Genomic DNA, 115,343 nt, shown 5'->3' with positions numbered 1-115,343 from the left:
CGGGGTCTCCAAGCACGGGGACCCGCTGCTGGCCGCCTCCGCGCTGGACTCCGTACGGACGAAACTGCTGCCGGTCGCCACCGTCGCCACCCCGAACCTCGACGAGGTGGCCCAACTGACGGGAGTGCGGGTCGAGTCGGAGGAGCAGCTGCGGGACGCGGCGGCCGCCGTGCTGGCGTACGGGCCGCGCTGGGCGCTCATCAAGGGCGGCCATCTCCCCGGTGCCGCCGTCGACCTGTTGACGGACGGGCACGAGGAGCACTGGCTGCGGGCGCCGAGGTACGACAACCGGCACACGCACGGCACGGGCTGCACCCTCGCGTCCGCGATCGCGGCACAGCTGGCGAAGGGGCGCTCCGTACCGCAGGCGGTGGCGGCGGCCAAGCGGTACGTCACCGGGGCGATCGCCGCCGGATTCGCACTCGGCTCCGGCATCGGCCCCGTGGACCACGGCTGGGATCTCACCCGGGGTACGGCCGGAGCCTGATGCCGGTCGCCGCCTTCTCGGTGAGCCGCTTGAAGACACCGGCCAGCAGCGGCGAGCCGAGCAGCCGGTACATCCGGTCCCGGTTGCGGATGCGCCGCTCGGTCGGCGGGGCGAAGAAGGGGCCCGCGTTGCCGGAGATCTTCTGGCAGCCCTTGGCGAAGGACCGGATCCTGTTCTCGTACTCGGCGAACGCGGTCCGGTGGTCGCCACCCGCGAGGGCCAGCTCACCGGCCAGGACGTGGGCGCCGACGATGGCCGCGCCCGTCCCCATGCCTCCCATGGTCGCGCCGTACCCGGCGTCCCCCAGCAGGGCCACCCGGCCCTCGGCGAGGCGGTCGACGTGGATCTGCGCGATCGCGTCGAAGTACAGCCGGTCGGCGTCCGCGAGCGCCTCGAGCACCTTCGGCGCCTCCCAGCCCATCCCCGCGAACCGCTCGGCGAGGATCCGCTTCTGCGCGGCGATGTCCCTGCGGTCGTAGGCGAGTTGCTCCGAACGGAAGACCAGCAGCGCGCCGGCGCGGGCGGGGTCGCCGTCGTAGTTGCCCAGGGCGATCGCGCGGCCGGGCTCGCTGTACAGCCGGCCGGTACGGTCCAGGCCCAGGTCGTTGGGGACCTCGAAGGCGGCCACGTAGTGATCGAAGAAGCGCAGGTAGCGGGACTCGTCACCGAAGACCAGCCGGCGGGTGTTCGAGTGCAGACCGTCGGCGCCGATCACGAGGTCGAAGCGGCGCGGGGCGTTCTCCTCGAAGGTCACGTCGACACCCGCCGCGGTGTCCGTGAGCGTGGCGATCGAGTCGCCGAAGACGTACTCGACGTGGTCCCGGGTGCGTTCGTACATGATCTGCGCGAGGTCGCCGCGGAGGATCTCGACGTCACCGCTCATCATCTCGGCCGGCAGGTCCACGCGCGGCGAACCGTCCTCGGCGACGACGACCTGGCGGCCCATGCGGGTCTGACGGGCGTGGATCTCGTCCCAGATGCCCATGGAGGTGAGGATCTCGCGGTGGACGTGCCCCCGGAAGTCGACGGCGAAGCCGCCCGCGCGCAGGTCCGTGGACCGCTCGACGACGGTGACACGGGCGCCGTACCGGACGAGGTGGAGCGCGAGCGCCGGACCGGCGACGCTCGCCCCGGAGATCAGGACGGACAGGTGGCCGAGACTGCTGTGGGTCTTCGTCATGCGCAGAAGCCTCGCGGTGACCGCTGACCGTCCCCTTACCGCCCGCCTACGGCCCGTCCACCGCCCTCCTGGCGTCCTCCCAGCGCCCTCCGGGCGTTCCTCTGCGGTCTGCCGACCCCGCCGACCCCGCCGACCCCTGCCGACCGCCGACCGTCGCCGACCGCCGGCTGCGGCCCAGCGCGAAGGCCGTGTCGTACGCGAGCGGGGACAGCCTTGCGCGGACGTCGTCCACCGTGCGGACGACATCGGGGTCGCCCAGGACGACCGTGCCCCGCAGGCCCGCGGCGGCCCCCAGGAGCTCGGCCGCGCGTTCGGGCCGCGGTGCGACGGAGGCCAGGGCGTCGGCCAGATCGGCCAGCGCAAGGACGTCGAACGACTCAAGGGCCGGTGCACGGGCCTGCTCGAACCACTCGCGGGCCGTTTCGTCCCGTCCCTCCGCGGCGGCGGTGCGCCCCAGCCCGACGAGGAGCCGTACCGTCTCGCTCGTGCTGAACCAGGTGGCGGTGCACAGCTCCAGACCGCTCTCGTAGTGCACGCGCGCGTGGTCGGTGTCACCGGACAGCCGGGCCACGTCACCGAGGCCCCGCCGGGCGCCGGCCACCTTGTCGGGCACACCCGCCGTGCGGGCCAGGGCCGCGGAGCGGGTGAAGTGCGCGGCCGCCTCCTCGGTGTTGCCCCGGTGCAGCAGCACGGTCGCGCGCGAACGCAGCAGGTCCGCGATCTCCTCCGGTGCCTCCAGTTCCCGACCGTACGCCAGCCCCTCGTCGAGCAGCTCCAGTGCGCGCGCGTGGTCGCCGCGGCCGTCGGCGGACAGGGCCAGCGGATCGAGGCAGTTCGCCATGCCCCAGCGGTCGCCGGTGGCCCGGAAGCCCTCCAGGGAACGGGCGAAGGAGGCCTCCGCGACGGGCGCGTGGCTGGCGTAGAGCTCCTGGTAGGCCAGGCCGAGGTCGAGCAGTGCGTGCCCCCACGGCTCGTCACCGACCTGGACGCGTACCTGCTCGTCCGCGGGGCGCAGGGGGCCGCCGGTGAGCGACCACACGATCACGGTGAACGGCAGTCGCAGCGGCCGGTCCAGGGACCGCATCACGGCCCCCGCGCGCGTGACACGCGCCGCCTCGCCCGGGTCGTCGCCGCGCCCGGCGACGGTGTTCATCAGACAGAGCGCGTACTCCTCGCTCGCCTCGCCGGGCGGCTCGTCCCCCACGGCCGCCAGCAGCGCGCGGGCCTGCGGCAACTGCTCTCCGTGCAGCCCGCGCAGCCGCCGGAACCAGGTGAGCGTCGCCATGAGCCGCAGGGCGGCAGCGGGATCGGTGGCGGTCAGGAGGCCCACGGCCGCGTCCAGGTTGTCGTGCTCGGCGTCCAGCCGGGCCAGCCAGGGGAGCTGGTCCCGGCCGCGCAGAAACGGTTCCGCCCGCTCGGCCAGCCGCAGGAAGTACCGGGCGTGCGCGTCCCGCAGGGCCGGTTCACCGGCGCATTTCTCCGCGGCGAACACCCGGATCGTCTCCAGCATGCGGTACCGGCCCTCAGCCGCCGCCGGGCTCTCCATCGCCTCCAGCAAGGACTTCTCCACCAGCGAGGCCAGCAGGTCCTCCGGGCAAGGCAACCCGCACACCGTCTCCACCGCGTCCAGCGTGGCACCCCCGGAGAACACCGTGAACCGGCGGGCCAGCTCCCGCTCCTCCTCGTCCAGCAGGTCCCAGCTCCACTCCACGACGGCGCGCAGCGTGCGGTGCCGGGGCGCCTTGGAACGGTCGCCGCGGGACAGCAGCCGGAACCGGTCGTCGAGCCGGTCGGCCAGCTCGTCCGGGGTCAGGGTGCGCAGCCGGGCCGCCGCCAGCTCGATCGCCAGCGGGAGCCCGTCGAGGGCCGCGCAGATGCCGGCCACGCGCGCGTGGCCGTCGAAACCGGGCCGCACGGCACGCGCGCGGTCCAGGAACAGCCGCACCGCGGGGTCCGGCGGCAGCGGCGGCACCGGGACGAGCACCTCGCCGGTGATCCCGAGCGACTCCCGGCTCGTCGCCAGCACCCGCACCCCGGGGCAGGACGCGAGCAGCAGGGCCGTCAGCCGGGCCGCGTCCTCGACCAGGTGCTCGCAGTTGTCGAGCACCAGCAGCAGCTCGCGGTCCTCCAGCACCGCCGACAGCCGGCCGGCGCCGTCCCCGGCGGGCGTACGGAACCCCTCACGCACCCCGAGTGCCGCGAGCACGGCGTACGGGATCCGCGCTCCGTCGGCGAGCGGCGCCAACTCGACGAAGCACACGTTCTCGCGAGCCGCCGGGGGTGAGGGGAGGAGCGGCGCCTCGCCACGCGCGCGTGCCGCCTCGACCGCCAGCCGCGTCTTTCCGGCGCCGCCCGGTCCGGTGAGGGTGACGAGCCGTGCCCCGGACAGTGCCTCGGCGATCCGGGCCAGTTCGCTCTCGCGGCCGACGAAGCGGGTGAGCTGCACGGGCAGGGAGGACCGCGCGGACCCGCCGCCCCGGAGGAGCTCCAGGTGGAGCGCGGCCAGCTCGGGCGACGGGTCGGCGCCCAACGCCTCGGCGAGGGCCCTCCGAGCCTGCTCGAACACCGTGAGCGCCTCGGCGGGCCGCCCGCCCGCGTGCAGAGCCCTCATCAGCTGTCCGTACAGCCGCTCGCTCAGCGGGTGGGCGGTCAGCAGGCCGCGCAGCTCGGGCACCGGGTCGGGCCCGCTGCCGAGCAGGAGATCCGCCTCGACCCGGTCCTGTACGGCGCTCAGCCGCAGTCCGTCGAGCCTGGTCCGCTCGGCGTGCGCGTCGGGGAGGTCGGGCAGGGCGGGGCCGCGCCAGAGGGCGAGGGCCTCGCGCAGCAGGGTGGCCGCCCGGGCAGGGTCCCCGGCGGCGAGAGCGGCCCGCCCCCGGCCGGTCAGCCGCTCGAAGCGGTGGAGGTCGACGGCGTCGGGCGGGACGGCCAGCCGGTAGCCGGCGGGAGTGGCCTCGATCTCCGCGTGCGGGGCCAGGCGGCGGCGCAGCCGGGAGATCTGGGACTGGAGCGCGTTGCCCGCTCCGGAGGGCGGCTCGGCGCCGTACAGCCCGTCGGTCAGGCGCTCCACGGAGACGCCACGGCCGGCCTCGAGCAGCAGGAGGCTGAGCAGGGCGCGGGGACGGGGACCGCCGGGGTCCACGGGTGTGCCGTCGCCGGTGCGGAGGTCGAGGGTGCCCAGGATGCCGAAGCGCATTCCCCGGAGTCTGGCAGGCGGCGGGAGCCCGGACAGCGCGATCTGGGGGCATCGCGATCAGAGGCACCGCGATCAGAGGCGTCGCGATCAGAGGCGTCGCGATCAGAGGCGTCGCGATCCGGGGCGCCGGGGTCCTGGGCGCAGCAGAAAGCCGGCCCACCTGGGTGGACCGGCTCTATGCAGCGAACCAGCAGTGGCCGCGCGCGTTGGGGGTCCCCCCGGCTCGAGCGGAGTCGAGAGTGGGGGGATATGCGTCAGCGCGAGACCTTGCCGGCCTTGATGCACGAGGTGCAAGCGTTCACGCGCTTCGGCGTCCCGCCCACCACGGTACGGACGCGCTGGATGTTGGGGTTCCAGCGACGGGACGTACGGCGGTGCGAGTGCGAGATGTTGTTGCCGAAGCTCGGCCCCTTGCCACAGACGTCGCAGTTGGCAGCCACGGGTCACTCCAAAGACTTCAGATGCACTTACGGATGATCCCGGCATGCCGGGATCAGGATCTAGGATCTGAGTGGCGCTGCCAGGGGGATGGCCCGATGCGGATCGGGCAACCGGAGCAGCATACAACGACTGCGCCAGTGCAACGAAACTACCATGGCTGCTCAGGGCCCTGCCCCCCTGCCCCGGTCGGTCCCCGCCCGCTCCTGCCCGGCCCGCTTTCCGGTGGACACCGGCCCGGGGTCTACGCTGCGTCCAGTCCAGCAGCCCAAGGAGGCGCAGGTGGCGCAGGTGCCGCAGACATTCTTCGATGCTCTCGCGGTGCGCACCTGGTGCGGCCTGGCGCTCACGGCGCTGGGCCGGGCGCGCGAGGAGATCGACGCGATCAACGTCTATCCGGTCGCGGACGGCGACACCGGCACCAACCTGTACCTGACCGTCGAGTCCGCGGCGACCGCCGTCGAGGCGGTGTTCGCCGGCTACGAGGCCGGTTCCGGTCCCGGCTCCGTGCCCGCCGGGAGGCCCTCTCTCGCCGACGCCGCGCGCGCGATGGCGCACGGCGCGCTCATCGGGGCGCGCGGGAACTCGGGGACGATCCTCGCGCAGCTGCTGCGCGGCATGGCCCAGGTGCTCACCGCCGAGGGTGAGACCCCGCACACCGACGGGAACGGGCTGGGCCTGGCCCTTCGGCACGCGGCCGACTCAGCCCGCCAGGCCGTCGCCCACCCCGTCGAGGGCACCGTGCTGTCGGTCGCCTCGGCCGCCGCCGACGCGGCGGAGGGAGCCGTGGGGGACTGCGGGACGGTCGCCAGGGAGGCCTACCGGGGGGCGTGCGTGGCGCTCGCCGCCACCCCGGGCCAGCTGGCCGTCCTGAAGCACGCCGGAGTGGTGGACGCGGGCGGCCGGGGACTGGTCGCGGTCCTCGCGGCGTTGGTGGAGACGTTCACCGGGGAGGTGCCGGAGCTCTCGGCCGCCGTGTCGGCAGCCGCCGCCGCAGCCGCGGCCCACGGGCGCGTGGAAGCCGCGCGGGCGGCGGACCGCGCCGACGACGGGCCGGACGGCGAAGACCGCGAGGACGGTGAAGGCGGCGAGGACGGTGAAGGCGGCGAGGACGGTGACGGCGGTCCCGCCTTCGAGGTGATCTATCTGCTGGAGGCCGAGGACAGGGCGGTGGCGCGGCTGCGGCAGCGGCTGGACGCCCTGGGCGACTCACTGGTCGTGGTCGGCGGCGACGGCCTGTGGAACGTCCACGTGCACGTGGACGACGCGGGCGCCGCCGTGGAGGCGGGCGTCGAGGCGGGCCGGCCGTACCGGATCCGCATCACCCACTTCGGCGCCGACGACGCGCACACGCGCGGGGGTGAGCGTCCGCCGCGCGAACGCGTCCAGCGGGCGGTCGTCGCCGTGGTGCCGGGCGAGGGACTGGCCGGGCTGTACACCGAGGCGGGCGCGACCACCGTGCTCGCGCGACCCGGGGAGCCGCCCGCCAGCGGAGAGCTCGTCGAGGCCGTACGACGGGCACACGCGCGTGAGGTCGTGCTGCTGCCCAACGACGCCGATCTGCGGCACACCGCCGCCGCGGCCGCCGAACAGGCCCGCACGGAGGGCATCCGGGTGGCGCTGATCCCCACCCGGTCCGCGGTCCAGGGGATCGCCGCGCTGGCCGTGCACGAACCGGACCGCCGCTTCGACGAGGACGTGGTCTCCATGACCTCGGCGGCGGGCGCGACCCGCTACGCCGAGGTCACCGTCGCCGAGCGCCAGTCGTGGACCATGGCCGGCATCTGCCAGGCCGGTGACGTCCTCGGGTTGATCGACGGCGACGTGGCCGTCATCGGCTCCGATGTCACCTCCGCCGCCGAGACCGTCCTGAACCGCATGCTGGCGGCGGGCGGTGAACTCGTCACCCTCGTGCTCGGCGACGAGGCGCCCGAAGGCGTCGCCGAGCGCCTGGAGGCAAGGGTGCGGGAGGCCTACCTCGCCGTGGACACGGTGGTGTACCGGGGAGGACGGCAGGGCGCGTTGGTGTTGATCGGGGTGGAGTGAGGAAGAGGCGGGCGAGGGGATCGTTCAACGATCCTTCTGTTCCTCCGCGGCCTGCAACAACTGCTCCGCCTCGGCCCGCCGCGCCCGTACCGTCGCGTGCTCCCCGTCCTCGTCGCTGCCGCCGTAGGCGTCCGGGTCGGCATCGCCCTCGGCATCGGCGTAAGCCCGCAGCACCGCACGCGCGCGTGCCGCCGCCGCCGCGGGGCGTCCCAGGTCGGTCTCCAGCCAGCCCGCGGCCAGCTCCGCGCCGGTCCGGGCGTGCACAGTGCCCTCGCCCAGGGCGACGAACACCGCGACCGCCTCGGACATCTGGGAGAGCGCCTCCTCCAGGGTCGCCCGGATCGAGTCGTCGTCGGCGTCCTCGGCGGCGGAACGGGCGAGCAGGTCACCGAACTGGCGGTGGGTGTGGCCGAGTTCGGAGACGAGCCGCAGCCGCGCCTCGTCGTCGTCCGCCGCGTCGAACGCGTCCGCGCACTCCTCCACGGCACTCGTCATCAGGTCGCGCGCCGCGCCCGTCCCGTCCTCGGTGCGCAGGGCCAGCCACGCGCGGGCGCGCAGCGAGCGGACGAGCCCGTGGACGTTGCCGAGGCCGCGCCACAGCTCGCCCGCGCGGGCGTAGGCCTGGTCCGCCTCGGTGGGCAGACCGGCCTGGCCGAGCGACTCGGCGGCCAGGTGGGCGAGGGTCGCGTGGTCGTGCTGCTCGGGCCAGTGCCGGGCGATCCCGGCGGCCTGGAGCCGGCGTTCGGCGGCGTCCCGGTGTTCCCCCAGTTCGCTCAGACAGTCACCCAGCCACCACTGCGTCTGGACGACCGCACCGTCGCCGTGCGTCTCGGCGGTCAGCTCCGCCAGCGCGGACTCCAGCACCTCCGCGGCCTCGGCCCAGCGGCCCTGCCGCACCAGGAACCCGCCGAGCTGGTGCCGCGCCCACGCGCCGAGCGTGAGGCCCGCGCCCGCCTCGTCCGCCCAGTGCGCCGCCTCCAGGGCGTGTTCCGCGGCCTCTTCGGCCTCCCCCCGGTCCCCGACGACCTCGGCGAGCTGGAGGTGCAGCTGGGCCCGCCCGACCGCCTCCAGGTACGGCCCGCCGTGCTCCAGGGCCGCCCGCAGGGCTCGCTCCGCCTCCCTCATGTCACCCAGCTGATGGGCGAGACCGGCCAGCCGGGCCTCGTACTCCACGGCGAACCACGGCAGACCCGTCGCGATGAACTCCGCCGCGGCCCGCGCGAACAGCTCCGCGCCCGCCTCCGGGTTCCCGGAGTGCGTCGCCAGCTCCGCCAGCATCGCGTGCCCCTCGGCGACCCGGGCGGCGAGCCGTACGTCGGTCCCCGCACGCCCTTCGACGAGCGCCAGAAGCTCGCGCACCGCCGCCTCCGCCTCCGCGAGAACCGCCTCGTCGACGACCTCCCCCTCGGCCTCGTGGACGCGCCGCATCAGGATCCGCGCCCGGCCCATCAGCACCCCCGCCGCCTGCGGCACCTCCGTGTCGCCCTCGGCGTACAGCGCGAGCACCCGGTCGTACGGCTCGGCGACCGCCGCCAGCGCCTCGTCGATCTCGCCGGTCAGCGCACGGACGTACGCCGCACGCGAGCGTGCCGCCAGGGCCTCGCCGGGGTCGCCGGCCCGCGCGTACAGCTCGGCGGCGTGCTCGAACGCCGCGGCGCCGTCCGGACCGAGACCTATCGCCTCGTGGTCGGCGATCTCCGCGCGGTCACGCGCCTCCAGCTCGACACCGTCCACCTCCTCGGCCAGCCGGGCCACCCGCGCCCACGCCTCGACGGCATGCGGCTGGAGCGTGTCGGACAGCCGCTGGGCCTCGGCGAGCAGGACCGCCAGGTCCGGTTCGACGGCCTCCTGAACCGGAGCCGGAGCGGTCGCCCCGGTCGCCGCCGCGGCCACGGCGGAGGCGGGACGAGCCGCCCGTACACCCAGCGGCAGCCGCTCCACCAGGGGCTGCTGGGCCATACGCGCGCGTGCCCGTTCGCTGACGTACGACGTGCCATTGCGCTCGTCGAAGCGCGCGGCCAGCGCCAGGGCCTCCACGCGCGCGTGCTCCGCGAGTTCCAGCGCCGTCCACTCCCGCCCGGCCGGCCCGGGCACCCGCTGACCGGCGAGACCCAGCTCGGACAGACGCTCCATGAGCAGCACCACCACGCTCAGGAACTCCAGCTTGCTGTGCGGATGTCCCTCGTCCGTGAAGTACGCCGGCCGCTCCGCGAGCAGCTCCAGGCCCCGCGCCTCGTTGCCGGTCAGCGCGCAGAACTCGACGTGGTCGGCGTAGGCGCCCCGCATGCTCTCCATGGACCGCACCAGCCGGAAGCCCCGCAGATGGTGCGCGCGGGCCTCCTCCGGGCGACCGAGGCGCAGCAGCGGCACCAGGGACGACGCGAGCACCGTGTGCGGCTCGTGCGCGCAGGTGTACTCGCCCTCCAGGACCGGCGCCCACAGCGCGAGCGCCTCCGCGTCGCGCCCCCGCTCGGCCTGCCACCAGCCCTGTCCGTGCAGCTCGCACGCGTGACAGTCGGCCATGGTGTCCCGGTCCGCGGCCAGCCACGCGGAGAACGCCCGCTCCGCCCGCTCCACGTCGCCCACGTGCGCGGCCACGCTGAACTCGGCGCTGCGCACCGCCCGTGTGGAGTGCCCGGCGAGCCGGTAGCGGTGTTCCATCTCGCCGAGCCACTTCTCGACCGACGCCAGCGGCACGTGCGGCTGGTCGAGCATGCCGGCCGACATCCACTTGAAGACCCAGTGCAGCGAGTGCGTCTCGTACTCGTCGAAGTCCTCGGGCCGCTCGTCCCACATGCGCAGCAGCCGCGCGAACGGGACGAACATCTTCGCCTTCTCGGAGCTGTAGTTGTAGACCTTCAGCTGGTGCCCGAGCGCCTCGATCACGGCGAGCGGGATGTCGAGCCTCTCGGCCTCCACCAGCAGCTGCTCCGCGCGCGCGTTGCGGGCCGGGCCCTCCGGCTGCTCGCCGTTCTCCGCCATCGCCCGGCGGAGGGAGTCGAAGTCCGTGATCTCGCTCATCAGTGACCGCCCTGTTCCTCTGTCGGCTCCCCGGGTGCCGACTCCCCGTGCGTGGCCCATTCCAGGAGGCCTATGAACGCCCGGTTCAGCAGCGCCGAGTCCGCGGGCCGCAGCGGGCGCTGCGCCATCAGCAGCGCCTGCCCGTACAGCGACTCCGTGGCGGTGCCTATCAGCTCGGGATCGTTCAACGAACTGATCCGCCGTATCAGCGGGTTGAGATGGTTGAGCACCAGACGCGCGCGCGGGGCGCTCCCGCGCAGCGAGCCCAGAATGCCCGCCCACAGGTCGTCGGCCTGGGCCTCGGCCTGCGCGCGTGCCTGCTCGTGCCGGGCCCCCCGGTCGTCGAGATGCAGCGCGGGCACCGACAAGGGGTGAAAGGCCCGCAGGACGACATCGCAGCCCAGCGGGTCGAGCTTCGCCCGCGCGACCGCCAGGAAGCCCGCCAGCGCCAGTTCGTCGGCCGCGGCGACGGTGTCCAGGTGGGCGGTCACGGTGTCCGCGTCCAGCTCGGCGACCACCGTCCCCGGCCGCACCGACGGCAGCGCCTCGACCAGCTCGCTGTCGTACGTGTAACCGCCGTTGACCACCCCGACGCCCTGCGCGGACGCGATCGGCGCGACCTGCCGGTACTCCTCCACGGTCCGCGTGAAGTGCACCACCGGGTGCCGCTGCGCGAACTCCTCCAGCGACAGCCGCCCGTCGGTCGTCTCGAAGGGGAGCCACGGCAGCATCGTGCGCAGCATCTCCTGGTCGTGCCGCGCCAGGGACTTCACGCCCAGGTGGTGCACCTCCAGGAAGGCCGCCAGCCGCTTCGGATCACCGGCGGCCAGACCCGTCAGCCACGACCGGATCCTTTCCCCCAGCGCCTCCCGGACCGCCGCCAGCGTCTCGTCCTCGTACAGCGACTCCCGCGAGGCCGTCGGCCGCAGACTGTCGGTGTCCAGGACGCAGCGCACGAAGAACGCCCAGTCGGGCAGCAGCTGTTCGCCCCGCTCGGTCAGCAGCATCCCTTTGAGGTGCACCCGGTGACCGGCACGCTGCGCCGGGCTGACCGCCGACGGCAGCACGTACGCCACCCCGCGGACCCCCGCCACCGGCAGGTCGAGCTCCACCGAGTCCAACGGCGTGAACCCGAACAGCTCGTGACAGTGCCGGGCCAGGGCCACCCGCCGGTTGGCGGGGGAGGGGTAGGACCGGTTCCAGGGCGCCGGCAGATCGGTGACGGCCTCCTCGCCGACCCGGACGTCGTAGGGCAGCAGCGATCCGAAGTCCCGGGCCAGGGCCAGCACCCGTGGCTCCGTGAGCCACTCGCCGGCACCGGCCCGCGCCACCAGATGCACGGTGGTGCCCGGCTCGGGGCGCTCCTCGTGGGGCAGCGTCCGCACGGTGTAGGAGCCGTCGTCGCGCGCCGTCCACTCCACCGGCGGCGCGTCCGGCGTGCGGGCGCTGCGGCTGACCACGCGGATCCGCTCGGCCACCACGAAACAGGCCAGCAGCCCGATGCCGAACTGCCCGAGGAAGTCCGAACGGACGTCCTGGAGCCCCTCGGCGCGCTTGGAGCTGCGCCCGATCGTCGCCAGCAGGCTGTGCACGTCGGCCTCGGTGAGTCCGACGCCGGAGTCCTCCACCCGCAGCCGGCCCTCGGCCGCGAACAGCCGCACCCGTGCCGGGGCATCGGGCTCCTCGGCCCGCCGGGCGGTGATCGCGTCCACGGCGTTCTGGAGCAGTTCCCGCAGGTAGACCTTGGGGCTGGAGTAGAGGTGATGGGACAGCAGGTCCACCAGACCACGCAGGTCGACCTGGAACGTGTGAGGCGGCTGGGATGCCTGGGATGACTGTGAGGTCTGGGAGTCCATCGCTGCAGCGCCGCGGGCTGGGGGAGGAGCACGGCGCGGGGTCGGGCGGTCCCGGTGGGGCGGTGACCGCGGATGATGGCCGGAGCGCGCCATCCTAGAGCCCGAACGAGCCGTCTGACCAGGGGTTTCGGGACACGTATACGGCAATGTCAGTGGCGTGGTGTGCAATGGATCTCGTGCCCGCGCTGAAAGAACCACTGCAACAACCACTGAAGTCAGTGCTCGGCCCCGCCACCGCGAAGGTGATGGCCGAGCACCTCGGCCTGCATACCGTCGGCGACCTCCTGCACCACTACCCCCGCAGATACGAGGAGCGCGGCCAGCTCACCCACCTCGCCGACCTCCCCATGGACGAGCACGTCACCGTGGTCGCCCAGGTCGCCGACGCCCGGCTGCACAGCTTCGCCTCGGCCAAGGCCCCCCGGGGCAAGGGCCAGCGCCTGGAGGTGACCATCACCGACGGCAGCGGCCGGCTCCAGCTGGTCTTCTTCGGCAGCGGCGTCCACAAACCCCACAAGGATCTCCTGCCGGGCACGCGCGCGATGTTCTCGGGCAAGGTCTCGGTCTTCAATCGCCGCCTCCAGCTGGCCCATCCGGCCTACGAACTGCTGCGGGCCGACACCGACGAATCGGTGGAGACCTGGGCCGGCGCCCTCATCCCGCTCTACCCCGCCACCGCGAAACTGGAGTCCTGGAAGATCGGCAAGGCGATCCAGACCGTCCTGCCCAGCGCGCAGGAGGTGCTCGACCCCCTCCCGGACTCGCTGCGCGACGGCCGCGGCCTGGTCTCCCTCCCCGAGGCCCTGCTGAAGATCCACCGCCCCCACACCAAGGCGGACATCGCCGACGCCCGCGCCCGGCTGAAGTGGGACGAGGCGTTCGTCCTCCAGGTCGCCCTCGCCCGCCGCCGCCACGCCGACGCCCAACTCCCGGCCGTCCCCCGCCTACCTGCCGCCGACGGCCTGCTGACCTCCTTCGACGCCCGTCTCCCCTTCACTCTCACCGAAGGCCAGCAGAAGGTCTCGAAGGAGATCTTCGACGACCTGGCGACGGACCATCCGATGCACCGGCTGCTGCAGGGCGAGGTCGGTTCGGGCAAGACCCTGGTCGCCCTGCGCGCCATGCTCGCCGTGGTCGACGCCGGCGGGCAGGCCGCCATGCTCGCCCCCACCGAGGTCCTCGCCCAGCAGCATCACCGCTCCGTCGTCGAGATGATGGGCGAGCTGGCCGAGGGCGGCATGCTGGGCGGGTCCGAGCGGGCCACCAAGGTCGTCGTGCTGACCGGGTCCATGGGCACGGCCGCCCGCAGGCAGGCGCTGCTCGACCTCGTCACCGGAGAGGCCGGCATCGTGATCGGCACGCACGCGCTGATCGAGGACAAGGTGCGCTTCCACGACCTCGGACTGGTCGTCGTCGACGAACAGCACCGCTTCGGCGTCGAGCAACGCGACGCGCTGCGCGGCAAGGGCAAGCAGCCCCCGCACCTGCTCGTCATGACGGCCACGCCCATCCCGCGCACCGTCGCCATGACCGTCTTCGGCGACCTGGAGACGTCCGTCCTCGACCAGCTCCCGGCCGGCCGCTCGCCCATCGCCAGCCATGTCGTCCCGGCCGCCGACAAGCCGCACTTCCTGGCCCGCGCCTGGGAGCGGGTCCGCGAGGAGGTCGGCAACGGCCATCAGGCGTACGTGGTCTGCCCGCGCATCGGCGACGACGTCGACGAGCCGGGGAGCCCGAAGAAGGCCGGCGCCAAGAAGAAGTCTCCCGAGGACGAGGCCGAGAAGCGGCCGCCGCTCGCCGTCCTGGACATCGCCGGCCAGCTCGCCAAGGGGCCCCTGCACGGCCTCGGGGTCGAGGTCCTGCACGGCCGCATGCCCCCCGACGACAAGGATGCCGTCATGCGCCGTTTCGCCGCGGGCGACACCGACGTCCTGGTCGCCACGACCGTCATCGAGGTCGGCGTCAACGTTCCGAACGCCACCGCGATGGTGATCATGGACGCCGACCGCTTCGGCGTCTCCCAGCTGCACCAGTTGCGCGGTCGCGTCGGCCGGGGCGCGGCGCCCGGGCTGTGCCTCCTGGTCTCCGAGATGCCGGAGGCGAGCGCGGCCCGCCAGCGCCTCAACGCCGTCGCCGCCACCCTCGACGGTTTCGAGCTCTCCCGGATCGACCTCGAACAGCGGCGCGAGGGCGACGTGCTGGGCCAGGCCCAGTCCGGCGCCCGCTCCAGCCTGCGCGTACTCGCCGTCATCGAGGACGAGGAGGTGATCGCGGAGGCGCGCGAGGAGGCGGCCCGCCTGGTCGCCGCGGACCCGGAGCTGGAGACCCTGCCCGGCCTGCGCACGGCCCTGGACGCCCTGCTGGACGAAGAACGGGAGCAGTACCTGGACAAGGGCTGAGGCCGGCTGCCCCGGACGCGCGGGGGTCCCGTGCGCGGCTCCGCCGCCGGTGCGTGACGGTCCACGGCCTGCGGCCGCTCCCGTCGGAGCGCACCCGCGCACCTGCGCCTGCCAGACTGGACGGGTATCCGCCCCCGAACAAGGACCCCGAGATGACCCGCGTGATCGCCGGCGCAGCCGGTGGACGTCGCCTGGCGGTTCCGCCGGGCACCGGCACCCGCCCCACCTCCGACCGCGCACGCGAGGGTCTCTTCTCCACCTGGCAGTCCCTGCTGGGCGGCCCCCTCGGCGGCGAACGCGTCCTCGACCTGTACGCGGGCTCCGGCGCCGTGGGCCTGGAGGCCCTCTCCCGGGGCGCGGGCCACACCCTCCTCGTCGAGGCCGACGCGCGGGCGGCGCGCACGGTCCGGGAGAACGTGAAGGCCCTCGGCCTGCCCGGCGCGGAGGTCAGGGCCGGCAAGGCCCAGCAGATCATCCAGACACCGCCGACGGACCCGTACGACCTCGTCTTTCTCGATCCCCCGTACGCCGTCTCGAACGACGATCTTCGGGAGATTCTGCTCACACTCCGCTCGGGGGGCTGGCTCGCGGCCGATGCCCTCGTCACCGTGGAGCGCAGCACCAGAGGCGGGGAGTTCCCCTGGCCGGACGGCTTCGAGGCACTTCGGGCCCGTCGCTACGGCGAGGGAACGTTTTGGTACGGTCGCGCCGCCTCTACGTGCGAAGACGCACGATGACCGGACTGGAGAGCGAGGGACCACAAGTGCGCCGTGCCGTCTGTCCCGGGTCGTTCGACCCGATCACCAACGGACACCTCGACATCATCTCCCGCGCCTCTCGTCTGTACGACGAGGTCTATGTCGCGGTGATGATCAACAAGGCCAAGAAGGGCCTGTTCGAGATCGACGAGCGGATCGACCTGATCCGCCGGGTCACCGCCGAGTACGGCAACGTCCGGGTCGAGGCCTTCCACGGTCTCCTCGTCGACTTCTGCAAGCAGCGCGAGATTCCTGCCATCGTCAAGGGCCTGCGGGCGGTCAGCGACTTCGACTACGAGTTGCAGATGGCCCAGATGAACAACGGCCTGTCGGGCGTCGAGACGCTGTTCGTGCCGACCAACCCCACGTACAGCTTCCTCTCCTCCTCCCTGGTCAAGGAGGTCGCCACCTGGGGCGGTGACGTCTCCCACCTGGTGCCGCCGCCGGTCCTCGAAGCACTGGGCGAACGGCTCAGGAAGGACTGACTCCGGGACCGGTTCGCTGACGGCTCGTCAGCCGGTGTCCGGCGGACACCTCATGGCCGTACAGTCGTCCCGTCCGTCTCCAACACAGCGCAGAGAGTGGCGAGCAACCGGTGGACGTGCAGAAGAAGCTCGACGAGATCGTCACGGCGGTCTCCAGTGCCCGGTCGATGCCGATGTCGGCCTCGTGCGTGGTCAACCGCGCGGACCTGCTCGCCCTGCTGGAAGAGGTGCGCGGGGCACTTCCCGACTCCCTCGCCCAGGCCGAGGAGTTGATCGGCGGCCGTGAGCAGATGGTCGAGCAGGCCCGCCAGGAGGCCGAGCGGATCATCTCCACCGCGCATGCCGAACGCGGCTCCCTGATCTCCGACACCGAGATCGCCCGCCGCTCCCAGTCCGAGGCGGACCGCATCCTCGCCGAGGCCCGCAAGGAGGCCGAGGAGGTCCGCGCCGAGGCCGACGACTACGTCGACTCCAAGCTCGCGAACTTCGAGGTCGTCCTCACCAAGACGCTCGGTTCCGTCGGTCGCGGCCGCGAGAAGCTCCTCGGCACCGGACCCGGCACCGACGAGCACGGCTACGAGGACGAGGACGCCCCCGAGCGCAGCCACGACCCCGAGACCCTGCGCCGCGACGCCGACGCCTACGTCGACACCAAACTGGGCGCCTTCGAGGCGGTCCTCGCCAAGACCCTGGACGCCGTCGGCCGCGGCCGTCAGAAGCTGCACGGCCGTATCGCCACGGACGACCTCGGCGCCCTCGCCGACGACGCCACGATGTTCCAGCACTCCTCCGACGCCGACTACCTCGCCGACCTGACCGCCCTCGCGGAGCAGGACGCCGCGGCGGCGCAGCCCGTCCAGCAGCCGTACGACCAGCCGGAACCGCAGCCGGCCTACGGCTACCAGCAGCAGACGGACCCCTACGGCTATCAGCAGCAACAACAGCAGCAGGGCTACGGCCAGCAGGACGCCTACGGCTACCAGCAGCAGGCCGACCCCTACGCGTACCAGGGCTACGACACCCAGCAGGCCCCCTACGACCCGAACCAGGCCGTGCAGCAGCCCCAGCAGCAGGTCCAGCAGGGATACGCCCTCGACGAGACCAGCCTCTTCGACACCGGCATGATCAGTGCCGAGCAGCTGCGCGCCTACGAGCAGGAACGCGGCCTGTAGCACCGGGGCAGCCCGGGGAAAGGCCCCGGATTGGGCTGTGGGCGAATGCTCCAGTATCCTGGCTCTTCGGTCGCGTGTACGTCCGCGATCACAGCTGCCCGCAGCACCGTAGTAGGGCAGCGTCCCCCGAGCTCAGAAGATCGAAAGCAGGAATGGCCCTGAACGCCCGCCTCGACCACCGCAAGCCTCTCGTGTTCGATACGCACGAGCTGGGGCGGCGTCCTGGTGCGCTACAGCGCCTGACCCGCGAGTTCGACGCTCCCCGGGATCTCGGGATCCAGGGAGTGATCGGAGTGCCGGAAGGCGCCCCGGTGGAGCTCGACCTCCGTCTCGAGTCGGTCATGGAAGGTGTGCTCGTCACAGGCACCGCCCGTGCGCAGGCCGAGGGGGAGTGCGTAAGGTGTCTGGAGCCGCTGGAGCTGGAGCTCGAAGCGGACTTCCAGGAGATGTTCTCGTACCCTGACGCCGACGACCGGGGCCGCCCCAAAGCGGAGCCGGTCGACGACGCCGAGGAAGACGAGGACAGGCTCTTCATCGAGGACGGCTTGTTCGACCTCGAACCCGTGCTGCGTGATGCGGTGGTGCTCGCACTGCCGCTGCAGCCGGTGTGCCAGGACGACTGTCTGGGTCTGTGCTCCGAGTGCGGAGCGCGGCTCACGGACGACCCGGACCACCACCACGACGCCACCGACATCCGTTGGGCGGCATTGCAGGGACTCGCCGGTTCACTCGAAGACGGCGAGAAGGACGAGATGAGTGGCGAAGCGCCTCGATCGGCGCGCGCCAACGAGAAGCAGGAGAAGTAGCCGTGGCTGTTCCGAAGCGGAAGATGTCGCGCAGCAACACGCGCCACCGCCGGTCGCAGTGGAAGGCTGCGGTCCCCACCCTGGTTGCGTGCGAGCGCTGCCACGAGCCCAAGCTGCAGCACATTGCGTGCCCGTCTTGCGGCACCTACAACAAGCGCCAGGTTCTCGAGGTCTGAGCGGCTGGTGAGAGGCTCCATGTCTGACGCCAAGGCGGACACGACCGCCAAGAAAAAGGCGGAGAACACGGCCTCGTCCCACACGCTTCTGGAAGGGCGGCTCGGCTATCAGCTCGAGTCCGCCCTTCTGGTGCGTGCGCTGACCCACCGTTCCTTCGCATACGAGAACGGCGGTCTGCCGACGAACGAGCGGCTGGAGTTCCTCGGGGACTCCGTGCTCGGCCTCGTCGTCACGGACACGCTGTATCGCACCCACCCCGACCTGCCCGAAGGCCAGCTGGCCAAGTTGCGGGCCGCGGTGGTCAACTCGCGTGCGCTGGCGGAGGTCGGTCGTGGCCTCGACCTGGGTTCCTTCATCCGGCTCGGCCGGGGTGAAGAGGGCACGGGCGGCCGGGACAAGGCATCCATCCTCGCCGACACCCTCGAAGCGGTGATCGGCGCGGTCTATCTCGATCAGGGCCTCGACGCGGCCTCCGAACTGGTGCACCGCCTGTTCGACCCGCTGATCGAGAAGTCCTCGAACCTCGGTGCCGGCCTGGACTGGAAGACCAGTCTCCAGGAGCTCACCGCGACCGAAGGCCTCGGCGTCCCCGAGTACCTGGTCACGGAGACCGGCCCCGACCACGAGAAGACCTTCACTGCTGCTGCCCGCGTCGGAGGCGTCTCGTACGGCACCGGCACCGGCCGCAGCAAGAAGGAGGCGGAGCAGCAGGCCGCCGAGTCCGCGTGGCGGTCCATCCGGGCCGCGGCGGACGAGCGTGCCAAGGCGGCGAAGTCCGTCGAGGCCGTCCCGGCCGCCGACGGCAGCCCGGACCCGGAGTCCGCCTCCGCCTGACGAACAGCGGCACAGCAGAAACGTAGAACAGCGGTACGAGACGAGCGCCCGCCCCCCGGTTGGGAGGCGGGCGCTCCGTACGGGGGATCCCATGCCCGAGTTGCCCGAGGTAGAGGTCGTCCGGCGCGGTCTGGAGCGGTGGGTCGCCCATCGCACGGTCGCCGACGCCGAGGTGCTGCACCCGCGTGCCGTACGCCGTCATGTCGCCGGCTCCGACGACTTCGCGCACCGACTCAAGGGCCACCGCATCGGCACCCCCAGCCGCCGGGGCAAGTATCTGTGGCTGCCGCTGACGGACACGCACCAGGCGGTCCTCGCCCACCTCGGTATGAGCGGGCAGCTCCTGGTACAACCGCACGAGGCCCCCGACGAGAAGCATCTGCGGGTCCGGGTGCGCTTCGCGGACACGGTGAACACCGAGCTGCGCTTCGTCGACCAGCGCACCTTCGGCGGGCTGTCGCTGCACGACACCACCCCCGACGGCCTGCCGGACGTCATCGCGCACATCGCCCGTGACCCCCTCGACCCGCTGTTCGACGACGAGGCGTTCCACCAGGCGCTGCGGCGCAAGCGCACCACCATCAAGCGCGCCCTGCTCGACCAGTCGCTGATCAGCGGGGTCGGCAACATCTACGCGGACGAGGCGCTGTGGCGTGCCCGTCTGCACTACGACCGTCCGACCGCGAACTTCACCCGTCCCCGCACGCTCGAACTCCTCGGCCATGTCCGGGACGTGATGAACGCGGCCCTTGCCGTGGGCGGCACCAGTTTCGACAGCCTGTACGTCAACGTCAACGGCGAGTCGGGCTACTTCGACCGGTCGCTGGACGCGTACGGCCGCGAGGGCCTGCCGTGCAAGCGGTGTGCGACGCCGATGGTGCGACGAGCGTGGATGAACCGGTCCAGCTACTTCTGCCCGAAGTGTCAGAAGGTGCCGCGCGTCCCGTCGTAGCGCTCGCGGGCGGCCAGTACGTCGCCCATGCGCCCCTCCACGCAGTGGATGAGGGACAGCAGCCGCTCGGCCACCTCGCGTCCCAGCGGTGTCAGTTCGTAGTCCACGCGGGGCGGGTTGGTCGGCTGGGCCTCGCGGTGCACCAGGCCGTCGCGCTCCAGCGCGTGCAGCGTCTGGGACAGCATCTTCTCGCTCACGCCGTCCACCCGGCGGCGCAACTCGTTGAAGCGCAGCGAACCCTCGTACAGCGCCCCGAGCGTGAGTCCGCCCCAGCGGCCCGTGACGTGCTCCAGCGTGCCGCGCGAGGGGCAGGCCTTGGCGAACACGTCGAACGGGAGGTCCTGGTCCTCCGTGCGCTGCTGGGTGACGTCCATGGCTCAAGCGTACTCGAAGGCAGCGCCATCTGACAGGTTGCACTAACCAGAAGTTAGTGCTTTCCTTTCGTTACCGCATTCGACCTGCCCTGTTCGAGGAGTGCCACATGTCCACGCCCGTCATCGCTGTCGCCTACCACTCCGGCTACGGCCACACCGCCGTGCTCGCGGAGGCCGTCCGTGCCGGGGCCGCCGACGCCGGGGCGGAGGTGCGTCTGATCAAGGTCGACGAGATCACCGAGGAGCAGTGGACGCTGCTCGACGGCTCCGACGCGATCGTCTTCGGCTCGCCGACCTACATGGGGACCGCGTCCGGTGCCTTCCACGCCTTCGCCGAGGCGACCTCCGCGCGCTGGGCCACCCAGGCGTGGCAGGACAAGCTCGCCGCCGGGTTCACCAACTCCGGCTCCAAGAGCGGCGACAAGCTGCACACGCTGCAGTTCTTCCAGATCCTCGCCGCACAGCTCGGCATGCACTGGGTCAACCTCGGCCTGCTGCCCGGCTGGAACAGCAGCACGGCGTCCGAGCACGACCTCAACCGCCTGGGCGTCTTCCTGGGCGCGGCCGCGCAGACCAACGTCGACGAGGGCCCGGACGCCGTCCACAAGGCCGACGTGGCGACGGCGGAACACCTGGGGCGGCGCGTCGCCGAGACCGCGAAGGTCTTCCTGGCCGGCCGCGCCCAGGCTGCTTGATCGTTTCTGCGGGTACGGTGCCCGCCGCCCGATCCCTGCTTCGGTCCTAGTAGCCGAAGTCCTGCGTCCACCAGGGGCCGCCGGAGCCCAGGTGGACACCGACGCCCAGCGTCTTGAAGTCGCAGTTCAGGATGTTGGCCTTGTGGCCGGGGCTGTTCATCCAGGCCTCCATGACCGCGGCCGCGTCGGCCTGGCCGCGGGCTATGTTCTCGCCGCCGAGGTCGGATATCCCGGCCTTCGCGGCCCGGTCCCACGGGGTCGCCCCGTCCGGATCGGTGTGGTCGAAGAAGCCGCGCGCGGCCATGTCGTCGCTGAACTTCTCGGCGAGCTTCGACAGCGCGCTGTTGTCGGAGACGGCGCTGCACCCGACCTTGGCCCGCTCCTCGTTGACCAGTGCCAGCACCTCGGCCGCGGCCTGCGCCTCGGCCGAGACCGTCACCGGGGACTCGGGCTTCTCCGGGGCTTTGGTGGCCGTCTTCGACTTGGACGGAGTGGTCTTCGGCTTCTTCGAGGGCGTGGCCTGCGGCTTCTCGGTGGCCGTCTCGGTCGGCGCCGCCGACGCGGTGGAGGTGGAGGGGGAAGGCGTCGGCGAGACCGAGGGCGAGGTCGACCGGCCGGCGTCGCGGCTGGTCGACGTGCCACCGCGTTCGGTGTCGGCGGCGGAGCCGGACGTGCCGCCCTGCTCGGAGGCCGAGTTGGTCGGGGAGTCGGCGGCCTGCACCTTGTCGCCCGAGCCGCTGCCGCCGCCGAGCTGGTAGTTGTCGAGACCGGGCACCACGCCCGTGGCCACCGCGACGGTGCCGATGGCGACGGCCGCGGAGACACCCAGCAGGCCCGTCTTGACCGGTGTGGCGACCTTGCGCTTGCGGCGGCGGCCGGCCGCCGCCCGGTTCGAGCCCGCCCGCAGGTCACCGTCGTCGGGCCGGAAGCCGTCCACCGAGAAGACCGCGGTGTCGTCGTGGGCGTACTCGCCGCCGGTGGCGTACAGGTACTCCCGGCTTCTGGCGACGGAGTCGGCGTACGCCTCCGGGTTCAGATACGGCGCGATGCCCATCGTGGGGCGCTCGTCGGCGTACGGGTCCTGCGGGTTGTGAATGTCCGCGTGCGAGCCGTGCGTCTGTGTGACCCCCGTGGCGCGGCCCGTGGCGGCGCGGCCGGCGGCGGAGCGTCGGTGGCGTCCCATGTCCTTGCCTTCCTCGTCCAAGCGGTGTTCCCCACGGTCTGCCGAAGGGCTGGGGCGACGCGCGCCTCCTGCGCCCTCTGGTCGACCTGACTCACCCGATCGAGTGAGTTTCATATGAGAATCATTGGGTGGGGACGGTACCGCATGGCCCTGGGGGAGGAAGTGCTCCGAGCGACTTTGCCCGGTTAGGTTGCACCCATGAACGAGGATGTACGGCTGGTCGCCTGGGTGCGCGGACATGTCCAGGGTGTGGGTTTCCGCTGGTTCACCCGGGCCAAGGCGCTGGAGATCGGCGGACTGAGTGGTTTTGCTCTCAATCTGGCCGACGGACGGGTTCAGGTCGTCGCGGAAGGGGCCCGAGAGGGCTGTGAGGGACTGCTCGGGTGGCTCCTGGGTGACGACACGCCCGGGCGGGTGGACGGCGTCACCGAGATATGGGACACACCGCGCGGCGGCTACGACGGCTTCGCGATCCGCTGAGGAATACACGCGGAGCGGCCCGGAACGGACGCCGGTACATGCCAACGGCACCTGCCCCGGTGAAAAGAGGCAGGTGGTTGCCAAGAATTGCTTGCGGTGGAAGGCTCCGCACGTCAGGATGATCGCCACGCCCCGAGGGCCCCGCAGGAGTCGCAGCGCCGCCGTTCAGGCCGCGCGCCACCGGGATGCCCGCCAATACGGGGCGTGATCGTGTTGACCGTCAAACTTTTTGGTGAGACGCTGAAAGCACCCCGCGCACCTCAGCTGTTTGGCATGGATGAACGGCAGCACAACCAAGATCCTGGCAAGCACCGCGGGTGCGAATCCCTCACGACCCACACCGCTTCGGTCGGTCACTCATTGTGGAGGACCATCCATCATGGCAAAGGCGCTTCTCGGTTACGTCGGCGGCTCCGACCCGCGACTCCTCGCCGAGATGCGACGGCTCCAGCAGCGTGTACAGGACCTGGAATCCGAGCTCGGACGGATCCAGGCCGAGAACGACGCGCTGACGGCTGCCGCTTCTCACGAATCGCTTCTGGAGAGCATCGACGCACGCCAGGCGGAGCCTGCGCTCACCTGATCGCTGCACCGCTGCACAACGGCACACGCAGTGGTCGGGCGGCTCATCCCACCGCGTCGGACCGCTAAGTTGTCAGAGTTTGCAAGGGACGCTTCGGCGTCCCTTCTTTCTTTCCCCCGCCTCGTCTTTACCGCCGTCGTCCTGCTCGCTCTTTTGCCTCCCCCGCGCACCCTTTCAGTCTCTTAACGTTGGGTGTGCCCTGCGCGTTCATGGGTGAAACCGCGGGTTCATGGAGTGAGACACCCCCGGAAGGTAGAGTCCAGCGCCGTGCACCTCAAGGCCCTGACCCTCCGGGGGTTCAAGTCGTTCGCCTCGGCGACCACGCTCAGGTTCGAACCGGGGATCACGTGCGTCGTCGGACCGAACGGCTCGGGCAAGTCCAACGTCGTCGACGCACTCAGCTGGGTCATGGGCGAGCAGGGCGCGAAGTCGCTGCGCGGCGGCAAGATGGAGGACGTCATCTTCGCCGGCACCACCGGCCGCCCCCCGCTGGGCCGCGCCGAGGTGTCCCTGACCATCGACAACTCCGACGGGGCGCTGCCCATCGAGTACGCCGAGGTCACCATCACGCGGATCATGTTCCGCAACGGCGGCAGCGAGTACCAGATCAACGGTGACACCTGCCGGCTCCTCGACATCCAGGACCTGTTGTCCGACTCCGGCATCGGCCGCGAGATGCACGTCATCGTCGGCCAGGGCCAGCTCGACTCCGTCCTGCACGCCGATCCGATGGGCCGCCGCGCCTTCATCGAGGAGGCAGCGGGCGTCCTCAAGCACCGCAAGCGCAAGGAGAAAGCGCTCAGGAAACTGGACGCGATGCAGGCCAACCTCGCGCGCGTGCAGGACCTGACCGACGAACTACGGCGTCAACTCAAGCCCCTCGGCCGTCAGGCCGCCGTCGCCCGCCGCGCCGCCGTCATCCAGGCCGACCTGCGCGACGCCCGCCTGCGCCTCCTCGCCGACGATCTCGTACGGCTGCGCGAGGCACTGCGGACCGAGGTCGCCGACGAGGCCGCCCTCAAGGAGCGCAAGGAGGCCGCCGAGCAGGAACTGCGCAAGGCCCTCCAGCGGGAGTCCCTGCTGGAGGACGAGGTCCGCCGGCTCGCACCGCGCCTCCAGCGCGCCCAGCAGACCTGGTACGAGCTGTCCCAGCTCGCCGAGCGCGTCCGCGGCACGATCTCGCTCGCCGACGCACGCGTGAAGAGCGCCACCTCCGCGCCGCCCGAGGAACGCCGCGGCCGCGAGCCCGAGGACATGGAGCGCGAGGCCGCCCGGGTCCGCGAGCAGGAGGCCGAGCTGGAGGCCGCCCTCGAGGCGGCCCAGCACGCGCTCGACGACACCGTCTCCCACCGCGCCGACCTGGAGCGCGAGCTCGCCGTCGAGGAACGGCGACTGAAGGACGTCGCCCGGGCCATCGCCGACCGCCGTGAAGGCCTGGCCCGCCTGAACGGCCAGGTCAACGCGGCCCGTTCGCGTGCCGCCTCCGCCCAGGCCGAGATCGACCGGCTCGCCGCCGCCCGCGACGAGGCCCAGGAGCGGGCCGTCGCCGCGCAGGAGGAGTACGAGGAGCTCAAGGCGGAGGTCGACGGCCTCGACGCGGGTGACCGGGAACTCGGGGAACAGCACGAGGCGGCCAAACAGCGGCTCGTCGAGGCGGAGGCCGCTCTCACCGCCGCCCGCGAGGCACTCACGGGGGCCGAACGCAGCCGCGCCGCGACCCAGGCCCGCCACGAGACCCTGGCGATGGGCCTGCGCCGCAAGGACGGCACGGGCGCGCTGCTCGGCGCACGGGACCGGCTGAGCGGACTGCTGGGTCCGGCGGCCGAACTGCTGACGGTGACGCAGGGGTACGAGGTCCCCCTCGCGGCGGCCTTCGGGGCGGCGGCGGACGCCCTCGCCGTGACCGGTCCGTCCGCGGCCGCCGAGGCGATCCGCCTGCTGCGCAAGCAGGACGGGGGCCGGGCCGCGCTGTTGCTGAGCGGCGCTCCGGACGACGTACCCCAGGAGCCGCGGGGGACCGATGGGCCGCCGTACGCCGCCGACCTCGTCCGGGGCCCCGCCGATCTCCTGCCCGCCGTACGGCGCCTGCTGCGGGGGATCGTCGTCGTCGGCACGCTGGAGGAGGCCGAGGAGGTCGTCTACGCCAGGCCCGATCTGACCGCCGTCACCGCCGAGGGCGACCTGCTGGGGGCGCACTTCGCGCACGGCGGGTCCGCCGGCGCGCCCAGTCTGCTGGAGGTGCAGGCGTCCGTCGACGAGGCCGCGGCCGAGCTCGAGGAGCTGGCCGTGCGGTGCGCGGAGTTGACCGGCGCGCAGCTCGCGGCGGGGGAGCGGCGCAAGGAGTGTGCCGCGCTCGTCGAGGAGTCGGGGGAGCGGCGGCGGGCCGCCGACCGGGAGAAGTCGGCCGTGGCCCAGCAGCTCGGGCGGCTCGCGGGACAGGCGCGGGGCGCCGCCGGTGAGGCCGAGCGGTCCACGGCGGCCGCGGCGCGGGCGCAGGAGGCGCTGGACCGGGCCGTGGAGGAGGCCGAGGAACTGGCCGAACGGCTGGCCGTCGCCGAGGAGATGCCGGTCGAGGAGGAGCCCGACACCTCGGCGCGCGACCGGCTCGCCGCGGACGGGGCCAACGCCCGGCAGACCGAGATGGAGGCGCGGCTCCAGGTCCGTACGCACGAGGAGCGGGTGAAGGGGCTGGCCGGGCGGGCCGACTCGCTGGACCGGGCCGCGCGGGCGGAACGCGAGGCACGCGCGCGTGCCGAGCAGCGGCGGGCGCGGCTGCGGCACGAGGCCGCCGTCGCGGAAGCCGTGGCCTCCGGTGCGCGCCAACTGCTCACCCATGTCGAGGTGTCGCTCGGACGGGCCGAGGCGGAGCGGGTCGCCGCCGATGCCGCCAAGGCGCGGCGCGAGCAGGAACTGGCCGCCGCCCGCACCGCCGGGCGCGACCTCAAGGCCGAGCTGGACAAGCTGACGGACTCGGTCCACCGCGGCGAGGTGCTCGGCGCCGAGAAGCGGATGCGGATCGAACAGTTGGAGACCAAGGCGCTGGAGGAGCTGGGGGTGGAACCCGCGGGGCTCGTCTCCGAGTACGGGCCCCACCAGCCGGTGCCGCCCTCGCCGCCCGCCGAGGGCGAGGTGCTGCCGGAGGACCCCGAGGACCCGCGCAACCAGCCGAGGCGTTTCCTGCGGGCCGAGCAGGAGAAGCGACTGCGGGCGGCCGAACGCGCCTATCAGCAGCTGGGCAAGGTGAACCCGCTTGCCCTGGAGGAGTTCTCCGCGCTGGAGGAGCGGCACAAGTTCCTCAGCGAGCAGTTGGAGGACCTCAAGAAGACCCGTGCCGACCTTCTTCAGGTCGTGAAGGAGGTCGACGAGCGGGTCGAGCAGGTCTTCACCGAGGCGTTCCGGGACACCGCACGACAGTTCGAGGGTGTGTTCAGCCGGCTCTTCCCGGGCGGCGAGGGGCGGCTGATCCTGACCGACCCCGACAACATGCTCACCACGGGCGTCGACGTCGAGGCCCGTCCGCCCGGCAAGAAGGTCAAGCGACTCAGCCTGCTCTCCGGTGGCGAGCGGTCGCTGACCGCCGTCGCCATGCTGGTGTCGATCTTCAAGGCCCGGCCCAGCCCGTTCTATGTCATGGACGAGGTCGAGGCCGCCCTCGACGACACCAACCTGCAGCGGCTGATCCGGATCATGCAGGAGCTCCAGGAGTCCTCGCAGCTGATCGTGATCACGCACCAGAAGCGCACGATGGAGGTCGCCGACGCGCTGTACGGCGTGTCCATGCAGGGCGACGGTGTGTCGAAGGTCATCAGCCAGCGTCTGCGCTGAGCGGGCCGGAGCGGGGTATCCGAAAGCAAGCCCCGAGCGGTTCTTCAAGAGTTGAACACATACTCCACACGTGTGCGCTGAAAAGTCACAGTCACCCCCTCTTGACTTCGACACTTGAAGGCATAGTCTCGGCACCGTTGCTTTTACCTTCAGGTGCCACCTATCTGGAGGTGTTGATCCCGTCGGCGGCGTTGCCGGCGGCCCGAGGAGTTGAACGTGACCAGCACAGAGCAGGCACAAAAGTCAGGAGCCGCGACGGCTCACCCCGATCATCTCGGGCACGTCATCTTCATCGCGGCGGCGGCCGCGATGGGCGGCTTCCTCTTCGGCTACGACAGCTCCGTCATCAACGGCGCGGTCGAGGCCATCCGGGACCGCTACGACGTCGGCTCCGCAGCCCTGGCGCAGGTCATCGCCATCGCCCTGATCGGCTGCGCCATCGGCGCCGCGACCGCCGGCCGCATCGCCGACCGCATCGGCCGCATCCGGGTCATGCAGATCGCCGCCGTGCTGTTCACCGTCAGCGCCGTCGGCTCGGCGCTGCCCTTCGCGCTGTGGGACTTCGCCGCGTGGCGGGTCGTCGGCGGCTTCGCCATCGGTATGGCCTCCGTCATCGGCCCCGCCTACATCGCGGAGGTCGCCCCGCCCGCCTACCGCGGCCGCCTCGGTTCCTTCCAGCAGGCCGCGATCGTCATCGGCATCGCGATCTCGCAGCTGGTCAACTGGGGCCTGCTGAACGCCGCCGGCGGCGACCAGCGCGGCGAGCTCATGGGTCTGGAGGCCTGGCAGGTCATGCTGGGCGTCATGGTGGTCCCGGCCGTCCTCTACGGCCTGCTCTCCTTCGCCATCCCCGAGTCCCCGCGCTTCCTGATCTCCGTAGGCAAGCGCGAGCGGGCCCGCGACATCCTGGAAGAGGTCGAGGGCGACAAGATCGACCTGGACGCCCGCGTCGCCGAGATCGAGCACGCGATGAAGAGCGAGCACAAGTCCACCTTCAAGGACCTGCTCGGCGGCTCCTTCTTCTTCAAGCCGATCGTCTGGGTCGGTATCGGCCTGTCGGTCTTCCAGCAGTTCGTCGGCATCAACGTCGCGTTCTACTACTCCTCGACGCTGTGGCAGTCGGTCGGCGTCGACCCGACGGACTCGTTCTTCTACTCCTTCACCACGTCGATCATCAACATCGTCGGCACCGTGATCGCGATGATCTTCGTCGACCGCGTCGGCCGCAAGCCGCTGGCCCTCATCGGCTCCGTCGGCATGGTCGTCGGCCTCGGGCTGGAGGCCTGGGCGTTCTCCTTCGACCTGGTCGACGGCAAGCTGCCGGCCACCCAGGGCTGGATCGCCCTGATCGCCGCCCACGTGTTCGTCCTCTTCTTCGCCCTGTCCTGGGGTGTCGTCGTCTGGGTCTTCCTCGGCGAGATGTTCCCCAACCGGATCCGTGCCGCCGCCCTCGGCGTGGCCGCCTCCGCGCAGTGGATCGCCAACTGGGCCATCACCGCGAGCTTCCCGTCGCTGGCCGACTGGAACCTCTCCGCGACCTACGTGATCTACACGGCCTTCGCCGCGCTCTCCATCCCGTTCGTCCTGAAGTACGTCAAGGAGACGAAGGGCAAGTCGCTGGAGGAGATGGGCTGAGCCTCCCGAAGAGGCCCCTGAACTCGAGGAGCCGGGCCACATCCCCGCTGCCCGCTCCTCGATACCCGTAGGACGTGCTGCCCCGGCTCACCCGTCGAGCCGGGGCAGCACGTCCTCGCAGAACAGCCGCAGTCCGCGCCACCCCTCCGCCGTCGGCATCCCGCCGGCCAGCGGATGCAGGACGAGGTTGTCGAGCCCCTGCGCCACACACTCGTCCGGTGTGAGGATCCGGTAGACCCCCTCGTCCCGGAGCTCCTGGACGCTGCCCGCCGCCGACCGCACGGCCGAGCGGATCTCGCCGGACTGCCAGGACGCGTACGTCCGTGCCTCGTGCAGGAAGTGCCCGCCGTACTCGGCCCACGCCCGGTCCGGATCCTCGGCGATGTGCAGCAGCGGGGTCTCGGCGGCCGGCATCATCGTCCAGCCCTCCGTCCCGTACTCCACGAGCCGCTCCTTGTAGTACGCCTCCAGCTCCGGAAGGTGCGCGCTGGGGAAGAAGGGCAGGCCGAGCCGGGCGGCCCGGCGGGCGGCCGCCTTCGATGAGCCGCCGACCAGCAGCAGCGGGTGCGGTGCGGAGGACGGACGCGGGGTGACCCGTACCGTACGGCCCCGGTACTCGAACTCCTCGCCGGTCCAGGCCTTGAGCAGGGTGTCGAGAAGCTCGTCCTGGAGCCGCCCGCGCCGCTTCCAGTCCACCCCCGCCCGCTCGTACTCCTCGGGCCGGTACCCGATTCCGGCGACCGTGACCAGCCGGCCGCCGCTCAGCAGGTCGAGCACCGCGATGTCCTCGGCCAGCCGCAGCGGGTCGTGCAGCGGGCCGATCACCGCCGAGACGGTGACCGCGAGCCGCCGGGTCGCGCCGAGCACGGCGCCCGCGAAGGCGAACGGCGACGGCAGCCAGTTGTTCTCGGCCCCGTGATGCTCCTCGGTCTGTACGGTCGTGACCCCGCACTCGTCGGCGTACGCGGCCATCTCCAGAGCGGCCCGGTACCGCACACCGAGCTCGGCCGGGGTCGCGCCGGGAGCGACGAGGTTGAAACGGACGACGGTGACGGGCATGGGAGGCCCCCCTTCGGCGGATGTGGGGGACCGTAGCTGACGTTGTGTCAGATCGCCATGGGTCGGTACGAGCCGGCGGTACGCTCCGGCCATGACCCGAGCCGTCGTGACGGACTGACGCGCGGCCGGGTCGCCACCCGCACCGGCGGGGAGGGGTCACGCATACTGGACGGGTTATGGAAACCGTCATCCTTGCTGTAGTCATCGCCGTGGTCGTGCTCGGTGTGCTCGGCGGGCTCGTGGTCGGCAGCCGACGGAAGAAGTCGCTGCCCCCGCCGCCCCCCACCACGCCCGACATCACCGCCCCTCCGGCCGAGCCGCATGTCGGCGACGAGGCCGAGACGCCGCGCGACGAACCGCGCCGCACGATAGAGGAGGTGGATCTTCCCGACGGCGGCCCGACCGGCACAGCCGTCGAGGAACCGCCCGTCGTCCCCCCTCTCGAGGTTCCCGAGCTCGAGATCCCGGAACCCACCGAGGGGCGGCTGGTCCGCCTCCGCGCCCGTCTGTCCCGCTCGCAGAACGCCCTCGGCAAGGGCCTGCTCACGCTGCTCTCCCGCGAGCACCTCGACGAGGACACCTGGGAGGAGATCGAGGACACGCTGCTCACCGCCGACGTCGGCGTGCAGCCCACCCAGGAGCTGGTCGAGCGGCTGCGCGAGCGCGTCAGGGTGCTCGGCACCCGCACTCCCGAGGAGCTGCGCAGCCTGCTGCGCGAGGAACTGCTCACGCTGGTCGGCACCGAGGTCGACCGCACCGTGAAGACCGAGCCCGAGGAGCGCAAGCCGGGCATCGTGATGGTCGTCGGGGTCAACGGCACCGGCAAGACCACCACCACCGGCAAGCTCGCGCGTGTGCTCGTGGCCGACGGACGGACCGTCGTCCTCGGTGCCGCCGACACCTTCCGCGCCGCCGCCGCCGACCAGCTCCAGACCTGGGGCGAGCGCGTCGGCGCACACACGGTGCGGGGCCCCGAGGCGGGCGACCCCGCCTCCGTCGCGTTCGACGCGGTGAAGGAGGGCAAGGAGATGGGGGTGGACGTCGTCCTCATCGACACCGCGGGGCGGCTGCACACCAAGACCGGGCTCATGGACGAGCTCGGCAAGGTCAAGCGGGTCGTCGAGAAGCACGCGCCGCTCGACGAGGTGCTGCTCGTCCTCGACGCCACCACTGGGCAGAACGGTCTCGTCCAGGCCCGTGTCTTCGCCGAGGTCGTGAACATCACCGGCATCGTCCTGACCAAGCTGGACGGCACGGCGAAGGGCGGCATCGTGATCGCGGTCCAGCGCGAGCTGGGCGTCCCGGTCAAGCTGATCGGACTCGGCGAGGGCGCGGACGACCTGGCGCCCTTCGAGCCGGAGGCCTTCGTGGATGCCCTTATCGGCGACTGAGGGCCGTCGGTCACCGCGCGGGGACCGCAACCGTCCGGTGAGGTCCCACGACGGCGATCCGCCGGATCCGCGAGAGCGGCGCCGGTCCAGGCGTGAAGAAGCGAGAAGCGCCCGCCCCCAGGTGCAGTGGGAGCGGGCGCTCGGCTGTGTGCGCGCCGTACGGCTCAGGCGCGCGACCGGTGGGCCAGATAGGCCAGGGTGCCCAGCAGCAGGCGGGCCTGAGGCGGGCGGGTGGCCGAGTCCAGTGCGGGTGGGCGCAGCCAGCGCACCGGGCCGAGCCCGCCGCGGTCGGAGGGCGGGGCCGTGATGCAGGTGCCGGGGCCCAGGCCGCGCAGATCCAGGGCGGTCGGGTCGTCCCAGCCCATGCGGTAGAGCAGCCCGGTCAGTTCGGCGGCGGCGCCGGGCGCGACGAAGAACTGGGTGCGGCCCTCGGGGGTGGCGGTCACCGGGCCGAGGGGGAGACCCATACGCTCCAGCCGGACCAGGGCGCGACGGCCGGCGGGCCCGGCGACGTCGATCACGTCGAACGCGCGCCCGACGGGCAGCATGACCGCGGCGCCCGGGAACTCCGACCAGGTTCTGCTCACGTCGTCGAGCGTGGCCCCGGCGGGGACCCGGGGTGCGAACGCCAGGGGATGCGCGCCCGGTTCGCGACAGTCGGAGCGCCCGCACGAGCAGACGCCCGCCGCGGCCCGCGCGCCGGGCACCGCGTCCCAGCCCCACAGTCCCGTGAACTCGGCGACGGCGGTGCACTCGGACGAGCGACCGCGCCTGCGCGCGCCGGAGCGGATCTCGCGAATGCCGCCGATCGTGAAGCCCATGCCCCCTCCAACGGGTTCGACGCGCCGATGGTTACGCAGCGGTCGATCGTCGTGACTCTGTGTGCTTCCGCTTCCCGTCGACCGCTCGATCCAGGCAGCGCCTGGAAGCGCTCCGGGTGGTGTGTCGGGCGGCGCGCGCCCCTGAGTGCTTCGCTCCGCTCACTCCCGGCTGTCCTATGTCAAGTGAATCGCGTACGAGTCACCGGGAGTTCATTCGAAGGGGTGGCGAATGGTGGCGTTTCCGGGATCCTCGTGGCCGGAGCCGTGATCGTAGGATTACTTTGAGTGTGCGGGTCCTGGAGGCACATGCGCTTGTGGGTATGCCGGAGGCAAGTCGGCTTTCCGTTCGAAGGGTGACAAGTACCGTACGGCAGGCCGTATTTACCGGCATTCTGATAAGGCTTGGCGCACTCAGTGACAAGTGGTCTCAGGGATGGGGGCGTTCCAGTGAGCGGCAACGGCGGAAGCGGAAACAACGCTGCGGGTGGGGACAAGCGCCCGAACGAGCTGCTCTCTTCGTGGTTCGTGCGCAGCGGCTGGTCGAAGGGTGAACTCGCCCGTCAAGTCAACCGCCGGGCACGCCAGTTGGGTGCCAACCACATCTCCACGGACACCTCGCGCGTGCGTCGCTGGCTGGACGGCGAGAACCCCCGCGAGCCCATCCCGAGGATCCTGTCCGAGCTGTTCTCCGAGCGGTTCGGCTGTGTCGTCTCCGTCGAGGACCTCGGGCTGCGCGCCGCGCGCCAGGCGCCCTCCGTGACCGGCGTCGACCTGCCGTGGACGGCCCCGCAGACGGTGGCCCAGCTCAGCGAGTTCTCCCGCAGCGACCTGATGCTGGCGCGGCGCGGCTTCCTCGGGACCTCGCTCGCGCTGTGCGCGGGCCCGTCGCTCATCGAGCCCATGCAGCGCTGGCTCGTCCCCTCGCCGCCCGCCCCGCTCGAGGAACCGGACTCGATGCCGACCAGCCGGGCCCGCGGCCGGCTCTCCCGGCCCGAGCTGGACCTGCTGGAGTCCACCACCGTGATGTTCCGGCAGTGGGACGCCCAGTGCGGCGGCGGGCTGCGCCGCAAGGCGGTCGTCGGGCAGCTGCACGAGGTGACGGACCTCCTCCAGGAGCCGCAACCCGAGTCCACCGCGAGGAGGCTCTTCAAGGTCGCCGCCGAACTGGCGGAACTCGCGGGCTGGATGAGCTACGACGTGGGGCTCCAGCCCACCGCGCAGAAGTACTTCGTGCTCGCCCTGCACGCGTCGAAGGAGGCCGGCGACCGGCCGCTCGGCAGTTACGTGCTGTCCAGCATGAGCCGCCAGATGATCCACCTGGGCCGACCCGAGGACGCCCTGGAACTGATCCACCTCGCGCAGTACGGCAGCCGGGACTGCGCGAGCCCGCGCACCCAGTCGATGCTGTATGCGATGGAGGCCCGCGCCTACGCCAACATGGGGCAGCCCGGCCGGTGCAAGAGGGCGGTGCGGATGGCCGAGGACACCTTCGCCGAATCGGACGAGTGGGACGAGCCGGACCCCGACTGGATCCGCTTCTTCTCCGAGGCCGAGCTCTACGGCGAGAACAGCCACTCGTTCCGCGACCTCGCCTACGTCGCCGGCCGCAGCCCCACCTACGCCTCGCTGGCCGAGCCCCTGATGCGCAAGGCCGTGCAGCTGTTCGCGGGCGACCACGACCACCAGCGGTCGTACGTGCTGAACCTGATCGGCATGGCCACGGTGCACCTCCTCCAGCGTGAGCCCGAGCAGAGCGCCACCCTCGCCACCCAGGCCATGAAGGAGGCCAAGAAGGTGCGCTCCGAGCGCGTCAACACTCGTATCCGAAAGACCGTCGACAGCGCCGTACGCGACTTCGGGGATCTCTCCGAGGTCGTGGACCTGACCGAGCGCCTCACCATCGAGCTGCCGGAGACGGCCGAAGCGGTCTGATCCGGCTGATCCACAGAGCACGACCCTGGACTCCGGCCGCGGCCGGCCCTCCCGAACTGCCCGACTCGGCTCCCCCATGCCAGGTCATTCGGAAGGCCGCCCGCGGCCGGTTTATTGCGTTCTCCGAAGGTTGCGCCACGATAACGATCCATTCGACGAACATCAGCCAGTTCATCGAGGCGTAACGCACGAGGCGCCTTCGTCACAGCGGCGAAACAACGAGGGGCGTCCACCGAAACCGCGCTGCGCGAATCTCATGGCGCATAACCGGCCCACCCCTCACGACCCGCACTGGCTTCGCCCGCACGGGGCCGTACCTACGACGAGGAGACGCCGATGGCAGCAGCCATCACGCTTGCGGCGGACGCACCCACGCTGTCGTCCGCGAACACAGGCTTCATGCTCATCTGTTCCGCCCTGGTGCTGATCATGACCCCGGGCCTCGCCTTCTTCTACGGAGGCATGGTCCGCGTCAAGAGCACGCTCAACATGCTGATGATGAGTTTCATCAGCATCGGCATCGTCACCATCCTGTGGGTGTTGTACGGCTTCTCCCTCGCTTTCGGCACCGACTCCGGCAGCCTCATCGGCTGGAATTCCGACTGGGTCGGTCTCAGCAACATCGGCCTGACGGAGCTGTGGGACGGCTACACCATCCCGATCTTCGTGTTCATGGTCTTCCAGATGATGTTCGCGATCATCACGCCCGCCCTGATAAGCGGTGCGCTGGCCGACCGCGTCAAGTTCTCCGCGTGGGCGCTGTTCGTCGCCCTGTGGGCCACGGTCGTCTACTTCCCGGTCGCGCACTGGGTCTGGGGCGCCGGCGGCTGGGCCTTCGAGCTGGGCGTCATCGACTTCGCCGGTGGTACGGCGGTGCACATCAACGCCGGTGCCGCGGCCCTCGGCGTGATCCTCGTCATCGGCAAGCGCGTCGGGTTCAAGAAGGACCCGATGCGCCCGCACAGCCTGCCGCTGGTCATGCTCGGCGCCGGTCTGCTGTGGTTCGGCTGGTTCGGCTTCAACGCCGGCTCGTGGCTCGGCAACGACGACGGCGTCGGCGCGCTGATGTTCGTCAACACGCAGGTCGCCACCGCCGCCGCCATGCTGGCCTGGCTCGTCTACGAGAAGATCCGGCACGGCGCGTTCACCACGCTGGGCGCCGCCTCCGGCGCGGTCGCCGGTCTGGTCGCCATCACCCCCTCGGGTGGTGCGGTCACCCCGCTCGGCGCGATCGCCGTCGGTGCCATCGCCGGACTCCTGTGCGCCATGGCCGTCGGCCTGAAGTACAAGTTCGGCTACGACGACTCGCTCGACGTCGTCGGGGTCCACCTGGTCGGCGGTGTCGTCGGCTCGCTGCTGATCGGCTTCTTCGCCAGCGGCAAGGGCCAGTCCACGGCGACCGGTGTCTTCTACGGCAACCACTCCTTCGACCAGCTGTGGAAGCAGTGCGCCGGTGTCTTCGCGGTCCTCGCCTACTCGCTGGTGGTCTCCGCGATCCTCGCCTTCCTCCTCGACAAGACCATCGGCATGCGGGTCTCCGAGGACGACGAGGTGGCCGGCATCGACCAGGCCGAGCACGCCGAGACCGCATACGACTTCAGCGGGGCCGGCGGCGGCGCCGCCCGCACGACCGCCCTCCCGACCGCGGTCACCGACGCGAGCAAGAAGGTGGACGCATGAAGCTCATCACCGCCGTCGTGAAGCCCCACCGGCTCGACGAGATCAAGGAAGCCCTTCAGGCCTTCGGCGTCCACGGTCTGACGGTCACCGAGGCCAGCGGTTACGGTCGTCAGCGGGGACACACCGAGGTCTACCGCGGCGCCGAGTACACGGTCGACCTCGTTCCCAAGATCCGCATCGAGGTGCTGGCCGAGGACGACGACGCCGAGCAGCTGATCGACGTCATCGTCAAGGCGGCCCGTACCGGCAAGATCGGTGACGGCAAGGTCTGGTCCCTCCCGGTCGAGACGGCCGTACGGGTCCGCACCGGCGAGCGCGGCCCGGACGCGCTCTGACGGCAGAACAGAACAGGAGTCGCTGGGTGACGAGTACGGATGTGCGCAAGGATGCAGAGGACTCGGGACCCAGCGGCTACGCGGCGGCCCGGCTGCGCCTCCTCACCGAGGGGGCGCGGTCCGGGCCGCCGCGCCGTTCCGCCCTCGCGGAACTGACCGACGACTGGCTCTCGGGGCTCTTCACGGCCGGTACCGAGGATCTGAAGGGCGTGTCCCTGGTCGCCGTCGGCGGCTACGGCCGGGGCGAGCTGTCCCCGCGCAGCGACCTCGACCTCCTGCTGCTGCACGACGGCGCCGACCCCAAGGCGGTCGCCGCCCTCGCCGACCGGCTCTGGTACCCCGTGTGGGACCTGGGCCTCGCACTGGACCATTCCGTGCGCACCCCGGCCGAGGCCCGCAAGACCGCCGGGGAGGACCTCAAGGTCCAGCTCGGCCTCCTCGACGCCCGCCACCTCGTCGGCGACCCCGGTCTCACGGCGGGACTCCGTACGGCCGTCCTCGCCGACTGGCGCAACCAGGCGCCCAAGCGTCTCCCCGAGCTCCAGGAACTCTGCGTCGAGCGCGCCGAACGCCAGGGCGAGCTCCAGTACCTGCTGGAGCCGGACCTCAAGGAGGCGCGGGGCGGGCTGAGGGACGCCACCGCGCTGCGGGCCGTCGCCGCCTCCTGGCTGGCCGACGCGCCCCGCGAAGGCCTCGACGAAGCCCGGCGCCGGCTCCTCGACGTGCGGGACGCCCTGCACCTGGCCACCGGCCGCGCCACCGACCGCCTGGCCCTCCAGGAGCAGGACCAGGTGGCCGCCGAGCTGGGCCTGCTGGACGCCGACACGCTGCTGCGGCAGGTGTACGAGGCGGCCCGCGTCATCTCGTACGCGAGTGATGTCACCTGGCGCGAAGTGGGGCGCGTGCTGCGTTCACGTGCCGTGCGGCCGCGGCTGCGCGCCATGCTGGGCGGCGGTGCCAAGCCCGCCACCGAACGGTCCCCGCTGGCCGAAGGGGTGGTGGAGCAGGACGGCGAGGTGGTGCTCGCCCGTGCCGCACGCCCCGAACGCGACCCCGTGCTCCCGCTGCGCGCCGCGGCCGCCGCCGCGCAGGCAGGCCTCCCGCTCTCCCTGCACGCCGTACGGCGCCTCGCCGCCACCGTGCGCCCGCTGCCCACGCCCTGGCCCGCCGAGGCGCGTGAGCAGCTCGTGACCCTGCTCGGCTCGGGCCAGCCCACCATCGAGGTCTGGGAGGCGCTGGAGGCCGAGGGCCTGATCACGCGGCTGCTGCCCGACTGGGAGCGGGTGCGCTGCCGCCCGCAGCGCAACGCCGTGCACATCTGGACCGTCGACCGGCACCTCATCGAGACCGCCGTCCGCGCCTCCGAGTTCACCCGCCGGGTCAGCCGCCCCGACCTTCTGCTGGTCTCCGCGCTGCTGCACGACATCGGCAAGGGCTGGCCAGGCGACCACTCGGTCGCGGGCGAGATCATCGCCAAGGACGTCGCCGCCCGGATCGGCTTCGACCGCGCCGACGTCGCCGTCCTCTCCACGCTCGTACGGCATCACCTGCTGCTGATCGAGACGGCCACCCGGCGCGACCTGGAGGACCCGGCCACGGTCCGCTCGGTCGCCGAGGCGGTCGGCTCGCAGAGCACCCTGGAGCTGCTGCACGCGCTCACCGAGGCGGACGCGCTGGCCACCGGCCCCGCCGCCTGGTCGTCCTGGCGAGGTTCGCTCGTGGCGGACCTGGTCAAGCGGGTGGCGGCGGTGCTCGCCGGGGACGAGCCGGACGAGCCCGACGCCGCCGCGCCCACCGCCGAGCAGGAACGGCTCGCCATCGAGGCGGTCGCCACCAGCAGCCCGGTGCTGGCCCTGCGCGCCCAGACCGAGCCCCCCGCGGAGGACCGTCCGGCGGACGATCCCGAGCCGCTCGGTGTGGAACTGCTCATCGCCGTCCCCGACCAGGCGGGTGTGCTGCCCGCGGTGGCCGGTGTCCTCGCCATGCACCGGCTGACCGTCCGCACCGCCGAGCTGCGTGCCCTGGACCTGCCGACCGGGGTCGAGGGCTCCGTCCTGCTGCTGAACTGGCGGGTCGCCGCCGAGTACGGCTCCCTGCCCCAGGCGGCCCGGCTGCGCGCCGACCTGGTACGCGCCCTGGACGGCTCGCTGGACATCGCCGGACGGCTCGCGGAACGGGACGCCGCCTACCCCCGTCGGCGGGGCGTGGTCGCCCCTCCGCCGCGGGTGACGGTGGCCCCGGCGGCCTCCCGGCACGCGACGGTCATCGAGGTACGCGCGCAGGACGCGCCGGGGCTGCTGTTCCGGATCGGCCGCGCCCTGGAGGACGAGGGACTGCGGGTCCGCAGCATGCACGTCTCGACCCTCGGCGCGAACGCCGTGGACGCCTTCTACGTCACCGGGGCCGAAGGTGAGCCGCTGCCCGGCGACGAGGCCGCCTCGGTGACCCGCAAGCTGGAGGAGACACTGCGGGCGTGACCGTGTGCCGCGTGGCACACGTCCCCGCCCGCTGATTGCAGCAGGCGGGGACGAATGTCTTGCGCGGCCGGATACCCTGGAAGACGCTCAGACTGCCCCCGACTCCGAGGACCGACGCCGCCGTGTTCGATACTCTTTCCGATCGCCTTTCAGCGACCTTCAAGAACTTGCGCGGCAAGGGGCGCTTGAGCGAAGCGGACATCGACGCCACGGCGCGCGAGATCCGCATCGCACTCCTCGAAGCGGACGTGGCCCTGCCGGTCGTCCGCACGTTCATCAAGAACGTCAAGGAACGCGCTCTCGGCGCCGATGTCTCCAGGGCGCTGAACCCCGCCCAGCAGGTCCTGAAGATCGTCAACGAGGAACTCGTCACGATCCTCGGGGGCGAGACCCGGCGGCTGCGGTTCGCCAAGCAGCCGCCGACCGTGATCATGCTCGCCGGTCTCCAGGGCGCCGGTAAGACCACCCTCGCCGGCAAGCTCGGCCGCTGGCTGAAGGAGCAGGGCCACTCGCCGCTGCTCGTCGCCTGTGACCTCCAGCGCCCCAACGCCGTCAACCAGCTCAGCGTCGTCGCCGAGCGCGCCGGCGTGGCCGTGTACGCCCCACAGCCCGGTAACGGGGTGGGCGACCCGGTCCAGGTCGCCAAGGACTCGATCGAGTTCGCCAAGGTCAAGGTCCACGACATCGTGATCGTGGACACCGCAGGACGGCTCGGCATCGACGCCGAGCTGATGCGGCAGGCCGCGGACATCCGCGACGCCGTCTCGCCCGACGAGATCCTCTTCGTCGTCGACGCGATGATCGGTCAGGACGCCGTCAACACGGCCGAGTCCTTCCGCGACGGCGTCGGCTTCGACGGTGTCGTACTGTCGAAGCTCGACGGCGACGCCCGCGGTGGCGCGGCCCTGTCGATCGCCTCGGTGACCGGCAAGCCGATCATGTTCGCGTCGAACGGCGAGAAGCTCGACGAGTTCGACGCCTTCCACCCTGACCGGATGGCCTCCCGCATCCTCGACATGGGTGACCTGCTCACCCTGATCGAGCAGGCGGAGAAGACGTTCAGCCAGGAAGAGGCCGAGAAAATGGCCTCCAAGCTGGCGTCCAAGAAGGGCCAGGACTTCACCCTGGACGACTTCCTGGCCCAGATGGAGCAGGTCAGGAAGATGGGCAGCATCAGCAAGCTGCTCGGGATGCTGCCCGGCATGGGCCAGATCAAGGATCAGATCGCCAACCTCGACGAGCGTGACGTCGACCGTACGGCCGCGATCATCAAGTCGATGACCCCGGCCGAGCGCCACGAGCCGACGATCATCAACGGCTCGCGCCGCGCCCGTATCGCCAAGGGTTCCGGCGTCGAGGTCAGCGCGGTGAAGGGCCTGGTCGAGCGGTTCTTCGAGGCGCGCAAGATGATGTCCCGGATGGCCCAGGGCGGCGGCATGCCCGGGATGCCGGGGATGCCGGGCATGGGTGGCGGCGCCGGCCGGCAGAAGAAGCAGCCGAAGCAGGCCAAGGGCAAGCAGCGTTCCGGCAACCCGATGAAGCGCAAGCAGCAGGAGCTGGAGGAGGCCCAGCGCCGCGAGGCCCAGGCCCAGGGCGGCAACGCGCTCGGGCTGCCGCAGCAGGGCGCCCAGGACTTCGAGCTGCCGGACGAGTTCAAGAAGTTCATGGGCTGACGGCCCGCCGCAGGCGGCTCGGCGCCGAGCCGAGCCCGTCCGTACACCGTGTGGGGCGCTCTTCCGTTCGCGGAGGGGCGCCCCACACGGCGTACGGACGGGAAGCGGCCGCGCGCGGGCAGGCGGACGCGCACCGGCGCACGGGCGTCACGCGGCCGGCGAAGGCCCACGGGAGGAGGCGTGCTCCTCGGCAGACGCGGGAGACGCGGGAGCTTCAGGGAGTCCGCGCGATGAGGTACCGGAACACATTCGGCATCCACACCGTCCCGTCCGGGCGCCGGTAGGGGTGCAGCGCCTCGGTCAGTTCCTTGTCGACCTGCGCCTGGTCCGTCGCCGCGACCGCCGCGTCGAACAGCCCCGTGGACAGCAGGCCCCTGAGGGCGCTCTCCACGTCGGCGTACCCGAAGGGGCAGGCCACCCGCCCCGATCCGTCCGGCCTCAGACCGGCCCGCCCGGCGACCTCCTCCAGGTCGTCGCGCAGCGCCGGGCGCAGCCGGACCGTGCCGCCGCGCAGCGGCTCGGCCAGTTTGGTCGCGATCCGCAACACCGCGGACGTGGCACAGCGTTCCGGCGGACCCCAGCCGACGAGCACCACCGGCGCCCCGCGAGCGGCGAGCGGTGTCGTGGCCGCGAGCAGACCGCCGAGCCCGTCCGCGTCGCCCGCGAGACACCCGATCGGCTCGAACGCGGTCACCAGGTCGTACGCGCGCGTGCCCGGGCCGGCCGTGTCCTTCGGCAACCGGTCCGTGAGGCGGATGCCGTCACCGTCCCCGCGCGCGCCATCGGCCCGTTCCCCGGACTCCTTCGGCAGCAGGCGCTCGCGCGCGAGGGCCAGCCGTTCGGGTGAGGAGGGTTCGACACCGGTGAGGGCCGCCGCGCCCCTGGAGGCCGCCATCAGCAGGGCGAGCCCCGAGCCGCAGCCGAGGGCGAGGAGCCTGGTGCCGGGCCCCACGTCCAGTCGCTCGTAGACGGCGTCGTAGAGCGGGACCAGCATCCGCTCCTGGATCTCCGACCAGTCACGCGCGCGTGCACCCGGGTCCGCGCGGGGCGTCGGCCCCGCGAGTGGCAGGTGCTGCCGCACGAGCGTAGGTGTCATGGATAAGCGCCCCAATCCGCCGAGAGTTGCCGCAGTAACCGATCAGGTGGCCCCCGTGCAGTGCGCTCGCACTTCCCCCCGTATGCCAGGTAACTCCCCGTACGCGACGGCGTCCAGGGGTCTCGGGCCCCCGCTTGTGCGCCGGCTGTGCCTGTGGCGAGAATTCACATTCCGGCAACTTGGGGCCGTACCATCGCGCCATGGCAAAGGCTCCCGTTCTCACCCCGCGGGCGGACGACTTCCCCCGCTGGTACCAGGATCTGATCAACAAGGCGGAACTGGCCGACAACGGACCAGTGCGCGGCACCATGGTGATCCGACCGTACGGTTACGGACTGTGGGAGCGGATGCAGGCGGAGATGGACGCCCGCATCAAGGAGACGGGCACCGAGAACGCGTACTTCCCGTTGCTGATCCCGCAGTCCTACCTCACGCGCGAGGCGGACCATGTCGAGGGATTCGCGCCCGAGTTGGCCGTGGTGACGCACGGGGGCGGCAAGGAGCTGGAGGAGCCGGCGGTCGTCCGGCCCACCTCCGAGACCATCGTCAACGAGTACTTCTCCAAGTGGGTGCAGAGCTACCGCGACCTGCCCCTGCTGATCAACCAGTGGGCCAACGTGGTCCGTTGGGAGCTGCGGCCCCGCCTCTTCCTGCGGACCTCCGAGTTCCTCTGGCAGGAGGGACACACCGCGCACGCCACGTACGAGGAGGCTCGCGACTTCGCCGCGCGCATCCAGCGCGAGGTCTACGGCGACTTCCTGGAGAACGTCCTCGCGATCGACTTCGTCTCCGGCCGCAAGACGGTCAAGGAGCGTTTCGCGGGCGCCGTCAACACCCTCACCCTCGAGTCCATGATGGGCGACGGCAAGGCCCTCCAGATGGTCACCAGCCATGAGCTGGGCCAGAACTTCGCCAAGGCCTTCAACACCCGGTACCTGACGAAGGAGGGCACCCAGGAACTGGTCTGGCAGACCTCCTGGGGTTCGACGACCCGCATGATCGGCGCCCTGGTGATGACCCACGGCGACGACGACGGGCTGCGGGTGCCGCCGCGGCTGGCCCAGGTCCAGGTCGTCGTCCTCGCGATCAAGGGCGACCACGCGGTTCTGGCCAAGGTCCGTGAGCTGGGCGACCGGCTGAAGGCGGCGGGGCTCCGCGTCCGGGTGGACGACCGTACCGACGTCCCCTTCGGGCGGCGCGCGGTCGACTGGGAGCTCAAGGGCGTGCCCGTCCGCGTCGAGATCGGGCCCCGTGACCTGGAGAACGGCACCGCGATGCTGGCCCGGCGCATCCCGGGAGGCAAGGAGCCGGTGGCGATCGACGCGATCGAGGCCCTGCTGCCCGCCGTCCTCGAAGAGGACCAGGCGCTGCTGCTGAAGCAGTCCCGTGAGCGCCGCGAATCCCGCACGACGGACGTCTCGACGATCGAGGAGGCGGCCGAGGCGGCCGTAGCCGGCGGCTGGGCGCGCATCCCGTGGGCGACGCTCGGCGAAGAAGGCGAGGCCAGGCTGGCCGAGCAGTCGCTGACCGTGCGCTGTCTGATCGCGGAGGACGGGTCGGTGCCGGACGACGGGGACGCCCCCGGTAACGTCGCCGTCGTCGCGCGCGCTTACTGAGACGGCGCCCTCCGCCCGTGAGAGCGACCGAAACGTCTCTTGCGCCCCTGCGGAACATCCCTACCCCGGCGTGCGGACATCGTCTACGCGCCGGGTCGTACGTGGGCCTACGCACCACCTTGGTAGGAGCTGTGAGGCTTCTCCGCAGATCAGCGCACCCGCCCTCGTCAGGACGCATCAGCGGCAACTGACGGGTACGTGCAAATTATTTGGGATGGCCCGGAATAGGAACACAGGGGCACCCCCGCTCGTTGTCATTACGTGAGCACGACACAGACACCACCTGTTCTCGCCGCAGAGCTGGCAGAGGCGTGGGCCGACATTCAGCGGTACCACCCCGAACTGCCGGATCTTGCCGCGCCAGAGTCCCTGATCGGGGAGTCGTCGTCCGCCTGCGGTCACGAGCTCTCCTTCGAGCGACTGCTTCACGAGGCAGTCCATGGCATCGCCGCCGCCCGCGGCGTGCGCGACACCTCCCGCGCCGGCCGCTACCACAACCGCAGATTCCTCGCGATCGCCGAGGAGCTGGGGCTGGACCACCCCGAGGAGCCCCACCCCAGCAGCGGCTTCTCCCTGGTCACGCTCAACCCCGAGGCCAAGCGGCGCTACCGCCCGACGATCGAGCGCCTCCAGCGGGCCCTCAAGGCCCATCTGGCGGCCACCTCCTCCGACACGACCCGCAGCTTCCGCGGCCCGGCGGCCCGGCACGGCTCCTCCGGCGGCGGCGTCCGGGTCAAGGCCGTGTGCGACTGCGGCCGCAACGTGCGGGTCGTACCGTCGGTCCTGGCCCAGGCGCCGATCGTGTGCGGGGGCTGCGGCAAGCCGTTCCGGATCCCGGAGATCGCGGGCGCGGCCTAGGCGCCTGCCGTCATGCACCGGCATCTCGTGGCTGCCGGTTCAGCGTGATGCGGGGGGCCGTCCGAGGCGGCGCCCCGCAAGCGCCGGGCGTTGCTGCCGCATGCCCGGAAACCACCCGCGGCCGGAACGGGCCCGCGTGGTGTGGCACAATGACTAGCTGTACTCGACAGTCGCACAGGACCCCTCTCTCCTCCGGCTGACGCGTCCATCGGGCACTCGGGTACCGCAACCCCACGCGGCCATCTCGCCGTGCCCAACCACGTCAAGACCAGGAGACACCACTTCCGTGGCAGTCAAGATCAAGCTGAAGCGTCTGGGCAAGATCCGCGCGCCTCACTACCGCATCGTCGTCGCCGACTCCCGCACCCGTCGTGACGGTCGTGCGATCGAGGAGATCGGCAAGTACCAGCCGACGTACCACCCGTCGATCATCGAGGTCGACGCCGACCGCGTGGCGTACTGGCTGGGTGTCGGCGCGCAGCCGACCGAGCCGGTGCTCGCCATTCTGAAGAAGACCGGCGACTGGCAGAAGTTCAAGGGCGAGCCCGCCCCGGCGCCGCTGCTCGTCGCCGAGCCGAAGAAGGCTCGCCCCGTGTTCGAGGCCCTCGGTGGCGACGACTCGGGCAAGGGTGAGGCCATCACCCAGAAGAAGAAGGCTGAGAAGAAGGACGAGGCTGCCGCCGAGTCCGAGTCGACCGAGGCCTGAGCAGCATGCTCGAAGAGGCGCTTGAGCACCTCGTGAAGGGCATCGTCGACAACCCCGACGATGTGCAGGTCGCCTCGCGCAACCTGCGCCGCGGGCGGGTGCTCGAGGTCAGGGTCCACCCCGACGACCTCGGCAAGGTGATCGGCCGCAACGGTCGCACCGCACGCGCTCTGCGCACCGTCGTGGGCGCCATCGGCGGCCGTGGCGTCCGCGTCGACCTCGTCGACGTGGATCACGTCCGCTGACGCGTTTCGCAGCACCGGCTCGGGCCGGGGAGGGCCACTGGCCCTCCCCGGCCCGTGGTCGTTACGGCAGTCGTGATGACAGGTACGACAGGTACGACAGGAGATCTTCAGAAGTGCAGCTCGTAGTCGCGCGGATCGGCCGCGCCCACGGCATCAAGGGCGAGGTCACCGTCGAGGTACGCACCGACGAGCCGGAGCAGCGGCTCGCGCCCGGCGCCGTCCTGGCCACGGACCCGGCCTCGACCGGCCCGCTGACCATCGAGACCGGCCGCGTCCACAGCGGTCGTCTCCTCCTGCGCTTCGAAGGGGTGCGGGACCGCACCGCCGCCGAAGCCCTGCGCAACACCCTCCTGATCGCCGAGATCGATCCCGCGGAGCTGCCCGAGGAGGAGGACGAGTACTACGACCACCAGCTGATGGACCTGGACGTGGTCACCAAGGAAGGCGTCGAGGTCGGCCGGATCACCGAGATCTCGCATCTGCCCTCCCAGGACCTCTTCATCGTCGAGCGGCCCGACGGCAGCGAGGTGATGATCCCCTTCGTCGAGGCGATCGTCACCGAGATCGACCTCGAGGAGCAGCGGGCCGTCATCGACCCGCCGCCCGGTCTGATCGACGACCAGGCCGAGATCGCGTCCGCGCGGGACGCCGCCGAGGCCGACGACGAGGGCACGGACGGGGACGCGGACACGGACGGGGACCGGCCGTAATGCGCCTCGACGTTCTCACGATCTTCCCCGAGTACCTCGACCCGCTGAACGTCTCCCTGGTCGGCAAGGCACGCGCGCGTGGCCGGCTGGACGTTCAGGTGCACGACCTGCGGGAGTGGACGTACGACCGGCACAACACGGTCGACGACACCCCCTACGGCGGTGGACCCGGCATGGTCATGAAGACCGACCCCTGGGGCGACGCGCTCGACACCGTCCTGGCCGACGGCTACGAGCGGGGCTCGCACGCGCCCGCGATCGTCGTCCCGACCCCCAGCGGCCGGCCCTTCACCCAGGAACTCGCGGTCGATCTCTCCGAGCGCCCCTGGCTGATCTTCACCCCGGCCCGCTACGAGGGCATCGACCGGCGGGTCATCGACGAGTACGCCACCCGGATCCCCGTCTACGAGGTCTCCATCGGCGACTACGTCCTGGCCGGCGGGGAGGCCGCCGTCCTGGTCGTCACCGAGGCCGTGGCACGCCTCCTGCCCGGCGTGCTCGGCAACGCCGAGTCCCACCGCGACGACTCCTTCGCCCCCGGCGCCATGGCCAACCTGCTGGAGGGCCCCGTCTACACCAAGCCGCCCGCCTGGCGCGGCAGGGAGATCCCCGAGGTGCTGCTCAGCGGCCACCACGGCAAGATCGCCCGCTGGCGCCGGGACGAGGCCCTGCGGCGCACGACGGCCAACCGGCCCGACCTGATCGAGCGCTGCGAGCCCAAGACCTTCGACAAGAAGGACCGCGAGATGCTCTCCATCCTGGGCTGGACGCCCGACCCGGAGGGTGCGCCGTACGGTCGATTTTGGCGCAGGACCGACGGCGTGGAACAATAGGTCGCTGTTGTGCGCCGTCCGGTGTGCGCCCCTGCCGCAGGGGGACACGACGCCCGCCTCGACGGGCACACGGCACTCAATCTTCGAACATCTAGTTCCGTTGATGACCTGTGGCATCAGCGAAGAAAGCAGACGAAATGTCTCACCTGCTCGACTCTGTCGACGCCGCGTCGCTGCGCAGCGACGTCCCGGCCTTCCGCCCGGGTGACACCGTCAACGTCCACGTCCGCGTCATCGAGGGCAACCGCTCCCGTGTCCAGCAGTTCAAGGGCGTAGTCATCCGCCGCCAGGGCGCCGGTGTCCGCGAGACCTTCACGGTCCGCAAGGTCTCCTTCTCCGTCGGCGTCGAGCGCACCTTCCCGGTGCACACCCCGATCGTCGAGAAGATCGAGCTCGTCACCCGCGGTGACGTGCGTCGCGCCAAGCTCTACTACCTGCGCGAGCTGCGCGGCAAGGCCGCGAAGATCAAGGAGAAGCGCGACAACTGAGTGCCTTCAGGGGTTCATAGAGCGGCCGGATAGCATCTGGCCCCGATGGACACCGAAGCTCAGCCGACGACGGAGCGCGACCGCTCCTCCCGCCCTTCCGTTCCCGCGGACGTCTCCCAGGAGACCCCGGAGACGGAAGGACCGGAGGGACGGTCGCGTTTCGCGTTGGCGGGGCGGATCACGGAGTGGCTCCCGGGCGGCCGGATCAGTCTCACCCTGCTGATCTGCCTGCTGTTTTTGCTGGTCCTCAACGCTTTCGTGGCGCAACCGTTCCAGATTCCCAGCGGATCCATGGAAAACGGATTGAGGATCGGCGACCGCGTTCTCGTAAATAAGTTGGCGTACCGTTTCGGTGCCGAGCCGCGGCGCGGCGATGTCGTCGTGTTCGACGGCACCGGGTACTTCGGGAACTTCGACTACATCAAGCGCGTCGTGGGTGTAGGGGGAGATCACGTGGTCTGCTGCGACAAGGAGGGGAGGATCAAGGTGAACGGCCGGTCGGTCGACGAGTCGACGTTCCTGTATCCCGGCGACGACGCGTCCACGGTGGACTTCGACGTGGTCGTGCCCGAGGGCACCCTGTTCGTCCTCGGTGACCACCGCAGCCACTCCAGCGACTCCCGGGACCACCTCGGTTCACCGGGCGGCGGCATGATCCCCGTCGGCCGTGTGATCGGCCGCGCCGACTGGATCCTCTGGCCCTACGCGCACCTCACCCGCCTGCCCCGCCCGAGCGCCTACGCGCGCGTGCCCGGCGCGGAGGGCGCCCATGGGTAACCGTGGAAGGCCGCGCGGCATCCCGACCAGCGCCGCGGAGAACCTGCTGCCCACCGGCGCCCGGCGCACCTCCAGCTCCGGCAGCGGTCGCACGCGCGCGGAACGGCGCAAGCTCCAGCGCAAGGTCAAGCGCAAGCGCAGGCGCTCGGCCGTCCGGGAGGTACCGCTGCTGGTCGGTGTGGCCGTCCTGATAGCCCTGGTACTGAAGACCTTCCTGGTGCAGGCCTTCGTGATCCCGTCCGGCTCCATGGAGCAGACGATCCGGATCGGCGACCGTGTCCTGGTCGACAAGTTCACCCCGTGGTTCGGCTCCAGGCCCGAGCGCGGGGACGTCGTCGTCTTCAAGGACCCCGGCGGCTGGCTCGACGACGAGCAGACCACCACCAAGAAGGAGGACCCGGTCGTCGTCAAGCAGATCAAGGAAGGGCTCACCTTCATCGGTCTGCTGCCGTCCGACGACGAGAAGGACCTCATCAAGCGGGTCGTCGGGGTGGGCGGCGACCGCGTCGTGTGCTGTGACACACAGGGGCGGGTCACCGTCAACGGCGTGCCTCTGGAGGAGGGGGCGTATCTGTATCCCGGCAACGACCCCTCCAGCACGTCGTTCGACATCACCGTCCCCCAGGGGCGGCTGTGGGTGATGGGCGACCACCGGGCCAACTCCGCCGACTCCCGGGCCCACCAGAACACCGACTACGGCGGCACCGTCTCGGAGGACGAGGTGGTGGGGCGGGCCATGGTCATCGCCTGGCCGCTGGGCCACTGGGTCCGTCTCAAGGAACCGCAAACTTTCACCTCCGTCACCGGCTCGGCCGCCACGGCGACCGCGTCCGCCCAGCTGTCGCATAGGGTTGCCCCCGGCGATCCGAACGGATCGATTCGACAACTCCCGAGCCCTGCGGAACTCCCGCTCGTTATGGGAGTGGTGGGCCTGCGTCGTACGTGGGGCAGGCAGCGGCACAGAGTGAGGAGTTGGCGTGGGGGATGTGGCGGTTGGCGCACGGTCCGGGCACGACGGCGAGGAGCACCGCGGTCATCCGGTGGAAGCCGCCGACCCGGCTTCCGACAGCGCCGTGACCTCCGGGAGTGACCCGGCGGCGGGCGGCGACGGCCCGCCGGCGGACGAGCCGCCCCGGACCGGTGGCGAAGGGTCCGGCGGTCCGGCCCCGAAGCCGAAGAAGCCCCGCTCCTTCTGGAAGGAGCTGCCGATCCTGATCGGCATCGCGCTCGTCCTCGCGCTGCTGATCAAGACGTTCCTCGTGCAGGCGTTCTCCATCCCGTCCGCCTCGATGGAGAACACCCTCAAGGAGGGTGACCGGGTCCTCGTCGACAAGCTGACCCCGTGGTTCGGTTCCGAGCCGGAGCGCGGCGAGGTCGTCGTCTTCCACGACCCCGACAACTGGCTGGCGGGCGAGGCCACCGTCGATCCGAACGCCTTCCAGACCGTCCTCAGCTGGATCGGCCTGATGCCGTCCGCCGAGGAGAAGGACCTGATCAAGCGGGTCATCGGGGTCGGCGGCGACACCATCTCGTGCAAGGGCACCGGCCCGCTCACGGTCAACGGCAAGGCGCTGAACGAAGCGGCGTACGTGTACCCCGGCAACACCCCGTGCAGCCAGGACGACCAGGGCGGCCAGTTCACCGTGAAGGTCCCCAAGGGCTTCATCTGGGTCATGGGCGACCACCGTCAGAACTCGCGCGACTCGCGCTACAACCAGTCGGACAAGAACCACGGCATGGTGCCCGTCGACCAGGTCGTCGGCCGTGCCGTCGTCAAGGCCTGGCCGCTCACCCGCTGGGGCACGCTGCCGGTGCCGGACACCTTCGACCAGGACGGCCTGAACACCCAGTCCGCCGGATCCGCGGCCCTGACGGTCGCCCCGCAGGGCCTCGCCCTCGTCGGCGTCGTCCCCGTCGTCCTGTGGCGCCGTCGGCGCACGGAGGACTCGGCGGTCCGCTGACCTTCCGGCTTCCGCGCCGCCGCCACTCGGCAAACCCTTTCCCAAGCTTGTGACCAAGGCTCGGGAAGTCCGGGGAAGAAGGGCTGACCCGGTTCGGTACCGCCGGGTAGGGTGCGGATCCATGGGTGGCGAGAGCACTACGCGTACGGCCCCGCACAGCGGCGGAGGCACCAACAGTGGCCCGGTGGGCAGCCGGACCGGACAGCGTCTGTCCGGACTGGCCGTCGCACTGGGCCTCGTGCTGTTCCTCGGCGGCTTCGGGTGGGGAGCCCTGCTCTACCGGCCGTACACCGTGCCCACCAGTTCCATGAGCCCGACGATCGCCGCCGGCGACCGGGTGCTGGCCGAGCGCGTCGACGGCGACGAGGTGCGCCGCGGGGACGTCGTCGTCTTCACCGACAAGACCTGGGCGAGCAACGCGCCCGTGGTCAAACGGGTCGTCGCGGTCGGCGGCGACACGGTCTCCTGCTGCACCGAAGGCAAGCTGACCGTCAACGGCAAGGAGATCGAGGAACCGTATCTGCCCGCCGGCAGCCTCGCCGAGAACAAGAACATCCCGACCGTGAAGGTCCCGGAGGGCCGGCTCTTCCTGCTCGGCGACGAGCGCGAGGGTTCCCTGGACTCCACCGCCCACCTCACGGACGCGGCCCAGGGCACGGTCGCGCGCAGCGCCGTCGCGGCCCGGGTCGACGCCGTGGTCTGGCCCATGAACGGCATGCTGGAGCGCCCCACGGGGTTCAAGACGCTCGGCGCCCTCTCCCAGCCGGGCCCGCTGGGCACGATCGGCTGGCTGATCGTCGCCGGTGGTGTGCTGGTCCTCGGTGGGGCGGCGTACGGCCCGATCGCCAAGCGCACCTCCGGCCGCCGTGCCCGGCCGGAGGCGGCCGGTGCCCGCTGAGACCACGGACGAGCCGACGGGCGCGGGCGTCGACTCGTACGAGGGCGGGCTGCGCAAGGTGGCCCGGGTCGTCCTCCTCGACCCGCGGGACCGCATCCTGCTGCTGCACGGCCATGAGCCGGACGACCCGGCCGAGAACTGGTGGTTCACCCCGGGCGGCGGTGTGGAGGGCGACGAGACCCGTGAGGAGGCGGCTCTGCGGGAACTCGTCGAGGAGACCGGCATCACCGAGGTCGAACTCGGCCCGGTGCTGTGGCGGCGGATGTGTTCCTTCCCGTTCGCGGGCCGCCGCTGGGACCAGGACGAGTGGTACTACCTGGCCCGTACGACGGTGACGGCGACCCGTGCCACAGCCCTGACCGAGCTGGAGCGGCGCAGCGTCGCCGGAGCGCGTTGGTGGACCTGTGAGGAACTGACGCGGACACATGAGACGGTGTATCCGACCAGACTCGCCGAGCTGCTGCGCAGGCTGCTCGACGAAGGTCCTCCGGCCGGACCCGTAACCCTGGACACGGAAATCGTCTAGAGGCGCACGGGACTGGCGCACAATGAGGAGATCGCACGGCTGAAGGGGAACATGCCATGAGCGCCGAGGACCTCGAGAAGTACGAGACCGAGATGGAGCTGAAGCTCTACCGGGAGTACCGCGATGTCGTCGGTCTGTTCAAATACGTGATCGAGACCGAGCGGCGGTTCTACCTCACGAACGATTACGAGATGCAGGTGCACTCGGTCCAGGGCGAGGTGTTCTTCGAGGTGTCGATGGCGGACGCCTGGGTGTGGGACATGTACCGCCCGGCCCGGTTCGTGAAACAGGTGCGGGTGCTCACGTTCAAGGACGTGAACATCGAGGAGCTCAACAAGAGCGATCTGGAGCTTCCCGGGAGCTGAGTCCCGTGCCGGAGCGCTCGTGCGGGTGACGGGGTTTTCCACAGTCCCCGAGTTGTCCACCAAGATCTTTTTCATGGCGGCGGATGCGTGAACGTGGGTGCCGGAGGTGGTGCCCACATGAACACGCACACGGATCTGGCCCGAGGCGCACTCGGCAGGTACGGCGAGGAACTGGCCGCACGACGGCTGGTCGAGGCCGGGATGGCGGTCCTGGAGCGCAACTGGCGCTGCGGCAGGACCGGTGAGATCGACATCGTCGCGAGGGACGGTGAAGTCCTGGTCGTCTGCGAGGTGAAGACCCGCAGCGGCGGCGGATTCCAGCACCCGATGGCGTCGGTGACACCGGAGAAGGCCGAGCGCCTGCGCGGCCTGGCCGAGCGGTGGATCCAGGCACACGGGGGAGCCCCGCCGGGCGGCGTCCGCATCGACCTGGTCGGCGTCGTCCTGCCCCGCCGCGGAGCGGCCGTCGTCGAGCACGCGCGGGGGGTGGCCTGAGATGGGCTTCGCGCGTACGTGCTCGGTGGCGCTCGTGGGCGTCGAAGGGGTCGTCGTCGAGGTGCAGGCCGACCTCGAACCGGGAGTGGCGGCGTTCACGCTGGTGGGGCTGCCGGACAAGAGCCTGACCGAGAGCCGGGACCGGGTACGGGCGGCGGTGGTGAACTCGGGCGGCGAATGGCCGCAGAAGAAGCTCACCGTCGGACTCAGCCCGGCATCGGTGCCCAAGGGCGGCAGCGGCTTCGATCTGGCCATCGCCAGCGCCGTGCTCGGCGCGGCCGAACGGATCGACCCGCGAGTGCTCGCCGACATCGTCATGATCGGAGAGCTCGGCCTGGACGGACGGGTGCGCCCGGTCCGGGGCATCCTGCCCGCCGTGCTGGCCGCGGCCGACGCCGGATACGAACAGGTGGTCGTGCCGGAGTGCGCCGCCGCCGAGGCGGCACTGGTCCCCGGTGTGTCCGTGCTCGGGGTGCGCAGCCTGCGGCAGCTGATCGCGATCCTCGCCGACGAGCCGGTCCCCGACGAGGAACCGGACGAGGAGGGCCGCCCGGATCCGCTCCTGGCCGGCCTGCGGATGCCCGGCACGGGAGCGGCCACGGGGATGCACAGCATGGGCGCCGCGCATCTGGACCAGGAGCACGACCTCGCGGACGTGGTCGGGCAGAGCTCGGCGCGGACAGCGGTGGAGGTGGCCGCGGCCGGCGGACACCACCTCTTCCTGGAAGGACCGCCCGGGACCGGCAAGACCATGCTCGCGGAGCGCCTGCCGGCCGTACTGCCCCGGCTGGGCCGGCAGGAGTCGCTGGAGGTCACCGCGGTCCACTCGGTGGCCGGGCTGCTGCCGCCGGGCAAGCCCCTCATCGACGTGGCCCCGTACTGCGCCCCGCACCACTCGGCCACGATGCAGTCGCTGGTCGGGGGCGGGGCCGGGTTCGCCCGACCCGGCGCCGTCTCGCTGGCCCATCGTGGGGTGCTCTTCCTCGACGAGACCCCCGAGTTCGGCAGTCACGCCCTCGACGCCCTGCGGCAGCCCCTGGAGGCCGGGCACGTGGTGATCGCGCGCAGCGCGGGAGTGGTGCGGTTCCCGGCACGGTTCCTGATGGTGCTCGCGGCGAACCCCTGCCCGTGCGGCCGGTTCTCGCAGCGGGACACCCTGTGCGAGTGCCCGCCGTCCGCGATCCGCCGCTACCAGGCACGGCTCTCCGGCCCGCTGCTCGACCGGGTGGACCTGCGGGTCGAGGTCGACCCGGTCGGCCGGGCCGAGCTCGCGCACCGCGGTCCGGGGGGCGAGTCCACGGCGATCGTCGCCGACCGGGTCAGGGCCGCCAGGGAGCGCGCGGCGGCCCGGCTGGCGGGCACTCCGTGGCGGACCAACAGCGAGGTGCCGGGGCGGGAGCTGCGCAACCGCTGGCATGCCGGGATCGGTGCCATGGACGAGGCGGAGCGCAGCCTGGAGCGAGGGGTGCTGACCGCCCGGGGGCTCGACCGGGTCCTGCGCGTCGCCTGGACCGTCGCCGACCTGGTCGGACACGACCGGCCCGGCACGATGGACGTGAACCTGGCCCTCCAGCTGCGCACGGGGGTGCCGCGCGGTGTGCCGATGGCCCTCGGGGCCCTGACGTGAACGGCGGCGGCGAACGGGCGGGGGACCGGCTCGCCCGGGTCTTCCTCGGCCGGGTCCTCGAGCCCGGCGACGAGGTGGGCGGGCAGTGGGTGCGGGAGCGGGGCGTGCCGGAGGTGGTGCGTCGGCTGCGGGACGACGGGGAGCCGTTGCCCGGGGTGACCGCGCGGCGCTGGGCCGGCTTGCGGGCGCGGGCCGGGCAGGCGGAGCCGGAGCGGGATCTGGCCCTCGCGCGGGAGGCCGGAGTGCGGTTCGTGTGTCCGGGAGACGCCGAGTGGCCGGGAACGCTGGACGAGCTCGGGGACGCCCGGCCCCTGGGGCTCTGGGTGCGGGGGCGGCCCAGTCTGCGGATGTGGGCGCTGCGGTCGGTCGCCGTCGTCGGTGCCCGCGCGTGCACCGAGTACGGCGCCCACATGGCGGCCACCCTCTCCGCCGGCCTCGCCGAACAGGGGTGGGTGGTGGTGTCGGGGGGCGCGTACGGAGTGGACGGCGCCGCCCACCGGGGCGCCCTCGGCGCGGGCGGCGCCACCGTCGCCGTTCTCGCCTGCGGGGTCGACCAGCCCTACCCGCGCGGCCACACGGCATTGATCAGCAGGATCGCCGAACAGGGCTTGGTGATCGGCGAGTTGCCGCCCGGCGATCATCCGACCCCGAGCAGGTTCATCCTGCGCAACCGGGTGATCGCCGCGCTCACCCGGGGCACGGTCGTCGTCGAGGCCGCCTACCGCAGCGGCTCGCTGGTCACCGCTCGGGCGGCCCAGCGGCTGGGCCGGCACACGATGGGGGTACCGGGGCCGGCCACGAGTGGACTCTCCGCCGGTGTGCACGAACTGCTGCGGGGAGAGGCCGTGCTGGTCACCGACGCCGCGGAGGTCGTCGAACTGGTCGGTGACATGGGCGAGCTGGCTCCCGACCGGCGCGGCCCCGCGCTGCCGCGCGATCTGCTGGAGCCGGCTGCCCGGCGGGTCCTGGCGGCGCTGCCCGCCCGCAGACCGGCGGCGGTCGGCGAGGTCGCCCGCGAGGCCCGGACCACACCGGACGACGCGATCGCGAGACTGTACGAACTCAGAGCACTCGGCTACGTCGAACGACACGGCGACGGCTGGAAGTTGACACGCCAGGCGGTGGTGTCCGTTCGAGGGGGTCGGCGTCCGTGTTGACCCGGGCTGTTCGGCCGTCCGGGGGAACGCCGAAAGCCTTGGGGATTCCGGCAGTTGACCCACCGCCGGGGTCGGCCGCCGTGACCGCCGTGACCCTGGAGTGCGTCCAGCGGAACGTATCTGCGTACCGGTCGGGGCCCTCTCTTCGCGCACCGCGACACTTCAGTCACGCTACGCTCACGAGGATTCCGGCACAGACCGGCACCTCTGCACCACGCGGTACCCACCTCACGCACTTCACGGCAGAACGGCACAAGGCGACGAATGCCCCAGCACACCTCCGGGTCCGACCGGGCGGCGATCACCCCAGCCGCCCGTGACGGTGGCAGCGTGCGGCCGCCCGCTCCCTCGACACTCGACGAGCTGTGGCGGTCGTACAAGGCGACGGGGGACGAACGGCTGCGGGAGCAGCTGATCCTGCACTACTCACCGCTGGTGAAGTACGTGGCGGGCCGGGTGAGCGTCGGCCTGCCGCCCAATGTGGAGCAGGCCGACTTCGTCTCCTCCGGGGTCTTCGGACTGATCGACGCGATCGAGAAGTTCGACATCGAACGGGAGATCAAGTTCGAGACCTACGCGATCACCCGGATCCGGGGCGCGATGATCGACGAGCTCCGGGCGCTGGACTGGATCCCGCGGTCGGTGCGGCAGAAGGCGCGCAACGTCGAGCGGGCCTACGCGACGCTGGAGGCCCGGCTGCGGCGGACTCCCTCGGAGTGCGAGGTGGCCGCCGAGCTGGGCATCGCGGTGGACGAACTGCACGCGGTGTTCAGTCAGTTGTCGCTCGCCAACGTGGTCGCGCTGGAGGAGCTGCTGCACGTCGGGGGTGAGGACGGGGACGGCCTCAGCTTCATGGACACGCTGGAGGACACCGCAGCGGACAACCCCGTGGAGGTGGCCGAGGACCGGGAGCTCAGGCGGTTCCTCGCACGGGCGATCAACACGCTGCCCGACCGGGAGAAGACGGTCGTCACGCTCTACTACTACGAGGGCCTGACGCTCGCCGAGATCGGGAACGTGCTGGGTGTGACCGAGAGCAGGGTCAGCCAGATCCACACCAAGTCGGTCCTGCAGTTGCGCGCGAAACTGGCGAGCTTCGGCCGCTGAACCGGCCGGGCCGGCCCGGCCGGACGACGTGAGTGCGGGCGCAGTCACTCCCGTCGGGGGTGGAGCGTCCGTAGAGTGGTCGACGTGCCAAGGATTCGAGCGGCCTCCGTGGCCGAGCACCGGTCGATGCAGCGTGCCGCCCTGCTGGACGCGGCACGCTCCCTGCTGTCCGAGGGCGGGACGGAGGCGCTGACCTTCCCGGCCCTCGCCGAGCGCACGGGACTCGCGCGCTCCTCCGTGTACGAGTACTTCCGGTCGCGGGCCGCCGTGGTCGAGGAGCTGTGCGAGGTCGACTTCCCCGTGTGGGCGGCGGAGGTCGAGGCGGCGATGGCCGCGGCCGACGGGGCCGAGGCCAAGGTCGAGGCGTATGTGCGCCGGCAGCTCGCCCTGGTGGGTGACCGGCGGCACCGGGCCGTCGTGGCGATCTCGGCGAGCGAGCTGGACGCGGGGGCCCGGGAGAAGATCCGGGCTTCGCACGGCGGGCTCGTGGCGATGATCGGGGCGGCGCTGGCGGAACTGGGGCACGCGGAGCCCCGGCTGGCGGCGATGCTGTTGCAGGGTGTGGTGGACGCCGCGGTGCGGCGGATCGAGCTCGGGGCCGCGGAGGACCCCTCGGCGATCACGGACGCCGCGGTGGCCATGGTGCTGCGGGGCGTCCGGGGCTGAGTCACGGCAGGGGGACGCCGAGCACCGGCAGCAGCCGAGACGGGCCGCTCCGCCGCAGCCACGGGGGCAGCAGCGACAGCGGGTCCAGATACGTCCTGCCGCTCAGCAGCCCCCAGTGCACACACGTTCGCACGCAATGCGAGCCTGTCGGCTCCACCGTGCCGACGACCTGGCCCGGGGCCACCTCGTCACCCTTGTGCACGGAGGCCCGCACCGGCTCGTAGGTGGTCCGCAGGGGCGGCCGGCCCGTCGCCGACAGTTCCACCGAGACGACGCCCCGGCCGGCCACCCGCCCCGCGAACGACACGCGGCCGGCCGCCACCGCCCTCACCGGGGCGTCCGGAGGTGCCGCGAGGTCGACGCCTCGGTGGCCGCGGGCGTACGGGCCGGCCGGTGGCTCCCATCCCCGCAGCACCGCCGGACGGGTCCCCACCGGCCAGACCCGGGCGATCGCCGGGACGGGCGGCGCGGGGAACGCCCGGGCTCCCGGTGCGACCCGCGGGCCCGCCCACGCCACCGTGGCCAGCGTCATCATCGACAGGACCGGCAGCAGGGCCGTGAATCGCTGTGCGTGCATGACGCCACCGTCGCGTGTTCCCGTGACCGCTGCCGGGACCTGTGGACCACCCGCCGGTTGTGGACAGCGGCGTCACCCGGTGCCCCGCCGGTCCCGTACACTTCTTCTGGCGATCCGGGTCACCGGGTCGACTTCGCACGCCCCGGTATCGGGGGCCGGCCACGGTCGGTTCTCCGGTATCTGCGCCCCTCGGTCCTTCGTGGCTCGGCGCATCGCGGGCGTCAGGCGCGGGAGCCGTCCGGTCCCCGCGGTACAACCGAGAAACCCAAGGAGAACGGCCATGGCCGTCGTCACGATGCGGGAGCTGCTGGAAAGCGGCGTCCACTTCGGTCACCAGACCCGTCGCTGGAACCCGAAGATGAAGCGCTTCATCTTCACCGAGCGCAACGGCATCTACATCATCGACCTGCTCCAGTCGCTGTCGTACATCGACCGCGCCTACGAGTTCGTCAAGGAGACCGTCGCCCACGGCGGCACGGTCATGTTCGTCGGTACGAAGAAGCAGGCGCAGGAGGCCATCGCGGAGCAGGCCACCCGCGTCGGCATGCCTTACGTCAACCAGCGCTGGCTGGGCGGCATGCTCACCAACTTCTCGACCGTCTACAAGCGCCTTCAGCGCCTCAAGGAGCTCGAGCTCATCGACTTCGAGGACGTCGCCGCCTCGGGTCTGACGAAGAAGGAGCTCCTGGTCCTCTCGCGTGAGAAGGCCAAGCTCGAGAAGACCCTCGGTGGTATCCGCGAGATGTCCAAGGTGCCCAGCGCCGTCTGGATCGTGGACACCAAGAAGGAGCACATCGCGGTCGGCGAGGCCCGGAAGCTCAACATCCCGGTCGTCGCCATCCTCGACACCAACTGTGACCCCGACGAGGTCGACTACAAGATCCCGGGCAACGACGACGCGATCCGCTCCGTCACCCTGCTCACCCGCGTGATCGCCGACGCCGTCGCCGAGGGCCTCATCTCCCGTTCCGGCGTCGCCACCGGCGACAAGGGCGACAAGGCCGCCGGCGAGCCGCTGGCCGCGTGGGAGCGCGACCTCCTCGAGGGCGAGAAGAAGGCCGACGCCGAGACCACGGACGAGGCTGCTGCCGAGAAGCCGGCCGAGGCCGCTGCCGAGGCTGAGGCCCCGGCCGCCGAGGCTCCCGCCGCTGAGGCCGAGGCTCCCGCAGCCGAGGCCGCCGAGGCCCCCGCCGCCGAGGCCGCTCCGGCCGCCGAGGGCGAGCAGGCCTGAGTCAGGCCGTAGGCCGTACGGGCGCCAGGTCGTCCGTACGGCCCCAGGGATGAAGTGACGGCGGGGGGTGCCGAGCGCACCGCCCGCCGTTCACCCACAGCCCCCAGATCTTCGAGACTTCGAACTCCGAGAGAGATTCACAGATCATGGCGAACTACACCGCCGCTGACGTCAAGAAGCTCCGTGAGCTCACCGGCGCCGGCATGATGGACTGCAAGAAGGCGCTGGACGAGGCCGAGGGCAGCGTCGACAAGGCCGTCGAGGCGCTCCGGATCAAGGGCCAGAAGGGCGTCGCCAAGCGTGAGGGCCGCTCCGCCGAGAACGGCGCCGTGGTCTCGATCATCGCTGACGACAACTCCTCCGGCGTCCTCGTCGAGCTGAAGTGCGAGACGGACTTCGTCGCCAAGGGTGACAAGTTCCAGGCCGTCGCCAACGCGATCGCCGAGCACGTCGCCAAGACCTCCCCGGCCGACCTCGAGGCGCTGCTCACGTCCGAGATCGAGGCCGGCAAGACCGTCCAGGCGTTCGTGGACGAGGCCAACGCCAACCTCGGCGAGAAGATCGTGCTGGACCGCTTCGCGCAGTTCGCCGACGGCTTCGTGGCCGCGTACATGCACCGCACGATGCCCGACCTGCCGCCGCAGATCGGTGTCCTCGTCGAGCTGGACAAGCCGAACGCCGACGTCGCCAAGGGCATCGCCCAGCACATCGCCGCCTTCGCGCCGAAGTACCTCTCCAAGGAGGACGTGCCGGCCGAGGTCGTCGAGTCCGAGCGCCGCGTCGCCGAGGAGACCACCCGCGCCGAGGGCAAGCCCGAGGCCGCCCTGCCGAAGATCGTCGAGGGTCGCCTCAACGGCTTCTTCAAGGACGCCACGCTGCTCGGCCAGCCGTACGCGCTGGACAACAAGAAGTCCGTCCAGAAGGTCCTGGACGAGGCCGGTGTCACCCTGAAGCGCTTCACGCGCATCAAGGTCGGCATCTGAGTCCGTGCCGCGATCGACGCTCCGGCCCGATAGGGTCGGACGCAGTCGTCCGGTACGCCGTCACGCGTGTGCGTGACGGACGACAGCAGATCTGACGAGGAGGCCATTGCCGCGCACGGGTTGGAACACCCCACCGGCAATGGCCTTCTTCGCATGTGCACCACGTGAAAGAGGCGGGATCTCCCATGACCACCAAGGCCCAGAAGAGCGACGACGGCAAACTACGCGGCCGGTTCATGCTGAAGCTGTCCGGGGAGGCATTCTCCGGTGGCGGGGGCCTGGGCGTGGACCCCGACGTGGTGCACAAGATCGCCCGTGAGATCGCCGCCGTCGTCCGTGACGGTGCCGAGATCGCGGTCGTGATCGGCGGCGGCAACTTCTTCCGCGGCGCCGAGCTCCAGCAGCGCGGCATGGACCGTGCCCGCTCGGACTACATGGGCATGCTCGGCACGGTCATGAACTGCCTCGCCCTCCAGGACTTCCTGGAGAAGGAGGGCATCGACAGCCGCGTCCAGACCGCCATCACCATGGGCCAGGTCGCCGAGCCGTACATCCCGCTGCGCGCCGTGCGGCACCTGGAGAAGGGCCGCGTGGTCATCTTCGGTGCCGGTATGGGCATGCCGTACTTCTCCACCGACACCACCGCCGCCCAGCGCGCCCTGGAGATCGACGCCGAGGCGCTGCTGATGGGCAAGAACGGCGTGGACGGCGTCTACGACTCCGACCCGAAGACCAACCCGGCGGCCGTCAAGTTCGACGCCCTCGGCTACGGCGAGGTCATCACCCGCGACCTGAAGGTCGCCGACATGACCGCGATCACGCTGTGCCGCGACAACAAGCTCCCGATCCTCGTCTTCGAGCTTCTGACCGAGGGCAATATCGCTCGCGCCGTCAAGGGTGAGAAGATCGGCACGCTTGTGGGTGAGCAAGGCAGCCGGTCCTGACCGGTGGAACCCCGTAGAACCCCGGTTCCGTACGACAACACCTGACCGGGGGACGGACCCTGGCCGGGGGATGGACAATGTCCTGCCGGTCGGGAACCGTGCAGGAAGAAGACGCGACGCAGCCGGCCGCCGCCTCCGCAAGGAACCGCAGCCGGGCCTACTCAAGACACGCAGGAGCAAGTGGTGATCGAAGAGACCCTCCTCGAGGCCGAGGAGAAGATGGAGAAGGCCGTCGTGGTCGCCAAGGAGGACTTCGCCGCGATCCGCACCGGCCGTGCGCACCCGGCGATGTTCAACAAGATCGTTGCCGACTACTACGGCGCACCGACGCCGATCAACCAGCTGGCTTCGTTCTCCGTGCCGGAGCCGCGCATGGCGGTCGTGACCCCGTTCGACAAGACCGCGCTGCGCAACATCGAGCAGGCGATCCGCGACTCCGACCTGGGCGTCAACCCGAGCAACGACGGCAACATCATCCGAGTGGTGTTCCCCGAGCTGACCGAGGAGCGCCGCCGCGACTACATCAAGGTCGCCAAGGGCAAGGGTGAGGACGCCAAGGTGTCCATCCGCGCGGTCCGCCGCAAGGCCAAGGACGCGATCGACAAGCTGATCAAGGACGGAGAGGTCGGCGAGGACGAGGGCCGCCGTGCGGAGAAGGAGCTCGACGACACCACCGCGAAGTACGTCGCCCAGGTGGACGAGCTCCTGAAGCACAAGGAAGCGGAGCTGCTCGAGGTCTGATGAACGACTCTTCCTGGGGCTCACCGCCACACGCCGGGTCGCGGGCCGGGTACTGGGGGCCCGTCGACCAGGGGCTTGTCCAGGGGGCCGCCCCGGCGGGTCCCGCGTACGATGCGCCTGAGGCGCAGCAGACTCGCCCCATGCCCATCGTCCCCGACGTACCCGCGCGCGGCGGAAACCAGGATGACGACCGGGGGGCCGCTCGGCCGGGCGGCCCCTTGTTCCCGGACCGGCCGTACGGCAACCAGCCGTACGGCGACGCCGCTCACGGCCACGACACACCGTCGGCACAGCCCCACGCGGCGGTGCCGCAGAATCCGGAGCCCATGCCCGACGCCTCTCACCCGGCGCCCGCACCCCAGAAGAAGAGTGCGGGCCGAGACCTGGGCGCGGCCATAGGGGTCGGGGTCGGGCTCGGTGTGGTGATCATCGCGTCGCTGTTCGTCGTCAAGGCCGTGTTCATCGGCGTGATAGCGGTCGCCGTCGTCGTCGGCCTGTGGGAGCTGACCAGCAGGCTGCAGGAGCGCAAGGGCATCAAGGCGCCGCTCGTGCCGCTCGCGGTCGGCGGTGCGGCGATGGTCGTCGCCGGATACGTCCGGGGTCCCGAGGGTGCCTGGGTCGCCATGGCCCTCACCGCGCTCGCGGTGCTGGTCTGGCGGATGACGGAACCGCCCGAGGGCTACCTGAAGGACGTCACGGCCGGCGTCTTCGCGGCCTTCTACGTCCCGTTCCTGGCCACGTTCGTCGCCCTGATGCTCACCGCCGACGACGGAGCGTTCCGCGTCATGACGTTCCTGGTCCTGACGGTCGTCAGCGACACGGGCGCGTACGCCGTCGGCTGGCGCTTCGGCAAGACCAAGCTCGCTCCGCGCATCAGCCCGGGCAAGACCCGCGAGGGCCTGCTCGGCGCGGTGTCGTTCGCGATGGTCGCCGGCGCGCTGCTGATGCAGTTCGTGATCGACGACGGCACCTGGTGGCAGGGTCTGCTGCTCGGCCTCGCCGTCGCGGCCAGCGCCACGCTCGGCGACCTCGGCGAGTCGATGATCAAGCGGGACCTGGGCATCAAGGACATGGGCACGCTGCTCCCGGGTCACGGGGGCATCATGGACCGCCTGGACTCGCTGCTGCCCACGGCGCCCGTGGTGTGGCTGCTGCTCGTCCTGTTCGTGGGTTCCGGCTGAACCCACATCGCCCGACCGGCTCGTACGGGCCCTCTCCCTGTGCTTCGGGGAGGGGGCCCGTCGCCGTATGACCTGGCAGTTCTCCGCGCCCGGCCGCCGACGATCACGCCGCACGGCTCGCAGCCGGGGCCACGCATTCGATCTGAGACACTGGAGGGGTTATGCCTGCACCCGGAGAACTCACTTTCGTCGCCCCCCGCGGAGCCAAGAAGCCGCCGCGGCATCTCGCCGACCTCTCGCCCGCCGAGCGGAAGGAGGTCGTGGCGGAGATCGGGGAGAAGCCGTTCCGTGCCAAGCAGCTGTCGCAGCACTACTTCGCGCGTTACGCGCACGACCCGGCGGAGTGGACCGACATCCCCGCCGGTGCTCGCGAGAAGCTGCGTGAGGCGCTGCTGCCGGACCTGATGTCGGTCGTGCGGCATCTGTCGACGGACCAGGGGACCACCCGCAAGACCCTGTGGCGGCTGTTCGACGGCACGCTCGTGGAGTCGGTGCTGATGCGCTACCCGGACCGGGTGACGATGTGCATCAGCTCGCAGGCCGGGTGCGGGATGAACTGCCCGTTCTGCGCGACCGGACAGGCGGGCCTCGACCGCAATCTGTCCACCGCCGAGATCGTGCACCAGATCGTCGACGGGATGCGGGCGCTGCGGGACGGGGATGTCCCGGGGGGTCCCGCGCGGCTGTCCAACATCGTCTTCATGGGGATGGGCGAGCCTCTCGCCAACTACAAGCGGGTCGTCGGCGCCATCCGCGCGCTCACCGACCCGGCTCCGGACGGGCTCGGGATCTCGCAGCGGGGCATCACCGTGTCGACGGTCGGGCTGGTGCCGGCCATCCACCGGTTCTCCGACGAGGGCTTCAAGTGCCGGCTCGCGATCTCCCTGCACGCGCCGGACGACGAGCTGCGCGACACCCTCGTCCCCGTGAACACACGGTGGAAGGTGCGCGAGGTGCTGGACGCCGGATTCGAGTACACCGAGCGGTCCGGGCGCCGGCTGTCCATCGAGTACGCGCTGATCCGCGACATCAACGACCAGGCCTGGCGTGGTGACCGGCTGGGAAGGCTGCTGCGCGGCAAGCCCGTGCACGTCAACCTCATCCCGCTCAACCCGACTCCGGGCTCGAAGTGGACGGCGTCCCGGCCCGAGGACGAGAAGGCGTTCGTCGAGGCGATCGCCGCGCACGGAGTGCCGGTCACGGTGCGGGACACCCGTGGCCAGGAGATCGACGGGGCGTGCGGTCAGCTCGCGGCCACCGAGCGGTAGTCTGACCCCGGTATCAGGTACGACGTATCGGGTATCAGTACGTTCGTATCAGTACATCTTCATATTCCGACAGGGGAGCGCCACAGCGCTGAGAGTGCGGGAGAGTCCGCAGACCCTCTGAACCTTGCCCAGGTCATTCTGGGTAGGAAGTTCGGTCATCACTCAAGCTGTTGCGCCCTGCCCGGGCGCCTGTGGAACCTTCCGCGGGTGCCCGGGCAGGGCCGCGTCTCTTCCTGGTCAACCCCAGGAGGAAATCCAGTGCACACCAGGACGTTCGTGGCCGCGGCCGTCGGCCTCGGCCTCGGCCTCGGCCTCGTCACGCTGTCCGCCTGCGGATCGTCGGACGACGACGGTTCGGCGGCGCAGTCCAAGACCGTCACCCTCGTCAGCCACGACTCGTGGGCCGTCTCCAAGAACGTGCTCGCGGACTTCGAGAAGAGTTCCGGCTACCAGGTGAAGGTCCTCAAGGACGGCGACGCAGGTCAGGCCGTCAACAAGGCCATCCTCACCAAGGACAACCCGCAGGGCGACGTCTTCTTCGGCGTCGACAACACACTCCTGTCGCGCGCCCTCGACAACGGGCTGTTCCAGTCGTACGAGGCGAAGGGCGCGGACCAGGTCCTGCCCGCGTACCGGGCCGATCAGAAGAAGCACCGGGTCACGCCCGTCGACACCGGTGACATCTGCGTCAACTACGACAAGGCGTACTTCAGCGCGCACAAGCTGACCCCGCCCGCCTCCTTCGACGACCTCCTGAAGCCCGCGTACAAGAACCTGCTGGTCACCGAGAACGCCGCCACCTCCTCGCCGGGCCTCGGCTTCCTGCTGGGCACGGCCGCCGAGTACGGCGACGAAGGCTGGGCGGACTACTGGAAGAAGCTGAAGGCCAACGGCGTGAAGGTGGTCGACGGCTGGGAGCAGGCCTACAACGAGGAGTTCTCCGGCTCCGCGGGCGGAAAGAAGGCGGGGGCCGACCGGCCGCTCGTCGTCTCGTACGCCTCCTCGCCGCCCGCCGAGGTGATCTACGGCGATCCCAAGCCGACCACCGCCCCGACCGGCGTCTCCACCGGCACCTGCTTTCGCCAGGTCGAGTACGCGGGTCTGCTGAGCAACGCGGCCAACCCCGAGGGCGGCAAGGCGCTCCTGGACTTCCTGCTCACCAAGGAGTTCCAGCAGGACATGCCGCTCAACATGTTCGTCTACCCGGTGCGGGAGGGGGCCGCGGTCCCGGCGGAGTTCACGAAGTACGGCCCGCAGGCCAAGGACCCCGAGACGCTGGACCCGGCGAAGATCGCCGACAACCGTGACGACTGGGTCAAGTCATGGACCTCGCTCGTACTGAAGTGACCGGGCGCGCGGCCCGCACGGGGAACGCGGCGCGGCTCGGACTCATGGCCGTGCCCGTCGCGTTCTTCGCGGTCTTCTTCGCCTACCCGGTCGCCGCGATCGTCGCCCGGGGGCTCGGCTCCGACGGGGGCTGGCGCTTCGGGCGGCTGTGGGACGTGCTCGCGCAGTCCGACATCCGGCACGTCCTGTGGTTCACCACCTGGCAGGCGCTGGCCTCCACCGCGCTGACGTTCCTGGTCGCGCTGCCCGCCGCGTATGTCTTCGCCCGCCTGGCGTTCCCGGGCAAGCAGGTGCTGCGCGCCGTAGTCACCGTCCCGTTCGTGCTGCCGACGGTCGTCGTCGGCACGGCGTTCCTGGCGCTCGTCGGGCGCGGTGGGCTGCTCGACGACCTGTGGGGCGTACGGCTGGACACCACGGTGTGGGCGATCCTGCTGGCGCACGTCTTCTTCAACTACGCGGTCGTCGTACGGACGGTGGGCGGGCTGTGGTCGCAGCTCGACCCGCGGCAGGAGGAGGCGGCGCGGATGCTCGGTGCGTCCCGCCTGACGGCGTGGCGCACGGTCACCCTGCCCGCCCTGGGGCCCGCCGTCGCGGCCGCCGCGCTGATGGTCTTCCTCTTCACCTTCACCTCCTTCGGCGTCGTGCAGATCCTCGGCGGCCCCACGTTCTCCACCCTCGAGGTGGAGATCTACCGGCAGACCTCCGAGATCTTCGACCTGTCCACGGCCGCCGTCCTGACGATCGTCCAGTTCCTGGCCGTCGGCGCGATCCTCGCGGTGCACGCCCGGACCGTACGCAGGCGCGAGAGCGCGCTGCGGCTGGTGGACGCGTCGGTGACGGCGCGGAGCCCGCGCGGCGCCGGGCAGTGGGCGCTGCTCGCCGGAGTGCTCGGCACGATCGCCGTGCTGCTGGTGCTGCCGCTGGCGGTGCTGGCGCAGCGCTCGCTCGACGCGCCCGACTTCGCCTACTACCGGGCGTTGACCAGCGACGACGGCAACGTCTTCCTGGTCCCGCCGATCGACGCGATCGGCAACTCGCTGCAGTACGCCGTCACCGCGACCGCGATCGCGGTGGCCATCGGCGGGCTCGCCGCGGCCGCGCTCACCCGACGGGACGCCGGACGGCTGGTCCGCGGCTTCGACGCGCTGCTGATGCTGCCGCTGGGCGTCTCCGCGGTGACCGTCGGCTTCGGGTTCCTGATCGCGCTCGACGAGCCTCCGCTGGACCTGCGCGGTACGTGGATCCTGGTGCCGCTCGCGCAGGCGCTGGTCGGCATCCCGTTCGTCGTACGGACCATGCTGCCGGTGCTGCGGGCCGTGGACCAGCGGTTGCGGGAGGCGGCGGCCGTGCTCGGGGCGTCGCCGTGGCGCGTGTGGCGGGAGGTCGACCTGCCGATGGTGTGGCGGGCGCTGCTCGTCGCGGCCGGGTTCGCCTTCGCGGTGTCGCTGGGGGAGTTCGGGGCGACGGTGTTCATCGCGCGGCCCGACAACCCGACGCTGCCGGTCGCCGTGGCGCGGCTGCTCGGGCGGGCCGGCGAGCTGAACTACGGCCAGGCGATGGCCCTTTCGACGATTCTGATGGTGGTGTGCGTGGTGGCGCTGCTGGTGCTGGAGCGACTGCGGACCGACCGGACGGGGGAGTTGTAGATGCTGCTGGAACTGGAGCGCGCCACCGTGCGGTTCGGTGGACGGCCCGTGCTCGACGCCGTCGATCTCGCGGTGGCCGAGCACGAGGTGGTGTGTGTGCTGGGACCGAGCGGCAGCGGCAAGTCGACGTTGCTGCGGGCGGTGGCCGGGCTCCAACCGCTGGACGCCGGACGGGTGCTGCTCGACGGACGCGACCAGGCGGGGGTGCCCGCGCACAGGCGGGAGCTCGGCCTGATGTTCCAGGACCATCAGCTGTTTCCGCAGCGGGACGTGGGCGGCAACGTCGCCTTCGGGCTGAGGATGCACGGCATGCCCAGGATCCGGCAGGCCGAGCGGGTGGCGGAGCTGCTCGAACTGGTCGGGCTTCCGGGCGCGGCGGGCCGTGCGGTGGCCGCGCTCTCCGGTGGGGAACAGCAGCGGGTGGCGCTGGCCCGGGCCCTGGCGCCGCGCCCCCGGTTGCTGATGCTCGACGAGCCGCTCGGCCAGCTCGACCGGTCGCTGCGGGAGCGCCTGGTCGTCGAACTCCGCGAGCTGTTCGGCCGGTTGGGGACGACCGTGCTGGCGGTCACCCACGACCAGGGCGAGGCGTTCGCGCTCGCCGACCGGGTGGTGGTGATGCGGGACGGGCGGATCGCCCAGTCCGGTACGCCTCTCGAGGTGTGGCAGCGGCCGGCGGACGCGTTCGTGGCGCGTTTCCTCGGCTTCGACAACGTGGTGGAGGCGACCGTCACGGAGGAGGCCGCGGTCACGCCGTGGGGCAAGGTGCCGGTGCCTCCCGGGTCGGCGCAGGGGGCGCGCGCGCTGCTCGTCCGGCCCGCCGGTGTGCGCCTGGTGGGCGCGGACGAGGGACTGCGCTGCACGGTCACCGCCCGCACCTTCCGCGGCACCCATGTCGCCGTGCACCTTCAGCCGGAGGGCGCGCCGAGGCTGGAGGCGGCGTGCACGCTGCGGGACGCGCCGGAGGTCGGGGGCGTGGTGGGAGTGTCCTTCGACGCGACCGAGACCGTCGTACTGGACTGACCGGCCCACCCCGCGGGTGTGTGACATGCGGGTGGCCCGCCCCCGGAGACAGGGGCGGGCCACCCGGGTGTGTCCGGCGGGCCGGCCGGTCGTGCGGGTCAGCGGTTGCCGGATCCGCGGCGCCGCATACCGAAGAACACCGCGCCACCGCCGACGGCGACCAGGACCGCCGCGATGCCGACGATCAGACCGGTGTTGGAGCCGGCGCCGGTCTCGGCCAGGTTGGACTCCTGGGCCGCGGCCGACGGGGCGTTGCTCGCGGAGGGCGCGGGCGCGGCGCTGTCGCTCGCCGAGCCGGACGGGGACGGGGTGGTCGTCTCGGCCGGCGGCGCAGTCGTCGTGCTGTCCGACGGCGTCGAGGACGGGGTGGTGGACGGGGTGGTGGTCGGGGTGGACGTGTCCTCGGCCTCGCAGGCCTTGGACGGGGTGGTCAGGTTGCCGGGGATGTCCTTGTCGACCAGGATCTTCTTGCCCTTGACGGCCTTGACGTGGATCCGGTACTCGGCGTTCGGCTCCCAGTCCTCGGCGAACGAGACGGTCACGCCCTTCTGCGAGCCCTCGACCGTCTGTGCCGCGCCGACCTGCCGCAGGTCGGCGCCGTTGTTCTCGAGGAAGACGGTGATGACGGCCGGGACGCCCGTGGGGTCCTTGTCGGTGACGGTGATGACACCCTTGGCGCCGTCACAGGCGGCAGTGGCGGAGAACTCGCTGATGTCGCAGGCCAGCGCGGTGCCGGCGGCGCTGAGCGCCAGGGCGGCGGAGGCGGCGGTGACACCGAGCATGCGCACCGAACGGGCGGCGGTACGGCGGGAAAGGGACACGTTTGTCCTTTACGGGAAGCGCAACTGCGGGGGGTGGAGGGGAAGATGGCGTCCCCGGTGAGCCGAGTGCGTCACCATCCCCAGCAGACTCACAGGTCTATAAGCGTTCCATAAGAAGTGTCAATGCGGGGACCCCTCCGAGTGGCTGGCTTTGCCCGCTTATTAACCACCGAGACGTTTCAACGCCTCCGGAGCCTCCTCGATCCGGTCAACGAGGGCGATACGGGACTCCATCGACCGCTCCCGGGCGAGTGACCGCAAGAGCGGCCAGGCGGGCAGCCGCTGCGTCCAGTGCTCCCGGTCCACGAGCACCATCGGCGTCGGCTCGCCCCGCGACCCGTAGTAGTTGGGCGTCGCGTTGTCGAAGATCTCCTGTACGGTCCCGGCGGCGCCCGGCAGGAACACCACTCCCGCGGTGCAGCGGGCCAACAGGCCGTCCTCGCGGGTGGCGTTGGAGAAGTACTTGGCGAGGTGCGCGGCGAACGGGTTCGGCGGCTCATGGCCGTAGAACCAGGTGGGGATGCCCACCGAGGGGCCGCCGCCGGGCCAGGCGGCCCGCACCTCGAAGGCCGCCTTCGCCCAGTCGGTGATCGAGGGCGTGAACTTCGGTGCCTTGGCGAGGAGTCGGAGCGCGTCGGTGAGCATCGCGCCGTCGAAAGGGGCCGCGTACGCGCCGAGGTTCGCCGCCTCCATCGCGCCGGGTCCGCCACCGGTCGCCACCATGAGCCCGGCCCGGGTGAGTTCACGGCCGAGCCGGGCCGCGCCGGCGTAGGCCTCCGAACCGCGTGCCATGGCGTGGCCGCCCATGACACCCACCACGCGCTCCCCGGCGAGGAGTTCGTCGAGCGCGTCGGAGACGGCGTCGTCATGGATCGAGCGGAGCATCGAGCCGAATATGTCGCCGTCCGCCTTCGTGCGCTGGAACCACGCGTACGTGAGGGCGTCCGGGGTCGCCTCGTAGCCCTCGTCCAGGGACGCGAACAACTCGTCCGGGGAGTAGACGAATCCGCGGTACGGGTCGAACGACAGACCCGGTACGGGCGGGAAGACCAGGGCGCCGGAGGCGCGGGACTTGGTGGCCGCCGCCGGCTCCATCGGGCAGCCGAGGAAGACGGCGCCCGAGGTGTCCAGGGCGAGGAGGGTGTCCGTACGGGCCGTCAGGTCGACGGACTGGACGCGGAAGTGGGAGAGAGTGCCGTGGGTGGCGACCACCTCGTCGAACTCGGCGAGGGACTCGATCTCACGGTCGTGGGAGCCGTCGTACGGCTGGGCGGGTGTCGTCGGATGCACCCGCCCATGCTAGGCAGCGCCGGACGGGCGGTGGGTCAGCTCCCGATGGCCGACGGGTCCATCCACACGACCTCCCAGGTGTGGCCGTCGAGGTCGTCGAACGAACGGCCGTACATGAAGCCCATGTCCTGCGTCTCGCCGCTCGGCGAACCGCCCAGCGCGAGCGCCCTGTCGACGAGCTCGTCGACCTTCTCGCGGCTCTGGGCGCTCAGGGCGATCAGGACCTCGCTGGTCTTCGAGGCGTCCGCGATCTCCTTCTTGGTGAAGGTGGAGTAGAACGGCTTGGTGAGCAGCATCGCGACGATCGTGTCGCTGATCACCACGGAGGCCGCGTTGTCGTCGCTGAACTGCGGGTTGATCGTGTAGCCGAGCTCCGTGAAGAACTTCCTCGAGGCGCCGAGGTCGTTCACGGGCAGGTTCACGAAGATCATCTGCTGGTAGGCCGGGGTGGTCATCGGGTCTCTCCCAGGGGATTCGCGTTGCTGGTGCGTGGCGTTCGGTGGGGTAGACCGAGGGTCCGTGCGGAACTCATCGCGGGGCGAGGATCTTTTTTGTGCGCGGCCTCAGCGGGTCAGCGGGAGGGCCGCCAGTTCGGCCACGATCAGGGTGAGCGGGACGAAGAGGGCGAGCAGGGCGCCGGTGCGCAGGGCGGCGGCGCTGCGCAGCGTCTTGGCCGGGGCGCCGAGGCGGAGCAGGGCGGCGGTGGTGTCGGCGCGGACCTGCCGCGCCTCCACGGCCGCGGTCAGGAGCGTGGCGACCGCGCAGCCCGCCACGACCAGGGCGCCGAGGGTGGTGAGCGGGCCGAAGGCGGGATCGGCCGGGTCGTACAGCGCGGCCATCGTGTACGCGCCGGACGCCACCGCGCAGACCACGCCGAGCGGCCGACCGATTCGGGCCGCCTCCTGCATCAGGCCGCGGCCCGCGAGGAGGCGGAGGGCGCCGGGGCGGGCCGACTGCAGCAGCCGGCCGCACAGGTGGGTGAGGCCGGGGCCGGCGAGGGCGAGACCCACGGCGGTCAGGGTCCAGCCGACGAGGACCGCGGCGGGGCCGGTGGGGAGGCCGCCGGGGAGCGGGAGGGTGCTGGGGTTCGCGGTGCGGTTCGCGTACGCCTCCACGGCCAGGCCGGCGGCGAGGAGGGCCATGCCCCAGGGGAGGGCGGTGGGGTGCGGCGGGCGCGTCTGCGTCCGGGGCGGTGACTGTGTCTCTGTCTCCGCCCGTGCCTCGGGGGTGCCGTCGGCGGAAGCCTCCGCCGTGCCGTTGACCAGGGTCGGCGCCGAGGTCGGCGCCGGGGACAGGGTCGTGGTGCCCGGTGCCCCCGGAATGCCGTCCGCCGCCTGGTCGGCCGTCGCGACGGGGTCGCCGACCGCGGCCGGGCGCGTCGGCGGGCCGCTCCTCGTCCTCGCCCCGAAACGGCCGTACTCGCCGAACCTGTCGCCCGGGCCCGTCCTGCCGAATGCGCCGAACCGGCCGAACATCCCCGGGGCCGCCCGGGCCGCCACGCGTGCGTCCCTCGGGCGGAGCATCAGGGCCACCGCGAGGGACGAGGTCACCGGGACCAGAGCCAGCAGGGTCAGGGACGCCGGCAACGGGAGGGGCTGGTTCGCGGCCAGGAAGTCGTCCGCCGCTCCGTCGAACGGCATGCCCGTGAGGTCGCCGCGCAGGTGCAGGAAGAGGAGGAGGGCCAGCATGGAGCCGAGCAGCGTCGACAGGGCCGTCGTCATCGCCGAGACGGCCATCAGGCGGGCCGGGCCCAGGCCGATCGCCGCCAGGCCGGGGCGCGGGCGGGTGCCGGGGTCGGTGCGGGCCACGGCCAGGGCGAAGTAGACCGTCGCGGCCAGCGGGACCGTGCACCAGGCGAGGCGGAGCACGGACGCGGCCGGGGCCTCGGGGTGGGTGAGAGCGCGGCCGAGCGTGCACAGGAGCAGGAAGCCGGTGCCCGCCGAGGCCGTCGCCACCAGGAGGCGGCGGAGCTGGACGGCGGGGTGGGCGCTGCGCGTCAGACGGAGAGCGAGCACGCGGCCCCCCGGCCTTCCGGCTCCGTGACCGGCGGCAGATGGACCGTCTTCACCCGGCGCCCGTCCATCAGCGGAACCGTGCGGTCGGCGAGGGCGGCGGTCTCCGGGTCGTGGGTGGCCAGCACCACGGTGATGCCGTGGGAGCGGGCCGCCGACGTCAGGGTGCGCAGGACGTGGGCCCGGTCCGCGCGGTGCAGGGGTGCCGTCGGCTCGTCCGCGAAGAGGACCGAGGGGGCCGGGGCCAGGGCGCGCGTGATGCAGACCCGCTGGCGCTCGGCCTGGGTGAGCTCGTGCGGGCGGCTCCGGGCCCTGTCGCCGATGTCCAGGCGCTCCAGCCACTCCAGCGCGGCGGCCTTGGCCCGGCGCCGGCTGGTGCCGCGCAGCATCAGGGGGAGGGCCGCGTTCTCCCAGACGTTGAGTTCGGGGACGAGGACCGGTGCCGGGTCGATCCAGCCGAAGCGGTTGCGACGCAGTCGTTCACGGGCCATCGGGCCCATCGTGTGGACGGGGACGCTGTTGAACCAGACCTCGCCGCGCTGGGCGGGCACCAGCCCGGACAGACAGTGCAGCAGGGTCGTCTTACCGCTGCCGCGCGGTCCGCTGACGGCGAGGATCTCGCCCTCCCGCACGCCCAGCGAGACACCGCCGAGCGCCGGTGAGCCGTCGCGGTGCGTGAAGTACAGGGAGCGTGCCCACAGCACGTCGTTGTCCGGCGGGGCCTCCATGGGCGTACACCTCGGTTCAGATCTGTGGTTCCCGTGCCAATCCCCCGTGCGGGGGAACGAAGACAGGGCCGATCGGTCACTCGCACGCTAGGCAGCCAGGAGGGGAAGGCCGGACAGCACACGGCCCCGGGTCGCCGTTTCTCACTCGAACGGTCGACACCGGGGCCGGTGTTGATCAGCTGATCAGGCTGACGATCACAGCTTCGTCCACGCCTCCGTCAGCGTCGCGCGCAGGATCTGCTCGATCTCGTCGAAGGTCTCCTGGTTGGAGATCAGCGGCGGGGCGAGCTGGACGACCGGGTCGCCGCGGTCGTCGGCACGGCAGTACAGGCCGTTGTCGTACAGCGCCTTGGAGAGGAAGCCGTACAGGACGCGCTCGGTCTCCTCGTCGTTGAAGGACTCCTTGGTGTGCTTGTCCTTCACCAGCTCGATGCCGTAGAAGAAGCCGTTGCCGCGGACGTCACCGACGATCGGCAGGTCGTGCAGCTTCTCCAGCGTCGAGCGGAACGCGCCCTCGTTGTCGAGCACGTGCTGGTTGAGGCCCTCGCGTTCGAACAGGTCGAGGTTGGCGAGGCCGACCGCCGCGGAGACCGGGTGGCCGCCGAAGGTGTAGCCGTGCAGGAAGGTGTTGTCGCCCTTGTAGAACGGCTCGGCCAGCCTGTCGCTGATGATGCAGGCGCCGATCGGGGAGTAGCCCGAGGTCATGCCCTTGGCGCAGGTGATCATGTCCGGGACGTAGTCGAACTTGTCGCAGGCGAACATCGTGCCGAGACGGCCGAAGGCACAGATGACCTCGTCGGAGACCAGCAGGACGTCGTACTGGTCGCAGATCTCGCGCACGCGCCGGAAGTAGCCGGGCGGCGGCGGGAAACAGCCGCCGGCGTTCTGCACCGGCTCCAGGAAGACCGCGGCGACCGTGTCCGGGCCCTCGAAGAGGATCTGCTGCTCGATCTGGTCCGCGGCCCAGCGGCCGAAGGCCTCGGGGTCGTCGCCGAACAGCGGGGCGCGGTAGATGTTGGTGTTCGGGACCTTGTGCGCGCCCGGGACGAGCGGCTCGAAGGGGGCCTTCAGGGCCGGCAGACCGGTGATGGACAGGGCGCCCTGCGGGGTGCCGTGGTAGGCGACGGCGCGGGAGATGACCTTGTACTTGGTCGGCTTGCCGGTGAGCTTGAAGTACTGCTTGGCGAGCTTCCAGGCCGTCTCGACGGCTTCGCCGCCGCCGGTGGTGAAGAAGACCTTGTTCAGGTCGCCGGGCGCGTGGTCCGCGAGCCGCTCGGCGAGCTCCACGGCCTTCGGGTGGGCGTAGGACCACACCGGGAAGAACGCCAGCTCCTGCGCCTGCTTGAACGCCGCCTCGGCGAGCTCCACCCGGCCGTGGCCGGCCTGGACCACGAACAGGCCCGCGAGACCGTCGAGGTAGCGCTTGCCCTTGTCGTCGTAGATGTAGGTGCCCTCGCCCCGGACGATGGTCGGGACGGGGGAGTTCTCGTACGAGGACATGCGGGTGAAGTGCATCCACAGGTGGTCGTACGCGGTGCGGCTGAGGTCCTTGGTGCTCACGGTTATCGGGTCCTCACGATTATCGGGTTCCCCACATGTAGGTCTGCTTCTTCAGCTTCAGATAGACGAAGCTCTCGGTCGAGCGCACGCCCGGCAGGGCACGGATGCGTTTGTTGATGACGTCCAACAGGTGGTCGTCGTCCTCGCAGACGATCTCGGCGAGGATGTCGTACGAGCCGGCGGTCATCACCACGTACTCGACTTCCGCCATGTCGGTCAGCGCGTCCGCTACGGACTCGACATCGCCCTCGACGTTGATCCCGACCATCGCCTGCCGGCGGAAGCCCACGGTGAGCGGGTCCGTGACGGCGACGATCTGCATCACGCCCTGGTCGAGCAGCTTCTGGACGCGCTGGCGCACGGCCGCCTCGGAGAGGCCGACGGCCTTGCCGATAGCGGCGTACGGCCGACGGCCGTCCTCCTGGAGCTGCTGGATGATGGCGAGGCTGACGGCATCCAGGTGAGGGGTGCTGCCGTTCCTGGACTCGCGGGAGTCCCTGTGCTCTGCGCTTCGACTGGCCACGGCCTCACTGTGCACGACGTCTCGACCGTTCCGCAAGGCCGAGGCGATGAAATTCGTTGTTTACGTAACGGAGATCTGCGGATTCCGCAGTCGCGACGGGATCAGGGGTGTTGAAAACGTCGGGGCAAGGATTAGTGTGGGTGTCTCAGTCAATGGACACCGAACCTGGAGGGCCGGCAGTGAGCACCGAGCTGGGACGGCTGCGCAAGCTACGCAACTACATCGCCGGCGAGTTCCGGGACGCCGCCGACGGACGGACCACCGAAGTGGTCAACCCCGCGACCGGCGAGGCGTACGCGACCGCGCCGCTGTCCGGCCCCGCGGACGTCGACGCCGCGATGGCCGCCGCCGCCGAGGCGTTCCCGGGCTGGCGCGACACGACGCCCGCCGAGCGTCAGAAGGCCCTGCTGAAGATCGCGGACGCGTTCGAGGAGCGGGCCGAGGAACTCATCGCGGCCGAGGTGGAGAACACGGGCAAGCCGATCGGGCTGACCCGCTCCGAGGAGATCCCTCCCATGGTCGACCAGATCCGCTTCTTCGCGGGCGCGGCCCGGATGCTGGAGGGGCGCAGCGCCGGCGAGTACATGGAGGGGCTCACCTCCATCGTCCGTCGCGAGCCGGTCGGCGTCTGCGCGCAGGTCGCGCCGTGGAACTACCCGATGATGATGGCCGTGTGGAAGTTCGCCCCGGCGATCGCGGCCGGCAACACGGTGGTGCTCAAGCCGTCCGACACCACGCCGGCCTCCACCGTCCTGATCGCCGAGATCATCGGTTCGATCCTGCCCAAGGGCGTCTTCAACGTCGTCACCGGCGACCGTGACACCGGCCGGCTGATGGTCGAGCACCCGACCCCGGCGATGGCCTCCATCACCGGTTCGGTGCGCGCGGGCATGTCGGTCGCCGAGTCGGCGTCCAAGGATCTCAAGCGCGTCCACTTGGAGCTCGGCGGCAAGGCGCCTGTCGTGGTCTTCGAGGACACCGACATCGCCAAGGCCGTCGAGGACATCTCCGTGGCGGGCTTCTTCAACGCCGGCCAGGACTGTACGGCGGCCACCCGCGTCCTCGTCCAGGAGGGCATCCACGACGAGTTCGTTGCCGCGCTCGCGAAGGCGGCCGCGGAGGCGAAGACGGGGCAGCCGGACGACGAGGACGTGCTCTTCGGCCCGCTGAACAACCCCAACCAGCTGCGGCAGGTCACCGGCTTCATCGAGCGGCTGCCCGCCCACGCCAAGGTCGAGGCGGGCGGTCAGCGGGTCGGCGACAAGGGCTACTTCTATGCCGCGACCGTCGTCTCCGGGCTGAAGCAGGACGACGAGATCATCCAGAACGAGGTCTTCGGACCGGTCATCACCGTCCAGTCCTTCACGGACGAGGACCAGGCGGTCGAGTGGGCCAACGGCGTCGAGTACGCCCTCGCCTCCTCGGTGTGGACCAAGGACCACGGCCGTGCGATGCGGATGTCCAAGAAGCTCGACTTCGGCTGCGTGTGGATCAACACCCACATCCCGCTGGTCGCCGAGATGCCCCATGGCGGCTTCAAGAAGTCCGGCTACGGCAAGGACCTGTCGGCCTACGGCTTCGACGACTACACCCGCATCAAGCACGTCATGACGTCCCTCGACGCGTAGCGCTCCGCTGGGTGGCGGTTGGTCGTCGCGCGGCTGCGGCTCCCGCTGCCGCGGCGGCTGCGGCGGTGGCGCCTGGGGTGTTCGGGTGCGGGTGCGTCGTGGCTGGGTGCGCAGTTCCCCGCGCCCCTGAGTGGGGTGGCTGGGCGTGTCGTTCCCCGTGCCCCTGAGTGGGGTGGCTGGGCGTGGTTTCCCGCGCCCCTTGGCCGGTTCGGCCCCCGGTTCTCGGACCGGGGGCCGTTCGGTTTGCCGTCGGCCGGGTCGGTGATCGACAAGGTGTCGGTTCGTGCGCGGTGTGCTCGACGCAGCGTCGATTGTCCGGGAGTCGGCCCCACGGCATGCTGACGGCGTGCCCCGGACTCCCTCGCGTTCCCGCGCCGTGTCCCGCCGTTCCCTGCTGCGCGCGCTCGGGGGGACCGCCGCGCTCGGCGGGCTCGCCGGCTGCGGGGTGCCCGCCGCCTACGTGCGGCCGGGTGACCGCGCCGGCGCCGACCTCTCCGCCGATGACAAGCGGCTGACCTGGGCGAACTGGCCGCTCTACATCGATACCGACGACGAGGACCCCGACCGGCGGCCGACGCTCGACGCGTTCCGCAGGAGCACGGGCATCGCCGTCGACTACGTCGAGGAGATCAACGACAACGACGAGTTCTTCGGCAAGATCAGCCCCGCGCTGATGAACCATCAGCAGACCGGCCGCGACCTGATCGTCATCAGCGACTGGATGTGCGCCCGGTTCGTACGGCTCGGCTGGGTGCAGGAGATGGACCGGGCCGCGCAGCCCCACGTCACCGAGCACCTCGACCCGCTGCTGCGTTCGCCCGCCTTCGACCCCGGACGCGCGTGTACCGTGCCGTGGCAGTCCGGCATCACGGGCATCGCCTACAACCGGCGGAAACTGGGCCGGGAGATACGCAGCGTCTCGCAGCTGTGGGCCGGCGACCTCAAGGGGCGGGTGACGCTGCTGTCCGGCCTGGACGAGGCGTTCGCGCTGCTGATGCAGGGCAACGGCGTGGACGTCACGAAGTGGACGGCCGACGACTTCCACCAGGTCTGCGACGACGTGGAGAAGCAGGTCGGCCGCGGCCAGATACGCCGTTTCACCGGCAACGACTACACCAAGGACCTGGTCAGCGGCGATGTCCTGGCCTGTCAGGCGTACTCGGGCGATGTCATCCAGCTCCAGGCCGACAACCCCGACATCCGCTTCGTCGTGCCCGAGGAGGGCGCCGAGCTGTGGGCGGAGTCCCTGATGATTCCCAACCTCGCCCAACACAAGGCGAACGCGGAGAAGCTGATCGACCACTACTACCGGCCCGAGGTCGCCGCCGAGCTCGCCGCCTGGGTGAACTACGTCTGCCCGGTCCCCGCCGCACAGGCCGTCCTCGCCGACTCCGACGACGAGGAGACGGCGGCCCTCGCGGAGAACCCGCTGATCTTCCCCGACGCCGACATGCGGAAGCACCTCGCGATCGCACGTGACATCACCTCCACGGAGCGCCTGGAGTTCGCCAAGCGGTGGAACGCGATCGCGGGGCTCTGACGGCGGCCTTTCGAGGCCGTGGGTTCCCGATCGGGACTTTGCCAGTTCTTTACAACCCGCTGCCCGGCTGTCTCGTCTCTTCGCTCGATCCGTCAACGGACCGAGGAAAGAGAGCGATTCATGCGACTCAAGCCGCGAACGGGCCTTGCCGCCCTGGTAGTTGCGGGCGCCGCCCTGATGGCGGGCGCGGCGCCCGCGCTGGCCGACGGCGGGACGCCCACGCCCGGCCCCACCACCGCGGACCGCAGCGCGACACCGGCCCCCGCCGAGGACGGCACCGACGCGACCCCGGCCCCGGCGCCGACCGAGGCCGGTACCGCGCCGTCCGCCGTTCCGAGTCAGGTCGGTGTGGTGCCGCGCGGCGGTGCCGACACCGGGGTCGAGGAGCCGTCCGAGGGTCGCGGCGGGCTGATCGGCGGCAGCGCGGCCGCGGTGTTCGCGGCGGCCGGCACGGGCTTCTACGTCGTACGGCGCCGGAGGGCGACCGGCGCATGAGCCCGCTCTCCAGGCGCGCCCTGATCCTCTCGGCTCTGGCGGCTCCGCTGGTCGCGGGCTGTGCCGGCGACCCGGCCGGCCCGGCTGACCCGGGCGACGCCGCACGTACGCCGGACACCTCCGCGGCCCCCTCCGTCCGGGCGGCGCGTCCCCTCGCGCGCTCGGTGCCGGTCGGGCTGCGGATTCCGGCGATCGGGGTCGACACCCCGGTCATGCGGCTGGGGCTGGCCGCCGACGGCACCGTGGGAGTGCCTCCGGTCGAGGAGCACGACCGGGCGGGATGGTACGAGAACTCGCCGACGCCCGGACAGACCGGCCCGTCGGTGATCCTCGCCCATGTCACGGTCGGCTCCTACGGGGACGGCGTCTTCCGGCACCTCGACCGGCTGCGCCGGGGCGACCGGATCCGGGCGCGTCTGGAGAACGGCACGACGGCCGAGTTCACCGTCACCGAGGTGACGACCGTCGACAAGGCGGAGTTCCCGACCGAGAAGGTCTACGGGAACGTGGACCGCCCCGAACTGCGTCTCATCACCTGCGGCGGCCCGCGTGCCGGCGACGGATACCGCGACAACGTGATCGTCTTCGCCGCCCTGACTCCCGCGGGAGAACGTTGAAACGGCCTGCTCGGTCCCGTGAGAGGGCGGCGTCCGAGTTGTTCGCCGCCCTCTACCCGCGCCTCGCCGGCTGGTGCCGCCGTCTCGTCGACGACGACGAGACGGCGCACGAGATCGCCTCGGAGGCGTTCACCCGGCTGTGGGCCCGCTGGACGGCCGTCGCGGAGCCCCAGGGCTTTCTCTTCGTCACCGCCGCCAACCTGGTCCGCGACCACTGGCGCAAGCTCGAACGCGAGCGCCGGGCCCTGCGCCGGGCCACCGTCGAGGCCGCCGTCGCCCCGCCCGCCGAGCCGGCCGACCCCTCGGTGCGGCTGCTCGTGCAGTCGCTGCCCGACCGGCTGCGCGTCCCGATCCTGCTGCACTACTACGCTGACATGCCGATCCGGGAGGTGGCCGTGCTGACCGGGCGCAAGGAAGGAACCGTCAAGGCCGACCTGCACGCGGCCCGCGAACTGCTCCGCGCCCACCTGAGGAGAAGCCTTGATCACACCCACTGACGACTTCGACGACGGCCCGGACCTCGACCCCGACGACCCCCTCACCGTCATCCTGGGGCCCGTCCCCGGCCACCTCGGCCCGCCGCCCGGCCGCTACGAGGAGATCCGCCGCGGCGCGGTCCGCCGCCGGCTGCTGCGTACCGCGGCCGGGGTCGGCGCGACCTGCGGGATCGCCGCGCTCGCCGTCCTGCTGCCGTTGCACCTGACGGCGTCCGACGCACCCCCGCGCCCTGCGGTCCCGCTGGCCCCGCCCTCGGTGAGCGGTCCGCCCACCGCGCCCCCGTCCTCGCTCCCGCCCTCGCCCTCGCCCGTGCCGGACACCGAGCGCCCTACCGAGGGGGCCGCGACCCCGGCTCCGGATTCGCGGACGTCGACTGCGCCCGCCGGCACCGCTGCCCCGACCATCGGCAGCGACGACCGTAGCGAGTCGCCCGAACCGACCACGGCGAGCGAACCGGGCACGTCCTCGGCGGCGCGGCCCACCCCGTCCGCCGAGCCGTCGCAGCGCTCGCCGGAGTGAGGCCGCCGCGCCGTCACCCGAGTGCGGCCATGGCGATGCGCTGGGCCACCGGGTTCATGCCCTCGCCCTTGGCGTCGGTGGAGTTGACCGAGTAGACGAGGGTGCGGCCGAGGTTCCGGGTGCCGGCGATCAGCGCGTTGTAGCCGTAGCGGCCGCCCGACTTGAGCCAGTAGACCTTCCCCTCGTACGCGAAGCGCTGGAGGCCCGCGCTGTAGGTGGCGCCGTCGATGTGCGCGGGGACCGTGAACATCTCCCGCAGCTGGGGCCCGGGGACGATGCGCCCCCGGAAGAGCGAGGTGAGGAGGCGTTCCAGGTCCGCGGTCGTGGAGATCATGTCGCCGGCCGCGAACCGGTCCGCCTGGTTCCACTCGGTGACGTCCACCAGCTCCGTCGTCCCGTCCGCCCTCTTCACCGCCTGGTAGCCGCGGTTGTGCGGGCCGGCGATGCGCGGGTCGGTGCCGGGGAAGTACGTGTCCTTCATGCCTGCGGGCGCCAGGACCAGGCGGGTGGCCTCCGACGCGTACGACCGGCCGGTCACCTTCTCGATCAGCAGGCCCAGGATCGTGTAGTTGATGTTCAGGTAGTGCTGCTCCTTCCCCGGGCGGAACTCCGGCTCCTTCGCCGCAGTCGAGGCCACGACCTGCTGCGGGGTCAGTGTGTCGAAGCGGTGCGCGTACACCTCCGCGAAGGTCTCGCCCAGGCCGTCGCCCGCCGGGATGCCGCTGGTGTGGTTGAGCAGCTGCCGTACGGTGATCGGCCGGTACTGCCTGCCGAGAAGTCCGGGCAGGTAGTGCTGGACCGGCGTGTTCAGGTCGATCCTCCGCTCGGCCGCCAGCCGCAGGACGGCCGCCGCCGTCACCACCTTGGTCGTCGACCCCGCCCGGAACCGGGCGTCGGGGTCGGCCGGTGCCGCGCTCGGCAGGTCGTGCACGCCCGCGCTGCCGCGCCAGGTGCCGTCGGTGCCGCCGACCCGGACGAGGGCGGCGGTCGCGTCCTGGTCCGGGAGCCCGGTGAGCGCGGCGACGAGGGCCTGGGTGTCGAGGCCGTCCGCGTGCTGGGTGACGGCGGGCTCGGCGAAGGCGGGGGCGGCCAGCGGTCCGGCCGCGGTGAGGGCGAGGACGAGCGAGGCGGCGAGGACGGTGGTGCGGCGGCGGGCGCGCATACGGGCTCCAGGGGCACGGCGTCGGACGGTCGGAAGGGACTGGTGCCGATCCTCCGGTGGTGGGCGCCCGCTGGGTATCGTCGCCGAGGAGGGGGTCACCCCTGGTGGAACCCTGAGCAACTGTCATACAGGTCAGGGGAGTTGCCGGGGGTGTCCCCTACGGGGGCCGGAAAAGTGTTATCCGGGGACTGCCGGGGCCGTCTCCTGGATGTGATCTCCGACCTTGCCGACAGCGGGGTCCCGGCTGAGAGGGTGCGGGCATGAGGACGTACGCCGAGGCCGGCCGGCACTGGCGGGCCACCATCGCCGACGCGCAGGCCGGCGACCGGCGGGCGCTGGACGAGTTGGTGGCGGGCTGGCTGCCGCTGGTCTACAACATCGTCGGCCGCGCGCTGAACGGCCACGCCGACGTCGACGACGTGGTGCAGGAGACCATGCTGCGCGCCGTCGACAACCTCGGCTCGCTGCGCGACCCCGACAGCTTCCGCTCCTGGCTGGTCGCGATCGCCATGCGGCAGGTCCGCGACCGCGCGCGCCGCAGGACGCCACAGCGCCTCGACGAGAGCGTGCCGGCCGGCGAAGCCGCCGACTTCGCCGAACTCACCGTGCTACGGCTCCAGTTGGAGGGGCAGCGGCGCGAGGTCGCGGAGGCGGCGCGCTGGCTCGACGACGAGGACCGGCAACTGCTGTCCCTGTGGTGGCTGGAGGTCGCGGGCGAGCTCACCCGCCGCGAGCTGGCCTCGGCCGTCGGCATCAACAGGCAGCACGCCGCCGTGCGCGTCCAGCGGGTGAAGGAGCGCCTGGAGGTCTCCCGGGGCATCGTCCGCGCCCTCGACGGGGCCTGCCCCGACCTGCGCGACCTGACCGCACGCTGGAACGGCCGGCCGGACTCGGTGTGGCGCAAGCGGCTGGCCCGGCACATCCGTGGCTGCGGCTACTGCGGCGACACCAGTGAGTCCGTCGTGCCGGCGGAACGGCTGCTCGTCGGGATCGCGCTGGTCCCGGTACCGGTCGGCTTCACGATCTCCCTCGCGCTCGGCGGCAAGACAGCCGCCGCGGCCACCGGCACGGCCTCCGCCGGCTGGTCAGCGAAGGTGCTGACCGCGCTCACCAAGCCGGCCGTCGCGGTCACGGCCGGCGCGACACTCGCCGCGGGCGGCGCCTACGTCGTCGTACAGACCCCCGACGACCCGCCCGCACGCGCGGCCGTGGTCCCCACGGCGGCGAGCGCACCCGCCACCCGACCGTCCGCGCCCGGCCCCGCCCCTTCCGGCTCGGCCTCGCCGTCGGCATCCCCCTCGGCGTCGGCGGGCGAGCGAAGGACGGCCCGGTACGGGAGTGTCGTCGACGCCGTCGACAGCGCGCCCGACCCGGACACCCCGCCCGCCGCCCTGCCGGAGCGGCCCGCGTCCGGTGTCACCAGCAGCGGCGGCGCGCACGCCACCATGAACCACCGCGGGGACGGTGTGACGCTCAGCGGACAGGGCTATGTCCTCGTGCGCTGGCAGATATCGCCGCAGTACCGGTCCGGCGCCCTGGTCATGCCGAGCTGGACGGGGCTGAAGGGCAAGCTCTTCCACGTGGCCTCCGGCGGCGGCCGTCGCATGGACGACCCCGTCAGCGCCACGGACACCACCGTCACCGGCATGGGCAGCAAGGCCACCGGCTACACCGTCCTGCCGTCCGGCACCCAGCAGATGTGGCAGAACGAGTACTTCTACCTCGCGGGCAGCGTCACCCTCACCGTGAACGAGCGGGGTGCCGACTACGGCCTCAACGTCTTCCCGACGACCTGGGACGCCGTGGAGAAGGACGTCACGAGCGGCCCCGGCCGGGGCGCCGGGCGCTACGGCCTGGTCCGTGACACCGGCGAGGACGACACACCGGTCCCGCAGTACCTCACCCGTGAGACGCCGGCCGACCCGGCGACGGTCCCTCAGACCTCGCGCGTGTAGCGGTCCTGGGCCCGGGTCACCTCGTCCCCTTGGTCATGGGCCCAGATGCCGAAGGCCTGGATCGGCGGGAGCAACGCTGTGCGGGGACGACGAAGCCGCCCTGTCCGTCCTCCGCCGGCCCGTCCGCGACCTCGGCTGCGAGCCGCTGAACGCGGGGGGACTCGAGAGGGCCGGTCTGCTGGAGGCGACGGCGGCGCTGCTTCCGGCTGTGGCGGGAGGGTGCGGACGCCCGGGCGATCTCCCCGCCGTTGGCGTACGCGGCGGGTCAGGGCCCGCCGTTCGGAGCGGGCGCAGGACGCCGACGATCCGGGCGGTCAGCCCTGCTCGCGCAGAGCCGTCAGCACATCGATCCGGTTGGTGGTGATGGAGTCGACGCCCAGGTCGATGAGCCGGCGCAGGGAACGGCGGGTGTCGGGCGTCCAGACGGAGAGCAGATATCCGTCGTGGTGCACGCGCGCGGCCAGCTCCCGGTCCACCAGGGAGAAGCGGTAGTTGAGCCAGCGCGGCTTCACCGCGTCCAGCAGCGCGGGCCGCGGGGGCGCCAGGCTGGTGCAGGTCAGGGCGATCTCGGCGGACGGATCGGCGGCGCGCACGGCGAGCATCGCGGTCGCGTCGGCGCAGTAGTGGACCCGGTCCGCCGCCCCGGCCTCGCGGACGGCGTCCACGATCCGCCGTGCCGTGCGCACGTCCCGCGTTCCCGGCAGATCGAGCATCAGCCGACTGCCCTCGGTCGCCGCGAGCGCCTCCGCGAGGGTCGGCACCCCGCCGGCCGTCAGCCCGCGCACCTCGGCGGCGGACAGCGACAGCAGCGGCCGGTCCTGCTGCCACAGCCGCTTCAACGTCTCGTCGTGCAGCAGGACGGGTACGCCGTCCCGGGTGAGCCGTACGTCGAACTCGACGGCGTCCGCGCCCCGGTCGAGCGCGGAACGCAGCGAGTCGACGGTGTTCTCACGGAAGCGGTAGGGGTCGCCACGATGGGCCACGGCAGTCACGTTGTGCATGGGCCCATTGTGGCGGCCGACGGTCCTCAGGGGGCGAGCCGGCCCGTCGTGTAGGTCTCGATCTCGGCCCTGATGCGTGCCTTGCCGGCCTCGTCCAGGAAGGACGCGTCGACCGCGTTGACGGCGAGGGCGGCGAGGCCCCGCTCGTCGAGGTCGAGGAGGCGGGCGGCGACCGCGTACTCGTTGTCGAGGTCGGTGCCGAACATGGGCGGGTCGTCGGAGTTGATCGTGACCAGGACGCCGGCCCGCACGAACTCCTTGATCGGGTGCTCGTCGAGGGTGCGGACCGCGCGGGTGGCGATGTTCGAGGTCGGGCACACCTCCAGGGCGATGCGGTGCTCGGCGAGGTGCGCGAGCAGCTTCTCGTCCTGCGCGGAGCTGGTGCCGTGACCGATGCGCTCGGCGCGCAGGTGTGTCAGCGCGTCCCACACGGTCTGCGGTCCCGTGGTCTCGCCGGCGTGCGGCACCGATCGCAGCCCCGCGGCGATCGCCCGGTCGAAGTAGGGCTTGAACTGCGGGCGCGGTACGCCGATCTCGGGCCCGCCCAGCCCGAAGGAGACCAGCCCCTCGGGGCGGATCCGGTCGTCGGTGGCGAGTCGCGTGGTCTCCTCGGCGGCCTCGAGACCGGCCTCACCGGGGATGTCGAAGCACCAGCGCAGCACGGTCCCGAACTCCGCCTCCGCCGCCTTGCGGGCGTCCTCGATGGCGTCCATGAAAGCGAGTTCGTCGATGCCGCGCCTGGTCGAGGAGAACGGGGTGATGGTCAGCTCGGCGTACCGCACCTGCTGGCGGGCCAGGTCCCGGGCGACCTCGTACGTCAGCAGCCGGACGTCCTCCGGGGTGCGGATGAGGTCCACGACGGACAGGTACACGTCGATGAAGTGGGCGAAGTCGGTGAACGTGAAGTAGTCGACCAGGGCCTCGGGGTCGGTCGGCACCTTGGAGTCGGGGTGCCGGGCGGCCAGTTCGGCGACGATGCGGGGGGAGGCGGAGCCGACGTGGTGGACGTGCAGTTCGGCCTTGGGCAGCCCGGCGATGAAGGCGTGCACGTCACGGACGCCGGCCACGGCGGCAGCGGTGGGACCGGCGGGTGCGCCGGACACGGGGGAGCCTGGGCCGGGGGAGCCGGGGGCGGCGGCGGATGCGTCGAAGCGGTCGGTCATGGGGTCCTCCCCGGGACGGCGCCCCGGGCCGAGCGGGCCGGACGGGACGCGGGTGATCGGCTGATCGATGAGTCGGGATCATCGTAGGCGGAGTGGGCAGGAGGGGACCGTCGGCCTCGCTCGCGGCAGGAACCGCCGCCCACCGCACCGGCCGCGGGCCGTAGCATGACGGAACGTACGCAGGGCGGAACGGTGTACGGACGACGGAACGCAAGCGGGAACGCGCGGGACGGTACGCGCAGGACCGAACGCCTGGCGGAACGCGGGGCAGAGGGCGACAGAGGGGATCCACGCATGTCCGACGACGCGCCGACTCCGGCCGGTGACGCCGCCCATGACCCGTGGCCCGCGCCCGCTTCCGACGAGGCGGGCGGTCCGCGGGACGCGGCTCCCAAGGTGCCGTTGGAGAAGGGCAGCACGGACACCGGTACGGCCGGCATCACCGGCACGTCAGGCGTCACGGGTACGACGGGAAACGGTGCCGGCTCTGTCAAGTCCCCGGCCGCGTCGAATCCCTGGGCCGCCCCGGGCGACAGCGCGCAGAGCGGGGCCGGTTACACCGTCGCCGCGAACGAACCGCTGACCCCCGCCTCAGGCTCTCCCTCCGTCCCCTCGGACCAGGTGCCGCCGACCGTTCACGACCAGCGGACGGTCACCGCGCTGCCCAGCGTGCCCCCGCCGCCCGCGGACGTCACCCCGCAGCCCTGGGCCGCCCCCTTCGGGAACCCGCCGGTGAACGGCCCGTTCGGTGCCTTCCCGCCGCCCCACCCCGGCATGGCGGCGGCCGGCGGCCCGCCGTTCAACCCGATCAACCCCTTCGTTCCCCCGGGGGCGGGCGGGGCGGTCCCGCCGCCGCCCCTCGCGCCCTACGGACCCGGACAGGTCCCGTACGGATATCCGGGCGGCTACGGCTACCCGGGCAGTCCCCACTACGGGGGTGGCGCTCCGGGCCCCTACGGCTGGCCCGGCGGGGCGGGGGACAGCAACGGCATGGGCATCGCCGGGCTGGTCCTCGGGATCGTCTCGGCCGTCGGCTTCTGCATGTGGCCGCTGGCCGTCGTGCTCGGCATCCTCGGGATCACCTTCGGCGCGGTCGGGCGCGGGAAGGCCAGGCGGGGCGAGGCCTCGAATCCCGGTCAGGCGCTGGCCGGGATCATCTGCGGAAGCGTGGGCGTCCTGCTCGCGATCGGACTGGGCGTGCTGCTGATCGTGCAGCCCTGAGGCACTGCACGCGCGGGCGCGGCGGCAGCCGCGGCTCAGGCAGCAGAGATTCAGGCCGAGCAGAGACGGCCGAGGCAGCCGCGCCTCAGGCAGCAGCGGCCACCAGGGCTGAGCGGCGACGCGCAAGGCGGCCGTGACCCAGGCAGCGCCCGTGCCTCGGGCGGCAGCGGTGTCTCAGGCCGCCGCCCGCACTCTCTCCCGGGCCTCCATCAGCGCGAAGCCCAGCAGGTTCGGCCCCCGCCAGCGCTGGGGATCCATCGCCGCCTCGTCGTCCGCCGCCAGGCCGATGCCCCACACGCGGTCCATGGGACTCGCCTCCACCAGCACCCGCTCGCCCGTGTTCAGCAGGAACGCCCGCAGTCCGGGCTGCGAGGCGAACTTGTGGACGCTGCCCTCGACCACGATCCGGAACCGCTCCCGCTGCCAGGTCGTCTCGTCGAAGCCGCGCACCAGCCGCCCCTCCTTCTTCGCCTGGGCGGGGGAGGTCGCGGCCAGCGCCCGCCGCTCCGCCTCCGCGTCCTCGAAGAGGCGGGCCTTGCCGGCCATCATCCAGTGCTCGGTCGTCGCGTAGGTGACCCCGTCGACCACGAAGGGTGACGGCCACCACTGGCTCAGGCAGCTCGACCCCAGCCGGCCGTCGGGCCGCGGCCGGTGCCCCCAGAAATGCAGATACTTGATCCTCGCCCCGGCCCGGACCTGCCTGACCAGGGCCTCCTGGCAGTCGATCTTCTCCATGCACGCGAGTCTGGCACGCGCCACTGACAGTGCGTCCCGCCTTTTCCGCCCCGACTCGACACCTGGTCGACCCGCCGTCGACAGATTCCGTCGCGTAACCAAAAGGCAACAACGGAATCACTTGTTGGAGTGCCCTTGCTCTGTCAGGATCGGCAATCAAATCAAGCTGGAGCTACGCCAGCCGCCGCCGCGCACAGCGGGGCGAAGGCGGAGGAGAGCGACATGCAGGACCGGTTCCCCGCACAGGAACGATTCGCGGACGGCGCTCAGTACATCGGGGGCCGTCTCAGGCACGGCACATCCGGCCGGACCCACGCCGTGATCGACCCCGCCACCGGCGACGAGGTCTTCACCTACGAGCTGGCCGGCGCCGACGACGTCGACGCGGCGGTCGCCGCCGCCCGCGCCGCCTTCCCGGGCTGGGCCGGCACCACGCCGGGCGAGCGCTCCGACGCGCTGCACCGGTTCGCCGCCGTCCTCGCCGACCGCGCCGAGGAGTTCGCCCGCGCCGAGTCGCTCCAGTGCGGCAAGCCGCTGAAGCTGACCCGCGAGTTCGACGTGCCGGGCACCATCGACAACACCGCGTTCTTCGCCGGCGCGGCCCGCCACCTCGCGGGCCAGTCCGCCGGTGAGTACTCCGGCGACCACACCTCCTACGTCCGCCGTGAACCCATCGGCGTCGTAGGCTCCATCGCGCCCTGGAACTACCCCCTCCAGATGGCCGCCTGGAAGATCCTCCCGGCGATCGCGGCGGGCAACACCATCGTGCTCAAGCCCGCCGAGCTGACCCCGCTCACCTCGCTGCTCTTCGCCCAGGCGGCTACGGAGGCGGGCATCCCCGACGGCGTCGTCAACATCGTCACCGGGACCGGACAGGAGGCCGGTGAGCGTCTCGTCGGGCATCCCGACGTCGCCATGACGTCCTTCACCGGCTCCACCGCCGTCGGCAAGCGCGTGGCCGAGGTCGCCACCGCGACCGTCAAGCGGCTCCACCTGGAGCTGGGCGGCAAGGCGCCCTTCGTCGTCTTCGACGACGCCGACCTGGAGGCCGCGGCCAACGGCGCGGTCGCGGGGTCGCTCATCAACACCGGGCAGGACTGCACGGCCGCCACGCGCGCGTACGTGCAGCGGCCCCTCTACGAGGCGTTCGTCGAGCGGACGGCCGCCCTGATGGAGACCGTCCGGCTCGGTGATCCCTTCGCCCCCGGCACCGACCTCGGCCCGCTGGTCTCGCACGTCCAGCGCGACCGGGTCGCCGCCTTCGTCGACCGGGCGCGTGGCTACGCGCGCGTGGTGACCGGCGGCGAGGTTCCACAGGGGGATCTCAAGAACGGCGCGTACTATCGCCCCACCCTGATCGCGGATGCCGCGCAGGACAGCGAGGTCGTGCAGTCCGAGATCTTCGGCCCGGTCCTGGTGGTGCTGCCCTTCGACAGCGACGACGAGGGCATCGCGCTCGCCAACGACACCCCGTACGGGCTGGCCGCCTCCGCGTGGAGCCGGGACGTCTTCCGGGCGAACCGGGCGACGCGCGAGATCAAGGCCGGATGTGTGTGGGTCAACGACCACATCCCGATCATCAGCGAGATGCCCCACGGCGGCTACAAGTCCTCCGGCTTCGGCAAGGACATGTCTGTGTACTCGTTCGAGGAGTACACGCAGGTGAAGCACGTTATGTTCGATAATACTGCGGTGGCCCGCAAGCCCTGGCACCGCACCATCTTCGGGGACTGTTAGAGCGACTACCACCGGCCGCCGACCACGGCCGAACCTCCCGAAAGGGCACCACGCGCATGGAGCAGTACGAGCCCGACCGCCTCAGCCCGGCCCAAGTGGCCGCCATGCGGCGCAGCCTCCGCAACGGCAGGGCGGCCATGACCCGCCGGTCGCTGCTGCGCGCCTCCACCGGAGGCGCCCTGGCGCTGGGCGGCCTCGGCGCGCTCAGCGCCTGCGGGATTCCCGCGGCCGGCAAGACCGAGGGCGGCACGGCCGCCGACGACCACTCGGCCGAGGAGAAGACCGTCAGCTTCTCCAACTGGACCGAGTACATGGACGTCGACGACAGCGGCAAGCACCACCCGACGCTCGACGCCTTCACGAAACGCACCGGCATCAAGGTCAAGTACACCGAGGACATCAACGACAACAACGAGTTCTTCGGCAAGATCAAGCCGCAGCTCGCCGCGGGCCAGGACACCGGCCGCGACATCATCGTCCTCACCGACTGGCTGGCCGCCCGTCTCATCCGCCTCGGGTGGGTCCAGAAACTGGACCCGTCCAACCTGCCGCACGCCTACGCCAACCTGTCGGCCCAGTTCCGCAGCCCCGACTGGGACCCGGGCCGGGCGTACTCGTATCCCTGGCAGGGCATCTCCACGGTGATCGCCTACAACAAGAAGGCGCTCGACGGCGTCGAGGTGAAGTCGGTCTCCGACCTGCTCGACAACCCCAAGCTCAAGGGCCGCGTCGGCTTCCTCACCGAGATGCGCGACAGCATGGGCATGACCCTGCTGGACATGGGCAAGGACCCGGAGAAGTTCACCGACGACGACTACGACGCCGCCATAGCCCGTCTCCAGAAGGGCGTCGACAGCGGCCAGATCCGCCGCTTCACCGGCAACGACTACACCTCCGACATCACCAGCGGCGACTTCGCGGCCTGCATCGCCTGGGCCGGTGACGTCGTGCAGCTGAAGGCGGACAGTCCCGACGTCGACTTCGTCATCCCGGACAGCGGCTACCTGACGTCCAGCGACAACATGCTGATCCCCAACAAGGCACGTCACAAGACGAACGCCGAACGGCTCATGGACTACTACTACGAGCCGGAGCCGGCCGCCGAACTCGCCGCGTACATCAACTACGTCTGTCCGGTGGACGGCGTGAAGGACGCGCTGGCGAAGATCGACGAGGATGCGGCGAACAACCCGCTGATCATCCCTGACAAGGCCATGCAGGCGAAGTCGCACTCCTTCCGCTCGCTGAGCTCGAAGGAAGAGACCGCCTACGAGGCGAAGTTCGCGAAGCTCACTGGGGCGTGACGACGATGAAGACGACCGACAGCGGCAGCGGCGACGTCCGCCTGACCGGCATCAGCAAGACCTACGGCTCCTTCGCCGCCGTCCACCCGCTCGACCTGACCGTCCCGCAGGGCTCCTTCTTCGCCCTGCTCGGCGCCTCCGGCTGCGGCAAGACCACCACCCTGCGGATGATCGCCGGTCTGGAGGAACCTTCCTCCGGGACCGTCCACCTCGGCGACCAGGACGTGACCGCGCTCCCGCCGTACAAGCGCCCGGTGAACACGGTCTTCCAGTCCTACGCCCTCTTCCCGCACCTCGACATCTTCGAGAACGTCGCCTTCGGTCTGCGCCGGCGCGGCATCAAGAGCGTGAAGAAGCAGGTCGAGGACATGCTGGAGCTCGTACAACTCGGCGAGCAGGCCCGTAAGAAGCCGCACCAGCTCTCCGGCGGCCAGCAGCAGCGCGTCGCCGTGGCCCGTGCGCTGATCAACACCCCCAAGGTGCTGCTGCTCGACGAGCCCCTCGGCGCCCTCGACCTCAAGCTGCGCCGTCAGATGCAGCTGGAGCTCAAGCGCATCCAGACCGAGGTCGGCATCACCTTCGTGCACGTCACGCACGACCAGGAGGAGGCCATGACCATGGCCGACACGGTCGCCGTGATGAACGCGGGCCGGGTCGAGCAGCTCGGCTCGCCGACCGACCTCTACGAGAACCCGAACACCACCTTCGTCGCCAACTTCCTCGGCACGTCGAACCTCATCGAGGCCGAGGTCGACACCAAGAGCGGCGACGACATCGTGCTGAAGGCCGGCGGCGGCAAACTCGTACTCCCCGAGTCGCGCTGCTCGGCGCCCACGACGACCGGCGGCAAGGTGCTGGTCGGCGTCCGGCCGGAGAAGATATCCCTCACCCACGCCGACGACGCCGGTGAGATTCCCGAGGGCCGCAACCGCATCACCGGGCGCATCGCCAACTCGTCGTTCATCGGCGTCTCCACCCAGTACGTCGTCGACACCCCGGTCTGCCCCGAGTTCGAGGTCTACGCCCAGAACATCGACCGGGACGCCCGGCTCGCCCCCGGCGCCGAGGTCGTCCTGCACTGGAGCCCCGCCCACACGTTCGGCCTCGACGCCGCCCAGGACATCGACGCCGGCATCCAGGAAGAGGCGGCGGTCTGATGGCGACGCTCACCGAGGCGCCCCCGCCTCTGTCCCCGACGGCGCCGACGGCGAAGCCGCCCCGCAAGCGCGGGCGCTGGACGCCGTACTGGCTGCTGCTGCCCGGTCTGCTCTGGCTGTTCGTGTTCTTCGCGCTGCCGATGATCTACCAGGCCTCCACGTCCGTGCAGACGGGCTCCCTGGAGGAGGGCTACAAGGTCACCTGGCACCTGGCGACCTACTGGGACGCGCTGAGCGAGTACTGGCCGCAGTTCCTGCGCTCGGTCCTCTACGCGGCCGCCGCGACGATCCTGTGTCTCGTGCTCGGCTACCCGCTGGCCTATCTGATCGCCTTCCGGGCCGGCCGCTGGCGGAACCTGATCATGATCCTGGTGATCGCGCCCTTCTTCACCAGCTTCCTGATCCGCACCCTCGCCTGGAAGACGATCCTCGCGGACGGCGGCCCGGTCGTCGGCGCCCTCAACACCCTGCACGTCCTGGACGTCACCAGCTGGCTCGGCTGGACCGCGGGCGACCGGGTGCTGGCCACCCCGCTCGCGGTGGTCTGCGGTCTGACGTACAACTTCCTGCCCTTCATGATCCTGCCGCTCTACACGTCGCTCGAGCGCATCGACGGGCGGCTGCACGAGGCGGCCGGGGACCTGTACGCCAGGCCGGTCACCACCTTCCGCAAGGTCACCTTCCCGCTCTCGATGCCGGGCGTGGTCTCCGGGACGCTGCTGACCTTCATCCCGGCGGCCGGCGACTACGTCAACGCGGAACTCCTCGGCTCGACGGACACCCGCATGATCGGAAACGTGATCCAGACGCAGTTCCTGCGGGTCCTGGACTATCCGACGGCGGCGGCCCTCTCCTTCATCCTGATGGCCGCGATTCTGTTCATGGTCACTCTCTACATCCGCAGGTCCGGGACGGAGGATCTGGTCTAAATGCCCTTCGTCAACTGGCTCAAGCGCCATTTCGTGGTCATCGCGGGACTTCTCACGCTCGCCTATCTCCTGCTGCCCAACGTCGTCGTCACGGTGTTCTCCTTCAATAAGCCGAAGGGGCGCTTCAACTACCAATGGCAGCAGTTCTCCACCGATGCCTGGAAGGACCCGTGCGGGGTCGCCGGGCTCTGCGGGTCGCTGTCGCTCAGCCTCCAGATTGCCGTCTGGGCGACCATCGGCGCGACCGCCCTCGGCACGATGATCGCCTTCGCGCTCGTCCGCTACCGCTTCCGCGCGCGGGGCGCCGTCAACTCGCTGATCTTCCTGCCGATGGCGATGCCCGAGGTCGTGATGGCCGCCTCGCTGCTCACCCTGTTCCTCAACCTGGGCGCTCAGCTGGGGTTCTGGACGATCCTCATCGCGCACATCATGTTCTGTCTCAGCTTCGTCGTGACGGCGGTGAAGGCACGCGTCATGTCGATGGACCCGCGCCTGGAGCAGGCCGCCCAGGACCTCTACGCCGGGCCGGCGCAGACGTTCCTGCGCGTCACGCTGCCCATCGCCGCCCCCGGAATCGCCGCGGGCGCGCTGCTCGCCTTCGCGCTCTCCTTCGACGATTTCATCATCACCAATTTCAACGCGGGCTCCACCGTCACCTTCCCCATGTTCGTCTGGGGTTCGGCGCAGCGCGGAACGCCCGTACAGATCAATGTCATCGGTACGGCCATGTTCCTCATCGCCGTACTGTTCGTACTGACCTCGATGGTCATCGGAAACCGCCGCAACAAGCAAAAGGCGTCATCGTAAAAGCCCTGTAGGGAGTTGAAATCATGGCCCCAAGCGCCATGAACCGGTGGATCACTTCTCTTTCCGACGCACAGCCGGTGCCGTACTGGCTGGAAGATCCCGGCAAGCCGCACCCCGAACCCGCGCTCACCGGCCCCGAGACCTGTGACCTGCTGGTCGTCGGCGGCGGCTACAGCGGACTGTGGACCGCGCTCGTCGCCAAGGAGCGCGAGCCGCAGCGGGACGTGGTGCTGCTGGAGGGCCGCGAGGTGGGCTGGGCCGCCTCGGGCCGCAACGGGGGCTTCTGCGCGGCCTCCCTCACCCACGGGCTGCCCAACGGGCTCACCCGCTGGCCGGACGAGATCCACCGGCTCGAGGAGCTGGGGATGCGCAACCTCGACGAGATCGAGGCGGCGATCGCCCGGCACGGCATCGACTGCGACTTCGAGCGCACCGGCGAGATCGACGTCGCCACCGAGACGTACCAGGCGTGGGAACTGCGCGACTGGTACGAGGAGCTCGAAGGCAAGGGTCTCGCCGAAGGGCTCGAGTTCCTCGACGCGGACGCGGTGCGCGAGCAGGTCGCCTCGCCCACCTTCCAGGCGGGTCTGTACGACCGCCGGGGCGTCGCCATGCTCCATCCCGCCAAGCTCGTCTGGGGTCTGAAGCAGGCGTGCATGCGGCTGGGCGTCCGTGTCTACGAGCACACCCCCGCCCTGTCGCTGAAGCCCTACGGCGCCGGAATGGCCGTGGGCACCCCCTACGGGCAGGTGCGGGCCCGGCAGGTCGCGCTCGGCACCAACATCTTCCCCAACCTGGTCCGGCGGGTGCGGGCCTACACCGTCCCGGTCTACGACTACGCGCTGATGACGGAACCGCTGAGCGCCGACCGGCTCGACTCGATCGGGTGGAAGAACCGGCAGGGGCTCGGGGACTCGGCCAACCAGTTCCACTACTTCCGGCTGTCGGCCGACAACCGGATCCTGTGGGGCGGATACGACGCGGTCTACCCCTACGGGGGCCGGGTGCGCGCCGAGTACGACGACCGGCCGGAGACGTACGCCAAGCTCGCCGGGCACTTCTTCGGCTGCTTCCCGCAGCTGGAGGGGGTGCGCTTCACCCACGCCTGGGGCGGGGCGATCGACACGTGCTCGCGCTTCTCGGCGTTCTTCGGCACCGCGCACCAGGGGAAGGTGGCGTACGCGGCCGGGTACACCGGCCTGGGTGTCGGGGCCACCCGCTTCGGGGCCGAGGTGATGCTGGACCTGCTGACCGGGGAGAGCACCGAGCGGACGTCGCTGGAGATGGTCCGCAAGAAGCCGCTGCCCTTCCCGCCCGAGCCCTTCGCCTGGACCGGCATCGCCCTCACCAAGTGGTCGCTGGCCCGCGCCGACGCGCACGGCGGGCGGCGCAACCTGTGGCTGAAGACGATGGACCGGCTGGGGCTGGGCTTCGACAGCTGACAGCTGACAGCTGACAGCTCACGGCTGACGGCCGGCCGATGTCGGTGAGGTGTGACCCGGTTCACCCCAACGGGTGGCCCCGACCCGCGTAATGCCCGCCGGTGACCTCCCTCTCCCTCGTGACGCGGCTGCGTCCACGAGTGAAAGGGAGGTCTTCTCATGGCTGGGGCGAAGACGGCTGTCGAATGGCTGACATCCGTCACACCGGATCCCGAGGCATGCCGCTGGGAGTGGGAGCGCAACCCCCTGGGGGTGGCGCTGCTGCCCGCGGGCAAGGCCTGGGACGTACTCATCCTGCCGGGTGAACTCGGCTATCCCACCCTCGACGTGCTCACCCGGATCCTGCATCGGCCGGGCCCCGTGCTGGTCGACTTCGGAGACAGCCGCATGGGCTTCTTCGTGGCGCCCGGCACGGCCGCCCGCTGGCTCGGCACCGGTATCCGTACGGCGGGGGCCGGCACCTGGATCGTCGTGCCGTATCCGGGCCGCTCGACCCGGGGTGTCCGCTGGCTGGTCCCGCCGGACGGCTCCGGCACCCTGACCGATCCGGCGCTGCTCGAACTGGCGATGCACGAGGCGGCGGCGGGCCTGGCCGGCGGAGAGGGCGGCTGACCGACCGGACACCTCCGCCGCGGCACCCGGCCACCGACCGGCTCGGGGCCGGCGCGCCTCCACCTCCCCCGGACCGGGAGGCACGGCAGACCCCTTTCACGTCGGCCGCCCGTGCGGCCGACGCGGACGCCTCCGCCTCCGGCGCAGGACCGGCTGCTCGGCGCCGCGCCGCTTGCCGGAGCCCGGTGCCTGCGCGTACTGCCGGGGACGGCGCCTCCCGCTGTCGCCCCGACCTGCCCTGCTCAGTGCGGACCGTCGCGCTACTGCGCCGCCGTTGCCGCGGGCCCTGGCCGGTCGCCCCGACCTGTCCGGCCCCTGTCCCGTCTGCCGTGCTTCTCCGCCGACGTCGCCTCGCGCCTCGCGTCCTGCTCCGTCGCCCCCGACCAGTCCGCCCCCGACCTGCCCCGCCCCGCCCCGGTCGGGCTACTCCGTCGACGTCGTCTTCAGCGCCAGCCACAGCTCCATCCGGACGTCCGGGTCGTCCAGGGAACGTCCGAGGATCTCCTCCACCCGCCGCATCCGGTAGCGCAGGGTGTGCCGGTGGACGCCCAGGTCGGCCGCCGCCGCGTCCCACTGGCCGTGGCGGGAGAGCCAGGCCCGCAGGGAGGCCACGAGGTCGCCGCGGCCGGTCGCGTCGTGTTCGTGCAGGGCGCGCAGCAGGCCGTCCGCGAACGCCTTCACCGCGTCGTCCGCGAGAAGGGGCAGCACGGAGCCCGCCGCGAGCTGCTCGTGCTCCACGAAGACCCGGCCCCGGCGCCGCGCGACGGACAGCGCCTGCTCGGCCTGCTTGTACGCCGCCGCCGCCGCGATCGGCCCGGCCGGCGCGGACAGGCCCACGACGAGTCCGTCCTCGTCGCCGGACTCGGGTCCGGCGCCGGCGCCACCGGCCGCCCGCGCATTCTCCAGCGTGGCCGTGTACTGCGCGCACGCCTCCGCGGCCGCGCCCCCGTCCGCGACCAGGGCCACCAGCCGGTCGCCCTCGGGCACCACCAGCACGGCCTCCCCGGCTCGGGCGGCCGCCGACTCGACGGCCTCGGTGAGGCCGTCGAAGGGGTCGCCGCCCCCGTCGGCCGTGACCGGCGCCGGCGACGCGTCGGCGACGATCACCCGGAACGGGGCGTCGAGCAGCCCGCCGTACAGGTCCCCGGCGACGGCCCGCGCGTGGTCCGGTTCGCCCGCCAGCAGCATGCCCAGCACCGCCGCGCCGATCCGCTGCTGCGCCGCCTGCAGCGAGCGTGAGCGTTCGGTGGTCAGGGTGAGCAGCGCGATGGCCGAGTGGACGGCGTACCGCTCGGCGGTGCCGAGAGCCGAGGCGGTGCCGACCGCGAGCGCGGCGCGCGGACGCCGGCCGGTGCCCAGGGAGTGCAGCTCGACCCGGTCGTCGTGCCGGTCGTCGGGTCCGGAGCGCACCGGACCTCCGCCGCCCACCACCGCGGAGGCCGGGGCCGGCCGCTCCCGCAGCCGCTCCACCTCCGCCGTGAGCCGCCCCGCCCGCCGGCCCGCCCACTCCGGCGCGGCTCCGACGACGGCGCCCGAGGCGTCGTACAGGGCGGCCCACCCGTCGACCTGCGCGGCGAGCGCGCGGAGCAGCCCCTGCGGGCCGTCCGTCAGCGCCTGCTTCGTCAGCTCGCGCTGGGCCGCGAACCCTGCCGTGACCGCCCGGTACTGGTCGGCCGCGATCGCCGCCGACACCGCCTTGCTGATGGCGAGGAAGGGCGTGCGGCGTGGCACCTCCAGCAGGGGCAGGCCCTCCTCCTCGGCCGCGTCCACGAGAGCCTTCGGGATGTCCTCGTAGTTGACGCCGACGGCGAAGCCGAGCCCGACCACCCCGGCCTTGGCCAGCCGCCGCACGTAGCGCCGCATGGCCTCCGGGTCCTCGGCGTCCAGCTTGAGCGCGGTGATCAGCAGCAGCTCCCCGCCCTCCATGTACGGCACGGGGTCCGCGAGCTCGCTGACGTGCGCCCAGCGCACCGGCACGTCCAGACGGTCCTCGCCGGCCCGCACGGTCAGTTTCAGCGCGGAGTGGTGGACGAGCGAGGCGAGCGTGGGAGGCATGGGGCCTTCAGGTCGGGGGAGTGATCGGCGGCGTGATCTTTTGGCCGCCGCGTATGAACGGTCTCTCCCGATTCTGCCTCACTGTACGGACCGCGGACGCGTCTTCAGCCCCGCAGGTCCACCAGCAGCGGTGGCGCGTGCTCGCCCCGCACATCGGTCAGGGACAGCACCGCGTGACCGGGCGGCACCTCGTGCGCCAGCCGGGACGCCGACCACCGCTCCCGCTCCACCTGGCGCACGGTCACCGCGTCCGTGGTCACCGCCTTGCCGGTGACGAGCTTGCGCAGGGCGTGGATGGCGCGGGTCATCGGCTGGTCGGCGAAGACGGTGTGCTTGGCGACCTCGGTGGTCTCCACCCACTCGGTGCCCCAGGTCTGCGCGAACCGGCTGCCGTCCCAGGTGGTGATGCCGGAGAACGCCATCCGGCAGCCGACGGCCCCGTACAGCGGACCGTGCAGCGCCTCCGGCACGTCGCCGATGGAGCGCAGGGCGAGCACCACGCCCGCGTTCTGCGAGCGCAGCCGCTGGAGCCGGCGCACCGACCCCTCGGTGACCGTTCCCGTCGCGTCGTCCAGGACCAGACAGGCGAAGTGGTCGCGCCGCTCCCGTGCGACGGTGTGGAACTGGGCGAGGACCAGCCGGGTGATCAGCCGGGCGGCCTCCTCGTGACCGCGCTCGGGCAGGTCGACGCGGACCCGCAGCGGGTGGTGGGCGACGGCGCGCAGCGAGAACGCCCGGTGCGCGTTGCTGCCGCCGCCGAAGAACTCCGCGAACACCGGACGGTTGAGCAGCGCCAGCCGGTCGGCGAGGGCCCGGCCCGCGTCGCCCGGGGCCCCCGTCTGCCGGACCCGCGCCTCCAGCTCACGGCGCATCACCTCGTCACCGGCCACGGCCTCCCGCAGCGCGGACAGCGCGGCCGGTTCGCCCTCCAGGAGCTCGCGCAGCTCGGGCAGCGTGGGGAAGCACCCGTGCGCGCTCCGGTAGGGGCCCAGCACCTGGGCGAGCGCCGTGGTCGCGCTCTGGCCGCTCACCGTGTCGAGGTCGCCGACCAGCGCCTCGGCGAGGATCGAGGCCGCCTCGTCCGGGTCCTCGGACTCCGCGTACGGGTCCAGGTCGTGCACGGACGAGGGGTCCCCGATCCCGACGATCACGTCGAACGCGGAGTCCGAGCCGAGCGGGCCGCCCCCGGGCGACGACACGGCGACGACGGCGCACGCCCCGGTGAGCGCCTGCAGGGCCAGCGCCTCGGTCAGCGGCTCGACCAGGGTCCGGGTCTTGCCCGATCCGGACGGCCCGACCGCGAGCAGCGAGGTGCCCAGCACGTCCGGGCCGAGCGCGGCGCCCGCGTCGTGATAGCTGACCGGGGTGCGTTCGGCGGCCACCCAGCGGCCGACCCGCACCTGTCCGGTGAGCAGATCGTGGCGCGCGGTGCGCCGGGGCAGGTCGCGGGCGCCGGAGGGGTGGGTCCAGGCCGCCCCGCCGTGGCGCAGCACGGTCTCCCGGAAGTCCGCGATCCCCGCCGTCCAGGCCCGTCGCACACGTGCGCAGTCCACGTCGTTCATCCGGCCGGCGGCGACCTCGGAGGTCAGCAGCTCGGCCGCCTCGTACTGCCCCGCGTCCCGCAGCTCGGGCCACTGGGCGCGCGGCAGCTCGGCCGCGGGCGCGGCCCGGCCGGGCTCGGCGCGCCGGGCGGCGAGTCGTTCCTGCACGTACGGCAACCAGCCGCCGACCTTCGCGAACGGCCACACCACCAGCAGCGTGATGACCGTGTACAGCGCGTTCGTGAACAGGGGGGAGGCGAACAGCTCGTAGCTGCCGGAGATCAGGACGATCAGCGAGAACAGCGGGTCGATGACGGGCAGGGCGTCCCAGCCGACCCCGAAGGCACCGGGGAAGACGAAGCTGAGGGTGGCGAGCGCGCCCAGCAGGGCGACGAGAGCCCGCGCGGGCTGCGGACGGCGGGCCACGAAGTGCCGCACGGCATGCGCCCAGCTGCCCAGCCGGCCCATCGCGCAGACGAGGACGGCGAAGAACAGGCCGTCGTAGACCACCCGCGCCTCGGCGCCCTCCATCGACTTCGGGGACGCGATCGTGCCGCCCCACCACCAGTCGTCCGGGGTGAACAGCCGCAGCAGGGTGAACTGGTACGGCAGGCCGCCCCGGCGCCACAGCGACCACAGGACCAGCGCGACCACCAGCGGGACCAGCATGCCGACGACCGTCACCGGCGCGAGCCGCTCCGTCGCCCGGGCCGCCTTCGGAGGCCGGTACCCGTAGCGCCAGATCCCCGTCCGGGCCGTGGGGCGCGCCTCGTCGAGCCAGTCGGCGACGGCGGACGCGGCCCGCGGCGAGTGCCCGGGGGCAGGCGGTACGCCCGGCGCCCGGTCCGGCCGCGGCGGCGTCGACGGCGGCCGCGTCGGCCCCGCCGGGCGCGGCACGGGATTCGCCTGCGTACCCCGCGCGTCCTGCGTCCCGTCGCTGTCCATCGCCCCTGCCCCTTGACCAGCCGTTGCGTCCACCATCAGCGAGTCAATCTAACGCGCCCGCAAGGGGAGTTCACCGCTTACGCGGCCGGGCCTGTGACGATCACCGTCCGGCGGCACTGTCCATGACGGACAAGCCGCCCCGCCGACACCGCCCACATGGAGCATGCCCACCCTCCACTCCCCGTCCTAGCCTGCGAGAAAAGAACGAAAGTGTCCGCAAAACCCCAGGAGCCCCTCATGACCGCCCTTCCGCAGGAGCGCCGCGTCGTCACCGCCATCCCCGGCCCGAAGTCGCAGGAACTCCAGGCCCGCCGTACCGCCGCGGTCGCGGCCGGTGTCGGTTCGGTGCTCCCCGTCTTCACCACGCGCGCGGGCGGCGGCATCATCGAGGACGTCGACGGCAACCGCCTGATCGACTTCGGCTCCGGCATCGCCGTGACGTCCGTCGGCGCCTCGGCCGAGGCCGTCGTGCGCCGGGCCACCGCCCAGCTCGCCGACTTCACCCACACCTGTTTCATGGTCACCCCCTACGAGGGCTACGTGGCGGTGGCCGAGGCCCTCGCCGAGCTCACCCCGGGTGACCACGCCAAGAAGTCCGCGCTGTTCAACAGCGGTGCCGAGGCCGTCGAGAACGCCGTCAAGATCGCGCGTTCGTACACCAAGCGGCAGGCGGTCGTCGTCTTCGACCACGGCTACCACGGCCGCACCAACCTCACCATGGCGCTGACGGCGAAGAACATGCCGTACAAGCACGGCTTCGGCCCGTTCGCGCCCGAGGTCTACCGCGTCCCGGTCGCCTACGGCTACCGCTGGCCCACCGGCGCCGAGAACGCCGGTGCCGAGGCCGCCGCGCAGGCCATCGACGAGATCACCAAGCAGGTCGGCGCGGACAACGTGGCCGCGATCATCATCGAGCCGGTGCTCGGCGAGGGCGGCTTCATCGAGCCCGCCAAGGGCTTCCTTCCGGCCATCAGCAAGTTCGCGTCCGACAACGGCATCGTCTTCGTGGCCGACGAGATCCAGTCCGGCTTCTGCCGCACCGGCCAGTGGTTCGCCTGCGAGGACGAGGGCATCGTCCCGGACCTGATCACGACGGCCAAGGGCATCGCGGGCGGTCTGCCGCTCGCCGCGGTGACCGGCCGCGCCGAGATCATGGACGCCGCACACGCGGGCGGCCTGGGCGGCACCTACGGCGGCAACCCGGTCGCCTGCGCGGGTGCGCTCGGTGCGATCGAGACGATGAAGGAGCTCGACCTCAACGCCCGGGCGAAGCACATCGAGGCCGTCATGAAGGGCCGCCTCGCCGCCATGGCGGAGAAGTTCGAGATCATCGGCGACATCCGCGGACGCGGCGCGATGATCGCGATCGAGCTGGTCAAGGACCGTACGACGAAGGAGCCGAACCCCGAGGCGACCGGCGCGCTGGCCAAGGCCTGCCACCAGGAGGGCCTGCTGGTCCTGACCTGTGGCACCTACGGCAACGTGCTGCGCTTCCTGCCGCCGCTGGTCATCGGCGAGGACCTGCTCAACGAGGGCCTCGACATCATCGAGCAGGCTTTCGCGCGCATCTGAGCCCAGGCACCGCACAGCTGATTCCCATCGGCCGCAGAGCGTGTGAAGAAGGTGTGCGAGGAGGATGGCGGGACGGGATTCGGCCTGTCGTACCGCCTGCCTCTGCCGTAGGTTCTCCCCAGATGAGAGATACACCCCGTCCACAGGGGACTGTGGACGGATCCAGGCCGGGGCCTCCCCAGCTTCGACCTGGTCGTGCCCTCGCGCACACAACCGGAGCTTCCGGCTTCGGATCTCCACACCGATCGGACGGCCGCCCGCCCCAAACCCCCCGGGGCGGCCGGCACTCCGGTCCGGACGGCCACCCCGGAACTACCCCCCCTGTTCCGGGGTGGCCGACCTCCTTCTCTGGTGCAGACCACGGAAAGCAGACCCCGGATCCGATCCGGGGTCTTTTTTCGTCGCGGCTCCTTCCGGGCTCCTTTTCCGCCGTCCGGCCGCTCCTGACAAGCTGGGGCCCATGCCGTCCCGCCCCACCCGCGCCGTTCTCGGCCTCCTGCCGCCCGCCCTGCTCTTCGCGCTGATCACCTGGCAGGTCGCCGCCGACGGCCCGCTGCTGCGCCCGGACGAGCGCCTCAGCCGCGCCCTCGTCCATCCCGACCGGGCTTCCGAGCTGCTGGCCGACCTGGGCGGGATACAGGTCGCGGTGCCCGTCCTGGTGCTGGTCGCCGGGTATGCGGCGTGGCGGGGGAGGGCGGCGGGCGAGGCGCGGTGGTGGGTGCCGTCCCTGGCCGCGCTCGCCGTGCTGTTGCTGGTGCCGCTGATCGTCGTCCCCCTGAAGGTGTGGACCGACCGGCCCGGTACGCCCGCAGTACCTCCGGCCACCGGCTACTACCCCTCCGGGCACACGGCGACGGCGGCCGTCGCCTACGGTGCGGCGGCGCTGGTCCTGCTGCCGTGGCTGCGCACCGCGTCCGCCCGGTGGCTGACCCTCGCGACGAGCGCCCTGCTCGTCCTGGCCGTGTCGTTCGGGCTGGTCAGGCGCGGCTACCACTGGCCGCTGGACGTCGTGGCGAGCTGGTGTCTTTGCGCGGTGCTGCTCGGTGCGCTGTGGCTCCTCCTGGAACGCGAGCGGCAGGCGCGGGAGCGGCCGCGGACGGCAGCGGGGCGACCGTGCCAAACCGGCGCACCCCGGCCGTCCACCCGTACGACTCGGACAAGCGACCCTTCGGCCTCCCGCCCCTACCGTGGAGCACGAAAGCCACAGGACACCCCCTAAGCGGAAGGGCCGGGACTCGCAATGCCCCAGGAAAAGAATGTGGGGGCCACCCACGCCTTCTGGCTGGCCGGCCGCCAGGTCACCGGCGAGGACAGCTTCGACGTCACCTCGCCGTGGGACGGCCGTCTCGTCGGCAAGGTCAGCGTGCCCACGGACGCGCAGGTCGAGGAGGCCGTGGCCGCCGCGTACGCCGTGCGGGACGAGTTCGCCGCCACCCCGGCCCATGTGCGCGCCGCCGCCCTCGACCACGTCAGCAAGCGGCTCGTCGAGCGCACCGAGGAGATCGCCCGGCTGATCTCCGCCGAGAACGGCAAGCCGATCAAGTGGGCGCGGGGGGAGGTCGGCCGAGCCGTCTCCGTGTTCCGGTTCGCCGCCGAGGAGGCCCGGCGGTTCAACGGCGGCGAGGCCCAGCGCCTCGACACCGACGCCGGCGGCCAGGGGCGGCTCGCCCTCACCCGGCGCTTCCCGAAGGGGGTCGTGCTCGGCATCGCGCCGTTCAACTTCCCGCTGAACCTGTGCGCCCACAAGATCGCCCCGGCGATCGCGGCGGGTGCGCCGATCATCCTCAAGCCGGCCCCGGCGACCCCGCTGTCCGGCCTGATCATCGGTGACCTGCTCGCCGAGACCGAGCTGCCGGCCGGCTCCTGGAGCATCCTGCCGGTCTCCAACGACCGGATGCCCGCCCTCGTCCAGGACGAGCGGCTGCCGGTCATCTCCTTCACCGGCTCCGAGAAGGTCGGCTACGCGATCATGGACTCGGTGCCGCGCAAGCACTGCACCCTGGAGCTGGGCGGCAACGGCGCGGCCGTCGTCCTCGGCGACTTCGCGAGCGACGCCGACCTCGACTGGGCCGCCGGCCGCATCGCGACCTTCTCCAACTACCAGGGCGGCCAGTCCTGCATCTCCGTGCAGCGGGTCATCGCGGACGCCTCCGTGTACGACCGGCTGCTGCCGCGCATCGTCGCCGCCGTCGAGGCGCAGGTCACCGGCGACCCCTCCGACGACAAGACCGACGTGGGCCCGCTGGTCAGCGAGGACGCGGCCAAGCGCGTCGAGACCTGGGTGGACGAGGCCGTCGCGGCGGGCGCCTCGCTCCTCGCGGGCGGCAAGCGCGACGGCGCCTCCTACGCGCCGACCGTCCTCACCGACGTACCGGCGGACACCACCCTCGCCTGCGAGGAGGTCTTCGGACCGGTCCTCACCGTGACGAAGGTGGACGGCGAGGCCGAGGCCTTCGCCGCCGTCAACTCCTCCAAGTACGGCCTCCAGGCGGGCGTGTTCACGCACGACGTCCAGGTCGCCTTCCGCGCCCACCGTGCGCTGGAGGTCGGCGGTGTCATCGTCGGCGACGTGCCGTCCTACCGCGCCGACCAGATGCCGTACGGCGGCGCCAAGCAGTCCGGCGTGGGGCGCGAGGGCGTGCGGTTCGCGATGGACGACTACACGTACGAGCGGGTGCTGGTCCTCACCGGACTCGCCCTCTAGCTCATGGGAACCATTTTCATATAGGCTCCCCGAAGGGGTCCGGCGCCGATGCCTTCCGGTGCCGGACCCCTTCTTCGTACCGGCTTCCTCCGGACCCTCAACCGGAGAAGCCGACATGCGCCAGCCGCAGTGGGCCGCGCAGTCCGATGCGCAGATCGTGGACGCCCCCGGCGGTGAGGGCCGCGTCGACGGTGAGGTGGTCGTACGGTCCCCGCGTGGGCGGGGCGAGCGTCAGCGTGGCCAGGACCGGCCCGCCGTCGAGTGACAGCTCCACGGTGCCCGAGCCGGCCGCCGTCACCGTCACGCCCGTCGTGCCGGTGCCGAAGTCGCAGGCCCGGTAGATCAGTTCGCCCGTCCCGCCCGCCACCGGCGTCACCGCGTCGCCCGACACCTTCGTCCGGTCGACGATCTCGACGCCGCTCTGCTCGTCGAAGTCGGCGGCCTCCAGACCGCGCCGGCGGACCGGGCGCGGGGCGGACGGTTCGCCCTCCAGCGTGACGGTCGTCCGCAGCCGGACGTCCGCGCTGGACGCGCCGACCAGCAGGTCGTACGGGCCGGACTCCAGACGCCACCGGCCCTGCGCCACGTCCCAGAAGGCGAAGGCGGACAGCGGCACGTCGAAGGAGAGCTCCGCGCTCGCGCCCGGGGCGAGCGTGACACGGCGGTGGTCCAGCAGCTCGCGGCGCGGCCGGGTGACCGAGGGGTCCACGGCGCGGGTGTAGAGCTGGGCGACCTCGTCGGCCGTCAGGTCCCCGGTGTTGGTGACCGTGCAGGAGACGTGCGCCGTGCCCTCCTCGATCCGCACCGCCAGGTCCGCGTAGGAGAACGAGGCGTACGACAGGCCGTGCCCGAACGGGAACAGCGGGGTGCCCTCGAAGTAGAGGTACGTCTGACGGGCGCCGATCACGTCGTAGTCGAGGAGGTCGGGCAGATCGGCGTCGCCCGCGTACCAGGTCTGCGGGAGGCGTCCGGCCGGGGAGACGTCACCGGCCAGCACCCGCGCGAGAGCGGTGCCCGCGGCCTGTCCGCCGTGCGCCGTCCACAGCACCGCGGACAGCGGGCCCGGCTCGATCGCGTACGGATACGCCGACACCAGGGCCAGCACCGTGCGCGCGTTCGCCGCCCGGGCGGCCGCCAGCAACCGCTCCTGGTGGGCCGGCAGCCGCAGCGTGGTGCGGTCCTCGGTCTCCCGGCCGTTGATGTGCGGGTCGTTGCCCGCCACGACCACGACCACGTCGGCCCCGGCAGTGACGCGGGTCACTGCGTCCTCGCCGGATTCGACGACGATGACCTCGACGACCTCGGGATTCTCCTCGTCCGGCCCGGCAACCCGGACGCCGTCGGCGGCGACACAGACATGGCGACCCGTACCCAGATGCAGCAGGAGGCGACCGTGCCCTTGGGTGTTCCCGGCCGTGTTCCCGTCGGCGTCCGCATGCGGTTCCAGGCGGAACGTCTCCTGGACGACCCAGCCGCCGGGCTGGTCGGCGGAGGCGCGCAGGTAGCCGTCCTCGGCGACGGAGAGGTAGCGCCCGTCGGGCGCGCGCAGGGTCAGCACGCCCTCGCCCCAGTCGACGAGCGCGAGCTCCGTACCGGTCGCGTCCGTGGTCAGCGGCGGGAGATCGGTGCGGCCCGCGAGCAGCGCCGGGTCGAGGGCGCCCTCGGCGCCGCGCACCTCGTCGGTGGCCTCGGGGGCGGTGGGGACCTTCAGGAACGTGCCCGCGGAGGTCTTGAGCAGGACCCGGTCCACGCCCTCCGCGAACTCCACGCGCTCGGCGCCGAACCGCTCGTACAGGCCCTCCAGCGGGGTGGAGCGGTGCAGCAGCGTGCCGCTGTACCAGTCGAGCTTGCACTCGTCGGCGAGCAGCCCGACCACCGCGATCCGGGTGTCGGCGGCCAGGGGCAGCACACCGTCGTTGCGCAGCAGGACGATCGCCTGCTCGGCGGCCTCCCCGGCGAGCGTGCGATGGGCCGGGGAGTCGAACTCGCCGGTGCCGGCGTGCGGGTCGTAGTGCGGGTCGAACTCGCCCAGCCGGAAGCGGACCGAGAGCTGGCGGCGGACCGCCGCCTCGACGTCGGCGGGGGTCAGCAGGCCCTGCTCCAGCGCGCCCTCGACCCGGGCGACGATCTTCGAGCTGTCGGTGCCGTGGTCGGTGAAGCTGTCCACGCCGGCCACGAGCGCGGCCGCCGTCGCCTCCTCGTGGGTGTCGAAGTAGTGCTCGGAGTCCACCAGGTTGGAGGGCGCGCCCGCGTCCGAGCAGACCAGCAGCTCATGGTCGGTCCAGGCGCGCAGATGTTCGCGCAGATACGGCGAGACATGGTTGGGGCGGCCGTTGACCAGGTTGTACGCCGGCATCACCCCGGCCACCGCGCCCGCCTCGACGCATCCGCGGAAGGCGCGCAGATCGTACTCGTGCAGCACGCGCGGGCGGACCGAGGACGAGGTGACGTCCCGGCCGGTCTCGTTGTTGTGGGCCAGCCAGTGCTTGAGGACCGGGGCCGTGCGCCAGTACGTCGGATGATCACCGCGCAGACCGTGCGTGTAGGCGGTGGCGATGGCGGAGGTCAGCCGGGGGTCCTCGGAGTAGCCCTCCTCGTTGCGGCCCCACAGGGGGTGGCGCAGCAGGTTGACGGTGGGGGACCAGACGTTCAGACCCACCCGCTCGTCGCGGGCGCGCATCGCCCGGACCTCCTTGGACACCGCCTCGCCGATCCGGCGCACCAGGTCGGTGTTCCAGGTCGCGCCCAGTCCCACGGCCTGCGGGAACACCGTCGCCGGGCCCATCCAGGCGACGCCGTGCAGCGCCTCCTGGCCGGTGCGGAAGGCGGCGATGCCGAGCCGCTCGACGGCGGGTGCGAACTGGTGCAGGAAGGAGACCTTCTCCTCGGGGGTCAGCCGGGACAGCAGATCGTCGATGCGCTTCGCGAACGGCAGCTGCGGATCGCGGAAAGGCGGCGTGGGCGGCGTGTGTGCGGTCACGTGGGGATCCCTTTGCGGTGGAGCGGGGAGGCTCTTTCGAAGCGCTTCGATGCTCATTCGACGGTGGGTCGGGTGTCAAGGGGACTTCACCGCTATTTCAAGCAGCACATACGGAGGGGTCACCCCGGATACCTCGGAGGAATGTTGGGAGCGGCCCTTGTGCACCCCAGGGTGTTCACTTAACCTCGCAGCAACATCGAAGCGCTTCGACTGAGACATATCGAAACATCGTCGGAGGACTGCTTCAGCTCAGCCAGTTCCACTCGAGACACCGCAGCCGACGGCCACCGCCGGGTGTCCTGGTGCGCCATGAAGGGTTGACGCAATGACGCCGAACGCCGCTTCCGCCTCCTCCGGCCCGAGCCGGAGAAGCTTCCTCGCCTCGACGGCGGTCGCCACCGCCGCGGTGGCCGGAGGGATGCCGTTGCTTGCCGCCTGCGGCGGCACGGACAGCGGCTCGCGCGACGGCACCACGTCGGGCAAGGACGCGAAGAAGATCCTGCCCGCCTACGTGGCCAGCAACGTGGTGACGCCCGACATCCCGTCCAAGAACGGGTCCTCGGTCGGCTTCAGCAGCAAGCTCGACCTCGCCACCCTGAAGACCTCGGTGCCGAAGAAGCTCGGCAAGGGCGGCAAGATCACCGTGATGTCGCCGTTCTGGGGCTCCCCGCCGAAGGGTGACAACGCCTACTACACGGCGATGAACGCCCTCATCGGCGTCGACGTCGCCTGGCAGAACCAGGACGGCAACACCTACGACCAGAAGCTCGGCGCCGTGCTCGCCTCCAGCGACGTGCCGGACGTGGTGGTCGTCCCCGGCTGGAACATGGGCGGCAAGATACCCAGCGCCATCCTCGGCAAGTTCGCCGACCTGGGCCCGTACCTGTCCGGCGACAAGGTCAAGGAGTACCCGAACCTCGCGGCGATCCCGACCGACGCCTGGCAGCGCTCCCTCTTCGGCGGCAAGCTGCGCGGTCTGCCGATGCCGTCGTCCTACGTCACCAACATCGTGCCCTTCTACCGCAAGGACCTCTTCGACAAGAACGGCTACGAGGTCCCGACGACGACGGACGAGTTCACCGCCCTGGCCAAGGAGATCACCAACGCCAAGGCCAAGGTGTGGGCCTGCGGCGACATGAAGTGGACCGCGTTCAACAGCTTCGGGGTCCCGTCCGGCGGGGAGAAGCCGCTCGGCTGGATCCTCGAGGGCGGCAAGCTCGTCAACCGCGTCGAGCTGGACTCCTACCTCGAGGCGCTGGAGTGGACGCGCAAGCTGTTCGCCGCCGGCTACGTGCACCCGGACTTCAAGCTGGGCAAGAGCCAGGCCGTCGACCCGAGCACCAAGTTCGCCGCCGGTGAGTTCCTCATCTACAACAACGACATCTCCAGCTGGTACGGGCAGCAGGCCTCGCAGGCCGCGCAGAACCCGGACTTCCGGATCTGGGGCATGGACATCTTCGGCCACGGCGACGCCGACCCGGTCATCTACGCCACCCAGCCGGCCAACATCTTCGCCTTCGTCAACAAGAAGGCCTCCGAGGCCGTCATCCGCGATGTGCTGGCCGTCGCCAACGTCACCGCCGCCCCGTACGGCACCAAGGAGTACATGCTCACCAACTACGGGGTGGAGGGCACGCACTACAGCGTCAAGGACGGGGTGCCCGTCAAGAACGACAAGGGCAACCAGGAGGTCCTCAACGCCTTCGTGATGGTCGCGAGCCCGGCGTCGACCATCGCCCACCCCGACTTCCCGGACATCGCCAAGGGCCAGGTCGAGTGGCAGCAGCGGATGGGCGCCTTCACCAAGAAGTCGGCCTTCTACGGCATGCAGATCACCGAGCCCAGCCGCTGGACCAACCTCTCCAACAACTTCGAGCAGCTGGAGGACGACATCGTCCGCGGCCGCAAGAAGATCAGCGACATGCAGGCGGCCGTCTCCGACTGGAAGAAGAAGGGCGGCGACGAGCTGCGCGCCTGGTACCAGAAGCTGCTCGACGACAACGGCACGGCGGCGAGCTGACGGCGGCGAGGCAAGGAGAACGGCCGTGTCGCACAGCACGGTGCCTCGGAGCAGGGCCGAGGCCGACGAGTCGGGAAAGACCCCGGTGGTGCCCGGCGGCGCCACCGGCCCCCAGGGGAAACGGTCCTCCGGGAAGCTGGGTCTGCGGGTCAGGCTCAGACGGGACCGCGTCCTGCTGCTGATGACGCTCCCGGCGGTCGTCCTCGTCCTGCTCTTCAACTACGTGCCGATCCTCGGCAACGTGGTCGCCTTCCAGGACTACGACCCCTACGTCAGCGACAACGGAATCGTCGCCATCTTCCACAGCCCCTGGGTGGGCCTGGAGAACTTCCAGCGGCTCTTCGAGGACTCGGCCTTCTGGGATGCCGTCCGGAACACCCTCGTGCTGTTCTTCCTCCAGCTGGTGCTGTACTTCCCGATCCCGATCATGCTCGCGCTGCTCATCAACAGCGTGGTCAGGCCCCGGATCCGGGCGGTGTCGCAGGCGATCCTCTACCTGCCGCACTTCTTCTCCTGGGTGCTGGTCATCGCCGTGTTCCAGCAGCTGTTCGGCGGCGCGGGAATCCTCTCCCAGCTGCTGCGGCAGCACGGGTACGACGGCATCGACATCATGACCGACCCGGAGACCTTCAAGTTCCTGATCACCGCGCAGAGCGTCTGGAAGGACGCCGGCTGGGGCATCATCGTCTTCCTCGCCGCGCTGGCCTCGGTCAACCCCGACCTGTACGAGGCGGCCGCGATGGACGGCGCGAACCGCTGGCGCCGGATGTGGCACGTGACGCTTCCGGCCCTGCGCCCGGTGATCGCGCTGCTGCTGGTGCTGCGGGTGGGCGACGCGCTGACCGTCGGCTTCGAACAGATCCTGCTCCAGCGCGACGCGGTCGGACCAGGGGCGTCGGAGGTCCTCGACACCTTCGTGTGGTGGAACGGCGTCCGCAACCAGGACTTCGGCTACGCGGCCGCCGCCGGTCTGATCAAGGGCGTCATCAGCCTCGGCCTGGTGCTCGTCGCGAACAAGGTGGCCCATCTCATGGGCGAGCAGGGGGTGTACCAGAAGTGACCGCCGTGATCGACAAAACCGTGCGCACACCCGGCCGCTGGGCGGCGCCGCCGCGGCCCGTGTGGGAGGAGGAGCCCAGCAGGGCCGGCCTCGCGGGCAAGGGCATCGCCCTGGCCTTCGCCTGCCTGGCTATCCTCTTCCCGCTGTGGATCGTCCTCGTCACCAGTCTCTCGTCACGGAAGACCATCGACGAGGCCGGCGGGCTGGTGATGGTGCCCAAGGGGATCACCTTCATCGCCTACCGGGAGCTGCTCAGCGGCGGACAGGTCACCCGCGCAGCGGTCATCAGCGTCCTGATCACCCTCGTCGGCACGCTCTTCTCGATGGGCGTCTCCGTCCTGTGCGCCTACGGCCTCTCCCGCTCGGGCTCGTTCGGGCACCGCTGGATCCTGATGATCCTGCTGGCGACGATGTTCTTCAGCGCGGGCCTGATCCCCACCTACCTGCTGGTGCAGTCCCTGGGCCTGATGGACACCTACCTCGCGCTGATCCTCCCGAGCGCGATCAGCGTGTTCAACATCCTGGTCCTGCGCGGCTTCTTCACGGGGATCTCGCAGGAACTCATCGACAGCGCGCGGATCGACGGCGCGGGGGACTTCCGGATCCTCTGGCAGATCGTCATGCCGCTGTCGAGGGCGGTGCTGGCCGTCATCACGCTGTTCTACGCCGTCGGGTACTGGAGCGCCTGGTTCAACGCGTCGCTGTACCTCAACGACCAGGACATGATGCCGCTGCAGAACGTCATGATCCAGCTGGTGCAGAAGCAGGAGGCACCGGTCGGGCTGGGGCAGGCGATCAAGACGGGGCAGCTGTCGGGGCTGGCCGTGCAGATGGCGGTCATGGTGATGGCCCTGCTGCCGGTGGCGGTGTTGTCGCCGTTCGTCCAGAAGCATTTCAAGAAGGGGATGCTCACGGGGGCGGTCAAGGGCTGAGTCCCCTTCCGGGGGAGGAGCGGCGGACCGTCGTACTTCCGCCGCGGGCGGGTGGCGGCTGATCGAGCAGTTCCCCGCGCCCCTCGGGGGTTGCAGCCGCCCGTCGCCCCGCCCCCCTCTCAGCCGCAGGCAGTCGTGCCGGTGGGGCGGCGCGGGGCGAGTGACCCCACCCCGGCCGGCACCAGCCCACGGCACCGAACGAACTCCCAGGTCCACGACCCCCAGCGAGGTACCTCATGCCCATGCCCTCCCCAAGCCGCCGCACGCTCCTCGCCGGAACCGCGGCCGCCGCCGCGATCACCGCGCTGCCCGCCGGGCAGGGGCTCGCCCGGGCCGCCGGGACCGCCGCCCCCGCCTACCGGTGGCGCAACGCCGTGATCGGCGGCACCGGATTCGTCACCGGTGTGCTCTTCCATCCGGCCGTCCGAGGGCTCGCGTACGCCCGTACCGACATCGGCGGCGCCTACCGCTGGGACGACCGCGACGCCCGCTGGACCCCGCTCACCGACCACCTCGGGTGGGACGACTGGAACCTGCTCGGCGTGGAGGCCCTCGCCGTCGACCCCGCGCACCCGGACCGCGTCTACCTCGCCCTCGGCACCTACGCCCAGTCCTGGGCGGGCAACGGAGCCGTCCTGCGCTCCGAGGACCGCGGCGTCACCTGGACCCGCAGCGACCTCACCGTGAAGCTCGGCGGCAACGAGGACGGCCGGGGCGCGGGGGAGCGGCTGCTGGTCGATCCGCGGGACAGTGACACCCTGTGGCTGGGGACCCGGCACGACGGGCTCCTCAGGTCCACCGACCGGGGCGCCACCTGGGCGACCGCCACCGGCTTCCCGGGCACCCCGAGCGCGAGCGGCCAGGGCGTCACCCTGCTCGTCGCCGCCGGCCGTACCCTCTACGCCGGCTGGGGCGACTCCGACGGGACGAGCGCCAACCTGTACCGGACCGCCGACGGCACCACCTGGGAAGCCGTCCCCGGCCGGCCCACCGGCAGCTCCGCCAAGGTGCCCGTCCGCGCCGCCCACGACCGCCTCACCGGCGAGCTGTACGTGACGTACGCCGACGCACCCGGCCCCAACGGCCAGGCGGACGGCAGCGTGCACAAGCTGGCGACCGCGAGCGGCAGGTGGACCGACGTCACCCCGGCCCGGCCCGCGGCCGGTGACACCTTCGGCTACGGCGGCGTCGCCGTGGACGCCCGGCGCCCCGGCACCGTCGTCGTCTCCACCAACAACCGCTGGTCGGCGGTGGACACCCTGTACCGGACCACGGACGGCGGCCGCACCTGGACGTCGCTCAAGGACACGGCGGTCCTCGACGTGTCCGAGACCCCGTTCCTCACCTTCGGCACCGACGCGCCCAAGTTCGGCTGGTGGATCCAGGCCGTCGCCGTCGACCCGTACGACTCGAAGCACGTCGTCTTCGGTACCGGCGCCACGCTCTACGGCACCCGGGACCTCAAGCACTGGGCCCCGCAGATCCGCGGCCTGGAGGAGACCTCCGTACGGCAGCTGATCTCGCCCCCGACCGGACAGGCGCACCTGATCAGCGGCCTCGGGGACGTCGGGGTGATGTACCACGAGCGGCTCACCGCCTCGCCGTCCCGGGGCATGGCGACGAACCCCGTGTTCGGGACGGTCACGGGGCTCGCGCAGGCCGCGGACCGGCCGTCGTACGTCGTCCGCACCGGCTGGGGAGACCACGGCAACGGCGCGTGGTCGGCCGACGGCGGCAGATCCTGGGCGCCCTTCGCGGCCCAGCCCGCCCTCGCCAAGGACGCACCGGGGCCCATCGCCACGAACACCGACGGCAGCGTCCTGCTGTGGACCTTCGTGCACTGGGACGGCACCAAGTACCCCGCCCAGCGCTCCGCGGACAACGGGGCGACCTGGTCCGAGGTCGCCACCTTCCCCAAGGGCGCCACCCCGCTCGCCGACCCGGCCGACCCGGCCCGCTTCTACGCGTACGACACCGACACGGGAACCCTGTTCGCCAGTACCGACGCCGGCCTCACCTTCACCGCGCGGGCGGGCGGACTGCCCTCCGGCGACAGCCAGTTCCAGCTGACCGCGGCCCCGGGGCGCTCCGGCGACCTGTGGCTGAGCACCAAGTGGAACGGCCTGTACCGATCCACCGACGGCGGTGCGAGCTTCGCCGAGCTGACCAGCTGCTGGGCCTCGTACACCGTCGCCTTCGGGAAGGCCGCCGACGGCGCCGCGTACCCGGCGGTCTACCAGGTCGGCGCCACGGAGGCGATCACCGCCGTGTACCGCTCCGACGACGGCGCGCGGAGCTGGGTGCGGATCAACGACGACCGGCACCAGTGGGGCTGGATCGGCGCGACCATCGCCGCCGACCCGCGGATCCACGGCCGGGTGTACATCGCCACCAACGGCAGGGGCATCCAGTACGGGGAGCCCGTCCGATGACCGCCCTCGACCGGCCCTCTCTCGCCGACGCCACCCGCGGCCGCATCCTCTTCGGCGGCGACTACAACCCCGAGCAGTGGCCCGAGGAGACCTGGTACGAGGACGTCCGGCTCATGCGGGACGCCGGGGTCAACTCGGTCACCCTCGGTGTCTTCTCCTGGTCCCGGCTCGAACCCGAGCCGGGCGCGCGGGAGTTCGGCTGGCTCGACACGCTGATGGACCTGATGCACGCGAACGGCATCGGCGTCGTCCTCGCCACCCCCACCTCCGCCCCGCCCCCGTGGCTGGGCCGGCTGTACCCGGACACCCTGCCCCGCGACGAGAACGGCGACATCGAGTGGTGGGGCGGACGGCAGCACTTCTCGCACTCCAGCGCCACCTACCGCCGGCACGCCGCCGCCATCACCGAGGACCTGGCCGCCCGCTACGGCGGCCACCCCGCCCTCACGATGTGGCACATCAACAACGAGTACTGCACGGCCGATCACGGCGACGAGGCGGCCGTCGCCTTCCGCCGCTGGCTGCGCGAGAAGTACGGCACCCCGGACGCCCTCAACACCGCCTGGGGCACGGACTTCTGGAGCCAGCGCTACGACAGCTGGGAGGCGGTTCTACCGGCTCGCCGTGCCCACTACCTGAAGAACCCCACTCAGGTGCTGGACTTCAGGCGCTTCACCTCCGACATGCTTCTGGAGTGCTACCTCGCCGAGCGTGACATCGTCGCCCGGCACACTCCGCACATCCCGGTCACCACCAACTTCATGCCGCTCTTCCTCGGCCAGGACGCCTGGCGCTGGGCCGAGGAGGAGGACGTCGTCTCCGTCGACCTCTACCCCGACCCGCGGGACCCGCTGGGCGCCCAGCACGGGGCGCTCGTGCAGGACCTGACCCGCTCCCAGGCGCGCGGCCCCTGGATGCTGATGGAACAGGCGGCGGGACCGGTCAACTGGCGCGGGGTGAACCACCCCAAGCCGCGCGGTCTCAACCGGCTCTGGTCCCTGCAGGCCGTGGCCCGCGGCGCGGACGCCGTCTGCTACTTCCAGTGGCGCCAGTCCCGTCAGGGCGCCGAGAAGTTCCACTCCGGGATGGTCAGCCACGCGGGGGAGCGGGGCCGTACCTTCCAGGAGATCAAGCAGCTCGGAGCCGAACTCGCCCGGATCGGCGCTGAGGTGACGGAAAGTCACATCAGCGCGGACGTCGCGATCCTGCACGACTGGCACGCCTGGTGGGCCGGCGCCCAGGACGGCCGCCCCTCCACCCACGTCGACCACCCGGCCGTCCTGCACGCCTGGCACCGCGCCCTGTGGGAGAGCCACCTCACCACCGACTTCGCCCACCCCGGGCACGACCTCGGCCGCTACCGGCTGGTCGTCGTCCCCCAGCTGTACGCACTGACGGACGCGGCCATCGACAACCTGCTGGCCTACGTCCGCGGCGGCGGCACCCTCGTGGCCGGCTTCCTGACCGGCGTGGCCGACGAGGACGACCGGGTCCGCCCCGGCGGGATGGACCCCCGCCTGCGCGAGCTGTTCGGCATCCGCACCCTGCACGAGTGGTGGCCCCTGGAGGCGGGGGAGCACGTCGAGACCGACGGCTTTCGCGGGACCCTGTGGTCGGAGGAGCTGGAAGCCGAACCGGACGCGGTGGCAAGCCGCTACAAGGGCGGCGAACTCGACGGACTGCCCGCCGTCCTGCGCCGCGACCGCGCCTGGTACGTCTCCACCCTCCCCGAGCCCGAGGCCTTCCGCGCGCTGCTCGCCGGCATCGCCGCCGACGCGGGCGCCCGGCCCGTTCTCGAAGGTCTCCCGCCGGAAGTCGAGGCCGTACGCCGGGGTGAACTGCTGTTCCTTCTCCACCACGGCCGGGAGCCGGTGACCGTCCGGCTCCCGGGAACCCACCACGACCTGCTGACCGGGACCTCCCGCACGGACGAGATCACGCTGGGCCGCCACGGCGTGGTGGTGTTGCGTTCATGACCGACGCCTCTTCGCGTGCGCACCCCGGCCTCCCGGGCGCCGACCGCCCCGTGCACGCAACCCACGAGTACCGGCCCGCCGACCGCTGGGAGGACGCCTTCCTCAGCGGCAACGGCCGGCACGGCACCCTCACGTTCGGCGATCCGTACGACGACCGGATCGTCGTCACCCACCACACCCTGGTCCGCCCCAACGGCGCCGAACACGCCCGTCCGCCCGAACTCGCCGCCGAACTCCCGTCACTCCAGGACAAGTTGCTGGCCGGAGAGTGGGAGGCCGCCGAGAGCTTCACCGACCACCGGCCCCTGCAATGGGTCCAGCCCTTCCACCCGGCCTTCCAGATACGGCTGAGAGCCTCCTCGGACGAGCCGCGCGCCCACCACCTGCGGACCGTCGACTTCACCACCGGCGAGGCCACCGCCACCTGCGCGGGAGGCACCAGCCGGGTCTTCGTCTCCCGCGCCGACGACGTGATCGTCCAGCAGGTCACCGGTCTCGACCTGGACATCTGGCTGGACCACCGGCTGCCGGGCGCACCCGTCGGCCTCGCCGTCGGCCAGGGGTCCGTCCTCACCCCGGACGGCGCCCTGCTCACCCTGCGCGCCCGCTACCCGGACAGCGACCGTGCCTACACGGGCGTGACGCTCGTCGTCG

The 115,343-nt window shown here is 71.6% G+C and carries 97 protein-coding genes, 2 pseudogenes and 1 riboswitch (2 of these 100 only partly in view); of the genes and pseudogenes, 74 read left to right on the top strand and 25 right to left on the bottom strand.

The window, feature by feature from the left end; translation table 11 throughout:
- Positions 1–487, top strand: the 3' portion of a protein-coding gene (thiD, locus tag OHU34_RS12700) for a bifunctional hydroxymethylpyrimidine kinase/phosphomethylpyrimidine kinase (RefSeq protein ID WP_230194559.1). Its footprint begins 329 nt before the window's first position; only the last 487 of its 816 coding nucleotides appear in the window; its start codon lies off the left edge, out of view; it ends in the stop codon at positions 485–487.
- Here the strand turns inward: thiD and OHU34_RS12695 are convergent.
- The 3 genes from OHU34_RS12695 to rpmB form a co-directional block, all read right to left on the bottom strand.
- Positions 462–1,667, bottom strand: coding sequence for an FAD-dependent monooxygenase (locus OHU34_RS12695; protein ID WP_405766353.1), 1,206 nt, complete (start codon positions 1,665–1,667; stop codon positions 462–464). The genes thiD and OHU34_RS12695 overlap by 26 nt on opposite strands.
- Positions 1,668–1,713: 46 nt before the next feature.
- Positions 1,714–4,860: a BTAD domain-containing putative transcriptional regulator gene (locus tag OHU34_RS12690; protein ID WP_405766351.1), complete on the bottom strand. Its 3,147-nt coding sequence runs from the start codon at positions 4,858–4,860 to the stop codon at positions 1,714–1,716.
- A 254-nt stretch (positions 4,861–5,114) separates the two neighbouring features.
- Complete coding sequence (gene rpmB, locus OHU34_RS12685) at positions 5,115–5,300, bottom strand: 50S ribosomal protein L28 (protein ID WP_013000438.1); 186 nt, start codon at positions 5,298–5,300, stop codon at positions 5,115–5,117.
- Between the two features lie 280 nt (positions 5,301–5,580).
- Here rpmB and OHU34_RS12680 point away from each other — a divergent pair, with 280 nt between their 5' ends.
- On the top strand, positions 5,581–7,344 hold the full coding sequence (locus OHU34_RS12680; protein ID WP_405766349.1) for a DAK2 domain-containing protein: 1,764 nt from the start codon (positions 5,581–5,583) through the stop codon (positions 7,342–7,344).
- 24 nt (positions 7,345–7,368) lie between these two features.
- Here OHU34_RS12680 and OHU34_RS12675 read toward each other — a convergent pair whose 3' ends face one another.
- Positions 7,369–10,365 (bottom strand): tetratricopeptide repeat protein, encoded by a 2,997-nt coding sequence (locus OHU34_RS12675; RefSeq protein ID WP_405766346.1) that lies wholly within the window; start codon positions 10,363–10,365, stop codon positions 7,369–7,371.
- On the bottom strand, positions 10,365–12,221 hold the full coding sequence (locus OHU34_RS12670; protein WP_142266319.1) for an HSP90 family protein: 1,857 nt from the start codon (positions 12,219–12,221) through the stop codon (positions 10,365–10,367). The genes OHU34_RS12675 and OHU34_RS12670 overlap by 1 nt, the downstream gene beginning before the upstream one ends.
- Before the next feature lie 167 nt (positions 12,222–12,388).
- On the opposite strand from OHU34_RS12670, the gene recG reads away from it, so the two are divergent.
- From recG to mutM, 8 genes are all read left to right on the top strand, one after another.
- Positions 12,389–14,620 (top strand): ATP-dependent DNA helicase RecG, encoded by a 2,232-nt coding sequence (gene recG, locus OHU34_RS12665; RefSeq protein ID WP_230194555.1) that lies wholly within the window; start codon positions 12,389–12,391, stop codon positions 14,618–14,620.
- Between the two features lie 152 nt (positions 14,621–14,772).
- Positions 14,773–15,357: a 16S rRNA (guanine(966)-N(2))-methyltransferase RsmD gene (rsmD, locus tag OHU34_RS12660; protein ID WP_054239751.1), complete on the top strand. Its 585-nt coding sequence runs from the start codon at positions 14,773–14,775 to the stop codon at positions 15,355–15,357.
- A 26-nt stretch (positions 15,358–15,383) separates the two neighbouring features.
- Positions 15,384–15,863, top strand: coding sequence for a pantetheine-phosphate adenylyltransferase (gene coaD, locus OHU34_RS12655; protein ID WP_020128732.1), 480 nt, complete (start codon positions 15,384–15,386; stop codon positions 15,861–15,863).
- A gap of 110 nt (positions 15,864–15,973) precedes the next feature.
- A complete protein-coding gene (locus OHU34_RS12650; RefSeq protein WP_230194554.1) occupies positions 15,974–17,035 on the top strand; it encodes an ATP synthase F0 subunit B in 1,062 nt (353 codons plus the stop codon).
- 152 nt (positions 17,036–17,187) lie between these two features.
- Positions 17,188–17,841 carry a DUF177 domain-containing protein gene (locus OHU34_RS12645; RefSeq protein ID WP_020128730.1) on the top strand — a complete coding sequence of 218 codons (654 nt, stop codon included), beginning with the start codon at positions 17,188–17,190 and terminating at the stop codon, positions 17,839–17,841.
- 2 nt (positions 17,842–17,843) lie between these two features.
- Positions 17,844–18,017 (top strand): 50S ribosomal protein L32, encoded by a 174-nt coding sequence (rpmF, locus tag OHU34_RS12640; RefSeq protein WP_007493396.1) that lies wholly within the window; start codon positions 17,844–17,846, stop codon positions 18,015–18,017.
- Between the two features lie 19 nt (positions 18,018–18,036).
- Positions 18,037–18,852, top strand: a complete 816-nt coding sequence (gene rnc, locus OHU34_RS12635) for a ribonuclease III (protein WP_405766342.1) — start codon at positions 18,037–18,039, stop codon at positions 18,850–18,852.
- Between the two features lie 91 nt (positions 18,853–18,943).
- The gene (gene mutM / locus OHU34_RS12630) at positions 18,944–19,804 is read left to right on the top strand and encodes a bifunctional DNA-formamidopyrimidine glycosylase/DNA-(apurinic or apyrimidinic site) lyase (protein WP_142266322.1); all 861 of its coding nucleotides are present in this window, start codon (positions 18,944–18,946) and stop codon (positions 19,802–19,804) included.
- Here the strand turns inward: mutM and OHU34_RS12625 are convergent.
- Positions 19,777–20,178: a helix-turn-helix domain-containing protein gene (locus tag OHU34_RS12625; RefSeq protein ID WP_142266323.1), complete on the bottom strand. Its 402-nt coding sequence runs from the start codon at positions 20,176–20,178 to the stop codon at positions 19,777–19,779. The two genes, mutM and OHU34_RS12625, sit on opposite strands and share 28 nt — an antisense overlap.
- Positions 20,179–20,285: 107 nt before the next feature.
- Here OHU34_RS12625 and OHU34_RS12620 point away from each other — a divergent pair, with 107 nt between their 5' ends.
- Positions 20,286–20,873: a flavodoxin family protein gene (locus OHU34_RS12620; RefSeq protein WP_142266324.1), complete on the top strand. Its 588-nt coding sequence runs from the start codon at positions 20,286–20,288 to the stop codon at positions 20,871–20,873.
- Between the two features lie 46 nt (positions 20,874–20,919).
- Here OHU34_RS12620 and OHU34_RS12615 read toward each other — a convergent pair whose 3' ends face one another.
- Complete coding sequence (locus OHU34_RS12615; RefSeq protein WP_405766338.1) at positions 20,920–22,056, bottom strand: CAP domain-containing protein; 1,137 nt, start codon at positions 22,054–22,056, stop codon at positions 20,920–20,922.
- Between the two features lie 198 nt (positions 22,057–22,254).
- On the opposite strand from OHU34_RS12615, the gene OHU34_RS12610 reads away from it, so the two are divergent.
- From OHU34_RS12610 to OHU34_RS12595, 4 genes are all read left to right on the top strand, one after another.
- Positions 22,255–22,536, top strand: a complete 282-nt coding sequence (locus tag OHU34_RS12610) for an acylphosphatase (RefSeq protein WP_020128724.1) — start codon at positions 22,255–22,257, stop codon at positions 22,534–22,536.
- Between the two features lie 379 nt (positions 22,537–22,915).
- Positions 22,916–23,119, top strand: a complete 204-nt coding sequence (locus OHU34_RS12605; RefSeq protein WP_020128723.1) for a hypothetical protein — start codon at positions 22,916–22,918, stop codon at positions 23,117–23,119.
- A gap of 267 nt (positions 23,120–23,386) precedes the next feature.
- Positions 23,387–26,944, top strand: coding sequence for a chromosome segregation protein SMC (gene smc, locus OHU34_RS12600; protein ID WP_405766335.1), 3,558 nt, complete (start codon positions 23,387–23,389; stop codon positions 26,942–26,944).
- 216 nt (positions 26,945–27,160) lie between these two features.
- Complete coding sequence (locus tag OHU34_RS12595; RefSeq protein ID WP_142266327.1) at positions 27,161–28,579, top strand: sugar porter family MFS transporter; 1,419 nt, start codon at positions 27,161–27,163, stop codon at positions 28,577–28,579.
- Positions 28,580–28,666: 87 nt separating this feature from the next.
- Here the strand turns inward: OHU34_RS12595 and OHU34_RS12590 are convergent, their stop codons facing one another.
- Positions 28,667–29,638 (bottom strand): LLM class flavin-dependent oxidoreductase, encoded by a 972-nt coding sequence (locus tag OHU34_RS12590; protein ID WP_142266328.1) that lies wholly within the window; start codon positions 29,636–29,638, stop codon positions 28,667–28,669.
- A 176-nt stretch (positions 29,639–29,814) separates the two neighbouring features.
- On the opposite strand from OHU34_RS12590, the gene ftsY reads away from it, so the two are divergent.
- Positions 29,815–31,029 carry a signal recognition particle-docking protein FtsY gene (ftsY, locus tag OHU34_RS12585; protein WP_028806667.1) on the top strand — a complete coding sequence of 405 codons (1,215 nt, stop codon included), beginning with the start codon at positions 29,815–29,817 and terminating at the stop codon, positions 31,027–31,029.
- 164 nt (positions 31,030–31,193) lie between these two features.
- Here ftsY and OHU34_RS12580 read toward each other — a convergent pair whose 3' ends face one another.
- Positions 31,194–31,850: a bifunctional DNA primase/polymerase gene (locus OHU34_RS12580; protein WP_142266329.1), complete on the bottom strand. Its 657-nt coding sequence runs from the start codon at positions 31,848–31,850 to the stop codon at positions 31,194–31,196.
- Between the two features lie 447 nt (positions 31,851–32,297).
- On the opposite strand from OHU34_RS12580, the gene OHU34_RS12575 reads away from it, so the two are divergent.
- From OHU34_RS12575 to ffh, 5 genes are all read left to right on the top strand, one after another.
- Positions 32,298–33,782 (top strand): hypothetical protein, encoded by a 1,485-nt coding sequence (locus OHU34_RS12575; RefSeq protein ID WP_142266330.1) that lies wholly within the window; start codon positions 32,298–32,300, stop codon positions 33,780–33,782.
- Positions 33,783–34,118: 336 nt separating this feature from the next.
- A complete protein-coding gene (locus tag OHU34_RS12570) occupies positions 34,119–35,462 on the top strand; it encodes an ammonium transporter (protein ID WP_054239735.1) in 1,344 nt (447 codons plus the stop codon).
- Positions 35,459–35,797 carry a P-II family nitrogen regulator gene (locus tag OHU34_RS12565; RefSeq protein WP_003997576.1) on the top strand — a complete coding sequence of 113 codons (339 nt, stop codon included), beginning with the start codon at positions 35,459–35,461 and terminating at the stop codon, positions 35,795–35,797. Before OHU34_RS12570 ends, OHU34_RS12565 begins: the two co-directional genes overlap by 4 nt.
- Before the next feature lie 26 nt (positions 35,798–35,823).
- The gene (locus OHU34_RS12560; RefSeq protein ID WP_142266331.1) at positions 35,824–38,274 is read left to right on the top strand and encodes a [protein-PII] uridylyltransferase; all 2,451 of its coding nucleotides are present in this window, start codon (positions 35,824–35,826) and stop codon (positions 38,272–38,274) included.
- A gap of 122 nt (positions 38,275–38,396) precedes the next feature.
- A complete protein-coding gene (gene ffh / locus OHU34_RS12555; RefSeq protein ID WP_142266332.1) occupies positions 38,397–39,947 on the top strand; it encodes a signal recognition particle protein in 1,551 nt (516 codons plus the stop codon).
- A 214-nt stretch (positions 39,948–40,161) separates the two neighbouring features.
- On the opposite strand, the gene OHU34_RS12550 is transcribed toward ffh, so the two are convergent.
- Positions 40,162–41,043 (bottom strand): class I SAM-dependent methyltransferase, encoded by an 882-nt coding sequence (locus tag OHU34_RS12550; protein WP_405766329.1) that lies wholly within the window; start codon positions 41,041–41,043, stop codon positions 40,162–40,164.
- Between the two features lie 200 nt (positions 41,044–41,243).
- Here OHU34_RS12550 and proS point away from each other — a divergent pair, with 200 nt between their 5' ends.
- The 18 genes from proS to OHU34_RS12460 all read left to right on the top strand — a co-directional run bounded on the left by proS (position 41,244) and on the right by OHU34_RS12460 (position 56,078).
- On the top strand, positions 41,244–42,659 hold the full coding sequence (gene proS, locus OHU34_RS12545) for a proline--tRNA ligase (protein ID WP_142266334.1): 1,416 nt from the start codon (positions 41,244–41,246) through the stop codon (positions 42,657–42,659).
- Positions 42,660–42,920: 261 nt separating this feature from the next.
- Positions 42,921–43,517: a hypothetical protein gene (locus OHU34_RS12540; RefSeq protein WP_028806665.1), complete on the top strand. Its 597-nt coding sequence runs from the start codon at positions 42,921–42,923 to the stop codon at positions 43,515–43,517.
- 286 nt (positions 43,518–43,803) lie between these two features.
- Complete coding sequence (gene rpsP, locus OHU34_RS12535; protein ID WP_054239730.1) at positions 43,804–44,223, top strand: 30S ribosomal protein S16; 420 nt, start codon at positions 43,804–43,806, stop codon at positions 44,221–44,223.
- A gap of 5 nt (positions 44,224–44,228) precedes the next feature.
- The gene (locus OHU34_RS12530) at positions 44,229–44,468 is read left to right on the top strand and encodes an RNA-binding protein (RefSeq protein WP_003973401.1); all 240 of its coding nucleotides are present in this window, start codon (positions 44,229–44,231) and stop codon (positions 44,466–44,468) included.
- A 113-nt stretch (positions 44,469–44,581) separates the two neighbouring features.
- Positions 44,582–45,178 carry a ribosome maturation factor RimM gene (rimM, locus tag OHU34_RS12525; RefSeq protein ID WP_142266335.1) on the top strand — a complete coding sequence of 199 codons (597 nt, stop codon included), beginning with the start codon at positions 44,582–44,584 and terminating at the stop codon, positions 45,176–45,178.
- Positions 45,178–46,011, top strand: a complete 834-nt coding sequence (gene trmD, locus OHU34_RS12520; protein WP_405766326.1) for a tRNA (guanosine(37)-N1)-methyltransferase TrmD — start codon at positions 45,178–45,180, stop codon at positions 46,009–46,011. The genes rimM and trmD overlap by 1 nt, the downstream gene beginning before the upstream one ends.
- 137 nt (positions 46,012–46,148) lie before the next feature.
- Entirely contained in the window at positions 46,149–46,499 is a 351-nt protein-coding gene (rplS, locus tag OHU34_RS12515) for a 50S ribosomal protein L19 (protein WP_020128707.1), read from the top strand.
- A gap of 45 nt (positions 46,500–46,544) precedes the next feature.
- Positions 46,545–47,276 carry a signal peptidase I gene (lepB, locus tag OHU34_RS12510; protein ID WP_142266336.1) on the top strand — a complete coding sequence of 244 codons (732 nt, stop codon included), beginning with the start codon at positions 46,545–46,547 and terminating at the stop codon, positions 47,274–47,276.
- The gene (lepB, locus tag OHU34_RS12505; protein WP_142266337.1) at positions 47,269–48,366 is read left to right on the top strand and encodes a signal peptidase I; all 1,098 of its coding nucleotides are present in this window, start codon (positions 47,269–47,271) and stop codon (positions 48,364–48,366) included. Before lepB (OHU34_RS12510) ends, lepB (OHU34_RS12505) begins: the two co-directional genes overlap by 8 nt.
- Positions 48,254–49,237: a signal peptidase I gene (gene lepB, locus OHU34_RS12500; RefSeq protein ID WP_142266338.1), complete on the top strand. Its 984-nt coding sequence runs from the start codon at positions 48,254–48,256 to the stop codon at positions 49,235–49,237. The genes lepB (OHU34_RS12505) and lepB (OHU34_RS12500) overlap by 113 nt, the downstream gene beginning before the upstream one ends.
- Positions 49,238–49,358: 121 nt before the next feature.
- A complete protein-coding gene (lepB, locus tag OHU34_RS12495) occupies positions 49,359–50,135 on the top strand; it encodes a signal peptidase I (RefSeq protein ID WP_028806664.1) in 777 nt (258 codons plus the stop codon).
- Positions 50,125–50,661: an NUDIX hydrolase gene (locus OHU34_RS12490; protein WP_230194548.1), complete on the top strand. Its 537-nt coding sequence runs from the start codon at positions 50,125–50,127 to the stop codon at positions 50,659–50,661. The genes lepB (OHU34_RS12495) and OHU34_RS12490 overlap by 11 nt, the downstream gene beginning before the upstream one ends.
- 56 nt (positions 50,662–50,717) lie before the next feature.
- Entirely contained in the window at positions 50,718–51,026 is a 309-nt protein-coding gene (locus tag OHU34_RS12485; RefSeq protein WP_005311352.1) for a DUF2469 domain-containing protein, read from the top strand.
- A 117-nt stretch (positions 51,027–51,143) separates the two neighbouring features.
- The gene (locus OHU34_RS12480) at positions 51,144–51,521 is read left to right on the top strand and encodes a YraN family protein (protein WP_200839820.1); all 378 of its coding nucleotides are present in this window, start codon (positions 51,144–51,146) and stop codon (positions 51,519–51,521) included.
- 1 nt (position 51,522) lies between these two features.
- Positions 51,523–53,148: a YifB family Mg chelatase-like AAA ATPase gene (locus OHU34_RS12475; protein ID WP_405766321.1), complete on the top strand. Its 1,626-nt coding sequence runs from the start codon at positions 51,523–51,525 to the stop codon at positions 53,146–53,148.
- Positions 53,145–54,305, top strand: a complete 1,161-nt coding sequence (dprA, locus tag OHU34_RS12470; RefSeq protein ID WP_142266381.1) for a DNA-processing protein DprA — start codon at positions 53,145–53,147, stop codon at positions 54,303–54,305. The genes OHU34_RS12475 and dprA overlap by 4 nt, the downstream gene beginning before the upstream one ends.
- A 264-nt stretch (positions 54,306–54,569) precedes the next feature.
- Entirely contained in the window at positions 54,570–55,412 is an 843-nt protein-coding gene (whiG, locus tag OHU34_RS12465; RefSeq protein WP_054239720.1) for an RNA polymerase sigma factor WhiG, read from the top strand.
- Between the two features lie 108 nt (positions 55,413–55,520).
- A complete protein-coding gene (locus tag OHU34_RS12460; RefSeq protein WP_405772242.1) occupies positions 55,521–56,078 on the top strand; it encodes a TetR/AcrR family transcriptional regulator in 558 nt (185 codons plus the stop codon).
- A 1-nt stretch (position 56,079) separates the two neighbouring features.
- On the opposite strand, the gene OHU34_RS12455 is transcribed toward OHU34_RS12460, so the two are convergent.
- Positions 56,080–56,655, bottom strand: coding sequence for a M23 family metallopeptidase (locus OHU34_RS12455; protein WP_142266382.1), 576 nt, complete (start codon positions 56,653–56,655; stop codon positions 56,080–56,082).
- A gap of 280 nt (positions 56,656–56,935) precedes the next feature.
- On the opposite strand from OHU34_RS12455, the gene rpsB reads away from it, so the two are divergent.
- The 9 genes from rpsB to OHU34_RS12410 all read left to right on the top strand — a co-directional run bounded on the left by rpsB (position 56,936) and on the right by OHU34_RS12410 (position 67,016).
- Entirely contained in the window at positions 56,936–57,886 is a 951-nt protein-coding gene (gene rpsB / locus OHU34_RS12450) for a 30S ribosomal protein S2 (RefSeq protein ID WP_142266383.1), read from the top strand.
- Between the two features lie 146 nt (positions 57,887–58,032).
- Complete coding sequence (gene tsf, locus OHU34_RS12445; protein ID WP_142266384.1) at positions 58,033–58,869, top strand: translation elongation factor Ts; 837 nt, start codon at positions 58,033–58,035, stop codon at positions 58,867–58,869.
- Positions 58,870–59,054: 185 nt separating this feature from the next.
- Positions 59,055–59,813, top strand: a complete 759-nt coding sequence (gene pyrH / locus OHU34_RS12440; protein WP_054239716.1) for a UMP kinase — start codon at positions 59,055–59,057, stop codon at positions 59,811–59,813.
- Positions 59,814–59,996: 183 nt separating this feature from the next.
- Entirely contained in the window at positions 59,997–60,554 is a 558-nt protein-coding gene (gene frr / locus OHU34_RS12435) for a ribosome recycling factor (RefSeq protein WP_020128692.1), read from the top strand.
- Positions 60,554–61,735: a phosphatidate cytidylyltransferase gene (locus tag OHU34_RS12430; protein ID WP_142266385.1), complete on the top strand. Its 1,182-nt coding sequence runs from the start codon at positions 60,554–60,556 to the stop codon at positions 61,733–61,735. The genes frr and OHU34_RS12430 overlap by 1 nt, the downstream gene beginning before the upstream one ends.
- A gap of 161 nt (positions 61,736–61,896) precedes the next feature.
- On the top strand, positions 61,897–63,003 hold the full coding sequence (rlmN, locus tag OHU34_RS12425) for a 23S rRNA (adenine(2503)-C(2))-methyltransferase RlmN (protein ID WP_054239714.1): 1,107 nt from the start codon (positions 61,897–61,899) through the stop codon (positions 63,001–63,003).
- A gap of 61 nt (positions 63,004–63,064) precedes the next feature.
- Positions 63,065–63,170: riboswitch (TPP riboswitch) on the top strand.
- A gap of 91 nt (positions 63,171–63,261) precedes the next feature.
- Positions 63,262–64,350 carry a thiamine ABC transporter substrate binding subunit gene (locus tag OHU34_RS12420; protein ID WP_405766318.1) on the top strand — a complete coding sequence of 363 codons (1,089 nt, stop codon included), beginning with the start codon at positions 63,262–63,264 and terminating at the stop codon, positions 64,348–64,350.
- Positions 64,326–65,996 (top strand): ABC transporter permease, encoded by a 1,671-nt coding sequence (locus OHU34_RS12415; protein WP_405766316.1) that lies wholly within the window; start codon positions 64,326–64,328, stop codon positions 65,994–65,996. Before OHU34_RS12420 ends, OHU34_RS12415 begins: the two co-directional genes overlap by 25 nt.
- Positions 65,997–67,016 (top strand): ABC transporter ATP-binding protein, encoded by a 1,020-nt coding sequence (locus OHU34_RS12410; RefSeq protein WP_230194544.1) that lies wholly within the window; start codon positions 65,997–65,999, stop codon positions 67,014–67,016.
- 98 nt (positions 67,017–67,114) lie between these two features.
- Here OHU34_RS12410 and OHU34_RS12405 read toward each other — a convergent pair whose 3' ends face one another.
- From OHU34_RS12405 to OHU34_RS12375, 7 genes are all read right to left on the bottom strand, one after another.
- A complete protein-coding gene (locus tag OHU34_RS12405) occupies positions 67,115–67,837 on the bottom strand; it encodes an LAETG motif-containing sortase-dependent surface protein (RefSeq protein ID WP_142266389.1) in 723 nt (240 codons plus the stop codon).
- Positions 67,838–67,999: 162 nt separating this feature from the next.
- A complete protein-coding gene (locus OHU34_RS12400; protein WP_142266390.1) occupies positions 68,000–69,127 on the bottom strand; it encodes an LOG family protein in 1,128 nt (375 codons plus the stop codon).
- Positions 69,128–69,162: 35 nt separating this feature from the next.
- Positions 69,163–69,582, bottom strand: a complete 420-nt coding sequence (locus tag OHU34_RS12395) for a VOC family protein (RefSeq protein ID WP_405766312.1) — start codon at positions 69,580–69,582, stop codon at positions 69,163–69,165.
- A gap of 108 nt (positions 69,583–69,690) precedes the next feature.
- Positions 69,691–71,142: a hypothetical protein gene (locus OHU34_RS12390; RefSeq protein ID WP_160160008.1), complete on the bottom strand. Its 1,452-nt coding sequence runs from the start codon at positions 71,140–71,142 to the stop codon at positions 69,691–69,693.
- Positions 71,124–71,867 (bottom strand): ABC transporter ATP-binding protein, encoded by a 744-nt coding sequence (locus OHU34_RS12385; protein ID WP_142266391.1) that lies wholly within the window; start codon positions 71,865–71,867, stop codon positions 71,124–71,126. Before OHU34_RS12385 ends, OHU34_RS12390 begins: the two co-directional genes overlap by 19 nt.
- Positions 71,868–72,062: 195 nt before the next feature.
- Positions 72,063–73,427 carry an aspartate aminotransferase family protein gene (locus OHU34_RS12380; RefSeq protein WP_020128674.1) on the bottom strand — a complete coding sequence of 455 codons (1,365 nt, stop codon included), beginning with the start codon at positions 73,425–73,427 and terminating at the stop codon, positions 72,063–72,065.
- A 19-nt stretch (positions 73,428–73,446) separates the two neighbouring features.
- Positions 73,447–73,965, bottom strand: a complete 519-nt coding sequence (locus OHU34_RS12375) for an Lrp/AsnC family transcriptional regulator (RefSeq protein ID WP_142266392.1) — start codon at positions 73,963–73,965, stop codon at positions 73,447–73,449.
- 164 nt (positions 73,966–74,129) lie between these two features.
- On the opposite strand from OHU34_RS12375, the gene OHU34_RS12370 reads away from it, so the two are divergent.
- The 6 genes from OHU34_RS12370 to OHU34_RS12345 all read left to right on the top strand — a co-directional run bounded on the left by OHU34_RS12370 (position 74,130) and on the right by OHU34_RS12345 (position 79,247).
- Positions 74,130–75,578: a gamma-aminobutyraldehyde dehydrogenase gene (locus tag OHU34_RS12370; RefSeq protein ID WP_142266393.1), complete on the top strand. Its 1,449-nt coding sequence runs from the start codon at positions 74,130–74,132 to the stop codon at positions 75,576–75,578.
- A gap of 346 nt (positions 75,579–75,924) precedes the next feature.
- Positions 75,925–77,118 carry a PotD/PotF family extracellular solute-binding protein gene (locus tag OHU34_RS12365; RefSeq protein WP_230194542.1) on the top strand — a complete coding sequence of 398 codons (1,194 nt, stop codon included), beginning with the start codon at positions 75,925–75,927 and terminating at the stop codon, positions 77,116–77,118.
- A gap of 120 nt (positions 77,119–77,238) precedes the next feature.
- The gene (locus OHU34_RS12360; RefSeq protein ID WP_160160009.1) at positions 77,239–77,613 is read left to right on the top strand and encodes a Tat pathway signal sequence domain protein; all 375 of its coding nucleotides are present in this window, start codon (positions 77,239–77,241) and stop codon (positions 77,611–77,613) included.
- Positions 77,610–78,230: a class F sortase gene (locus OHU34_RS12355; protein ID WP_142266395.1), complete on the top strand. Its 621-nt coding sequence runs from the start codon at positions 77,610–77,612 to the stop codon at positions 78,228–78,230. Before OHU34_RS12360 ends, OHU34_RS12355 begins: the two co-directional genes overlap by 4 nt.
- Positions 78,227–78,727, top strand: a complete 501-nt coding sequence (locus OHU34_RS12350; protein WP_037735068.1) for an RNA polymerase sigma factor — start codon at positions 78,227–78,229, stop codon at positions 78,725–78,727. The genes OHU34_RS12355 and OHU34_RS12350 overlap by 4 nt, the downstream gene beginning before the upstream one ends.
- Positions 78,711–79,247 (top strand): hypothetical protein, encoded by a 537-nt coding sequence (locus OHU34_RS12345; RefSeq protein ID WP_142266396.1) that lies wholly within the window; start codon positions 78,711–78,713, stop codon positions 79,245–79,247. The genes OHU34_RS12350 and OHU34_RS12345 overlap by 17 nt, the downstream gene beginning before the upstream one ends.
- A 13-nt stretch (positions 79,248–79,260) precedes the next feature.
- Here the strand turns inward: OHU34_RS12345 and OHU34_RS12340 are convergent, their stop codons facing one another.
- Positions 79,261–80,409 carry a serine hydrolase gene (locus OHU34_RS12340; protein WP_142266397.1) on the bottom strand — a complete coding sequence of 383 codons (1,149 nt, stop codon included), beginning with the start codon at positions 80,407–80,409 and terminating at the stop codon, positions 79,261–79,263.
- 260 nt (positions 80,410–80,669) lie between these two features.
- Here OHU34_RS12340 and OHU34_RS12335 point away from each other — a divergent pair, with 260 nt between their 5' ends.
- Together OHU34_RS12335 and OHU34_RS12330 are read left to right on the top strand one after the other, a co-directional pair.
- Positions 80,670–82,364 carry an RNA polymerase sigma factor gene (locus tag OHU34_RS12335; RefSeq protein ID WP_405766303.1) on the top strand — a complete coding sequence of 565 codons (1,695 nt, stop codon included), beginning with the start codon at positions 80,670–80,672 and terminating at the stop codon, positions 82,362–82,364.
- 76 nt (positions 82,365–82,440) lie between these two features.
- Positions 82,441–82,636: pseudogene (locus OHU34_RS12330) on the top strand (NADP oxidoreductase); the annotation flags it as partial.
- A gap of 42 nt (positions 82,637–82,678) precedes the next feature.
- Here OHU34_RS12330 and OHU34_RS12325 read toward each other — a convergent pair.
- Together OHU34_RS12325 and OHU34_RS12320 are read right to left on the bottom strand one after the other, a co-directional pair.
- Complete coding sequence (locus OHU34_RS12325) at positions 82,679–83,365, bottom strand: glycerophosphodiester phosphodiesterase (protein WP_142266399.1); 687 nt, start codon at positions 83,363–83,365, stop codon at positions 82,679–82,681.
- Positions 83,366–83,391: 26 nt separating this feature from the next.
- On the bottom strand, positions 83,392–84,528 hold the full coding sequence (locus tag OHU34_RS12320) for an adenosine deaminase (protein WP_230194538.1): 1,137 nt from the start codon (positions 84,526–84,528) through the stop codon (positions 83,392–83,394).
- A gap of 294 nt (positions 84,529–84,822) precedes the next feature.
- Between OHU34_RS12320 and OHU34_RS12315 the strand changes: the two genes are divergently transcribed.
- Positions 84,823–85,749, top strand: coding sequence for a DUF4190 domain-containing protein (locus OHU34_RS12315; protein ID WP_405766300.1), 927 nt, complete (start codon positions 84,823–84,825; stop codon positions 85,747–85,749).
- Between the two features lie 174 nt (positions 85,750–85,923).
- On the opposite strand, the gene OHU34_RS12310 is transcribed toward OHU34_RS12315, so the two are convergent.
- Entirely contained in the window at positions 85,924–86,484 is a 561-nt protein-coding gene (locus tag OHU34_RS12310) for an NADAR family protein (protein WP_405766297.1), read from the bottom strand.
- Positions 86,485–86,706: 222 nt separating this feature from the next.
- On the opposite strand from OHU34_RS12310, the gene OHU34_RS12305 reads away from it, so the two are divergent.
- The 7 genes from OHU34_RS12305 to OHU34_RS12275 all read left to right on the top strand — a co-directional run bounded on the left by OHU34_RS12305 (position 86,707) and on the right by OHU34_RS12275 (position 94,472).
- Complete coding sequence (locus tag OHU34_RS12305) at positions 86,707–88,221, top strand: gamma-aminobutyraldehyde dehydrogenase (protein ID WP_405766295.1); 1,515 nt, start codon at positions 86,707–86,709, stop codon at positions 88,219–88,221.
- Positions 88,222–88,277: 56 nt separating this feature from the next.
- A complete protein-coding gene (locus tag OHU34_RS12300) occupies positions 88,278–89,525 on the top strand; it encodes a spermidine/putrescine ABC transporter substrate-binding protein (RefSeq protein ID WP_142266402.1) in 1,248 nt (415 codons plus the stop codon).
- A 5-nt stretch (positions 89,526–89,530) separates the two neighbouring features.
- Complete coding sequence (locus OHU34_RS12295; protein WP_405772240.1) at positions 89,531–90,682, top strand: ABC transporter ATP-binding protein; 1,152 nt, start codon at positions 89,531–89,533, stop codon at positions 90,680–90,682.
- Positions 90,682–91,611: an ABC transporter permease gene (locus OHU34_RS12290; protein ID WP_142266404.1), complete on the top strand. Its 930-nt coding sequence runs from the start codon at positions 90,682–90,684 to the stop codon at positions 91,609–91,611. Before OHU34_RS12295 ends, OHU34_RS12290 begins: the two co-directional genes overlap by 1 nt.
- Positions 91,612–92,418, top strand: a complete 807-nt coding sequence (locus tag OHU34_RS12285; RefSeq protein WP_054239690.1) for an ABC transporter permease — start codon at positions 91,612–91,614, stop codon at positions 92,416–92,418.
- Between the two features lie 23 nt (positions 92,419–92,441).
- On the top strand, positions 92,442–93,860 hold the full coding sequence (locus OHU34_RS12280; RefSeq protein WP_142266405.1) for an FAD-binding oxidoreductase: 1,419 nt from the start codon (positions 92,442–92,444) through the stop codon (positions 93,858–93,860).
- Positions 93,861–94,019: 159 nt separating this feature from the next.
- Complete coding sequence (locus tag OHU34_RS12275; protein ID WP_405766291.1) at positions 94,020–94,472, top strand: hypothetical protein; 453 nt, start codon at positions 94,020–94,022, stop codon at positions 94,470–94,472.
- Positions 94,473–94,895: 423 nt separating this feature from the next.
- Here the strand turns inward: OHU34_RS12275 and OHU34_RS12270 are convergent, their stop codons facing one another.
- Both OHU34_RS12270 and OHU34_RS12265 read right to left on the bottom strand, forming a co-directional pair.
- A complete protein-coding gene (locus OHU34_RS12270; RefSeq protein WP_405766288.1) occupies positions 94,896–96,527 on the bottom strand; it encodes a PucR family transcriptional regulator in 1,632 nt (543 codons plus the stop codon).
- Positions 96,528–96,631: 104 nt separating this feature from the next.
- Entirely contained in the window at positions 96,632–99,013 is a 2,382-nt protein-coding gene (locus OHU34_RS12265) for an ATP/GTP-binding protein (protein ID WP_142266408.1), read from the bottom strand.
- A 237-nt stretch (positions 99,014–99,250) separates the two neighbouring features.
- On the opposite strand from OHU34_RS12265, the gene gabT reads away from it, so the two are divergent.
- From gabT to OHU34_RS12245, 4 genes and pseudogenes are all read left to right on the top strand, one after another.
- Entirely contained in the window at positions 99,251–100,585 is a 1,335-nt protein-coding gene (gabT, locus tag OHU34_RS12260) for a 4-aminobutyrate--2-oxoglutarate transaminase (RefSeq protein ID WP_142266409.1), read from the top strand.
- Positions 100,586–100,707: 122 nt separating this feature from the next.
- A pseudogene (locus OHU34_RS12255) lies at positions 100,708–100,926 on the top strand (phosphoesterase); the annotation flags it as partial.
- Positions 100,927–101,045: 119 nt separating this feature from the next.
- Entirely contained in the window at positions 101,046–101,804 is a 759-nt protein-coding gene (locus tag OHU34_RS12250; RefSeq protein WP_230194531.1) for a phosphatase PAP2 family protein, read from the top strand.
- A 39-nt stretch (positions 101,805–101,843) separates the two neighbouring features.
- A complete protein-coding gene (locus OHU34_RS12245) occupies positions 101,844–103,289 on the top strand; it encodes an aldehyde dehydrogenase family protein (protein ID WP_057601458.1) in 1,446 nt (481 codons plus the stop codon).
- A 97-nt stretch (positions 103,290–103,386) separates the two neighbouring features.
- Here the strand turns inward: OHU34_RS12245 and OHU34_RS12240 are convergent, their stop codons facing one another.
- Positions 103,387–106,269 (bottom strand): glycoside hydrolase family 3 C-terminal domain-containing protein, encoded by a 2,883-nt coding sequence (locus OHU34_RS12240; RefSeq protein ID WP_142266411.1) that lies wholly within the window; start codon positions 106,267–106,269, stop codon positions 103,387–103,389.
- A gap of 325 nt (positions 106,270–106,594) precedes the next feature.
- Between OHU34_RS12240 and OHU34_RS12235 the strand changes: the two genes are divergently transcribed.
- The 6 genes from OHU34_RS12235 to OHU34_RS12210 all read left to right on the top strand — a co-directional run.
- Positions 106,595–108,289: an extracellular solute-binding protein gene (locus OHU34_RS12235; protein ID WP_142266412.1), complete on the top strand. Its 1,695-nt coding sequence runs from the start codon at positions 106,595–106,597 to the stop codon at positions 108,287–108,289.
- 25 nt (positions 108,290–108,314) lie between these two features.
- On the top strand, positions 108,315–109,349 hold the full coding sequence (locus OHU34_RS12230; protein ID WP_142266413.1) for a sugar ABC transporter permease: 1,035 nt from the start codon (positions 108,315–108,317) through the stop codon (positions 109,347–109,349).
- Positions 109,346–110,281 carry a carbohydrate ABC transporter permease gene (locus OHU34_RS12225; protein ID WP_142266414.1) on the top strand — a complete coding sequence of 312 codons (936 nt, stop codon included), beginning with the start codon at positions 109,346–109,348 and terminating at the stop codon, positions 110,279–110,281. Before OHU34_RS12230 ends, OHU34_RS12225 begins: the two co-directional genes overlap by 4 nt.
- A gap of 236 nt (positions 110,282–110,517) precedes the next feature.
- The gene (locus tag OHU34_RS12220) at positions 110,518–112,713 is read left to right on the top strand and encodes a WD40/YVTN/BNR-like repeat-containing protein (RefSeq protein ID WP_405766282.1); all 2,196 of its coding nucleotides are present in this window, start codon (positions 110,518–110,520) and stop codon (positions 112,711–112,713) included.
- Positions 112,710–114,689, top strand: coding sequence for a beta-galactosidase (locus OHU34_RS12215; protein WP_405766280.1), 1,980 nt, complete (start codon positions 112,710–112,712; stop codon positions 114,687–114,689). The genes OHU34_RS12220 and OHU34_RS12215 overlap by 4 nt, the downstream gene beginning before the upstream one ends.
- Positions 114,686–115,343: the beginning of a glycosyl hydrolase family 95 catalytic domain-containing protein gene (locus OHU34_RS12210; RefSeq protein ID WP_405766276.1), read on the top strand. It continues 1,586 nt past the right edge of the window; the window shows 658 of its 2,244 coding nt (coding positions 1–658); its start codon is at positions 114,686–114,688; its stop codon lies off the right edge, out of view. Before OHU34_RS12215 ends, OHU34_RS12210 begins: the two co-directional genes overlap by 4 nt.

It is taken from the genome of Streptomyces sp. NBC_00080 (assembly GCF_045041255.1).
GTDB classification, from domain to species: Bacteria; Actinomycetota; Actinomycetes; order Streptomycetales; family Streptomycetaceae; genus Streptomyces; species Streptomyces coriariae.
Note: the sequence above shows the minus strand (reverse complement) of the source record. Positions and strands in the feature narration are given on the sequence as shown.

Excerpts from the sequence above, each read along its gene's own strand:
- OHU34_RS12695 (WP_405766353.1), bottom strand. The coding sequence starts at position 1,667 with ATGACGAAGACCCACAGCAGTCTCGGCCACCTGTCCGTCCTGATCTCC.
- OHU34_RS12690 (WP_405766351.1), bottom strand. The coding sequence starts at position 4,860 with ATGCGCTTCGGCATCCTGGGCACCCTCGACCTCCGCACCGGCGACGGC.
- OHU34_RS12675 (WP_405766346.1), bottom strand. The coding sequence starts at position 10,365 with ATGAGCGAGATCACGGACTTCGACTCCCTCCGCCGGGCGATGGCGGAG.
- OHU34_RS12670 (WP_142266319.1), bottom strand. The coding sequence starts at position 12,221 with ATGGACTCCCAGACCTCACAGTCATCCCAGGCATCCCAGCCGCCTCAC.
- recG (WP_230194555.1), top strand. The coding sequence starts at position 12,389 with ATGGATCTCGTGCCCGCGCTGAAAGAACCACTGCAACAACCACTGAAG.
- rsmD (WP_054239751.1), top strand. The coding sequence starts at position 14,773 with ATGACCCGCGTGATCGCCGGCGCAGCCGGTGGACGTCGCCTGGCGGTT.
- OHU34_RS12645 (WP_020128730.1), top strand. The coding sequence starts at position 17,188 with ATGGCCCTGAACGCCCGCCTCGACCACCGCAAGCCTCTCGTGTTCGAT.
- rnc (WP_405766342.1), top strand. The coding sequence starts at position 18,037 with ATGTCTGACGCCAAGGCGGACACGACCGCCAAGAAAAAGGCGGAGAAC.
- mutM (WP_142266322.1), top strand. The coding sequence starts at position 18,944 with ATGCCCGAGTTGCCCGAGGTAGAGGTCGTCCGGCGCGGTCTGGAGCGG.
- OHU34_RS12625 (WP_142266323.1), bottom strand. The coding sequence starts at position 20,178 with ATGGACGTCACCCAGCAGCGCACGGAGGACCAGGACCTCCCGTTCGAC.
- OHU34_RS12620 (WP_142266324.1), top strand. The coding sequence starts at position 20,286 with ATGTCCACGCCCGTCATCGCTGTCGCCTACCACTCCGGCTACGGCCAC.
- OHU34_RS12615 (WP_405766338.1), bottom strand. The coding sequence starts at position 22,056 with ATGGGACGCCACCGACGCTCCGCCGCCGGCCGCGCCGCCACGGGCCGC.
- OHU34_RS12610 (WP_020128724.1), top strand. The coding sequence starts at position 22,255 with ATGAACGAGGATGTACGGCTGGTCGCCTGGGTGCGCGGACATGTCCAG.
- OHU34_RS12605 (WP_020128723.1), top strand. The coding sequence starts at position 22,916 with ATGGCAAAGGCGCTTCTCGGTTACGTCGGCGGCTCCGACCCGCGACTC.
- OHU34_RS12590 (WP_142266328.1), bottom strand. The coding sequence starts at position 29,638 with ATGCCCGTCACCGTCGTCCGTTTCAACCTCGTCGCTCCCGGCGCGACC.
- ftsY (WP_028806667.1), top strand. The coding sequence starts at position 29,815 with ATGGAAACCGTCATCCTTGCTGTAGTCATCGCCGTGGTCGTGCTCGGT.
- OHU34_RS12580 (WP_142266329.1), bottom strand. The coding sequence starts at position 31,850 with ATGGGCTTCACGATCGGCGGCATTCGCGAGATCCGCTCCGGCGCGCGC.
- OHU34_RS12570 (WP_054239735.1), top strand. The coding sequence starts at position 34,119 with ATGGCAGCAGCCATCACGCTTGCGGCGGACGCACCCACGCTGTCGTCC.
- OHU34_RS12565 (WP_003997576.1), top strand. The coding sequence starts at position 35,459 with ATGAAGCTCATCACCGCCGTCGTGAAGCCCCACCGGCTCGACGAGATC.
- OHU34_RS12550 (WP_405766329.1), bottom strand. The coding sequence starts at position 41,043 with ATGACACCTACGCTCGTGCGGCAGCACCTGCCACTCGCGGGGCCGACG.
- proS (WP_142266334.1), top strand. The coding sequence starts at position 41,244 with ATGGCAAAGGCTCCCGTTCTCACCCCGCGGGCGGACGACTTCCCCCGC.
- OHU34_RS12530 (WP_003973401.1), top strand. The coding sequence starts at position 44,229 with ATGCTCGAAGAGGCGCTTGAGCACCTCGTGAAGGGCATCGTCGACAAC.
- trmD (WP_405766326.1), top strand. The coding sequence starts at position 45,178 with ATGCGCCTCGACGTTCTCACGATCTTCCCCGAGTACCTCGACCCGCTG.
- rplS (WP_020128707.1), top strand. The coding sequence starts at position 46,149 with ATGTCTCACCTGCTCGACTCTGTCGACGCCGCGTCGCTGCGCAGCGAC.
- lepB (WP_142266336.1), top strand. The coding sequence starts at position 46,545 with ATGGACACCGAAGCTCAGCCGACGACGGAGCGCGACCGCTCCTCCCGC.
- lepB (WP_142266337.1), top strand. The coding sequence starts at position 47,269 with ATGGGTAACCGTGGAAGGCCGCGCGGCATCCCGACCAGCGCCGCGGAG.
- lepB (WP_028806664.1), top strand. The coding sequence starts at position 49,359 with ATGGGTGGCGAGAGCACTACGCGTACGGCCCCGCACAGCGGCGGAGGC.
- OHU34_RS12485 (WP_005311352.1), top strand. The coding sequence starts at position 50,718 with ATGAGCGCCGAGGACCTCGAGAAGTACGAGACCGAGATGGAGCTGAAG.
- OHU34_RS12480 (WP_200839820.1), top strand. The coding sequence starts at position 51,144 with ATGAACACGCACACGGATCTGGCCCGAGGCGCACTCGGCAGGTACGGC.
- OHU34_RS12475 (WP_405766321.1), top strand. The coding sequence starts at position 51,523 with ATGGGCTTCGCGCGTACGTGCTCGGTGGCGCTCGTGGGCGTCGAAGGG.
- whiG (WP_054239720.1), top strand. The coding sequence starts at position 54,570 with ATGCCCCAGCACACCTCCGGGTCCGACCGGGCGGCGATCACCCCAGCC.
- OHU34_RS12455 (WP_142266382.1), bottom strand. The coding sequence starts at position 56,655 with ATGCACGCACAGCGATTCACGGCCCTGCTGCCGGTCCTGTCGATGATG.
- rpsB (WP_142266383.1), top strand. The coding sequence starts at position 56,936 with ATGGCCGTCGTCACGATGCGGGAGCTGCTGGAAAGCGGCGTCCACTTC.
- tsf (WP_142266384.1), top strand. The coding sequence starts at position 58,033 with ATGGCGAACTACACCGCCGCTGACGTCAAGAAGCTCCGTGAGCTCACC.
- pyrH (WP_054239716.1), top strand. The coding sequence starts at position 59,055 with ATGACCACCAAGGCCCAGAAGAGCGACGACGGCAAACTACGCGGCCGG.
- OHU34_RS12430 (WP_142266385.1), top strand. The coding sequence starts at position 60,554 with ATGAACGACTCTTCCTGGGGCTCACCGCCACACGCCGGGTCGCGGGCC.
- rlmN (WP_054239714.1), top strand. The coding sequence starts at position 61,897 with ATGCCTGCACCCGGAGAACTCACTTTCGTCGCCCCCCGCGGAGCCAAG.
- OHU34_RS12415 (WP_405766316.1), top strand. The coding sequence starts at position 64,326 with ATGGACCTCGCTCGTACTGAAGTGACCGGGCGCGCGGCCCGCACGGGG.
- OHU34_RS12410 (WP_230194544.1), top strand. The coding sequence starts at position 65,997 with ATGCTGCTGGAACTGGAGCGCGCCACCGTGCGGTTCGGTGGACGGCCC.
- OHU34_RS12395 (WP_405766312.1), bottom strand. The coding sequence starts at position 69,582 with ATGACCACCCCGGCCTACCAGCAGATGATCTTCGTGAACCTGCCCGTG.
- OHU34_RS12385 (WP_142266391.1), bottom strand. The coding sequence starts at position 71,867 with ATGGAGGCCCCGCCGGACAACGACGTGCTGTGGGCACGCTCCCTGTAC.
- OHU34_RS12360 (WP_160160009.1), top strand. The coding sequence starts at position 77,239 with ATGCGACTCAAGCCGCGAACGGGCCTTGCCGCCCTGGTAGTTGCGGGC.
- OHU34_RS12355 (WP_142266395.1), top strand. The coding sequence starts at position 77,610 with ATGAGCCCGCTCTCCAGGCGCGCCCTGATCCTCTCGGCTCTGGCGGCT.
- OHU34_RS12340 (WP_142266397.1), bottom strand. The coding sequence starts at position 80,409 with ATGCGCGCCCGCCGCCGCACCACCGTCCTCGCCGCCTCGCTCGTCCTC.
- OHU34_RS12335 (WP_405766303.1), top strand. The coding sequence starts at position 80,670 with ATGAGGACGTACGCCGAGGCCGGCCGGCACTGGCGGGCCACCATCGCC.
- OHU34_RS12325 (WP_142266399.1), bottom strand. The coding sequence starts at position 83,365 with ATGCACAACGTGACTGCCGTGGCCCATCGTGGCGACCCCTACCGCTTC.
- OHU34_RS12320 (WP_230194538.1), bottom strand. The coding sequence starts at position 84,528 with ATGACCGACCGCTTCGACGCATCCGCCGCCGCCCCCGGCTCCCCCGGC.
- OHU34_RS12315 (WP_405766300.1), top strand. The coding sequence starts at position 84,823 with ATGTCCGACGACGCGCCGACTCCGGCCGGTGACGCCGCCCATGACCCG.
- OHU34_RS12310 (WP_405766297.1), bottom strand. The coding sequence starts at position 86,484 with ATGGAGAAGATCGACTGCCAGGAGGCCCTGGTCAGGCAGGTCCGGGCC.
- OHU34_RS12305 (WP_405766295.1), top strand. The coding sequence starts at position 86,707 with ATGCAGGACCGGTTCCCCGCACAGGAACGATTCGCGGACGGCGCTCAG.
- OHU34_RS12300 (WP_142266402.1), top strand. The coding sequence starts at position 88,278 with ATGGAGCAGTACGAGCCCGACCGCCTCAGCCCGGCCCAAGTGGCCGCC.
- OHU34_RS12295 (WP_405772240.1), top strand. The coding sequence starts at position 89,531 with ATGAAGACGACCGACAGCGGCAGCGGCGACGTCCGCCTGACCGGCATC.
- OHU34_RS12290 (WP_142266404.1), top strand. The coding sequence starts at position 90,682 with ATGGCGACGCTCACCGAGGCGCCCCCGCCTCTGTCCCCGACGGCGCCG.
- OHU34_RS12285 (WP_054239690.1), top strand. The coding sequence starts at position 91,612 with ATGCCCTTCGTCAACTGGCTCAAGCGCCATTTCGTGGTCATCGCGGGA.
- OHU34_RS12280 (WP_142266405.1), top strand. The coding sequence starts at position 92,442 with ATGGCCCCAAGCGCCATGAACCGGTGGATCACTTCTCTTTCCGACGCA.
- OHU34_RS12275 (WP_405766291.1), top strand. The coding sequence starts at position 94,020 with ATGGCTGGGGCGAAGACGGCTGTCGAATGGCTGACATCCGTCACACCG.
- OHU34_RS12270 (WP_405766288.1), bottom strand. The coding sequence starts at position 96,527 with ATGCCTCCCACGCTCGCCTCGCTCGTCCACCACTCCGCGCTGAAACTG.
- OHU34_RS12265 (WP_142266408.1), bottom strand. The coding sequence starts at position 99,013 with ATGGACAGCGACGGGACGCAGGACGCGCGGGGTACGCAGGCGAATCCC.
- gabT (WP_142266409.1), top strand. The coding sequence starts at position 99,251 with ATGACCGCCCTTCCGCAGGAGCGCCGCGTCGTCACCGCCATCCCCGGC.
- OHU34_RS12250 (WP_230194531.1), top strand. The coding sequence starts at position 101,046 with ATGCCGTCCCGCCCCACCCGCGCCGTTCTCGGCCTCCTGCCGCCCGCC.
- OHU34_RS12235 (WP_142266412.1), top strand. The coding sequence starts at position 106,595 with ATGACGCCGAACGCCGCTTCCGCCTCCTCCGGCCCGAGCCGGAGAAGC.
- OHU34_RS12220 (WP_405766282.1), top strand. The coding sequence starts at position 110,518 with ATGCCCATGCCCTCCCCAAGCCGCCGCACGCTCCTCGCCGGAACCGCG.
- OHU34_RS12215 (WP_405766280.1), top strand. The coding sequence starts at position 112,710 with ATGACCGCCCTCGACCGGCCCTCTCTCGCCGACGCCACCCGCGGCCGC.